Source organism: Pseudoxanthomonas sp. z9, assembly GCF_006542425.1.
Lineage (GTDB): Bacteria > Pseudomonadota > Gammaproteobacteria > Xanthomonadales > Xanthomonadaceae > Pseudoxanthomonas_A.
Map to the genome: position 1 here is coordinate 1 of NZ_VFID01000009.1, position 115,343 is coordinate 115,343.

Annotated in this window: 79 protein-coding genes and 2 tRNA genes (1 of these 81 running past the window's edge); 36 read left to right on the forward strand and 45 right to left on the reverse strand. The window is 65.3% G+C overall.

Annotation, left to right across the window (positions count from 1 at the left end; translation table 11 throughout):
• From FG323_RS11020 to FG323_RS11060, 9 genes are all read right to left on the reverse strand, one after another.
• Positions 1-483, reverse strand: a 483-nt coding sequence (locus FG323_RS11020) for an alpha/beta fold hydrolase (protein ID WP_141454651.1), incomplete at its 3' end; no start/stop codon positions are given.
• Between the two features lie 93 nt (positions 484-576).
• Positions 577-1,467, reverse strand: coding sequence for a hypothetical protein (locus tag FG323_RS11025; protein WP_141454652.1), 891 nt, complete (start codon positions 1,465-1,467; stop codon positions 577-579).
• The gene (locus FG323_RS11030) at positions 1,464-3,686 is read right to left on the reverse strand and encodes a M1 family metallopeptidase (protein ID WP_249889318.1); all 2,223 of its coding nucleotides are present in this window, start codon (positions 3,684-3,686) and stop codon (positions 1,464-1,466) included. The genes FG323_RS11025 and FG323_RS11030 overlap by 4 nt, the downstream gene beginning before the upstream one ends.
• A gap of 57 nt (positions 3,687-3,743) precedes the next feature.
• Entirely contained in the window at positions 3,744-4,535 is a 792-nt protein-coding gene (locus tag FG323_RS11035; RefSeq protein ID WP_141454655.1) for a lysophospholipid acyltransferase family protein, read from the reverse strand.
• 73 nt (positions 4,536-4,608) lie between these two features.
• Positions 4,609-5,043, reverse strand: coding sequence for a hotdog fold thioesterase (locus FG323_RS11040; protein ID WP_141454656.1), 435 nt, complete (start codon positions 5,041-5,043; stop codon positions 4,609-4,611).
• A 71-nt stretch (positions 5,044-5,114) separates the two neighbouring features.
• Positions 5,115-7,040, reverse strand: coding sequence for a phospholipase D family protein (locus tag FG323_RS11045; protein WP_141454814.1), 1,926 nt, complete (start codon positions 7,038-7,040; stop codon positions 5,115-5,117).
• 38 nt (positions 7,041-7,078) lie between these two features.
• A complete protein-coding gene (locus FG323_RS11050; protein WP_141454658.1) occupies positions 7,079-7,660 on the reverse strand; it encodes a YceI family protein in 582 nt (193 codons plus the stop codon).
• On the reverse strand, positions 7,657-8,133 hold the full coding sequence (locus FG323_RS11055; protein WP_141454659.1) for a histidine phosphatase family protein: 477 nt from the start codon (positions 8,131-8,133) through the stop codon (positions 7,657-7,659). The genes FG323_RS11050 and FG323_RS11055 overlap by 4 nt, the downstream gene beginning before the upstream one ends.
• 21 nt (positions 8,134-8,154) lie before the next feature.
• Positions 8,155-8,787 (reverse strand): ParA family protein, encoded by a 633-nt coding sequence (locus FG323_RS11060; protein WP_141454661.1) that lies wholly within the window; start codon positions 8,785-8,787, stop codon positions 8,155-8,157.
• Between the two features lie 126 nt (positions 8,788-8,913).
• On the opposite strand from FG323_RS11060, the gene FG323_RS11065 reads away from it, so the two are divergent.
• Positions 8,914-10,392 (forward strand): AAA family ATPase, encoded by a 1,479-nt coding sequence (locus tag FG323_RS11065; protein WP_141454663.1) that lies wholly within the window; start codon positions 8,914-8,916, stop codon positions 10,390-10,392.
• A gap of 53 nt (positions 10,393-10,445) precedes the next feature.
• Here FG323_RS11065 and FG323_RS11070 read toward each other — a convergent pair whose 3' ends face one another.
• On the reverse strand, positions 10,446-11,636 hold the full coding sequence (locus tag FG323_RS11070) for an MFS transporter (RefSeq protein ID WP_141454665.1): 1,191 nt from the start codon (positions 11,634-11,636) through the stop codon (positions 10,446-10,448).
• A 172-nt stretch (positions 11,637-11,808) separates the two neighbouring features.
• Here FG323_RS11070 and FG323_RS11075 point away from each other — a divergent pair, with 172 nt between their 5' ends.
• Complete coding sequence (locus FG323_RS11075) at positions 11,809-12,471, forward strand: alpha/beta fold hydrolase (RefSeq protein WP_141454667.1); 663 nt, start codon at positions 11,809-11,811, stop codon at positions 12,469-12,471.
• Positions 12,471-13,616 (forward strand): cell division protein ZapE, encoded by a 1,146-nt coding sequence (zapE, locus tag FG323_RS11080; protein WP_141454668.1) that lies wholly within the window; start codon positions 12,471-12,473, stop codon positions 13,614-13,616. The genes FG323_RS11075 and zapE overlap by 1 nt, the downstream gene beginning before the upstream one ends.
• Positions 13,617-13,635: 19 nt before the next feature.
• Here the strand turns inward: zapE and FG323_RS11085 are convergent, their stop codons facing one another.
• Positions 13,636-14,526, reverse strand: a complete 891-nt coding sequence (locus tag FG323_RS11085) for a BPSS1780 family membrane protein (protein WP_141454670.1) — start codon at positions 14,524-14,526, stop codon at positions 13,636-13,638.
• A gap of 22 nt (positions 14,527-14,548) precedes the next feature.
• Positions 14,549-15,274 carry a glutamine amidotransferase gene (locus FG323_RS11090; RefSeq protein ID WP_141454672.1) on the reverse strand — a complete coding sequence of 242 codons (726 nt, stop codon included), beginning with the start codon at positions 15,272-15,274 and terminating at the stop codon, positions 14,549-14,551.
• Between the two features lie 84 nt (positions 15,275-15,358).
• Here FG323_RS11090 and glyQ point away from each other — a divergent pair, with 84 nt between their 5' ends.
• From glyQ to FG323_RS11125, 7 genes are all read left to right on the forward strand, one after another.
• Positions 15,359-16,273, forward strand: a complete 915-nt coding sequence (gene glyQ / locus FG323_RS11095) for a glycine--tRNA ligase subunit alpha (RefSeq protein ID WP_141454674.1) — start codon at positions 15,359-15,361, stop codon at positions 16,271-16,273.
• A gap of 113 nt (positions 16,274-16,386) precedes the next feature.
• Complete coding sequence (glyS, locus tag FG323_RS11100) at positions 16,387-18,462, forward strand: glycine--tRNA ligase subunit beta (protein ID WP_141454676.1); 2,076 nt, start codon at positions 16,387-16,389, stop codon at positions 18,460-18,462.
• A 225-nt stretch (positions 18,463-18,687) separates the two neighbouring features.
• Positions 18,688-20,472: an autotransporter assembly complex family protein gene (locus FG323_RS11105; protein WP_141454678.1), complete on the forward strand. Its 1,785-nt coding sequence runs from the start codon at positions 18,688-18,690 to the stop codon at positions 20,470-20,472.
• Positions 20,469-24,272 (forward strand): translocation/assembly module TamB domain-containing protein, encoded by a 3,804-nt coding sequence (locus FG323_RS11110; protein WP_255470153.1) that lies wholly within the window; start codon positions 20,469-20,471, stop codon positions 24,270-24,272. Before FG323_RS11105 ends, FG323_RS11110 begins: the two co-directional genes overlap by 4 nt.
• Before the next feature lie 35 nt (positions 24,273-24,307).
• Positions 24,308-25,012 carry an SIMPL domain-containing protein gene (locus tag FG323_RS11115; RefSeq protein WP_141454679.1) on the forward strand — a complete coding sequence of 235 codons (705 nt, stop codon included), beginning with the start codon at positions 24,308-24,310 and terminating at the stop codon, positions 25,010-25,012.
• A gap of 5 nt (positions 25,013-25,017) precedes the next feature.
• Positions 25,018-26,103 (forward strand): winged helix DNA-binding domain-containing protein, encoded by a 1,086-nt coding sequence (locus FG323_RS11120; RefSeq protein ID WP_141454681.1) that lies wholly within the window; start codon positions 25,018-25,020, stop codon positions 26,101-26,103.
• 81 nt (positions 26,104-26,184) lie between these two features.
• A complete protein-coding gene (locus FG323_RS11125) occupies positions 26,185-28,347 on the forward strand; it encodes a S46 family peptidase (protein ID WP_141454683.1) in 2,163 nt (720 codons plus the stop codon).
• Between the two features lie 67 nt (positions 28,348-28,414).
• Here FG323_RS11125 and mnmG read toward each other — a convergent pair whose 3' ends face one another.
• Positions 28,415-30,304, reverse strand: a complete 1,890-nt coding sequence (gene mnmG, locus FG323_RS11130; RefSeq protein WP_141454684.1) for a tRNA uridine-5-carboxymethylaminomethyl(34) synthesis enzyme MnmG — start codon at positions 30,302-30,304, stop codon at positions 28,415-28,417.
• A 412-nt stretch (positions 30,305-30,716) separates the two neighbouring features.
• Positions 30,717-31,292, reverse strand: a complete 576-nt coding sequence (locus FG323_RS11135) for a hypothetical protein (protein WP_181444180.1) — start codon at positions 31,290-31,292, stop codon at positions 30,717-30,719.
• 149 nt (positions 31,293-31,441) lie between these two features.
• Between FG323_RS11135 and FG323_RS11140 the strand changes: the two genes are divergently transcribed.
• Genes FG323_RS11140 through FG323_RS11150 form a run of 3 tightly spaced genes read left to right on the forward strand, consistent with a single transcriptional unit; the run spans position 31,442 to position 33,505 of the window.
• On the forward strand, positions 31,442-32,401 hold the full coding sequence (locus FG323_RS11140; protein WP_141454686.1) for a pyridoxal-phosphate dependent enzyme: 960 nt from the start codon (positions 31,442-31,444) through the stop codon (positions 32,399-32,401).
• Positions 32,386-33,018 (forward strand): YdcF family protein, encoded by a 633-nt coding sequence (locus FG323_RS11145; protein WP_181444192.1) that lies wholly within the window; start codon positions 32,386-32,388, stop codon positions 33,016-33,018. The genes FG323_RS11140 and FG323_RS11145 overlap by 16 nt, the downstream gene beginning before the upstream one ends.
• A gap of 58 nt (positions 33,019-33,076) precedes the next feature.
• Complete coding sequence (locus FG323_RS11150; protein WP_141454688.1) at positions 33,077-33,505, forward strand: ketosteroid isomerase-related protein; 429 nt, start codon at positions 33,077-33,079, stop codon at positions 33,503-33,505.
• Between the two features lie 309 nt (positions 33,506-33,814).
• Here the strand turns inward: FG323_RS11150 and bioC are convergent, their stop codons facing one another.
• From bioC to bioB, 4 genes are all read right to left on the reverse strand, one after another.
• Positions 33,815-34,699, reverse strand: coding sequence for a malonyl-ACP O-methyltransferase BioC (gene bioC, locus FG323_RS11155; protein WP_141454689.1), 885 nt, complete (start codon positions 34,697-34,699; stop codon positions 33,815-33,817).
• 40 nt (positions 34,700-34,739) lie between these two features.
• Complete coding sequence (gene bioH / locus FG323_RS11160) at positions 34,740-35,525, reverse strand: pimeloyl-ACP methyl ester esterase BioH (protein WP_141454691.1); 786 nt, start codon at positions 35,523-35,525, stop codon at positions 34,740-34,742.
• A gap of 100 nt (positions 35,526-35,625) precedes the next feature.
• The gene (gene bioF / locus FG323_RS11165) at positions 35,626-36,825 is read right to left on the reverse strand and encodes an 8-amino-7-oxononanoate synthase (RefSeq protein ID WP_141454693.1); all 1,200 of its coding nucleotides are present in this window, start codon (positions 36,823-36,825) and stop codon (positions 35,626-35,628) included.
• Between the two features lie 134 nt (positions 36,826-36,959).
• Complete coding sequence (gene bioB / locus FG323_RS11170) at positions 36,960-38,030, reverse strand: biotin synthase BioB (protein ID WP_141454694.1); 1,071 nt, start codon at positions 38,028-38,030, stop codon at positions 36,960-36,962.
• Positions 38,031-38,099: 69 nt separating this feature from the next.
• Between bioB and FG323_RS11175 the strand changes: the two genes are divergently transcribed.
• From FG323_RS11175 to FG323_RS11185, 3 genes are all read left to right on the forward strand, one after another.
• Positions 38,100-38,795: a ComF family protein gene (locus FG323_RS11175; RefSeq protein ID WP_141454696.1), complete on the forward strand. Its 696-nt coding sequence runs from the start codon at positions 38,100-38,102 to the stop codon at positions 38,793-38,795.
• A 73-nt stretch (positions 38,796-38,868) separates the two neighbouring features.
• Positions 38,869-39,342 carry a nuclear transport factor 2 family protein gene (locus FG323_RS11180; protein WP_181444181.1) on the forward strand — a complete coding sequence of 158 codons (474 nt, stop codon included), beginning with the start codon at positions 38,869-38,871 and terminating at the stop codon, positions 39,340-39,342.
• A gap of 106 nt (positions 39,343-39,448) precedes the next feature.
• Positions 39,449-40,000 (forward strand): HdeD family acid-resistance protein, encoded by a 552-nt coding sequence (locus tag FG323_RS11185; RefSeq protein ID WP_141454699.1) that lies wholly within the window; start codon positions 39,449-39,451, stop codon positions 39,998-40,000.
• A gap of 7 nt (positions 40,001-40,007) precedes the next feature.
• Here the strand turns inward: FG323_RS11185 and FG323_RS11190 are convergent, their stop codons facing one another.
• Both FG323_RS11190 and ubiA read right to left on the reverse strand, forming a co-directional pair.
• The gene (locus tag FG323_RS11190; RefSeq protein WP_141454701.1) at positions 40,008-40,532 is read right to left on the reverse strand and encodes a Rid family hydrolase; all 525 of its coding nucleotides are present in this window, start codon (positions 40,530-40,532) and stop codon (positions 40,008-40,010) included.
• Between the two features lie 55 nt (positions 40,533-40,587).
• Complete coding sequence (gene ubiA / locus FG323_RS11195; RefSeq protein ID WP_141454819.1) at positions 40,588-41,490, reverse strand: 4-hydroxybenzoate octaprenyltransferase; 903 nt, start codon at positions 41,488-41,490, stop codon at positions 40,588-40,590.
• 185 nt (positions 41,491-41,675) lie between these two features.
• On the opposite strand from ubiA, the gene FG323_RS11200 reads away from it, so the two are divergent.
• Positions 41,676-41,752: transfer RNA gene (locus FG323_RS11200), tRNA-Arg, on the forward strand.
• A 272-nt stretch (positions 41,753-42,024) separates the two neighbouring features.
• On the opposite strand, the gene FG323_RS11205 is transcribed toward FG323_RS11200, so the two are convergent.
• The 5 genes from FG323_RS11205 to FG323_RS11225 form a co-directional block, all read right to left on the reverse strand.
• Positions 42,025-42,117 (reverse strand) — tRNA-Ile (locus FG323_RS11205).
• A gap of 185 nt (positions 42,118-42,302) precedes the next feature.
• Positions 42,303-44,777 carry an AAA family ATPase gene (locus tag FG323_RS11210; protein ID WP_141454703.1) on the reverse strand — a complete coding sequence of 825 codons (2,475 nt, stop codon included), beginning with the start codon at positions 44,775-44,777 and terminating at the stop codon, positions 42,303-42,305.
• A 720-nt stretch (positions 44,778-45,497) separates the two neighbouring features.
• The gene (locus tag FG323_RS11215) at positions 45,498-45,980 is read right to left on the reverse strand and encodes a hypothetical protein (RefSeq protein WP_141454705.1); all 483 of its coding nucleotides are present in this window, start codon (positions 45,978-45,980) and stop codon (positions 45,498-45,500) included.
• An 8-nt stretch (positions 45,981-45,988) separates the two neighbouring features.
• The gene (locus tag FG323_RS11220; RefSeq protein ID WP_181444182.1) at positions 45,989-53,332 is read right to left on the reverse strand and encodes an FG-GAP-like repeat-containing protein; all 7,344 of its coding nucleotides are present in this window, start codon (positions 53,330-53,332) and stop codon (positions 45,989-45,991) included.
• A 624-nt stretch (positions 53,333-53,956) separates the two neighbouring features.
• Positions 53,957-54,442, reverse strand: a complete 486-nt coding sequence (locus FG323_RS11225) for a hypothetical protein (protein ID WP_141454708.1) — start codon at positions 54,440-54,442, stop codon at positions 53,957-53,959.
• Between the two features lie 708 nt (positions 54,443-55,150).
• Here FG323_RS11225 and FG323_RS11230 point away from each other — a divergent pair.
• Both FG323_RS11230 and FG323_RS11235 read left to right on the forward strand, forming a co-directional pair.
• A complete protein-coding gene (locus FG323_RS11230) occupies positions 55,151-55,681 on the forward strand; it encodes a HEPN domain-containing protein (RefSeq protein WP_141454710.1) in 531 nt (176 codons plus the stop codon).
• A gap of 114 nt (positions 55,682-55,795) precedes the next feature.
• Positions 55,796-56,101 carry a hypothetical protein gene (locus tag FG323_RS11235; protein WP_141454712.1) on the forward strand — a complete coding sequence of 102 codons (306 nt, stop codon included), beginning with the start codon at positions 55,796-55,798 and terminating at the stop codon, positions 56,099-56,101.
• Positions 56,102-56,453: 352 nt separating this feature from the next.
• Here the strand turns inward: FG323_RS11235 and FG323_RS11240 are convergent, their stop codons facing one another.
• Entirely contained in the window at positions 56,454-58,412 is a 1,959-nt protein-coding gene (locus FG323_RS11240) for a winged helix-turn-helix domain-containing protein (RefSeq protein ID WP_141454714.1), read from the reverse strand.
• Positions 58,413-58,590: 178 nt separating this feature from the next.
• Between FG323_RS11240 and FG323_RS11245 the strand changes: the two genes are divergently transcribed.
• The gene (locus tag FG323_RS11245; RefSeq protein ID WP_141454716.1) at positions 58,591-59,436 is read left to right on the forward strand and encodes a DUF2306 domain-containing protein; all 846 of its coding nucleotides are present in this window, start codon (positions 58,591-58,593) and stop codon (positions 59,434-59,436) included.
• A 65-nt stretch (positions 59,437-59,501) separates the two neighbouring features.
• On the opposite strand, the gene FG323_RS11250 is transcribed toward FG323_RS11245, so the two are convergent.
• Both FG323_RS11250 and FG323_RS11255 read right to left on the reverse strand, forming a co-directional pair.
• Positions 59,502-59,882, reverse strand: coding sequence for an ammonium transporter (locus FG323_RS11250; protein ID WP_181444183.1), 381 nt, complete (start codon positions 59,880-59,882; stop codon positions 59,502-59,504).
• Positions 59,879-60,175, reverse strand: a complete 297-nt coding sequence (locus tag FG323_RS11255) for an autorepressor SdpR family transcription factor (RefSeq protein WP_141454717.1) — start codon at positions 60,173-60,175, stop codon at positions 59,879-59,881. Before FG323_RS11255 ends, FG323_RS11250 begins: the two co-directional genes overlap by 4 nt.
• Before the next feature lie 138 nt (positions 60,176-60,313).
• Here FG323_RS11255 and FG323_RS11260 point away from each other — a divergent pair, with 138 nt between their 5' ends.
• Positions 60,314-61,429 carry an AAA family ATPase gene (locus FG323_RS11260; RefSeq protein ID WP_181444184.1) on the forward strand — a complete coding sequence of 372 codons (1,116 nt, stop codon included), beginning with the start codon at positions 60,314-60,316 and terminating at the stop codon, positions 61,427-61,429.
• Positions 61,430-61,529: 100 nt separating this feature from the next.
• Here the strand turns inward: FG323_RS11260 and FG323_RS11265 are convergent, their stop codons facing one another.
• From FG323_RS11265 to FG323_RS11280, 4 genes are all read right to left on the reverse strand, one after another.
• Entirely contained in the window at positions 61,530-61,847 is a 318-nt protein-coding gene (locus FG323_RS11265) for a hypothetical protein (protein WP_141454722.1), read from the reverse strand.
• A 670-nt stretch (positions 61,848-62,517) separates the two neighbouring features.
• The gene (locus FG323_RS11270) at positions 62,518-64,878 is read right to left on the reverse strand and encodes a S8 family peptidase (RefSeq protein WP_181444185.1); all 2,361 of its coding nucleotides are present in this window, start codon (positions 64,876-64,878) and stop codon (positions 62,518-62,520) included.
• A 244-nt stretch (positions 64,879-65,122) separates the two neighbouring features.
• A complete protein-coding gene (locus FG323_RS11275) occupies positions 65,123-66,103 on the reverse strand; it encodes an ATP-binding protein (protein WP_141454725.1) in 981 nt (326 codons plus the stop codon).
• Between the two features lie 570 nt (positions 66,104-66,673).
• The gene (locus FG323_RS11280; protein WP_141454727.1) at positions 66,674-67,558 is read right to left on the reverse strand and encodes a LysR family transcriptional regulator; all 885 of its coding nucleotides are present in this window, start codon (positions 67,556-67,558) and stop codon (positions 66,674-66,676) included.
• 178 nt (positions 67,559-67,736) lie between these two features.
• Between FG323_RS11280 and FG323_RS11285 the strand changes: the two genes are divergently transcribed.
• The 4 genes from FG323_RS11285 to FG323_RS11300 all read left to right on the forward strand — a co-directional run bounded on the left by FG323_RS11285 (position 67,737) and on the right by FG323_RS11300 (position 71,598).
• The gene (locus FG323_RS11285) at positions 67,737-68,735 is read left to right on the forward strand and encodes an NAD(P)-dependent alcohol dehydrogenase (RefSeq protein ID WP_343192862.1); all 999 of its coding nucleotides are present in this window, start codon (positions 67,737-67,739) and stop codon (positions 68,733-68,735) included.
• A 26-nt stretch (positions 68,736-68,761) separates the two neighbouring features.
• On the forward strand, positions 68,762-69,841 hold the full coding sequence (locus tag FG323_RS11290) for an alpha/beta hydrolase (RefSeq protein WP_141454729.1): 1,080 nt from the start codon (positions 68,762-68,764) through the stop codon (positions 69,839-69,841).
• Positions 69,838-71,049, forward strand: coding sequence for an MFS transporter (locus FG323_RS11295; protein WP_141454731.1), 1,212 nt, complete (start codon positions 69,838-69,840; stop codon positions 71,047-71,049). Before FG323_RS11290 ends, FG323_RS11295 begins: the two co-directional genes overlap by 4 nt.
• 207 nt (positions 71,050-71,256) lie before the next feature.
• Complete coding sequence (locus FG323_RS11300) at positions 71,257-71,598, forward strand: cyclophilin-like fold protein (protein WP_141454732.1); 342 nt, start codon at positions 71,257-71,259, stop codon at positions 71,596-71,598.
• Between the two features lie 1,504 nt (positions 71,599-73,102).
• Here the strand turns inward: FG323_RS11300 and FG323_RS11310 are convergent.
• Together FG323_RS11310 and FG323_RS19690 are read right to left on the reverse strand one after the other, a co-directional pair.
• Positions 73,103-74,089, reverse strand: coding sequence for a TniB family NTP-binding protein (locus FG323_RS11310; RefSeq protein WP_181444186.1), 987 nt, complete (start codon positions 74,087-74,089; stop codon positions 73,103-73,105).
• Between the two features lie 25 nt (positions 74,090-74,114).
• Complete coding sequence (locus FG323_RS19690; protein WP_181444187.1) at positions 74,115-76,559, reverse strand: hypothetical protein; 2,445 nt, start codon at positions 76,557-76,559, stop codon at positions 74,115-74,117.
• A gap of 725 nt (positions 76,560-77,284) precedes the next feature.
• Between FG323_RS19690 and FG323_RS11315 the strand changes: the two genes are divergently transcribed.
• Positions 77,285-78,961, forward strand: coding sequence for a tetratricopeptide repeat protein (locus FG323_RS11315; protein ID WP_141454737.1), 1,677 nt, complete (start codon positions 77,285-77,287; stop codon positions 78,959-78,961).
• 49 nt (positions 78,962-79,010) lie between these two features.
• On the opposite strand, the gene FG323_RS11320 is transcribed toward FG323_RS11315, so the two are convergent.
• Genes FG323_RS11320 through smeD form a run of 3 tightly spaced genes read right to left on the reverse strand, consistent with a single transcriptional unit; the run spans position 79,011 to position 84,795 of the window.
• Positions 79,011-80,441, reverse strand: coding sequence for an efflux transporter outer membrane subunit (locus FG323_RS11320; RefSeq protein WP_141454739.1), 1,431 nt, complete (start codon positions 80,439-80,441; stop codon positions 79,011-79,013).
• Complete coding sequence (gene smeE, locus FG323_RS11325) at positions 80,434-83,598, reverse strand: multidrug efflux RND transporter permease subunit SmeE (RefSeq protein WP_141454741.1); 3,165 nt, start codon at positions 83,596-83,598, stop codon at positions 80,434-80,436. The genes FG323_RS11320 and smeE overlap by 8 nt, the downstream gene beginning before the upstream one ends.
• 12 nt (positions 83,599-83,610) lie before the next feature.
• A complete protein-coding gene (gene smeD, locus FG323_RS11330) occupies positions 83,611-84,795 on the reverse strand; it encodes a multidrug efflux RND transporter periplasmic adaptor subunit SmeD (RefSeq protein WP_141454743.1) in 1,185 nt (394 codons plus the stop codon).
• A gap of 224 nt (positions 84,796-85,019) precedes the next feature.
• Between smeD and FG323_RS11335 the strand changes: the two genes are divergently transcribed.
• A complete protein-coding gene (locus tag FG323_RS11335) occupies positions 85,020-85,688 on the forward strand; it encodes a TetR family transcriptional regulator (protein ID WP_141454746.1) in 669 nt (222 codons plus the stop codon).
• Positions 85,689-85,765: 77 nt separating this feature from the next.
• Positions 85,766-86,560, forward strand: a complete 795-nt coding sequence (locus FG323_RS11340; RefSeq protein WP_141454748.1) for a transporter — start codon at positions 85,766-85,768, stop codon at positions 86,558-86,560.
• An 82-nt stretch (positions 86,561-86,642) separates the two neighbouring features.
• Here the strand turns inward: FG323_RS11340 and FG323_RS11345 are convergent, their stop codons facing one another.
• The 3 genes from FG323_RS11345 to FG323_RS11355 all read right to left on the reverse strand — a co-directional run bounded on the left by FG323_RS11345 (position 86,643) and on the right by FG323_RS11355 (position 94,484).
• The gene (locus FG323_RS11345; protein WP_141454750.1) at positions 86,643-87,998 is read right to left on the reverse strand and encodes a Gfo/Idh/MocA family oxidoreductase; all 1,356 of its coding nucleotides are present in this window, start codon (positions 87,996-87,998) and stop codon (positions 86,643-86,645) included.
• A 53-nt stretch (positions 87,999-88,051) separates the two neighbouring features.
• Entirely contained in the window at positions 88,052-91,030 is a 2,979-nt protein-coding gene (locus tag FG323_RS11350) for a TonB-dependent receptor (protein ID WP_141454752.1), read from the reverse strand.
• A gap of 148 nt (positions 91,031-91,178) precedes the next feature.
• Positions 91,179-94,484 (reverse strand): TIM-barrel domain-containing protein, encoded by a 3,306-nt coding sequence (locus FG323_RS11355; RefSeq protein ID WP_141454824.1) that lies wholly within the window; start codon positions 94,482-94,484, stop codon positions 91,179-91,181.
• Positions 94,485-94,865: 381 nt separating this feature from the next.
• On the opposite strand from FG323_RS11355, the gene FG323_RS11360 reads away from it, so the two are divergent.
• The 6 genes from FG323_RS11360 (at position 94,866) to FG323_RS11385 (ending at position 102,173) form a co-directional block, all read left to right on the forward strand.
• Positions 94,866-96,032, forward strand: coding sequence for an SIS domain-containing protein (locus FG323_RS11360; protein ID WP_141454754.1), 1,167 nt, complete (start codon positions 94,866-94,868; stop codon positions 96,030-96,032).
• Positions 96,033-96,045: 13 nt separating this feature from the next.
• A complete protein-coding gene (locus tag FG323_RS11365) occupies positions 96,046-96,969 on the forward strand; it encodes an ROK family protein (protein ID WP_141454756.1) in 924 nt (307 codons plus the stop codon).
• 20 nt (positions 96,970-96,989) lie between these two features.
• Positions 96,990-98,324 carry a D-tagatose-bisphosphate aldolase, class II, non-catalytic subunit gene (locus tag FG323_RS11370; RefSeq protein ID WP_141454758.1) on the forward strand — a complete coding sequence of 445 codons (1,335 nt, stop codon included), beginning with the start codon at positions 96,990-96,992 and terminating at the stop codon, positions 98,322-98,324.
• 37 nt (positions 98,325-98,361) lie between these two features.
• The gene (locus tag FG323_RS11375) at positions 98,362-99,141 is read left to right on the forward strand and encodes a DeoR family transcriptional regulator (RefSeq protein ID WP_141454760.1); all 780 of its coding nucleotides are present in this window, start codon (positions 98,362-98,364) and stop codon (positions 99,139-99,141) included.
• Positions 99,138-100,253, forward strand: a complete 1,116-nt coding sequence (locus FG323_RS11380; RefSeq protein WP_141454762.1) for an N-acetylglucosamine-6-phosphate deacetylase — start codon at positions 99,138-99,140, stop codon at positions 100,251-100,253. Before FG323_RS11375 ends, FG323_RS11380 begins: the two co-directional genes overlap by 4 nt.
• An 84-nt stretch (positions 100,254-100,337) precedes the next feature.
• The gene (locus FG323_RS11385; protein WP_141454764.1) at positions 100,338-102,173 is read left to right on the forward strand and encodes an MFS transporter; all 1,836 of its coding nucleotides are present in this window, start codon (positions 100,338-100,340) and stop codon (positions 102,171-102,173) included.
• Between the two features lie 219 nt (positions 102,174-102,392).
• Here the strand turns inward: FG323_RS11385 and FG323_RS11390 are convergent, their stop codons facing one another.
• Positions 102,393-104,951, reverse strand: coding sequence for a glycoside hydrolase family 3 protein (locus FG323_RS11390; RefSeq protein WP_255470156.1), 2,559 nt, complete (start codon positions 104,949-104,951; stop codon positions 102,393-102,395).
• Positions 104,952-105,058: 107 nt separating this feature from the next.
• Complete coding sequence (locus FG323_RS11395; protein ID WP_141454766.1) at positions 105,059-107,890, reverse strand: TonB-dependent receptor; 2,832 nt, start codon at positions 107,888-107,890, stop codon at positions 105,059-105,061.
• Positions 107,891-108,094: 204 nt separating this feature from the next.
• Between FG323_RS11395 and FG323_RS11400 the strand changes: the two genes are divergently transcribed.
• Positions 108,095-109,540, forward strand: a complete 1,446-nt coding sequence (locus FG323_RS11400) for a glycoside hydrolase family 30 beta sandwich domain-containing protein (RefSeq protein ID WP_255470157.1) — start codon at positions 108,095-108,097, stop codon at positions 109,538-109,540.
• Positions 109,541-109,613: 73 nt separating this feature from the next.
• Positions 109,614-110,627 carry a LacI family DNA-binding transcriptional regulator gene (locus FG323_RS11405; RefSeq protein WP_141454768.1) on the forward strand — a complete coding sequence of 338 codons (1,014 nt, stop codon included), beginning with the start codon at positions 109,614-109,616 and terminating at the stop codon, positions 110,625-110,627.
• Between the two features lie 66 nt (positions 110,628-110,693).
• Here the strand turns inward: FG323_RS11405 and FG323_RS11410 are convergent, their stop codons facing one another.
• The 3 genes from FG323_RS11410 to FG323_RS11420 form a co-directional block, all read right to left on the reverse strand.
• Positions 110,694-112,268, reverse strand: coding sequence for a sodium/sugar symporter (locus FG323_RS11410; RefSeq protein WP_141454770.1), 1,575 nt, complete (start codon positions 112,266-112,268; stop codon positions 110,694-110,696).
• Between the two features lie 615 nt (positions 112,269-112,883).
• Positions 112,884-114,701 carry an AzlC family ABC transporter permease gene (locus FG323_RS11415; RefSeq protein WP_141454772.1) on the reverse strand — a complete coding sequence of 606 codons (1,818 nt, stop codon included), beginning with the start codon at positions 114,699-114,701 and terminating at the stop codon, positions 112,884-112,886.
• Positions 114,702-114,723: 22 nt separating this feature from the next.
• Positions 114,724-115,343, reverse strand: the 3' portion of a protein-coding gene (locus tag FG323_RS11420) for an ATP-binding cassette domain-containing protein (protein WP_141454774.1). 310 nt of this gene lie beyond the right edge of the window; only the last 620 of its 930 coding nucleotides appear in the window; its start codon lies off the right edge, out of view; its stop codon occupies positions 114,724-114,726.

Sequence of the window (115,343 nt, forward strand, 5' to 3'; positions counted from 1 at the left end):
CAACGCCACCCGCAGGGCGAAGTTCCCACCCAGCGAGTAGCCCGCCAGCACCATCGGCCGGGTCGGGAAGCGGGCCGCGACATCGCCGACCGCATGGACGACCTCGTCGATGCGGTTGGAATGGAACAGTTCCTCGTTGAGGTGATGGGTATCGCCGTGATCGCGGAAGTTCAGCCGGAACACATCGAAACCGCGCAGCAGCAGTTCGGCCGCGGTCATCCGCATGTAGCTGGAGTCGGCGCTGCCTTCCCAGCCATGCAGGAGCACCGCCAGCGCGCGCGACGCGCGCCCAGGCACCTGGCTATGGAAACCCTGCAGGCGCACGCCGTCACCGCCATCGACGATGACTTCGGCGTTCGTCGCGCCGATGCGCTGCAGCGCGTGCACGCCACGCCTGCGGCGGATCAGGCTGGAACCCAGCACCGATTGCAGGTGCGGGTTGCGCAGCCAGCGCGGAGGTCGGTAGTCAGCAGCGGTCAGCATCGACGGCAAGCCATGCCCGTGGGAGGGGATGGCGGCATTGTCGCTCCAAAACCGCCGCCGCGCGGCCCCCGCGCGGCGGCATGCAGCGTTCCGTCAGGCAGCCCGGCGCGCCGCATCGTCCTCGACCACGGCGGCCAGCGCGCGCAGGCGCGCCAGCCGGACCCAGGCCAGCGCCGCGACCACCAGCTGCGCGCAGAATACCGCCAGCACGAACGCGCCCCAGCCAATGCCGGCCACGCGGCTGCGCAGCCACGCCAGCGCCAGCGCCACCGCGAAGCCGACCACGCAAACGAGCAGGTACAGGCCCAGTACGGCGAACGGGCGGCGCAGGAACAGCTTGAAGCTGCGCCACCACGCGCGGATCACCGAGCGGGTGTCGTCCAGCACCGCGATGCGCGCACGGGTCAGTTCGATACCGGCGTGGGCAAGGACGAACACCAGCACCGCGCCAGCCAGCGCCAACCGATCGCCATTGCGGGCGCTGGAAGCCAACACCGCCTCCTCGGCATGGGTGGTGGCGATGTCCATCCACCACGATCCCAATCCGACCGCGATGCCCAGCGGCAGCAGCGACCAGATCATCAGGCGCAACTGGCGTCCGTACTCGCGCATGCCTTCGCCGGCCAGCACGCCCAACCGTCCCGCGCGACCGTAGCGGATGCCGGCGAGCGTCACCCCGGTCAGCCAGGGCGACAGCAGCAAGCTCAATACCAAGCTGACCAGCACGCCGAAGCCCACGCTGGTGTCCTTGTCGAAGACCCGGGTGAGATCCGCCAGCGCCAGCGCATCCAGGCCGACCGCGTGACGGGCGGCATCGATGGTGTGGCCGAGCGCGCCGTCCAGCGCGCGCCAGACCGGGAACGCCGCGATCAACGCGACCACACCGAGCGCGATCATCCACAGCACCAGCACGCGCCACTGCAGGGCGCCACCGAACGCACCGAACAACTGGCGCCAGAAACCGAAACGGGAATGGGTGCTCATAGGCTCACCAGGAAGGTCTGCAGGGCTTGGAACAACGCCGCGAAATCGGCGCTCCAGCGGCGGGCGGCGCTGCCGTCGCCTTCCAGCGTGCGGCTGTCGTCCAGCTTGCTGGCATCGAGGTAATGCAGCTTCTGCGGATCCAGCTGCACCGACACCGCCTTGCTCGAACCCTCCCACACGAACCGCTTCCAGGCCGCGTCGTCATCCCATTGCACCGTCTTGCGGCTGCCGTCGGCGAAGGTGACCACCAGCGTCTGCGGGACCGCCGCGCCATCGCGACGCACCAGCACCGTGGTCCGCCACGGGAACGGCCCGCTGCCGGGCTTGGCCTTGGGATTGGCCTTGTCCCACGCCTCGCGCTGCCGGCTGATCCGCTTGTCGCGTTCGGCCTCGCTCACGTCCACGCGCTTGCCCTTTTCCATCTGGAACCCGGCCAGCGGCAACACCTCGGTGCTGGTGAAACGCTCGATGCGATCATCGACCTTGCGGGTGGCATACACCTGCTGGGCGAACACCCGCTCGACGACGTCGCGGCGGCCGGTCGAGACCGCCAGCGACTCGCGCAGATCCGCGATGCTGGGATGCCTGAATTTCCAGGTGGCGTAGTAGTCCTTGAACGCCTTCTCGATGGCCGGCGTGCCCAGTTGCGCTTCCAGGTCCCGCATCACCGTGGCCGTGCGCGAATACACCGCGCCATAGCTGCTGCTCGACAGCCGGCCCCAGGAATTGGCGCCGGTGCCGTCGGCCGGATCGTCCAGCCGCGCGCCCAGCCGCTCCAGCTCGAACTCGCCCAGGTGCGGCCGCACGCCCAACCGGCGCAGCCACTCGGGCGCGACGATGTAGCGATTGCCGGCCTCGCGCAGCATGCGCTGGTCCCAGTATTCGTTGAGGCCTTCGTCCAGCATCGGCTCCTCGAATTCGTTGGAAGCGAGGATGCCGTAGAAATAGCCGTGGCCGAACTCGTGGATGGTGACGAAATCCAGTGCCAGCGCGTTGATGCCCAGCGGCGGCACCTGTTCGAACGAATCGGCGGTGAAGAAGGTCGGGTATTCCATGCCCCCGGCCTCGGTGGCGTTGTGGGCCGGAATCACCACCGTCACCGTGCGGTATGGATACGGGCCCAGCGTGCGCGAGAAGTAGGTCAGCGAATCCTGCGTGGCCTTCAGGGCGGGCGCGGCGCTGGCCTTGAATTCCGGCGGATACAGCACGCGGATTTTCACTGGCGGGCTGCCCGGACCGGTCCAGTCGCCCAGCAGCGGTTCGGCATAGTTCTTGTCGGCCGTCCAGGCGAAGTCGTGCACGTCGTGCTGGACGTAGCGGTGGCGCGTACGCCCGTTGGCGGTCGCGGGCGTGCCCTGCAGCTCGCCGGTCGCCCCGACCCGGTACTCGCTAGGTACGTCCAGGGTCACGTCGTAGCTGCCGAAGTCGGCGTAGAACTCGCTGTGCAGGTGGAACTCGTGCACGTTCCAGCGCGGCGCGGTGGCACCGCGTTCGCCCGGCAGTTCCAGCACGCCGATCTTCGGAAACCACTGCGCGATCAGGTGGAAACTGCCGAAGTAGCCGGTGCGCGCGATGACCCGCGGCAACTGCGCGTCGAAATCGATGTCCAGGGTGGTGCTGCCACCCGGCGCGACGGCCTGCGGCAGGTCCAGCCGCACCACCGTCATGTCGGTGGACGGACCGTTGTCCGGCTGCACGAAGGTCTGCGACACCGCAGCACCGGCCTGCATGACCCGGGTCATGTCGATCCAGCCCCACTCGCCATCCTTCATCGGCACGTCGGAACGGAAGTCGAAGCCCAGGTTGCGTTTCTCGCTGAAGAAGGTGCTGCCTTCGTTGCGGAACGCATTGAGATACAGGTGCAGGTAGACCGCGCGAACCGGAACATCGCTGCGATTGCGCCAGGTCAGCTGCTGCTTGCCCTTGAGTGTGTGCTTGTCCGGATCCAGGCTGACCTGGATCCGGTAATCCACCACGCGATCGGAAAGCGTCGGTTCCTGGCCGGTGCGCGGCCCGCCCCAGGCCTGTGGTGAACTCGGCACGCTGACCGCCGCCGCGTCGGCGGCGGCGAACGGAATGTCGTCCCCGGGAACGCTGGCGGCGGCGGCAAGCGGTGGAGACGCGGGCATCGCCCTGGGCGGCCCGTCCGCCATCGCGAGCGCGGTCATCGCCGCGCCGACAAGCACCAGACCCGTTGCCTTCCACCAACGTGCTGCCATGGTCTCCCCTTCGAGTTGTCGTGGGCGGGCCCCTCACCCGCACCGAAGCGACCGAGCTTACCGCATCGCCGCGATGATGCGCTCGCGGGCAAGATCGGCGATGCGCCGGCGTCCTTCGACGTCGCTCACCCGGATCGGCTCGAGGAAACAGATCGCCGCTTCGCGCGACGGTTCGCCCAACAGGCGCAGGAAATTGGCGAAGAAGCTCTCGCGGGGGGCGAACGCCACCACCGTCTGCGCGCTCGCATGCGGGCCATAGCGCAACGCCACCGGCTGCACTGGCACCTCGGCTTCGACCGCGGCCAGGAAAATGCGCGCGTGGAACGGACCGACTTCCTGCCCGTCGCGCGTGCGTCCCTCGGGAAACACGCCCACCGAACGCCCGGCGCGCAGGCGCAGCAGCATTTCATGCAGCACGCCGCCGAGTGATTCCTGGCTGCCGCGCTGGTGGAAGATGGTTTCACCACGCTCGGCCAGCCAACCCACCACCGGCCAGCCGCGGATTTCGCGCTTGGCGACGAAACCCATCATCCGCTGGCTGTGCAGCATCTCGATGTCGACCCAACTGACGTGGTTGGCGACGAACAGGGTCGCGCCCGCCAGCGGGCGGCCTTCGCGGTGCAGCCGGAAACCGAAGATCCACATCAGCCCGGCCGACCAGGCGCGGACGACACGATGCTCCAGCCGCTCGCCGCCCACGTCCAGTCCGGCCCAGAGCGGCACCATCGACAGCAGGGTCAGCGGCAGGAGGACCAGCAGGTGGATCAGCAGCAGCGGCACGCGGTACAGGTAGCGGAACGCACGCGCCACACCGCCGCGTCCGGCGGCAGGAGTGGGGGTCAGGCTCATCCGCCCACGATACCGGATGCCCGCGTTCAGCGAAATGGAGATCGCGCGCCCTGGCCCTGGAAGTGGAGCAAGTTCAGGCGGCCGGCCCGGCCACCGGCACAACCGCCAGGGTGATGCGGGAGACGCAGACCAGCTTCCCGGCCTCGTTCTCGATGCGGATTTCCCAGACCTGGGTGCTGCGGCCGATGTGCAGCGCACGCGCGGTGCCGGTCACCGTGCCCTCGCGTACGGCGCGCACGTGGTTGGCGTTGATCTCCAGCCCGACCACCATCTCCCGGGTGGTGTCCACGGTGAGATTCCCGGCCATGCTGCCCAGGGTCTCGGCCAGCGCGACCGAAGCGCCGCCATGCAGGATGCCGAACGGCTGGTGGGTGCGCGCATCCACCGGCATGGTGCCGCGCAACCAGTCCTCGCCCGCCTCGGTCAGTACGATGCCCAGATGGCCGACCAGGCTGTTGCCGGCATGGGCGTTGATGGCGGCGAGATCGACGGGCTGGCGAAAGGCCATGGGCGGTGTCCTGTTGGATGGGGAGTGCGACAAGAACAGTTTAGGCCAGCGTCGCCGCTGGAGAGGCGCCGCTAGAGGATTGGCACCAGGCCGGCGCCGAAGGCGGTCAGGATGCGCGTATACAGCCACTTCGGACCGATGTTCACTTCCGGGAAGTCGCCCACCGATCGATAGCACTGGTGGAAGCGCGGGTCCCCCGGTGGCAACGGTTCCAGGCAATCGGGCCCCGGCACGAACTCGTAGCTGGTCGCGTAGCGCCAGGGCCACAGATCAAACAGCGGCAACGCCTCGGAGACCTTGCCCAGGCTGTAGTCCAGCCCGGAGAACACCGGTGGCTTGACCTTGCGCGCCACCAGCCAGGAATTCTCCGGCTTCATGTCGCGGCGGATGCTGTCGGCGAGCGCCCGCGCGAACGTCTCGTCCTCGATGATCACCACGCTCTCGGTGTTGTAGGTTTCCGAGCGCGGATCGAAATTGTGCGTGCCGATCACGCCGATGCGCCCGTCGATGACCATCGATTTGGCGTGCAGGCCCATGCGCACGCCGGCGCGCTTGAGCGGCACCGGCCCGGTCGCCGCGCCGCTGCTGAGGAACGACGGCCGCGCCTCGGTGCGCTGCAGCTTGCGGGTGGTCTCGCCTGGCGATTCGCGTCGCTCCCCGGACGACGACGGTCCGATCGAGCCCGACGGTCCGCGCGGACGACTGCGCGAGGAAGGATCGGCGGGCGCCACCGGTGGCCCTTCCGGCATCAGCGTGGCGTAGTCGACCGGCGCGTCCTCGGGAAACGGCTTGTACTCGTGGATCTCGAAGCCGAACTCGCGCAGGTAGCGGCGCTTGTACTTGAACGACATCGAGTAGACGACCGGATTGTCGGTCGCCGCCAGGCTGTTGGTCGACACGATCACCTTCGGCGGCGGCTGGCGCTTGCGCATGTTGCGGAAGATCTCCTGCGCCTGCTTGGACATCACCAGGTACGGCGTCTGCAGCAGTACTTCCTGGCTGGCATTGCCGATCAGGGTCTCCAGCTCCGGCGCCGAAGGCGCCGCATCGCTGCCATGCTCGCGGCGATGCTTCTGCGGCAGATCGGCCACGTACTTGACCTCGCCGACCGGCAATGCCGATTCGACCAGCCGCTCCTGGATCACCGCGGGATCGGCGGCATCCTGCGCCATCGCCGCCACCCGTTCCGGTCGCAGGAAGCGTGCCGGTGGCATCTCCGGCACGCCCCCGCGCAGCAGGGTACGGCCGACGTCGTTCAGGCGCTCGGCCGGGATGCTCCGGCGCGCATCCCAGAACGCCTGGAAGTTGACCGCCATGTCGCGCGCGGCCGGGCCGGCCACCAGCACGTCGCGATCGCGGAAGTTGTACTCCGCGTCCCAGTCGTAATAGTCGTCCTGGTAATTACGCCCGCCGGTGATGCCGATTTCCCCGTCCACCAGCAACAGCTTGGTGTGCATGCGCTGGTTGAAGCGGCGGAAGCAACACAGCACGCTGCCGGCGTAGTCGAAATAGTTGAGCTTGGCCTTGCCGAAACTGGGGTTGTAGATGCGGATGGCGAAGTTCTGGTGGGCACCGGCCAGGGCGCCGAGAATCTGCAGGTCGGCAATCGCGGAGAGCTGATCGATCAGCAGCCGCACCTTGACCCCGCGCCGGGCCGCGGCCAGCAGTTCGTCGATGACCAGCCGGGCGCTGTCGTCCTTGTCGAAGATGTAGGTCTGCAGGTCGATGTTGCGATGCGCGCTGCGGATCAGGTTGAGCCGCGCCAGCAGCGAATCCTCGCCGCGATCCAGGATCAGCGCGTAGTGCCGCGGCGACTGCGGCGTGGACGCCGACAGCGCGCGCGGTCCCAGGTCATGCAGCGGCGAAGACAGCGCGCAGGCATCGGCCTGGCGGCAGTCCACCACGTCCGAGCGTGCGGCGCTGGCGATTCCGGCCGCGCGGTCGCGCTGGGCATCGCTCAGGCCGGCGCAGGCGGTGCACGCCAGCGACAGCAGAATCGCCGCGCGGCGCGCGGCGTCGCGTAGCAGGGAAAGATTCACTGCGGGGCTCCGTCCCTGACCCGGGCGCGCAGCACGAACACCACGCGGTCATTCACGGCCAGCTTCCAGTCGTCCATGTCGTAGTCGCTGCGGCGCACCGCACCGGTCGCGACCACGTCGCAGTCCACCGCCGGGCGCGCGCAGGTGGCCGGTTCCACGGTCAGGCTGCGCGGGCGGCTGATGCCGCGGATGCTCAGGTCGCCTTCCAGCAGGCCGCCCTCGCGCAGCAGCTGCGGCACATAGGGCTTGGAGATGAAGGTCACCACGGGATAGCGGTCGGCCTCGAAGAACTTCTCGCTGCGCGCCCACTGGGTGTAGCGCGGGTAGCCGACAATCTCGACGTCGCGGGTATACATGCGCAGGTGGACCTGCTGGCGACCATCCGCCAGTACCCGCACCTGTCCTTCGTATTGCGGAAACAGTCCGTCCAGCCGCTGTCCCCAGCGCGTGCGCAGCTCAAAACCCAGCCGCGTGTGCGCCGGGTCGAAATTCTTGTCTCCGCCCGCCCAGACCGGCCAGGCGCACAACAGGCCGAGTCCGCAGACACCCAGCCAACTTCTTCCGGACAGCAGCGTCATGGCCACCAGAACGAGGACAGGGTGGCGACGCCGGGTTCGATGGTGGCGTCGACCGGCAGGCTCAGCACCACCACCGCCGAGGTGGGCATGCCGCGATAGTCACCGGACTGGCCGCTGTGCATCAGTGCGGCCAGGCGCTCGAAGCCGGGGTTGTGTCCGACCAGCATCAGGCGCTCGACCTCGCGGTGGCCGTCGGCCACTTCGGCCAGCGTGCCGGCGGTCGCCTCGTAGATCGCATCTTCAAGACGCTGTTCGACGTAGCCGATGGCCTCCAGCACCGCTTCGAGGGTCTCGCGCGCGCGGCGCGCGGGCGAACACAGCACCCGGTCCGGCACCAGCCCGTGCTCGGCCAGCCAGCGGCCGGCGGCCTCCGCCTCGGCCAGGCCTTGCGGTGACAACGGCCGATCGAAGTCGGACTGCCCGGCAATGGCGGGCTCGGCGTGCGCGTGGCGCAGCAGGATCAGTTGACGCATCGGGCAGGGACTCCTTCCTGGTCAGGCTTTCTTGATCCACTTCAAGAGCGGATCCCAATCGGATTGATGATCGCGGACCTGGGCCGAACGGTAGTCGAACAGGCTGCGCCCCAGTCCCGCCAGCACCACGTAGGCCTGGGTGTCGCGCAGCTGCGCCACCACCGGATAGGGCCAGGTCGAGAGCATCTCGACCGCCTGCTGCGAAGCATTGGTCCAGGGTTTGCTGCGGTTGACCACCAGCCCCACCGGCAGCTTGCGCTTGTGCACCCGCGGCACCTTGGCCAGGGTGTTGAGGAAGCCGACCGTGGCCTCGATATCCATCGCCGAAGGCAGCACCGGCACCACTACCGCGTCGGCCTTGTCCAGGAACGATTCCAGATCCGTCGCCATCGCGCCGGCGGCGGCGTCGATGATTACCCGGTCGGCATCGTCGGGCACGGCGTCGCGCCATGCGCGCCGGCCGGTGCCGTCCACCGGCAGCACCGCGCTCTCCAGCTCCGCGCGGCGTTCGGCCCAGCGGGTCGATGACCCCTGCGGGTCGGCGTCCACCAGCACCGTGCGCTTGCCGTCGAGGGCGAAGTTCGCCGCCAGGTTCGTGGCGATGGTGCTCTTGCCTGCGCCGCCCTTGGAGCTGGCGACCAGAATCGTCTTCATGCGCTCACCTCGTTGCCCGGGAAGCCGCAGGGTACACCGGCGGCCGGCGGGCGGGAATCGCCCGGCTTGTCCACGCCGCGTGAAGCGCTTTGCTATCTTTCGTTCCCCGAGGGAACGACCGCTTTCATGAACGAACTCCAGGATTTGACCGCGCTGATCCGGGCCAACACCCCGCTGATCGTGATCGAGACCCAGGACGAAGCCCGCGCGGTCGATCTGTTCCGGCAGACCCTCTCCCAGGTCTGGCGGGCCCTGTACCGGTGGACGATCACCGAGGGCCTGCGCCGCATCGACATGGACCGCGAGGACGAGCCGGAAGGGCCGCCCGACGCCAGCGCCGCCTTGCAGGCCATGCGCCAGGCCAGCCAGCGCGGCGTCTACCTGCTGCTGGATTTCCATCCCTACCTGGGCTACGCCAGCAGCCAGCGCGCGCTGCGCGACCTGATCCAGCGCCGCCACTGCCTGCCGCACGTGATCGTGCTGGTTGGCCACAAGGTCGAGCTGCCGCCGGAACTGGAATCGATGGCGGTACGGTTCAGCCCGCGCCTGCCCGATGCCACCGCCCTGCAGAAGATGCTGCGCGAGGAAGCTGACGGCTACGCCCGCGAGAACGGCGGCCGCCGGGTCGAGGTGGACGGCGACGCCGCCCGCCAGGTCCTGCGCAACCTGCAGGGACTGAGCCTGTCCGACGCCCGCCGCATCGCCCGCCAACTAATCCACGCCGACGGCGCCCTCAACGCCGACGACCTGCCGCAGCTGACCCGGCTCAAGTTCGAACTGCTCAACCGCAGCGGCCACCTGCACTACGAATATGACACCGCGCGCTTCGCCGACGTGGCCGGGGCGCGCCGGCTCAAGCGCTGGATCGAGCAGCGCCGGGCCGCCTTCACCGGCAACGTCCCGCCCGGGCTGGATCCGCCGCGCGGCGTGCTGTTGCTGGGTGTACAGGGCTGCGGCAAGTCGATGCTGGCCAAGGCCACCGCCGCCGGCTTCGGCGTGCCGCTGCTGCGGCTGGACTTCGGCACCCTGTACGACAAGTACCACGGCGAGACCGAGAAGAACCTGCGCGCCGCGCTCGCCTCGGCCGAGCAACTGGCGCCCTGCGTGCTGTGGATCGACGAGGTCGAAAAGGGCCTGGCCAGCGGCGGCGAGGACGGCGGCGTATCGCGGCGGGTGCTGGGCTACCTGCTGACCTGGATGGCCGAACGCAAGGCGCCGGTGTTCCTGGTCGCCACCGCCAACCAGGTCCAGGACTTGCCGGCCGAACTGCTGCGCAAGGGCCGCTTCGACGAAATCTTCTTTGTCGACCTGCCCGACGCCGATACCCGCGTGGAGATCCTGCGCGTGCACCTGGCCCGCCGGCAGTTGCCGCTGGACGATCTGCAACTACCGGCGCTGGCGGCGGCGGCGAACGGTTTCTCCGGCGCCGAACTGGAGCAGGTCATCGTCTCCGCGCTGTATACGGCGCACGGCGACCAGCGCATGCTGGACACCGAACTGCTGATGGACGAGATCCGCAACACCCGCCCGCTGTCGGTGCTGATGGCCGAACAGGTCGGCGCGCTGCGCGAGTGGGCGCGCGAGCGGACCGTGCCGGCCGATTGACGCGTTGGACAGGCGGCATCCGCCAGGCGCCCCGCGGCGCCGGCGCCATCGCCTCACATGCCGCTGTCGCCGCACTCGCAGGCCGCCAGCGCCGGACGCAAGGCGCGCTGTTCCAGCGCCGCGCTGAGCGCGGTCAGGCCCAGCCCCACCGCGGTCACCATCGCTGCGGCCACGCCCAGCCACGGATAGGCGGCGCCGTTCGCCAGCAGGCTGGCGCCAATCCAGGCGCCGCCGGCGTTGCCGAGGTTGAAGGCGCTCTGGTTGAGCGTGGATGCGAGCAGCGGCGCGTCCTTCGCCTGCTGCACCGAGCGCGCCTGCAAGCCGGGACCGCCAATGAAACCGATGAAGCCGATCAGGAACACGCCGGCGATCGCGAACGGCTTGAGGTGCATGGTCGCGGCGAACAGCAGGAAGAACACGCACAGCGTCGACAGGGCAATCATCAGCGCGCGCATCAGTTTCCAGTCGGCCAGACGCCCGCCCAGCAGCGTGCCCAGGGTCGCGCCCAGGCCGAACAGCACCAGCACCGCGCCCACCGAATGGCTGGCGACGCCGGCTTCGTCGGTGAGGATCGGCACGATGTAGGTGAACACCGCGAACACGCCGCCGAAACCGAACACCGTCATGCCCAGCGCCAGCAGCACCTGCGGCTCGCGCAGCACGCGCAGTTCGCGGCCCAGCCGCGGTGGCGCCAGATCATGCAGCACGGGAACGTAGCGGGCGATGGCGATCAGGGCCGCCGCGCCCAGCGCTACCACCGCCCAGAAGGTCGCGCGCCAGCCCAGCGCCTGGCCCAGCCAGGTGCCCGCGGGCACGCCGAGGATGTTGGCGACGGTCAGGCCGGTGAACATCAGCGCGATGGCCTGCGCGCGCTTGCCCGGCGGGGCGATGTGACCGGCCACCACCGCGCCGGCGCCGAAGAAGGAGCCATGCGCGAGCGCGGCGATCACCCGCGCCGCCATCAGGGTCGGGTAGTTGGGCGCCAGCGCGCACAGCAGGTTGCCGAGCACGAACACGCCCATCAGCACCAGCAGCACCGCCTTGCGCGGCAGCCGCGCGGTCGCCATCGCCAGCAACGGTCCGCCGAACACCACGCCCAGCGCGTAGCCGGACACCAGCATGCCGGCGGAGGGAATCGAGACATCGAGGTCCTGCGCCATCTGCGGCAACAGGCCCATCACCACGAATTCGGTGGTGCCGATGGCGAAAGCGCTCACGGCGAGCGCGACGAGGGGAAGGCGCATGCGGGCGGAAATCCCGGCAAAACCGGGCATCGCGGGCGGAAGGGACCAGCGATTGTGCACCGCAACAATGGCGGCCGCAAGACGGATTTGTCGAACGCAGCGTCGCACGCATGCCGGTCCACGCGTCCGCGTGCGCGCCGGCGTGGGCCGGGCGAAGCCTTATCATGTGCGCATGTCGACACCCGATTTCCCCCGCCAGACCGCCAATCTCGAACTGCCTGGCCCGGTCGGTCCGCTGGAGATCGCCGTCGAGTGGCCGGACGACGATGTCGCCACGCTGCCGCTGACCGCGATCGTCTGCCATCCGCTGCCCACCGAGGGCGGCACCATGCACAACAAGGTGGTGGTGATGACCGCGCGCAGCCTGCGCGAGCTGGGCGCGGTGACGGTACGCTTCAACTTCCGCGGCACCGGTGGCTCGGCCGGCAACTTCGACCATGGCGACGGCGAATCCGAGGATCTGCAGGCGGTGGTCGAATGGGTGCGCGCGCAGCGCCCCGGGACGCGGCTGTGGCTGGCCGGTTTCAGCTTTGGCGCGTACGTCTCGCTGCGCAGCGCCGAAGCGCTCAAGCCCGACGCGCTGATTTCGATCGCGCCGCCGGCGGGCCGCTGGGATTTCGCCGCCATCGAACCGCCGTCCTGTCCGTGGCTGGTGATCCAGGGCGAGCAGGACGAGATCGTCGAGCCCCAGGTGGTCTACGACTGGATCGACAAGCTCAGGAATCCGCCGGAACTGATCCGCATGCCCGAGACCAGCCATTTCTTCCACCGCAAGCTGATGGACCTGCGCGGGGCGATCAAGCACGCGATGAAGGCCTGGCTGCCGGAGGCGTGATGGCGGACGGCGATACCCCGGTGCCACTGACGCCGTCGCAGGCCTATGCCCGCGGCGTCGCCGAAGGCCGCTGGCGCGATGATCCGGCGCAGTACGACGCGCTGCGCGAACTGGATCGCATCCACCTGGCCCTGCTCGAAGACTCCCAGGACGGCTGGCTGGATCGCCTGTCCTCGTTCTGGAAGAAGCCCGAGCCGGTCCGCGGTCTGTATTTGTGGGGTGGCGTCGGCCGCGGCAAGACCTTCCTGATCGACCTGTTCTACGACGGCCTGCCACTGGAACCGTTCCATCCTGATTCGGCGCGCGCGGCCGGTGGCAAGTACCGCACCCACTTCCACCGCTTCATGCGCGGCGTGCACGAACGCCTGCGCGAGCATGCCGGGCAGAGCGATCCGCTGGCGAAGATCGCGCAGGAATGGCGGGATCGCCTGCGCGTGCTGGTGCTGGACGAGTTCTTCGTCACCGACATCGGCGACGCGATGCTGCTGGGACGCCTGCTGGAACGCCTGATCGCCGAGGGCGTGACCCTGGTGACCAGCTCCAACACCGGCCCCGAAAACCTCTACAAGGACGGCTTGCAGCGCGACAGCTTCCTGCCTGCGATCGCGCTGCTGCAGAAATACTGCGTGGAAGTGCACGCCATCGGCGCGGAGGACTATCGCCTGCGCGCGCTGACCCGCTCGCCGGTCTACCGCGCGCCGCTGGACGCGCAATCGGACGCCTGGCTGTGCGAGCGCTGGAAGGAACTGAGCGCAGGCAGCGCCACCCGCGACGGCAACATCGTCATCGATGATCGCCGGATTCCGGTGCGCGGACGCGGCAAGGGCATCGTCTGGTTCGACTTCACCGCGATCTGCGAAGGCCCGCGCGGCACCACCGACTACATCGAGGTGGCGCGCGAGTTTCACACCGTGCTGCTGGGCGGAATCCCCCGCTTCGATCGGCTCAACGAGGACGCCGCGCGCCGCTTCGTCAACCTGATCGACGAACTCTACGACCGCCAGGTCAACCTGGTCTGCACCGCCAGCGCCGCGCCCACCGATCTGTATACGGGCGAGCGCCTGCAGGGCGCGTTCGAACGCACCGCCTCGCGCCTGATCGAAATGCAGAGCGCCGAATACCTGGGAACCGGGCACCGCGCCTGAAGGCACGGGCGACCCGGAATCAGACTTCGATGTGCGTGGTGGCGGCGGCCGCGGCGGGTACGGCCGAACCCGCCGCCGTCATCATCTGTCGCCAGGCGGTATACATGGCACCGGCCAGCACTGGCGTCAGCACCGCCAACAACACCAGTTGCCACAGCAGCGCGGCGATGACGGGACCCGCCACCAACTGGAGTATCACCAGCAACAGCATCGAACCGAAGGTAATCGCGAAGATCGCGATACCGGCCAGCAGGTAGAACACCAGCATCGCGGTCCAGTTGTGCACGCAGGCGCGCAGGCTGTTGCGCATTGCCGTGATGGCATCGGTGCCACTGAACAGGATCTGCGGCGCGGCGATGAACGTCATCCACTTGATGCCCACGAAGGTCAGCGCCACCAGCAGCAGCCACAGCAGGAGGCGACCGGCCGGCAGGTCCTTCACCAGCGACGGATCCGGCTGGCCGCCCTCGGCGGCGACGGCCTGCATCTGCACCCACACGTCCCCCAGGTGCTTGAGCTGTTCAGGGCCGATCATCACCAGCAGCAGCAGGCCGAGCGCGAACGAGGCGATCAACTGCGGCAGCAGGGTGATCAACAGCGCCAGACCATGCCCGTCGCGGATCGGCTGCAACAGATGGGCGGGCTGGGCCGGGCGGCCCTGGTCCACTTCCCGCGCCGCCCAGATCATCGCGCCGAAGAACAGCGGACCGGCGAGGATCAACAGGAACTGCGCGGCGTACAGCAGCACGGTCACGCCGGTCGCGCCCGCCAGCACCATCAGCACCGTGGAGCCGAGGCCCCACAGGATCGCGAGCGTGCCCAGCGCGACCGGCGCCCGGCGCAGCAGCGCGAATCCACCCAGCAGCCATTCCGCGCCGGCGCTGGCCGGCACCTTGTTGATCGTGCTCATCGGTAATCCGTGGAAGGGAAGCTCAGCGGGCCTGCAGCCCGCGCGCGTGCGCGACGAAGCGCCGCAATAGTTTGCGGGCTTGCGGCGCCGCCGTCACGCCGCGGGCGATGCTGCCGGGGCAGCGACCCTCGTTGCGCAGGTGTTCGGCGCGCGCGTGGACGTAGCCGCGCATGTGGTGGGTGGCGAATTCGGGGTGGAACTGCACGCCCCAGGCCCGGTCCCGCCAGCGAAAGGCATGGCATTGGTCCTGTTCGGAGCGGGCCAGCACGGTGGCGCCGTCCGGCGCCCGCAGCACCGTCTGCACATGGGTGGCATGGGCGGCAAAACTGGCCGGCAACCCGGCGAACAGCGGATCGCCGTCGGCGTGCGGATGCAGGTCGATGGTCACCGTGCCGGATTCGCGCCCGGCCGGGTTGTAGGCGACCTCGCCGCCGAGCGCATGCGCCAGCAACTGGTGGCCGTAACAGATGCCCAGCACCGGCACGCCTTCGTGGGCGGCCTCGCGCAGCCAGTCGGCGCTGCGCTCGCTCCAGTCGGCGCGGTCGGTGACCATCGCCGCCGAGCCGCTGACGATGACCCCGGCGAAACCCTCGCGGCGCGGCAGCGCGTCGCCGCGCTCGACGTTGCTCACCACTGCCTCGTCCGCCTCCAGCCCGGCCGCCACCCGGATCCAGTGCGGAAAGCCGCCATAACGTCGCATCGACGGCACCGGCTGGCCGGTTTCGACGATGAGGAAGGGCGCTTTCAAGGGAACGTCCACGGCGGGCAAACGAAGGTGGGGCGGGGGTTCCCCCGTATACTAGCCCGCTTTTCCGCAGTGCACGATAAGCCGATGGCCGCCACTTCGACCCCCGCCGTCACCTTCCAGGGCCTCATCCAGACCCTGAACCAGTACTGGGCCGCGCAGGGCTGCGTGCTGATCCAGCCGCTGGACCTGGAGGTCGGCGCCGGCACCTTCCATCCCGCCACCTTCCTGCGTGCGCTCGGCCCGGAGCCGTGGAACGCCGCCTACGTGCAGCCCAGCCGCCGTCCCACCGACGGCCGCTACGGCGAGAACCCGAATCGCCTGCAGCGCTATTACCAGTACCAGGTGGTGATGAAGCCCAACCCGGACAACATCCAGGAGTTGTACCTGGAGTCGCTGAAGGCGCTGGGCATCGATCCGCGCGTGCACGACCTGCGCTTCGTCGAGGACAACTGGGAATCGCCGACCCTCGGCGCCTGGGGCCTGGGCTGGGAAGTCTGGCTCAACGGCATGGAGGTCACCCAGTTCACCTACTTCCAGCAGGCCGGCGGCCTGGAGTGCCGGCCGGTGCTGGGCGAGATCACCTACGGCCTGGAGCGGTTGTGCATGTACCTGCAGAACTGCGACAACGTGTACGACCTGGTGTGGACCGAGGGTCCGCAGGGCATCGTCACCTACGGCGATGTCTACCACCAGAACGAAGTCGAGCAGAGCACCTACAACTTCGAATACGCCGACGTCGCGGAGATGTTCCACCGCTTCGACGCCTGCGAGGCCGAGGCGATGAAGCTGGTCGAGGCGGGCCTGCCGCTGCCGGCGTACGAACAGGTCTGCAAGGCCTCGCACAGCTTCAACCTGCTGGACGCGCGCCGCGCCATTTCGGTGACCGAGCGCCAGCGCTACATCCTGCGCGTGCGCAAGCTGGCCCAGGCGGTCGCCGAGGCCTACCACGCGCAGCGCGAGAAGCTCGGCTTCCCCGGACTGAAAAACCGGACGCCATGACACACGTCCTTCCCCCGCCCGCGGGGGAAGGTGCCCGAAGGGCGGATGGGGGCGAGCCCCGTGCCCTACCCACCGCGTCGAAGCGGGACAGGCAAGACACCAGGTTGCACGACATGAGCGAACAAAAATCCCTGCTGATCGAACTCGGTACCGAGGAACTGCCGGTCAAGGCGCTGCCCGGACTGGCGCAAGCGTTCTTCGACGGCGTGCTCGGCGCGCTGGAAAAGCGCGGCATCGACTTCCAGCGCGGCGAAGCCAAGCCGTTGTACACGCCGCGCCGCCTGGCCGTGCTGCTGCCCGGCGTGGCGGTGGAGCAGCCGGAACAGAAATCGGAAGTGCTGGGGCCGTACCTCAACATCGCGCTGGATGCCAATGGCGAGCCGACCAAGGCGCTGCAGGGATTCGCCGCCAAGGCCGGGCTCGACTGGACCCAGTTGGAGCGCACCACCGACGGCAAGGGCGAGCGCTTCGTCCACCGCGCGATCAGGCCGGGCGTGAAGACCGCCGGCCTGCTGCCGGAGATCGTGCGCGAAGCCATCGCCGCCATGCCCATTCCCAAGCCGATGCGCTGGGGCGATCACGACTACGCCTTCGCCCGCCCGGTGCACTGGCTGGTGCTGCTGCTCGGCGGCGACGTGGTCGAGGCCGAGGTGCTGGGCGTGAAGGCCGATCGCATGAGCCGCGGCCACCGCTTCGAGCATGACAAGCCCGTCTGGATCGGCCAGCCGGGCGACTACGTGGACGCGCTGCGCGCGGCGCGGGTGCTGGTCGACGCCGGCGAGCGCCGCCAGCGCATCGTCGCCGAGGTGGAAGCGGCGGCGCACCAGGCCGGTGGCGTGGCCCGCGTCACCGACGACAACCTGGAGCAGGTGGTCTGCCTGACCGAATGGCCGACCGCGGTGCTGTGCAGCTTCGAACCGGCGTTCCTGGCGGTACCGCAGGAAGCGCTGATCGAAACCATGGAAATCAACCAGAAGTTCTTCCCGGTGCTCGGCGAGACCGGCAAGCTGACCGAACACTTCATCGGCATCGCCAACATCGAATCGCGCAATCCCGCCGAAGTCCGCAAGGGCTACGAGCGCGTGATCCGTCCACGCTTCTCCGACGCCAAGTTCTTCTTCGACGAGGATCTCAAGCAGGGCCTGGCGTCGATGGGCGAAGGCCTGAAGACGGTCACCTACCAGGCCAAGCTGGGCAGCGTGGCGGACAAGGCCGCGCGCGTGGCCGCGCTGGCCGAGACGATTGCCCCGCAGGTGGGTGCGGATCCGGCCGAGGCGCGTCGTGCCGCCGGACTGTGCAAGAACGACCTGCAGTCGCGCATGGTCAACGAATTCCCGGAACTGCAGGGCATCGCCGGCCGCCACTACGCGCTGGCGGCGGGTGAACCGAAGGAGATCGCGCTGGCGATCGACGAGGCCTACCAGCCGCGCTTCGCCGGCGACGACATCGCGCTCTCGCCGCTGGGCAAGGTGCTGGCCATCGCCGAGCGCCTGGACACCCTGGCCGGCGGTTTCGCCGCGGGCCTGAAGCCGACCGGCAACAAGGATCCGTTCGCCCTGCGCCGCAATGCGCTGGGCCTGGCGCGCACGGTGATCGAATCCGGCTTCAATCTGGATCTGCCCAGACTGCTCACCCATGCCAACCAGGCATTGGCCGCGCGCAGCGTTCAGGCCGACACCTCCGAACTCTATGACTTCATCCTCGATCGCCTGCGCGGCTACTACGCCGACAAGGGCGTGCCGGCCGCGCACTTCAACGCGGTCGCCGAACTGAAGCCTGCCTCGCTGTACGACTTCGACACCCGGCTGGATGCGATCGGCACCTTCGCCAGCCTGCCGGAAGCCGAAGCGCTGGCCGCCGCCAACAAGCGCATCAACAACATCCTGAAGAAGGCCGATATCGCGATTCCGGCGATGGAGGATCGCGCGCTGTTGAACGAGCCTGCGGAAAGCGCGCTGGCCGAGGCGGTGGAGGCCGCGCTGGGCGATACCGACGACGCCCTGCACCACCACGACTACGTCAGCGTGCTGAACCGGCTGGCGCGCCTGCGTCCGCAGGTGGACGCGTTCTTCGACAGCGTGATGGTCAACGCGGACGATCCGGCCATCCGCGCCAATCGCCTGGCCCTGCTCAAGCGCCTGGCCGATCGTTTCCGCGCGGTCGCGGCCATCGAACACCTGTCGGCCTGAAATCCCTTCTCCCCGCATCCGCGGGGAGGTTCCCGCGTGCGGGTCGCGTGCCCGCCACGCATGGCTCCCGTCTTCGAGGCCAAAGGAATGGCCCGATTCCGCAACGACATCGTCGCGATGATCCCGCCACGCGGGACGAGCCCCTTTTTCATTCAGCATCCTGGCCCGGATGTGTCCCTCATGTTCCTTTAACCCGAAAATCCCTTCGCCGGTTATCCTGCCCGCATGCGACGAATCGTCCCCCTCGCCACCCTGATCGCCTTGCTTGCCGCCAGTGGCTCCGCCTGGGCCGCGGCCACCATCGACAAGGTCCGCATCGAAGGGGTCGAGGACGAGACGATGGTCGAGAACATCAACGTCGCCCTGTCGCTGAACGACACGGTCGGCAAGCGCCTGGGCGAATCGCGGCTGGAGTACCTGCTGAACGAAGCCGTGGCGCAGACGCGCGAGGCGCTGGAACCCTTCGGCTACTACTCGCCCGACATCCAGGTGCAGGCCAACCGTACTGGCGACGGCGAGAACGAACGGGTGGAAGTGGTGATCCGCGTGTCCAAGGGCGAGCCGGTGCGGGTCCGGCGTTCGAGCCTGAGCATCGACGGCGAAGGCGGCGACGATCGCTACCTGAAGGAGGATCTGGCCGCATTCGCGCCACGCACCGGCGACATCTTTGATCACACCACCTACGAAGCCAGCAAGCTCAAGATCGTGCGGCGCCTGGCCGATCGTGGCTATTTCGACGCCGACTTCACCCAGCGCCGGGTGGAAGTCACCCGCGCCGAGCATGCGGCCGACATCGACCTGGCCTGGGTCAGCGGCATCCGCTACGACATGGGGCCCACCACCTTCCACCAGAGCAAGTTCGAACCCGGGCTGCTGGACAAGCTGGTGTACTGGGAGGAAGGCAGCTATTTCCACCAGGGCAAGCTGGACCGCCTGCGCGAGTCGCTGGTCGGACTGGACTACTTCAGCAACATCGACATCCAGGCCAACCCGGACAAGGCGGAAAACGGCCGCGTGCCGATCGACGTCAACCTCAGCCTGGCCAAGCGCACCATCTACACGGCCGGCGTGAGCTATGGTTCGGAGAGCGGCGCCGGTATCCGCATGGGCGTGGATCGGCGCTATCTCAATTCGCGCGGGCACAAGCTGTCGACGCAACTGGATTACGCACAGAACCGCAAGACCCTGCTGACCCAGTACCGCATTCCCGCCTTCAAGTGGCTGGACGGCTGGTACACCCTCGCGGTGCAGGCCAGCGACGAGCAGACCGACTACATCGATCTGCGCCACATCGAATTCATCGGCAGCCGCAGCGGCCAGATCAACGAGGACTGGACCGCGGTCGCCTCGATCCACGCGCTGCGCGAACGCTGGGCGTACTACGAGGACGAGGACGGCAACGATCTTGAATCGCCGGAATACCGCTACGCCACCTTCACCTATCCCTCGCTGCAGGCCGACTACCTCAACGCGCCGGTGGGTTCCAACCGCCCCGACCGTCTGGCCGGCTCGGTCCTGCTGCGCGGTGGCGTGGAAGGCGCCGGCTCGGATGCCAGCTTCCTGCAGGCACATATCCGCGCGCGCTGGTCCCGCGAGTTCGGCCGCAACAGCGCGCTGATTTTCCGTGGCGAGTATGGCCACACCTTCACCAGCAGCCTGGTCGGCATGCCGCCCTCGCTGCGCTTCTTCGCCGGCGGCGATCGCAGCATCCGCGGCTATGCCTGGCGCGAAGTGGGCCCGCGCATCGGCAAGTACGCGCTGGGCGCCAAGAACGTGGTCACCGCCAGCGCCGAATACGAGTACTACCCCGGCGGCGGCCCGTGGGGCGGCGCGGTGTTCGTCGATACCGGCAGCGCCTTCGACGGCGGCATGCCGGACCTGAGCACCGGCGTGGGCGTCGGCTTCCGCTGGCGCTCGCCGATCGGCCCGGTGCGGCTGGATCTGGCGCACGGCCTGAACGACCCGGATTCGCAATTCCAGATCTACCTCAACATCGGAACCGACCTGTGAGCCGGCCCGCCGACGACATCACCCCGGAAGAGCGCGAAGCCCGCATCGCCGAACTGCGGGCGCGACGCCGGGCGCGCATGCGCGTGCTCGCCATCCGCAGCGCGATCGGCACCGGCGTGCTGGTCCTGCTGCTGTGCTTCGGCCTGTACTGGTTGCTGCAGACCGTGGCCGGCCGCGACGTGCTGCTGGCGCAGGTGGTGGCGCGGCTGCCGGCCAACTCCTCGCTGACCTGGAAGAAGGTCGAAGGTCCGCTGGCCGGACCGCTGACCCTGCACGGTGTCGACTTCCGCTGGGACAAGATCCATTTCACCGCCGAGCGCGTGTACCTGGATCCGGATCTGCGTCCGCTGCTGGGCAAGCGCCTGCGGCTGGACGCGCTGGAGATCCGCAATGCGACCCTGGACGTGCCGGAAAGCGACGAGCCGTTCGAACTGCCACGCTGGCCCGAATCGCTGCCGCAGATCCAGATGCCGCTGGCGATCCAGGCCGACACCCTGGTCATCGACGGGTTCAGGATTTCCCAGGCCGGCGAACCGGTGATCGACATCCGCCGCGGGCGTGGCGGCATCGATATCGGCAACGGCTACTTCACCGCCGAGAAGCTCGCGCTCGATACCGATCGCGGCCGCTTCAACGCGAACGGCAGCTATGCGCCGGGCAAGCGCTATCGCACCGACCTGATCGCGACCGGCGTGTTCCCCGCACCGGCCGGCAAGGCCCCGGCTCGATTGGGCCTGGTCGCGCGTGGCGACATCAACAAGATGGAGATGGCGCTCGCCGGCAACGCACCCGCGCCGGTGCGGGTGCTGCTCACCCTGCAGGGCGCCGAGAATCCGACCTGGCATTTCACCGGCAAGACCGATCTGCTGGATCTGGCGTCGTTGGCCGTCACCGAGGACAGCCTGCCGCTCGCCTTCGATCTGAAGGCCGATGGCGCGGGCGGCAAGGCAACACTGCAGGGCCGCGTGGTCCAGGATCAGACCACGCTGGTGATCGATCCCTCGCAGGTGGCCATCGCCGACGAGGTACTGACGGTGGAACCGCTGGTCGTGCGCGCGTTCGAAGGCATCACCACCCTGCGCGGGCGCGCCGACTTCAAGGATCCGGCCAATCCGCAGTTCCGGTTCGCGGTCAACGCGCGCGGCCTGCGCTGGGGCGACAGCGCCGAGACCGCCATCGGCGCCAACGCCGATCTGGGCGTGGCCGGCCAACTGGAGAACTGGGCGGCGGTCGGCAAGGCCGGCTTCACCCGCGCCGGCGAGAAGGCGCAGGTCGAATTCGATGCGGCCGGCAACGGCGAGCGCGCCACGGTCAAGACGCTGCGCGCGAAGATGCCGACCGGCCAATTGGATGCCGATGGCGAAGTGGCGTGGACGCCGGTCCTGAAGTGGGACATGAAGGCGAAGCTGGCCGGCTTCGATCCCGGCTATTTCCTGGCCGACTGGGACGGCAACCTGTCCGGTGAATTCAGCAGCCAGGGACAGGCGCGCGAGGCCGGCGGTTTCGACGCCACCCTGGATCTGCCCAGACTGGCGGGCCGGCTGCGTGGGCGGCCGCTGGATGCGCGTGGCCAGTTCGCGCTGCACGGCGAGGACGGCGAGGGCCAGTTGGCGATGACGCTGGGCGGCAGCCGCGTGCAGGCCAAGGGCAAGGTCGGCGATCGGCTCGCGGTGGATGCTTCGCTGTCGCCACTGCACCTGGCCGATCTGCTGCCCACCGGCAGCGGCACCCTGCAGGGCACGGTCAAGCTGACCGGCGCGCGCACGGCGCCGGACATCGAGGCCGATCTGTCCGGCAACCAGCTGCGCTGGAACGACTGGAGCGCCGATACCGTCAGCCTGCGCGGACGTCTGCCCTGGCGTAGCGGCAACGGCGAACTGTCGGTGCGCGCGAACGCGGTGAACGTCGGCATGGTGCTGGACGAGCTGCGCCTGGACGCACGCGGCGCGGTGGAGGACCTGCGGGTGGACGGCGATGCCCGCAATCCGATGGGCGCGATCGCCCTGACAGGCAGCGCGCAGCGGCGCGGCGAAAACTGGCAGGGCGGACTGGATGCCTTGCGCATCGCACCGTCCAAGGGCAGCGCATGGCAGTTGCAGCAGCCGGCCCGGTTCGCCCAGCGCGGCGCCAACTGGACGCTAGGCAGTACCTGCCTGGTTTCGAACGACGGTGGTGCGCTGTGCGCCGAGGCCGACTGGCCGCGCCAGGGATTGAGCCTGCATTCGGATTCGCTGCCGCTCACGCTGGTGCATCCGTGGCTGCCGCAGAACAGCGGCCGCCCGCTGGTCCTGCGCGGCAACCTGGCCCTGGACGCCAGCCTGCGGCCACGCGGCAACGCCTGGGAAGGCAAGGTCCACCTGGCTTCGCTGGAAGGCGGCATGAAGCTGGGCAACAACGCGCGCGGCGAGCTGATCAGCTACGACAACTTCACCTTCGACGCCGACTTCAACCCGCAGCGCATCCAGGCGCGGCTGGGCAGCGGCTTCAAGGGCAACGGCTACGTCGACGCGACCGTCAATACCGGCTGGGACGAGTTCTCGCCGCTGCGTGGCGATCTGTATTTCCACAACTCGCGGCTGTTCTGGCTGGAACTGTTCTCGCCGGACCTGGTACGCCCGCGCGGCAAGCTGGCCGGCCACATCGGCCTGGCCGGCACCCGTGGCCGCCCGGCGCTCACCGGCGAAGCGGATTTGACCGAGTTCACCGGCGAACTGCCCGCGCTGGGCATCACCCTCACCGACGGCACCGCCCGCCTGGTCGCGCTGGCCGACGGCAGCGCGCGCATCGACGGCAGCGTGAAGTCCGGCGAAGGCGTACTGCGGGTCGACGGCAGCCTGGGCTGGAACAACGACACCACGCCGCTGCAGTTCAACGTGCGTGGCGACAACGTGCTGGTGTCCGACACCACCGATCTGCGCGCCATCGCCTCGCCCGATATCCAGGTCGGCTTCGCCGACAACACCATCCAGGTGCGCGGCGACGTCACCGTGCCGTCGGCAAGCATCGACGTCGAAAAACTCGACGATGGCGTTTCCGCATCCGAGGACGTGGTGGTGCTGGATCCGGCGGATCCGGAACGCACGCCGAGTTCGCGGCTGGATCTGGATCTCGGCATCACCCTCGGCGACAAGGTCGCGCTGAAGGGCTACGGCCTGGAAGGCACGCTGGGCGGCAACATGCGGGTGCGCTCGCGCCTGGGCCGCGAGATGGTCGCGACGGGCCGGCTGGACGTGGACGGACGCTACGAGGCCTACGGACAGAAGCTGCAAATCACCCGCGGCGAACTGACCTGGAGCAACAATGCAGTAAGTGACCCGCGCATCAACATCCGCGCCCAGCGCGAAGTGATCAGCGCGGGAGTCACCGCCGGCATCGACGTCACCGGCCGCGCCAGCCAGCCACGCGCCAAGGTGTGGTCGGATCCGGCCAGTTCCGAATCCGAGGCGCTGGCCTACCTGGTGCTGGGCCGCTCGCTCAACAGCGCCAGCAGCGACGAAAGCCAGCGCATCAACGCCGCCTCCTCGGCGCTGTCCGCTGGCGCCGGCCTGCTGGCCTCGCAGCTGGGCGCCAAGATCGGCCTGGACGACGCCGGCGTGCTGGAATCGCGCACGCTGGGCGGTTCGGTGTTCGGCGTCGGCAAGTACCTTTCGCCCCGGCTGTATGTCAGCTACGGCGTGTCGATGGTCGGCTCGGGTTCCGCGGTGACGCTGAAGTACCTGCTGCGCAAGGGCTTCGACATCGAGATCGAGTCCAGCACGATCGAGAGCCGTGGCTCGGTCAACTGGCGCAAGGAAAAATAGACGGGTTCATCCACTCCGCTGGAAAAGGAGATTTCATGCGTCAGGTTCTTCTTGCCCTGTTGTTCGTCCTTGCCGCTCCCACCTTCGCCGGTACTCCGCTTCCCGATGCACCGCATATCGTGGTGTCGGGCGAAGGGAAGGTCGCCACCAAGCCGGACAGTGCGCGCCTGAGTTTCGAATTCGAATCCCGCGCCTCCCAGCCGCTGCCCGCCAAGAAGGCCGTGGACGAGGGGGTAAACCGTCTGCTTGGCCTCGTTTCCCGTTTTGGCATCTCGGACGATGACATCGAAGCGGGAAGCCTGCAGGCCTCGGAGGATGTCGACTACACCGATTCCGGAAAGCGGGTTTCCAATGGCTACGAAGCCCGACGGGCTGTGACCGTGTTGCTGAAACGAATCGACGAGCTCAATGAACTGATTGACGCAGGCCTTGCTGCTGGCGCCACAGGCTTCGATGATCTCCAATTCGAGTCCACCCGCGCCGAAGCGCTTCGTTCCGAAGCCAAGCACAAGGCTATCCAGAATGCCCGCGCACAGGCGGATGAAACCGCCGAGGCACTGGGCGCGGAACTCGGGCCCATCTACAGCGTCGACAATGTCGGAGCGCAAGATAGATTCGGATATCAGGGTGAGACGCTGGACAAGGTCACCGTCACCGGAAGCAGGGCCGCCGGGCGCTATGTCGAGCCCTCCGTGGAATACCGAGCAAATGTCAGAGCGGTGTTCGAGCTCAAGCGCTGAACACAATGGACAACGCTTCCACCATCCCCGCGCAACGGCTTCACCAGCAGGGCATCAGCACCCCACTGGCTGACGATCCCGCCGACACGGTCCGCCACCTGCTGGCGGTGCAGGCACAGGACTACTACGGGTCACTGTGGGCAGTCGGCCTGCGGACGGCAGGTGCGCGCGAGGCCGATGTCGAACGGGCCATCACCGAGCGTCGCATCGTGCGCACCTGGCCGATGCGCGGGACGCTGCACCTGGTGGCGCCCGAGGATGCGCGCTGGATGCTGTCGCTCATGGCGGTTCGTGCACTCGACCGCGACCGCGCGCGCCAGGAGCGCGAGTTCGGCCTGGATGCGCGCACGACGGGCCGCTGTGCCGAGGTGGTCACGCGGCTGCTCGAAGGCGGCAGGCAGATGACCCGGGGCGCGCTCTACGAGGCATTGGCCGAACGGAAGATCGACACCGAAGGACAACGCGGCCTGCACATCCTGGGCCGACTCGCCCACGAAGGCCTGATCTGCCAGGGGCCGCGCGAGGGCAAGCAACCGACCTTCGTGCTGCTGGATGAATGGATTCCACGCATCGCCCCGCTCGATCGCGATGCGGCGCTGGCCGAACTGGCGCGGCGCTACTTCGCAGGACACGGTCCGGCCACCGTGCACGACCTGGCCTGGTGGTCGGGCCTGACCGTGCGCGATGCCCAAGCGGCGGTGGATGGCGCGAAATCGGCCCTTTCTCATCATGATCACGACGGTGTCCGCCATTGGTTCACCGAATCACCGACGGATCCCGCGCCTGCGGTTCCGACGGTGCACCTGCTGCCGCCATTCGACGAGTACCTGGTCGGCTACAAGGATCGCAGCGCCGCGCTGGATGCCGCGCACAACCGGCAAGTGGTCGGCATCAACGGGCTGGTCAGTCCGAGCCTGGTCGTCGATGGCCGCGTCAACGCGCTGTGGAAGCGCACGCTGGACCGGCAGGGCGCCACGCTCACGCTGACCCCGCTGCGCCCCCTGCGCAGGGCGGATCGACCGGCACTCGCGCGGGCCATCCAACGCTACGGGGAGTTCATCGGCCAGCCGGTGGTGCTCGCCGCGGACTGAGCGCCCATGCGGCAATCGCAATTGCCCCGCGCGGCGCGGGCCGCTATCGTCGCAGGCTGTCTTTTCCGAGGAATCCCGCCCATGAGCGCACGCACGCCCTTCACCGCCCTGGCCCTGGGCATCGCCCTGGCCCTGCCCGCGCAGGCCAACGAGGGCATGTGGATGCCCTCGCAGCTGCCGCAACTGGCCGGACCGTTGCGCCAGGCGGGTTTCGAAGGCGATCCGGCCGCGCTGGCGGACCTGACCCGGCCGCCGCTCAACGCGGTGGTCAAGGTCGGCGGCGCCACCGGCGCGTTCGTTTCCGCCGATGGCCTGGTGCTGACCAACCACCACGTCGCCTATGGCGTAATCCAGTACAACTCGAAGCCGGAGAAGAATCTGATCGATCAGGGCTACATCGCCGGCGATCGCGCCGCCGAGCTTCCGGCCAATCCCGACTACCGGGTGCTGGTGACCGTCGGTTTCGACCGCGTGACCGATGACGTGATGCGCGATGCCGCCGGCAAGACCGGCCGCGAGTACTACGACGCGGTGGACCGCGCCAACAAGCGCATCGTCAGCGAGTGCGAGCGCGAGGCGGGCATGCGCTGCAGCGTCGCCACCATGTACTACGGCGCCGATTTCTACCGCATCAAGCAGCTGGAACTGCGCGACATCCGCCTGGTCTACGCACCGCCGCGCGCGATCGGCAACTACGGCGACGAGATCGACAACTTCATGTGGCCGCGCCATACCGGCGACTTCACCCTGCTGCGCGCCTACGTCGGCAAGGATGGCAAGCCGGCGGCGTACAGCCCGGACAACGTGCCCTACCGCGCACCCGCGCACCTGCAGGTCGCGCTCGATGGCCCGAAGGAAGGCGATTTCGCGATGCTCGCCGGCTATCCCGGCATCACCTACCGCCACCGCTTCGCCAGCGAATTCAAGGAGCGCATCGAATGGGGCCTGCCGGCCAACGTCGAGGTACTGGACGCGCTGATCGGCATCGTCCAGCAGCGCGGCAAGGCGGATCCGGAAGCCGGCGTGAAGTACGCCAGCCAGCTGTCCGGCCTGAAGAACAGCAGCAAGCGCTTCAGCGGCGAGCTGGAAGGCCTGCGCCGCAGCAACGCCATCCAGGTCCGTGCCGACGCCGAGAAGGTGATGTACGCGTGGCTGGCGAAGTCGGGCGGCGACGCCACGTCGACGCGCGCGCGCATCGATCAGGCGCAGGCGCTGCTCGACCAGGCCAGCGCCATGCGCGAGCGCGACCTGCTGGTCGGCATGATCGACGGCCGCACCCAGCTGCTGCGCAGCGCGATCAACCTGCAGCGGCTGGCGCTGGAACGCGGCAAGCCCGACGCGGATCGCGAAGGCGGCTACCAGGAGCGTGATCTCGCCCTCATCGAGGGCCAGTTGAAGCAGGTCCAGCGTCGCTACGACGCCGGCATGGAACGCGCCTTCCTGACCGAGCTGGTCGGCCGCTACCAGAAGCTCCCCGACGCGCAGCGCCTGCCGGAATTCGATGCCGCCTTCGGTCGCGATGCCGCCAGCCTGGAAGCGACCCTCGCACGCGTCTACGCCGGCACCGCGCTGGGCGAGGAAGCGACCCGCGTCGGCCTGCTGAAAGCCGAACCGGCGGCGATCACCGGCTCGGCCGATCCGCTGCTGGCGCTGGCGGCGCAGTTGCAGCCGGCGCTGCTGCGCATCGAGAACGAGCGCAAGCAACGCGACGGCGATCTGCTGCGCCTGCGCCCGGCCTACATGCAGGCGTTGACCGGCTGGTACCGCAGCCAGGGACGCTCGGTCTACCCGGATGCCAACAGCACCCTGCGGATCAGCTACGGCAAGGTGGAATCGCTGCATCCGCGCGACAGCGTCACCTACTCGCCGGTGACCACCGTGGCCGGCATCGTCGAGAAGAACACCGGCACGGTACCTTTCGATGCGCCCAGGCCACTGCTGGCGGCGATCGCCAAGGGCGACTTCGGCAACACCGCCGATCCCGCGCTGAAGACCCAGACGGTCAACTTCCTGACCAACCTGGACACCACCGGCGGCAACTCGGGTTCACCCGTGCTCAACGCGCGCGGCCAGCTGATCGGCCTGAACTTCGACAGCAACTGGGAGTCGGTCAGCGCCAGCTGGATGTTCGACCCGCGCTACAAGCGCGCCGTGCACGTGGACATGCGCTACATGCGCTGGCTGATGTCCAAGGTCTATGCGGCCCCGCACCTGTTGAAGGAAATGGGGCTACCGGCGGAGTAAGCCGGCTTGTGGTGCCGCGCCGGCGAAAGCATCGGCGCGGCAGGCAGAAGCGCCTGCCCTGCCCGCGTCACGCCACCCGCGCGCGCCGCGCGCGGGTGAGATGCACCAGCAACAGCGAGATCGCGGCGGGAGTCATGCCGGGGATGCGCTGGGCCTGGCCGACGGTCTGCGGCTGCACGCGCGCCAGCTTCTGCTGCACCTCGGCCGACAGGCCGTGCACGCCGGCAAAGTCGAAGCCTTCCGGAATCGGGGTGGACTCGTTGCGTTGCTGGCGTTCGATTTCCTCGCGCTGGCGGTCCAGGTAGCCGGCGTACTTGACGCCGATTTCCACCTGTTCGGCGACCTTGGCGTCGTCCACCGCCGGTCCCAGCGCGGGTACCCGCATCAGCTTGGCGTAGTCCAGTTCGGGACGCTTGATCAGGTCCAGCGCGTTGGTCTCGCGGCTCACCGCCACGCCCAGCACCGCTTCCAGTTCGCGGCCCAGCGCGTTGTTGGGGGTGGCCCACAGCGCGCGCAGGCGCGCGGTCTCGCGGCCGACGGCTTCCTGCTTGGCGCTGAAGCGCGCCCAGCGTGCGTCGTCGACCAGGCCGAGTTCGCGGCCGACGCCGGTCAGGCGCTGGTCGGCATTGTCCTCGCGCAGCTGCAACCGGTATTCGGCGCGGCTGGTGAACATGCGGTAGGGCTCGTTGGTGCCGTGGGTGATCAGATCGTCGATCAGCACGCCGATATAGGCCTCGTCGCGGCGCGGCGACCAGGCGTCCTTCTGCTGCACGAAGCGGGCGGCGTTGAGGCCGGCGACCAGGCCCTGCGCGGCGGCTTCCTCGTAACCGGTGGTGCCGTTGATCTGGCCGGCGAAGAACAGGCCGGCGACCGCCTTGGTCTCCAGCGAGGATTTCAGCCCGCGCGGATCGAAGAAGTCGTATTCGATGGCGTAGCCGGCGCGGGTGATGTGGGCCTGCTCGAAGCCGCGGATGCTGCGCACCAGATCCAGCTGCACGTCGAACGGCAGCGAGGTGGAAATACCGTTGGGGTAGATCTCCACCACGTCCAGGCCTTCCGGCTCGACGAAGATCTGGTGGCTGACCTTCTCGGCGAAACGTACCACCTTGTCCTCGATGGACGGGCAGTAGCGCGGGCCGATGCCCTCGATCTGGCCGGTGTACAGCGGCGAGCGGTGCAGCGCGTTGCGGATGATCTCGTGGGTGCGCTCGCTGGTGTGGGTGATCCAGCACGACACCTGCGCGGGATGATCGGCGACGTCGCCGATGAAGGACATCACCGGCATCGGATCGTCGCCGGGCTGTTCCTCCATCATTGAATAGTCCAGCGTGCGACCGTCGATGCGCGGCGGCGTGCCGGTCTTCAGCCGGTCGACGACGAAGCGGCCTTCACGCAGCTTGTGCGCCAGCGCGGTGGCCGGCGGGTCGCCGGCGCGGCCGGCCGCGTACTGGGTCTCGCCGACATGGATCTTGCCGGCCAGGAAGGTGCCGGCGGTCAGCACCACCGCGGGGGCATGGAAGCGCAGTCCGGTCTGGGTAACCGCACCCCGCACGCTTTCGTTCTCGATGATCAGATCGTCCACCGCCGCCTGGAACACGGTCAGGTTGGGCTGTGCCTCCACCGCGCTGCGGATGGCGCGACGGTACAGCGCGCGGTCGGCCTGGCAGCGGGTCGCCCGCACCGCCGGTCCCTTGGACGCGTTGAGGGTGCGCCACTGGATGCCCGCGCGGTCGGCGGCCCATGCCATCACCCCGCCCAGCGCGTCGATTTCCTTGACCAGATGGCCCTTGCCGATGCCGCCGATGGCCGGGTTGCAGCTCATCGCGCCGACGGTCTCGACGTTGTGGGTCAGCAGCAGCGTGCGCGCGCCGGCGCGGGCCGCGGCGAGCGCGGCCTCGGTGCCGGCGTGGCCGCCGCCGATGATGATGACGTCGTAACGGTAGAAATCGTGGTTCATGGTTCGTGTTCAGCCTGGGAGGTCGGCGCGGTAGAGCGCCGGGCCGGGTGGTGCCGGATTGGCACGCTTCCTGCGAAATACCCGTGGCACCCGATGTGGCAAGCGACAGGGGCGTGGGCTGGAATTGGAACAGGGGCCAGCCATGCGCACAGCGGGGATGCCAGGGCCGGTAGTCGGGGGACTGCCGGCCCTTTTTTTGTGCGCGCAGGATACCGCGTCGGCCAATGAAAAACCCGGCCGAAGCCGGGTTTGAAGGGGCGCCGACGCCCGGCAGGGACCGGAACAGGGGGGATCCAGAACTCCCCACCGGACGTCGACATGGAACCTTTATCGCCTGTGACGTCAGAAAGCGACGCAACCGGTCAACTTCGGTTCCAACGGCCCGACGGCCGGCGACCTGCCCCTCCCCGGATCAGTTCTCGATGACCCGGACCCGTCCGCCACGGGGCTGGATTCGCGGCGCCCCGGCCGGACGCTCGTTGATGCTGCGCGGCATTGACTGCGGCCGCGACGGCGCGCCCGGCGAGACCCGGGGCGGAGCCCCTGGCGAGACCCGCGGGGGCATGCCGGGACTCACCCGTCGGGGCGGCTGGCCCGGGACCGCCGGCTGCTGGCCGTGCTCGCGCCAGGCGCCCCGGGTCGGGTCGCGCCAGGGTGCCGGGCGGTTGCCGCCCGGACCGCTGCCCGGCGGCGGCCGGTAGCCACCATGGTCGTGGCCCGGACGCGGACGATGCACCGGCGGCGGGTAATAGGGGTAGTACGGACCGTAATAACCGTAATAAGGCTGGCGTCCGTAATAGGAAGGCCGGTTGTAGTAGCCGCCGTAATAGCCGCCATAGACCGGATAGCCATAGGCGTCGTAATAGCGGACCACCGGACGGCCCTGGTAATAGCCTCCGGCCGCGCTGGCGCCGACATGGTCGTACGTCGCGCAACCGCTCAGCGCGGCCGCGGCGAGCGCAGCGATGATCAGCAGTCTTGGTTTCATGTGCGGCCCCTGACTTTTCCAGCGACTGCCAGCATCGGGCCGGCGGATTGAATCCGTGCTTAACCCTGGCCATCGCGGCCCGCGGGCTTCACCTGCCGTTGCCCCTTCCCTCCATCCAGCCGGGCCGGGCGGTGCGTTAACCTGTTGCCATGCCGCACACCCTGCCCACGTTCGACGACATCCTGGCCGCCGCCGCACGCATCGCGCCCCACGTCCACACCACGCCGGTCCTGCACTCGCGCGAGCTCGACGAACTGGCCGGCTGTTCCCTGTTCTTCAAGGCCGAACCACTGCAGCGCAGTGGTGCGTTCAAGTTCCGTGGCGCCTGCAATGCCGTGTGGTCACTGCCCGAAGCAGACGCCGGGCGTGGCGTGGTCACCCATTCTTCCGGCAACCACGGCGGCGCGCTCGCACTGGCCGCGCGCACCCGCGGCATCCCCTGCCACGTGGTCGTGCCCGAAGGCGCCGTGGCCGCCAAGCTCGCCTCCATCGAACGCTACGGCGCGACCATCCACCGCTGCGCGCCCACCCAGGCCGCGCGCGAGGCGGCCTGCGCGCGGGTGCAGGCAGAGACCGGCGCCCAGCTGATCCATCCGTTCACCCATCCGGCGGTGATCGCCGGGCAGGGCACCGCAATCCTGGAATTGCATAACAGCCATGGCGCGTTCGATGCGGTGATGACACCGGTCGGCGGCGGCGGCCTGAGCACCGGCACCGCGATCGCCACCGCGCGGGTCGCGCCGGATTGCCGGATCTACGCGGCCGAACCCACCGGTGCCGACGACACCGCGCGCTCGCTGGCGGCCGGTCGGCGCGTGGATGCTTTCACGCCGGACACGATCTGCGACGGCCTGCGCACCCTCGTCGGCGAACCCAATTTCGCCGCCCTGCGCGAGCACGGGGTGCAGGTGCTGGTGGCCGACGATGCGGAAACGATCTCGGCGATGCGCCTGCTCTGGCAATGCCTGAAGCTGGTCGTCGAACCCTCCTCGGCGCTGGTGCTGGCGGTACTGCTGAAGCATCGCGGACGCTTCGCCGGACAGCGGGTCGGGCTGGTGCTGTCCGGTGGCAATGTCGATCTCGACGCCCTGCCCTGGGGGCCGGCGTGAGCGTGAGCGGGACGCGCCGCCAGCGGCGCACGGGATTCTGGGGCTGGATGCGGCGCCTGCTGGTGCTGCTGTTGCTGTGGCTGGCCGGCGTGGCCGGCTATATCAGTTGGGTGGGCCAGCGCGATCAGGCCGCCCCGGCCGACGCCATCATCGTGCTGGGCGCGGCGGCTTACGACGCCAAGCCTTCGCCGGTGTTCGAGGAGCGCATCCGCCACGGCATCGATCTGTACAAGCGGGGCCTGGCCAGGACCCTGATCTTCACCGGCGGCTATGGCGGCTCCGGCGCGCGTTTCTCCGAATCGCAGGTCGGCCGCCGTTACGCCATCCGCCAGGGCGTGCCGGCCAGGGCCATCCTGATCGAATCGGTCTCCCGCAATACCCACGAGAACCTGCGCCAGGCCGCGGCGCTGATGCAGACCCATGATCTGCGCAGCGCGATCGTGGTCAGCGATCCGCTGCACATGGCGCGCGCTTTGCGCATCAGCCACGAACAGGGCATTGATGCGCTGGGATCGCCCACGCCGACCACCCGCTTCCGAAGCTTCACCACCCGCTGGCGTTTCCTGCTGGCCGAGGTGTACTTCTTCCATCGCGACCGGTTGCCGCAATCGCGCTGAGCGCCGCGAACGCGCGCGCGGAGTATCATCCGGCTTTGCTCCGGACGAGGCCACGCCCATGAAGATCGACGGCAACCGCAGGCAGGATCGCGCCACCGAGCTGGTGCTGACGTACTACGCGGCCTTCAACCGGGGCGACTGGGACGGCATGCTGGCGCTGCTCGCCGACGATGTCGTGCACGATCTCAACCAGGGCGCGCGCGAAACCGGACGCGAAGCCTTCGCCGCGTTCCTGGGCCGGATGAACGCCAGCTACCGCGAGAGGCTGCGCGACATCGTGGTGCTTGCTTCGCTGGACGGCGATCGTGCCGCCGCCGAGTACGTGGTGCATGGCGAATACCTCAACACCGACGCAGGCCTGCCGCCGGCCAAGGGACAGGCCTACGTGCTGCCCGGCGGCGCGTTCTTCGATATCCGCGATGACCGGATCGCCCGCGTCACCAACTACTACAACCTGCAGGACTGGATTGCGCAGGTGAGCCGGTAATACGGCGGCTGGTTTCGAAGAGAGCGAACAGCAAATCCTCCTCGGTCCCCCTTCTGCGAAGGGGGAGGAATGGCGGGTGCTTCGGTTCGGTGTGCGAACTATCAGTGCCGGTTCGGACGCAATCTTGGAGAGCCCCTTAATCAGCCATTCGGCTGTTGAAAGCGAAAAAGGGGGCGGGCGCCCGCGTCAGCGGGCGACGGGGATTTGCGCGGGATGAGGGAAGGCGCTGCATCTCCATGCCGTGCATGGCGGCAACGCCGACACTGGCCACGCCACTCGCCAGGCACCGCGGGCACAAATCCGCCGGCGCTACTCCCCGCGACGGCGGATCGGAATCCGCGACACCGGCACGCTGGCGATTTCCTCGCCCTGCCCGCGAATCGGCGCGCCCGGTTCCGGCGCCCAGGCGTGGGCGTAAATGACCTCCCAGGTGCTGGGCAGCTTGCCGTCGGCACCGCGCAGCGGTTCGTACGCCGCGCTGGCGGCGGCGAAGCGGCGGCGGCCAGTCAGGGTGTGCCGGCGCGCACTCATCGCGTTGGTCGCGCCCATCGCGCGCAGCTCGCGCATCAACGCTGGCAGGTCCGCGTAGGTCAGGGTGAAGCGATCCCGATCCAGCACGGGATCGCGGAAGCCCGACATCATCAAGGCGTCACCGAACTGCGCGATCGGGGTGAAGCGGCTGACGTGCGGCGTATCGTCGGCCTCGGCAAAAGCATCGCGCAGTTCCTGCAGCGTGTCCGGACCGAACGTGGAGCAGAGCAGCAGGCCGCCCGGCCTGAGCACGCGACGGAATCCGGCGAACACCGCCGGCAGATCCTCCACCCATTGCAGGCACAGGTTGGAGAACAACACGTCGACGCTGCCCTCGGCCAGCGGCAGCGCGCGCGCGTCGGCGCACACGCGCGCGAACGGTTTCCACCAGCCCGCCTGCTTCTTCGCCTCGCGCAGCATCGGCAATGCCAGGTCCATCGCCACCACCTGCGCCTTCGGCCAGCGCTTGTGCATCGCGGCGGCGGCATGGCCCGGTCCGCTGCCCACGTCCACGGCCAGCTTCGGCGCGCGATCGCCCAGGTAATCCAGCGATTCCAGCAGGCGTTTCTCGACTTCGTGCTGGAGCACGGCGACGGCATCGTAGCCGGCGGCCGAACGCGAGAAGGCGCGGCGGATGTGGCGGTGATCGAACTGGGAACTCATCGGTGGATTGTAGTCGGATGCGGGGAATGGCCCGGGCGGGTCATGTCCTGGAACCGGCGGACGCATGGCCGACGGCGGAGAGGAAGTCGATCAACTCGCGGGCAACCTGATCGGCATGGCCGAGGAAGGGCGCATGCCCGCCACCGGCGATGTCCACGTGCAGGCCCCACGGCGCCAGCGCCGCGGCGTCGCGCATGCCCGCCGCCGGCACCAGCCGATCGCGGCGGCCGGAGATCCACAGGCTGGGCATCGCCAGGCCGGCGAGCGCGTCGCGCAGATCGACCTGTTCGAGCAGCCGCAGGCCCTCCTGCAGCGCTTCCGGCGCGGGCTCGCCGCGCGCGTACAGGGTCTGCTTGAGCGTGCGCAATTCCTCGCGCGCATGTTCTGAACCGATCGTGTCCAGTGCCAGGAAGCGTTCCAGCGTGCCGCGATAGTCGCGCCGCAGTTCCTCGCCGAACTGGTGGAAAACCGAAGGCTCGACCGCGTGCGGCCAGTCCGCGCCGCGCACGAAGCGAGGGGTCGCGGCGATCAGCGCCAGTCCCAGTACCTGCGGCGACGATACCGCCGCCTGCATCGCGAACAGGCCGCCCAGCGACCAGCCCAGCCAGATCGCCGGCGGCGTGCGCGCGAGGATTTCCGTCGCGCACGCCTGCAGTTCCAGCGGCGTGGCCGACTCGCGGCTGTGGCCGTGGCCCGGCAGATCGACCAGATGCAGGGTGCAGCGATCCGCCAGGCGTTCGACCAGCGGCGCGAACACGCCGCCGTGCAGGGCCCAGCCATGGATCAGAACCAGCGAGGGGCCGCGGCCCACGACTTCGATATGCATGCGTTACGGAACTGGAAGCCGCCGGCGCAACCGGCGGGAAAAGACGGCGCCCATTGTCGCCGATCCGGGAATGGCGGCCGCGCGGGCGGCCACCGCGGGTTCAGGTGCCGACGTTGCGGATGCGGCGCACCGCTTCCCACGACCGCGCCAGCACATCGACCAGTTGGTCCACGTCCTGCGGCGTGTGCAGCGCCGACAGGGTGACGCGCAGGCGCGCCTTGCCTTCCGGCACCGTCGGCGGGCGGATCGCCGGCACCCAGAAGCCGGCGCTTTCCAGCGCCGAGGACAGCGCCAGCGCGTTGGCCTCGTTGCCGCACAGCACCGGCTGGATCGGCGTGTCCGAGGCCATCAGTTCCAACCCGCGCCCCTGGGCGGCGGTGCGGAAACGATCCACCAGGCCTTGCAGCTTCTCGCGGCGCCAGTGATCCCGGCGCGCATGCCGCACCGCCACCCGGGCGGCGGCGGCCAGCGCCGGCGGCAGCGCCGTGGTGTAGATGTACGGTCGCGCGGTTTCCGCGAGGTGCTGAATCAACGTTTCGCTGCCCACCACCACCGCACCGTAGCCGCCCAGCGCCTTGCCCAGCGTCACCAGTTGCAGCGGCACCTCGTCCACGCCCATCCGCGCCTCGGCAACGCTGCCATGCCCGTCCGGGCCGCGCACGCCCACGCCATGCGCGTCGTCCACGTACAGCAGGGCCTGCTGCATCCGCGCCACCAAACTCAATGCGCGCAGCGGTGCGACATCGCCATCCATGCTGAAGACGCCATCGGTGACCAGCATCGCCGCGCCTTCCGGCGCCTGCCGCAGCTGGCGCATCGCGCCTTCCGGATCCAGGTGCGGGTAGCGGCGCAGCTTGCAGCCCGCCAGACGGGTGGCGTCGATCAGGCTGGCGTGGTTGAGGCGGTCCTGCACGCACACGTCGCCGTCTTCCAGCAACGCCTGCTGGACGGCGAGGTTGGCCAGAAAACCACTGCCGAACAGCAGCCCGCGCGGATAGCCCAGCCAGTCGGCGATGTCCTGTTCCAGTCCCTCATGAGCCAGGTGATGCCCGGTGATCAGATGGGAAGCGCCGGCGCCCGCGCCATCGCGGCCGGCCGCGTCCTGCAGTGCGTTCTGCACCTCGAACTGCCGCGACAGGCCCAGGTAGTCGTTGCCGGCGAATTCGGTCAACCAGCGGCCATTGACCTCCACCCGCACGCCGTCGCGACGGGTGACGGTGCGGCGCACGCGCGAGCGTCCCTGCGCGGCGCGGAGCTTGCGCTGGTTCTGGACGCGTTCAAGCAGATCGGGACGGGTCATGGCGGACGGCAGCCTGGCAGCGGAACGGCGAACGGATTTCCTCAATTGCGCCGCACGGCCGGAAACACGACGCACGCCGACGACGCCATTACGGCGCCGTGCCTGTCTGCCAGATTCCCCCTGAGCACAACCGACTACGCCGCGTGGTCGCAGCAGGCGGCCGGCGCGGTGATGTCGGCGTGCACCGTAGCGCCGCCGGTAACATTGCTTCTGTGACTGTCGTCAAAATTTTCCACCTGTACCGCCATCGGCCGCAGGCCCAGCCGGGCGAACAGGGCAAGGTCGCGCTCCGTATCGGGGTTGCCGGTGGTCAGCAGTTTCTCGCCGTAGAAGATCGAGTTGGCGCCAGCGCTGAAGCACAGCGCCTGCAACTCGTCGCTCATCGCCTCGCGACCCGCCGACAGCCGCACCATCGAACGCGGCATCACGATGCGCGCGACCGCGATCGTGCGCACGAACTCGAACGGGTCCAGTTCCACCGTGCCGTGCAGCGGTGTGCCGGCCACCTGCACCAGCCGGTTGATCGGCACCGAATCCGGATGCGCCGGCAGGTTGGCCAGCGCCTGCAGCAGGCCGGCGCGCTGATCGCGCGATTCGCCCATGCCGACAATGCCGCCGCAGCAGGTCTTCATGCCGGCGTCGCGCACATGCGCCAGGGTGTCCAGGCGGTCCTGGTACTCGCGGGTGCGGATGATGTCGCCGTAGAACTCCGGCGCGGTGTCCAGGTTGTGGTTGTAGTAGTCCAGCCCGGCGTCCCTCAGCGCGCTGGCCTGCGGGCCACTGAGCATGCCCAGGGTCGCGCAGGTCTCCAGTCCCAGCGCTTTCACCTCGCGGATCATCTCGGCGACCTTCGGGATGTCGCGATCCTTCGGCGAACGCCAGGCCGCGCCCATGCAGAACCGCGAGGCGCCGGCGGCCTTGGCCTGGCGCGCCCTGGCCAGCACCTCATCGGTTTCCATCAGCTTCTGCGCGTTCACGCCGGTGTCGTAGCGCTGCGCCTGCGGACAGTAGGCGCAGTCCTCCGGGCAACCGCCGGTCTTCACCGACAGCAGGGTCGAGACCTGCACCTCGGCCGGGTCGAAATGGGCGCGATGCGCCGTCGCCGCCCGGAACAGCAATTCCGGAAAGGGCAGATCGAACAGGGCCAGCAGCTCCTCGCGCTGCCAGTCATGGCGGAGTTCGGGCGTTTCAATGTGAGCGGACATCGCGGGCTCGCAGGGATAAAGTCGGTCAGTCTGGAAATCCCGCCCCACCCTGTCAACCGCAAGGACGCGATGAAAGTTGACAACTGGCTGACCTCGCTGGGCCATGCCCTGCTTCCTCCACGTTGCCTCGTTTGCCGCGAACATGGCGGCAACGGCCTTGATTTGTGCCCCATCTGCTTCGATTCCCTGCCATGGAACCGGACCGCCTGCGACCGCTGCGCGCTGCCGCTGTCGACACCCGGCCGCTGCGGCCAGTGCCTGCGCCAGCCACCGCCACTGGATGCCACCCGCGCGGTGTTCCTGTATGCGGCTCCGCTTGACCGGCTACTGCCCCGGCTGAAATTCCACCGCGATCTCGCGGCGGGGCGACTGCTGGCCGAGCTGATGGCCGGATCGCTGGACCCGGAGCCGCGACCGGACGCGCTGGTGCCGGTGCCACTGCACCGCGATCGCCTGCGCCAACGGGGCTATGACCAGGGGCTGGAGCTGGCCCGGCCACTTGCGCGCCGGCTGGAACTGCCGCTGCTGCCCGACGCGCTGCGGCGGGTCCGCAACACCGCCCCGCAATCCGAACTGGATGCGCATGGGCGCCGACGCAACCTGCGCGGCGCCTTCCAGGCGGCGGCCCCCGCCACGCTGCCCGACCATGTGGCCCTGATCGATGACGTGATGACGACCGGACAGACCCTGCATGCCGCCGCCGCCGCGCTGCGGCGAGCCGGGGTCGCACGGGTCGACGCCTGGGTCTGCGCGCGCGTGCCGTGACCGGACTTCCGGCAGGTGCGTGGACGCACGCGGTGGCGCACATTCCGCAGGACATCCCCGGGAGTTTCCCTCCATGAAGGTTCGCCCGCTGTTGCTTGGCCTGTCGCTGTGCGTGACGTCCGCGCTGTCCGCCACCGCGTTCGCCGCCGATGATGGCCCCGCGCTGCGCGCGATCGCGCAATCGGTGCTCGACGCGCAGATCCGTTTCGATGTCCCGGCCTTGGACAAGGTACTGGCAGCGGACTACGTGGAAGTCTCGCCGGTGGGCGACGTCGACTCCCGCGAAGAGGTACTGGGCTTCTACGCACCGCAGGCCCGCGAACAGATGCTGTCCAAGGGCGTGGAACCGGTGTCGGCAACGCTGGGAGATCCGCGGATCCACATCGACGGCGATCATGCGCGGCTGATCGCATTGAACACCGCGACATTGCGCATCCAGGGCACGGAGCAGCAGAAGCAGTTGCGCACCGTGTTCGAATTCCGCCGCGACGGCGGCCACTGGAAGCTCGCCAGCGCAACCTACGTCCCGTATCGCGCCAAGCCCTGATCCGGACCGGGCCGCCCGCAGTTTCCCTGCGGGACGGAAGCCACGACTTGACGCCTTCCCGCACCGGGCGTATTCGTGGCCCGGCTTTCCCGGAAAGGAGAAGGAAATGGGCGGCAATCTGTCGGCGAATGCCGCACGTGGCTGGTGGGTATTCCTGCTCTATGGCGTGCTGGCGCTGGTATTCGGCGTGGTCACACTGTTGTGGCCCGGTCGCTCGGTGCTGGCATTGGTGCTGGCGTTCGGCGCGCTCTCGCTGGCCGATGGCATCGTCAGCCTGCTCAGCATTTTCCGCAAGGACATCGCGCTGCCGAACTGGCTGCTGATTCTCTATGCGCTGGTCTCGATCGGCTTCGGCGTGCTGGCCATCACCCAGCCGGCGCAGATGGCCGAGGCGATGCTGTGGCTGCTGGCGATCTGGCTGATCATCGCCGGCATCGCCCGCATCGTGTTCGCCATCCAGGTACGCAAGCTGATCAACGGCGAATGGCTGCTGGCACTCAGTGGCGTGCTGGCGATGCTGCTGGGCGTGCTGTTCCTGGCCAAGCCGGGCATCGGCCTCATCACCATCGCCATGTGGATTGCCATTGGCGCGCTGCTCTATGGCGTCCTGCAACTGATGGTCGCGTTCCGGCTCAGGCGGCTGCAATCGCAGGCCTGAGCCCGCATCAGCGTACCGGCGGGAGTGGAATGGCCGCCTTCGGCGCACGCCCGGAACCAATCATCGCCACCGCGCGCAATTCGACCGGCGCGCTTTCATTGAGTAGCGCGGTGGTGCCCACCGCGCTCCACGCCGGGTAGTGCGAAGGAAAGAATTCGCGATGCACGCGCAGGAAGCGATCGAACTCCTGCTGGAAGGCGGCCGTATCGGTCGGCTGCCGGTGGTAGCTGGTCAGCTCCACGACATCGGCCAGATCCGCGCCGGCCAGCGCCAGCCGTGTCCTCAACACTTCGAACATGCGCCGGATCTTGTCCTCGTAGCCGCCCTCGCCACCGGCCGGGATGCCCGACACGATCACCATGTCGCCCACCTTGACCACCGGCGAGTAGTGCCACTGGTGATAGTCGGCTTCTTCGCCGGGGGCGGCGAAATGCTCGCGGGTGGGAGCGGCGTCCTGCGCGGACGCGGGAACCGCCAGCGTGGACAGGCACAGCAGCAGGGGGAACGCGCGCTTCGGGATCACATGCTTCATGCGGCCTCCATTGGCCTGCCAGCGGACCCTGCGGTCACGGTGATGAGGGGAAGGGTCAACGGGCGGCCAGGGCATAGTGCAGCGCGATGCCCGCGAACACCGCCGCGCCCACCCAGTTGTTGTGCAGGAACGCGCGGAAGCACGGCCCGCGTTCGCGGTGGCGCGCGATGAAGAATTCGTAGGCCACCAGCAAGACCGCCACGCCCAGTCCGGCCCAGTACCAGAGTCCCAGATCCGCCCGTCGGCCGACCAGCGCCAACGCCAGGAACACCAGCGCGTACAGCACGCCCTGGATGACCAGATCCAGATCGCCGAACAGGATTGCGGTGGATTTGGAACCCATGCGGATATCGTCGTCGCGATCGACCATGGCGTACCAGGTGTCATAGGCGGTCGACCACAGGATGTTGGCGCCATACAGCACCCAGCCGATCGGCGGCACTTCGCCCTGCACGGCGGCGAACGCCATCGGGATGCCCCAGCCGAACGCCATGCCCAGGTACACCTGCGGCAGGTGCGTGTAGCGCTTGAGATAGGGATAGCTGGCCGCCAGGAACAGGCCGACGACGCTCATGCCGATGGTCAGCGCGTTCATCGTCAGCACCAGCGCGAATGCGGCGATCATCAGCGCCGCGAACACCATCAGCGCCTCCCGACCGCTCACTGCGCCGGTCGCCAGCGGTCGCGCCTTGGTGCGCTCGACATGCGGATCCAGCCAGCGATCGGCGTAGTCGTTGATCACGCAGCCCGCCGAACGGGTCAGCCAGACGCCGGCGGTGAACACGAACAGGGTCCACCACGGCGGCGTGCCGCCGGCCGCCAGCCACAGCGCCCACCAGGTCGGCCACAGCAGCAACAGCACGCCGATCGGCCGATCGCCGCGGGTCAGTTTCCAGTATTGGCCCAGACGCTCGCGCCAGCGCGGCGTCGGGGAAGCTTCAAAACGTTCGTAACCCATCTTCGGCGCATATCGGGTGGAGGCGATGGCGCCCGCCTTCTTCCTGGCCAGTGGCGCCACGGACCGATCTTACCGCCCCGGCGGCGGCGGTCCGTCCTCCCCGCGCGGCGCGGTCCCGGGTTTCCACGCGCTCCGGCGTCGCCCATTGGGCTGCGCGCCGGCTTCGGGTAAGCTATGCCGTCTGCGCGCCCGTAGCTCAGCCGGATAGAGTAGTGGCTTCCGAAGCCATTGGTCGGGGGTTCGAATCCCTCCGGGCGCGCCATTTTCTCCCGGCCCTCGAAGCGGGTGGTCCGCCAGAGGGTTAGTGGGAGGATTCTCACTAAGTGATGGTTCAAGCCATGGTGAACCGCTTTTACGAGCCTACGCGCCCAATAGAATCAATGACTTGGCTATACGCACCGCATAAGAACCAGCGGTTTGTGGGAGTTTGCCGCGCTTGCAATGATTAGGGAGCTGGCGGGGCTTGATTGGGCGAGACGCAGAACCCGCGCAACACAGCCAAGACTCCGTGCGAGATGGTTCGATGAACAAGGGTGGTGCCCTGGGTGGGATTCGAACCCACAACCTGCCGCTTATCTGGCGCTTACGGGGTATAAGCCCGCTGCTCTACCGTTGAGCTACCAGGGCCTGGTCGCAACTCAGACCAGGGATATTCGGCGATGGCACCTGTGCGTCAGCATGCCTAGACGTTACCACGCGCCTTTTCGTAAAGCACCATTCAAGACGGCTGTACCTTGCTGGCCTTTGGGCACTTGGTCTACCTCACAACGGTAGCGCAGCGACGCCACACGGCCTGCTAGTCACCAGACCAATCAAGGCCTTCTCGACTTCGCCGTCCACTTCTTTGGCTTGCGTTCCTCAATGCGCTGATGCAGCAGTTCGATGTCATTCCTCACCGCAATGATCCAAGGGTACAACTCATCTGACACTGCCGGAAACACACGACTGTCTTCAATCTTCATCTGCGTTAGAAGAATATTGCAGATCTTCATCCACCCCTGAAAAGTTTTCTGGGACTCTTCGCGAATCGAGATGCATGCGGCTTCATTCGTAAGAGATGTTACCAGGGCCATTTGCGATATGTAGACGTTATCGCTATATACAAGCCGAGCATGCGCGGCACCGGCCGGACTTATTCGAACAAGAGTTTCATCTCGCAGCGCCCTTTCCGATGGGTCGTACGCCTCAATTAACGCGCGCGAGAACAACCTATCCAGGTAGTAGCGGAAGGTTTCTCGGTGAACGCCTAGAGAATGGAACTTATCCCAAAGCTGAGATACGCTTGTAAAGCGATCACGCGTGGTGGATGCTTTGTCATCCACCATCGACAGGAAACGGAGCAAATAGAGGGCCATGAATGGCGATGCCAGCGTGCCGGCCGGCCTAGCAAATATGTTCACCAAGAAGTTGTGTTTGTCTTCGTCATACAAGGTGCCCTTCTGCAGCACCAACGCCGTCATGAGCGCAGTTCTTTTCGGGCGCACCTCACCTTTGGCGACATACATCTTGAGAAGCTCTTCCAGCCCAATCCAAGGTGAAGATAGAATTTCGCCAGAGAGCTCAAGGCTTCTTCTGACGTCATAGTTGCATAGTCTGCCGATGACCGCGGTTATGTCGGAAGTCGATACAAATATGGATTCAACTGCAGCACAGAACGACTGCAAGTCCTTGATCGTGAGTCGCATTCCTTGGCCGACTAAAGCGGTCTTCCCTTTACCTTCTTCGGTGTCTCGGAGCTCGGCCTGCAGAACGTCTAGCCGTTTAGCGAAGACATCCTTCAGACTCGGCACAGGTAGAAAGAACGCGCGAGAGTGGAAGCTCTGCAGCGGTCCTGCTTTACTAAGAGACCACACCGTCGTGTCAGTTACGGGACAGATTAGAAACGACGCAACGCTGGTCGATATTCCTACCGCGTACTGAAAAACTCGATCCTGGGTAGAACGCGGAAGATGGTCGACGTTATCGAACACTAGGATCGGCAAGCGCTGCTGCCCAACCAAAGAGCGCTTCAAGAGCTCTAGAAGATATTCGCGCGGTTGATCTCTGCGCAGTGCTGCCAGATCCTCTCCGAACCTTTGCCTAAAGGCGTCTCGGTCGCGTTTGTATAAGGGTGCGAGTTCCCCAGTGCTCATGCGCTTGTACATAGGCCAGAATGCACCACGGAGCTGGTCATATGTAGGCGTTGGCCCGAAAAGTTCTCGCTCCGCTTGCCGAATTAGCTCGCCAGATATCCAGTCAGTAAGGTGCAGGTCTGATCCCTCGCTCTTGAGCATATCGACGCTCAAATGCAGAACCCGTTCCTTGAGACTAGAGGGAAGAATCTTCGAGAAGAATCGATCAAGGAAGGTGGTCTTTCCTGAACCCTTATTGCCTACAAGAAGGACGAACTCGCCGGTTCTAAGCTCAACCGAACTCTCAAGCAACCCCTGTAAGTTATCAGGGTTAGAAACATCGATCGTATCAAGTCGTCGAAGCGCCCTATCGATCAGCTCATTCACAATCTTCTCAAAAGCAACATCCGTCTCGCGGCTGGCCCGCGTCTCAACGAAGCACTCGATGAGGGCTGCACGAGATTTTGTGTTTATCTTTATGAAAGATTTCCGAAATAGTTCACTCAAGGAGAAGGCAAGATCCGAAACTTGCGGAACGCGTTTCTGGCTTCTATCGATCGCCCTGAAGTAGGAGACGGCGAGGGGAATTGAGCCTGATTCCCGCTCTCTCAGAAAAGTTGCGAGCTTCTGCTCTTGCAGTCCCGCTTCCGATATGAAGTCATAGAACTGAGCCCATGAGCCGAGGATGGCTTCGATTGTGGGGAAAACTACCGCCAGCCCTTCATTTGGTGGCTTTCCGTCACTGCGTGACGCCAGAAACATTATCCACTGCCTGCCGTTCGTAACGATGCCGACGGCCGAACCGAATCTTGCCGCATACCCTATTGCTTGGCTAATTCCATCAGAAGCATCTTTTAGTGCGGATCCATCGAGTGCAACGACTGCCATATTTGTCTGTTTTACCGAACAGAGCTCAAAGCCGTCCTTCTTCGCTTCGAGGACAGCACGACAACGGCCTGAACTAAAGAATGCATAGTCAGCAAACCCAGCCCCTTCAATGTAGGGCTCAACGCGAATAGCGTCTTTCTTCCAATCGAGCTCATTCGTTAGGAGCTCGTCTATTACGTGGAAGCGCGTCTGCGCTTCGTTTCCATCTTGATCCAGAGTTGCGCGGTATTTCTCAATGCGCTCCCCAAGGCCCTGCTCCTTTGTTGCAGATGCAGACAGAGTCCCCATGGTCCCTCTCCCATTTTTTCGGCAACTTTACGCCTCGTGCCGCCTCAGCTTCAATCGGTGCCAACCACCTCGCAGTCACGCTTGTTCTCCCAGACGAGTCGGTCTCTGTCAATCGAGTAGGTGAGGAGATTGCCGCTACGACCTGGTTTCCTCCTGCGTTTCCGAGCTTATCTCTTCGTTAAATGAAGATCACCGCGACTGACTATGACACCACCATGTCGTTTTTGGTTCTTCCCCGTGGGGCGGGCGTTTGGCAACCTTGGCAAGAGCGACACCCAGGATCACGCTGAATATGCCGGCAGCATTGTTTGAGTCAGCCCACCTCGCCCACCCCACTTCGTCAGCTCGTTCGTTTTCTGTCACCTTCTTATCGAATAGCTATTCTGGTCTGTGAAGCGGGCAGATCTTGGGCAACACAGAGCATGCTCCCAATACACGAGTCCGCGCCTTTCATGACATTTAGGATCTTTCGCTGTTGACGAGCACCAGGCATGTCGTTGAACCGGTGGGGTATCGCGCCGCGTGGCTGCCTGAGCGTCAGTTGCCCCTGATTATCTGTTGCAGGTTCGCAATCCCGAGCACTTGCTGGACCAAAGCTTGGAAGGATGCCTAAGCAGCTCTCCTAGGGTGGGTATGTAGTACGAAACGGCAGCCAACCGCGCACTCGACACCAAGCGAACCTGAATGCGCTGGACGCCACTGCCCAACCGACTTGCGCCACTAAGGGTCGTCTACTCGCGGCCCTTGGATTTCATCGCCGCACTGATATAACGCATTCGATGGCTTCGAGAAACCTACCTCGGGATGGTCCGGCCACCGATACTGGACCACAAGGAAATAGCACTTCGGCAAGTACATGAAATATTCAAGGAGATACTTCTTCTCAATCTCCTTCTCTACCTTCTGCCCAGGCCTGACGGGCCGGCGTGGCAAAGCCTCCATGCCAGGTGCAATGTGGACACTTGCACCTCCCTGCTGGATCTTCTTCTCCTTCGGGTCGTAGAGAAACAGCCAATAGCCGCCACGATGCGAGCCGGAGAGGTAAACATCCGGCAACTCAATCGTTCGGTCCGAAATGTTGGTGAAGGTCAAGCGGTAACGGTCACCTTCCTCAGCAATCGAAGCCCTGATCGTGGGCTCGGCCTTTTCAGCTGAGGCTACGAAAGCAGGCACCACCAATGCCGCGACCAACGCCAATTTCACGAACCTATTCATGGACACCCCCCAATGGTGCAATCCCAAAGACCCTTGTCTGCGCGCTGCTGATTCTGAGGCGTTAGGGCTCCGTGCCCATACTGAGCATTGCCCTCTCTCATAAGATAGAAGAATCGCTTATTCATCCCTGAGTAGAACGGATTCTCCTTCGTCAGCATTTTCGTGTACGCCTCTGCTTCAGACATGTAGTCGGGCTGCGTATTGTCTGAGTACACAAAGCCCTTCTTTCGGTAGACGGAGAACCTGAGAGCGTGCACGTACTCGTGGTACAGGCTACTTCCAAAACTGTAGTAGTCGAGCTTTTCAAAGGCCAACGGATAGACCTCTACCCTACCGGAGTACTTCGTAAGCATGTAAGAACCCGGGTCAATTCGGGTGGGATCATCCACGTATTCGTAGCCCTGAGGGCTCCCCAGCTTTCCGCGCTTGACCATCTCTTCGATGAATGCTTGGCGCTCTTCAGGCGTGACCGCGTAGTTCCCGACCGCATTGTCTTCCTGGTAATCAATTCTGGTCCGAGAGTTCGCCTCTGCCGGCCGCATCATTGCGGCTTGGACCGCACCACTCACCGCTCCGTTCGCGAACTTTCCACCGGTTGCCTCGGAGATGGTGCCCCCAATCATGGCGCCGGTCGCGGTACGCACCACATTGTTCGAGATGCCCTTTAGCTGCGGCATGATCCCGGCCGTCAGACCCGCAGATGCGAACCCGTTCCCGAAACTGCCGCCCTGGAGGGATTCCATAATGCCACCGGATACGCCCTGGGCAACCATCTGACCGCCAAGCCCCCAATCGGAGGATGCAATACCGGCTCCGAAGGTAAGCGCCGCCCCGAAAGCGCCATAGACGCCCCCTTTCATGGTTCCAGAGGCCACGTAACCAGCGGCAAATCCACCGATGACGGTAACGGCAAATGCCGCGCCCATCATGTTGGCCGAGATGTAGTACTGCTGGAAGATGGCGGCCACCACGGCGATAACGATCGCCAATGCTTGGCGAAGGCTGAAATTTCCCGTCGGATCGGTGTTCACCAGCGGGTTGTTGAACACGTAGGTATAGGCGTTCCAGCTCTGCCCATTGCCCGGTGCCTGCACGAGCGGGTCGGGCTGCAGGAATCGACCCAGCTCCGCATCGTAGATTCGGCCGTTCATGTGGATGATGCCCGTGCCATCCACGTATTCATGGCCGGTGAACCCCCTGGCCGTCGCCGATGGCGCCGTTCCGACCGCATTGGGGTCCGCATAGCTGCGCCGCTGGCCGAACGGGGTGTAGTCCAGGCCGTCGGTGGCCACGCCGTCAGCACCGGTCATGCGAACCAGGCTGCCCAGATGGTCATGGAAGAGGAATCGCGTCGTCTGAACAATGCCATCCACAACCGTCTGCAGCGCGACGCCGGCGACGTACCGCGTTGCGGTGACGGACGCGCCCTGGATGATGACCTCGACGCCGCCGACGTACAGGGTGGTCTTTCCTGCCTCTTCCCGCTTGTAGCGCTGGCCATCCGGGCCGTACCAGAAACGGACCCGCTGCCCGTTGCCCATCTGAATTTCATGGGCCATGCCGTCGGCCGTGTAGCGAATGGTGCGATCACTAGCCGTACCCGGGGCGTCCCTGAGCGTCTGGTTGCCCCGGTCGTCGTAGTAGTAGAACGAGGCGGCTGTTCCCTCCCCCGTTTGGCTGACGGCATGAGGACTGCCGGTAATGGCGCCCAACATCTGCACCACGCCTGTTACCGGCGCTTGGCTCGCTGACGCAACGCCTCGGCCCGCGAATTGCCAGCGGCTCTGTTGGAACCTGGGCTTGCCTTCCCAGCGCGAGTCCGCGCGACGGCTGTCGGCCTCGGAGTATCGACGGGGCGCGTAATCGGGCGCCTGCAGGACGCCGCGCTGGAGCGCCGACGGGCGGTGCGTGGGCTGCAGGTAATCCGCCAGGGGGCGAGCTGCCGCAGACTCGGCCACCAGCGCCGACGCCCCGATACACCCATCCGCGCCCGGGTAGCCATAGCCCACGCCGTCTTTGCTGCAGATATTCCCCAAGCCGTCGTAGACGCTGGCCAACGTCGCCTGGTTGACAGGAACGCCGTTGACCCACGCCAGCCGGCCTTCGGAGAGCCGGTTGAGGTTGTCGTAGGTGAAGGTTTCCAGGTAACGCCCTTCTTTCTGCCGCGTGCTGAGATTGCCAGCAGCGTCCCAGGCGTAAGCTTCCTTGACCACATTGCACGCGGCGTTGCCGGCGCAGATTTCCGAGATGCGGCCTGTCTGCGCGTGGTACTGCCGACGGACCTCCATCGCCGCGTTGTCGGCCCGTCCCTCGCGAACCACATTCCCCCACTGATCCGTGGCCAAGGTTCTTTGGAAGGTGTCGGTACCTGCCGGACACGTCGGGTTCGTATCCCCCGCCTCGCTTGCGCAAATCGCCACAGGACCCCGTGGCCCGTACTGGGTCTTCAGCCACAGGCCTGAGGCATCCTGCACGCGCCAGGGGCGGCCCAGGGTGTCGTACTCGGTCGCGGTGGTGAACAGCTGGCCATCCACGTCCGTCAACGCGGATGACAGCCTGCCCATGCTGTCGTAGTTGTAGTGCTTGGCATAAGCGACCTCCGTGCCGGCTTCGCCCGTCCACGCGCTGTAGGCGCCGGCGATTTCCTCACGGGTTACTTTGCCCGGCGCCCCCAGGTCGTACTCAAATGTGGACTGCGTTTCGATGGTCCCGTTGGCCAGCTTGGCGGTCTTACGCCATACGCGACCGCGCGCATCGTACTCGTGCTCGGTTCGGAAACCGCCGTTGTCCGTCTCGGAGGTCAGTTCGCCGAAAGCGTTGTAGGTCAGCGTGGTCGTGCCCGCATCCGGGTCAACCTGCTGAATCTTCCGCCCAAGCACGTCGTAGGTGAACGTGTTGGTGATGACGCCGGCGCCAGCGTTGCGGGTCACGGTGCGGAGGTTGCCGTCGGACGTGTAGGCAAAGGCCGTCTGCAAACCGGCCGCATCGACCACGCTGACCACCTCGCCCTTGCCATTGAGCGTCTGGCTGGTGGCATTGTCACGCTGGTCGCGAACGGTTGTTGTCGCGCCCGCATAGGTCGTGGCGATCTGGCTGCCGTCGGGCATTTGCACCAACGTAGGTCGCCCCAGCACGTCGAAGGTGGTCGTGGCCCAGAGTCTTTCCGGCGCGGTGCAGACGGTCCCGATACCCGTCGGTCCATCTGTCCCGCCAGTACCCGGAAGGAAGAAGGGATTGGAGGTCCGATTCGCACGCCCGGCAGCGTCATAGGTCTTGCAGACACCCGCAAGATCCTGCCCGTTGACGCCGACATTCATCGTCTCCGACGCTTCCAGGACCGGGCGGCCCAGCGCATCGTGATAGGACCAGGTACGCGGTTTGCCGGTCGAGACCGTGTGTTTTCGGTAGGTCGCGCCGACCGGGCAGTTCACGCTATTGGCGCCTGCACACCAGCGGTAATTCGTCTTGGACGACAACCCCAGCCCGGATGGCGACATGGGGTCGGACTGTGTCCAGACAAAGAAATCTCTGCCCAGCAGCCCCTTGACCGCCACGGTGCGGGTGTTGGTGGCGTCATAGGTGACGGTGGGGTCACCGAAGATGTTGCGCTCCACCACCCGCAACGTGGCCAACTCTTCCCCGCCGCCCATCGACCAGAACGGTTCATAGTTGGCCACCGGGTAGCGTCCGCGGGCATCAAACTCGACGCGCGAGTACCGACGAAGCGGATCAACGCTGGAAGGCTGGAAGCTGAACCCCGCCGTGGAGCAACTGGTGGTCGGGGCCGCGCACGCGGTCTCCTGGATGCGATTTCCAAAGCTGTCCAGCGTATACGCCTTGCTCAGGGCGAGGGCCGCCGCTCCGCCTGGCTGGATGTGCTCGGCCGTCATCAGGCCCGTGACCGCGCCGGCCATGTCATAGCCAAACCCGGTGGTCCGAACGACATCCGGCTGGCCCGGCCGGCGGTGGGTGATGGTGCTGCTGGTCAGTCGGCCCAGACGCCAGCGGGCCACGTCGTCGGTATACGTGTTGGTGGTGATGAGGGTCGAAGTCAGCGTGCTGGCGCCGGTGTACGTGTCCACCACCGTCTGGCTCGCATTGCCGCGAGCGCCATAGCTGTAGGCGGTGGCCACGCGCGCCGTCTGCGCGCCGGTGTACGGGTCGCGCACGGACTCTTCGGTGCCCTGCGTACGCACGTGGAGCGGCGCCTGCGTGGCCAAGCTCGCCGGCGCGACTTCCCAGGAGTGCACATTGTTGGCGAACCAGCTGCCACCGACCGCCGGAAACGCCGGACCCGGCCCACTGAAGCAGCTATTGGTAATCGTTCCCGCCAGGCACGCCGGGACGCTGTAGGTCTGATTGAGCAGCGCGGCCTTGACCGTCTGCAGCGGGCTGGCCACGAACGGGAAGTTCTGCGCGTAGGTGGTCGTCGTGGCGACGTAGCCGCCTACTTCATTCGGGTCATAGACCACGATTTCGCGGAAACCCAGATAGCCACGCCCGCCGGCCTGCATCTTCGCGCCGGCATACCGGTAGTGCAGGCTGGCCTTCGCCGCCGGATTGCCCGCTTGCGGCGAGCTGCTCGCCACCCGCGCCACCAGGTAGCTGGGGGCGATTACGTCCTGGACGGGGGAGCCGCGTCCCCAGTTGGCCGCATTGCGCGTGCCCGTGTCCCGCCGATACAGGTCCTGCAGCGTCATCGGCGCGTAGGTGACGTCGGTTTCGTTACCCAGCCCGTTGACGAACCGGGTGATGACATCGCGCGGCTGGTAGCGCTGGTTGGAGCGCGAAATGTAGACGTCCGCCAGCCCGGCGGCCATGCTCAGCGAGAGGAAGTCCTGATTGCCGTCACCATCGAGGTCGGCGAACACCGGGATTCGCTGTCGCTGGTCGCATCCGGAACCCTCGCAGATTCTCGCGTTGTTGCCCGCGAGGGTGGCTCCCGCAGCGAACCCGCCGGACGGCAACGCCTTGCGCACCGCGTAGGCCTTGTAGCTTCCATAGTCGACCAAATACAGCATGTCGGCGCGGCCATCGCCGCTGACGTCGGCGAATCGCACTTCGTCCTTGAACGCGGTGGTCAACGCCCCTGACGGCGACCAGCGCATGCCATCGCCCGAATTGAGCATCAACTGCCAATCGCTGGTGGAAAAATTGCGAACGAATACATCCGTCAGGCCGTCGCCGTTGGCGTCCGCAAATTCCAGACCTACCGGGTTGTACGGGCCCAAGTCCGCGTAGTAGCTGGCACCAATGGCCGTGGGTGTGAGGGCATCAATCTTCCAGGCGACCGTGCTGCGCTCCACGCGGCGCTCGTAACAAGGGTCGGCCAGCGGCACCACCACGCTTCGCGGGCCGTTGTCGGTCGGATCCACCTCCCGGTACGGGAGTTCCTGGTAGCCCGACGTCGGCACGCCCGGGATGCCTCGCCGCGCGGCCAGCATGTCCGGGCAATCCGGGTGCTCGGGGGTATAGATTTCCAGCTCCCAGTTGAGCATCCCCACCAAGTCCGCGGCCGAATCGCCGTTGAAGTCGATGAGCTGCGTGTAGTCCGCCACCGAACTGCTCGGCAGCACACTGTTGAGCGTGCAGGTGTTGTTCGGGTCATCACAGTCGATGGGACGGGGAATCGACGCCATGTTGACCTGGAAAGAGCGCTCCGCCCCCCACTTGAACGTGGCGCCCTGGCGCTCCATCACGCGCATCTTGGAGCTGTAGTAGATGTCAATCAGGCCGTCGCCGTTGACGTCTGACGTGGTGGTCGTGAACGTCGAGGGGATGACCGGTGACATGCCGGAGAGCAGGTCCTGCGCCATGTCAAAGCCTGTTCCGGTGGACGGGAACAGGCCCCAACCCGCCGTGCCTGCACGGGCTACAAACAGGTCATCACGGCCATCGCCGTTATAGTCGAACACATGCCAGGCGCCGCGGCCGCGATCACTGATGGATGCGGGCAGGCAAATTGATTGGCTGGAGGTGAACGTGGGGATGTCGCTCGCATTGAGCGTTCCCAGCATCACCGTCAACCAGCTCGTGGCGCAGCTGACATTGCCATTGCGCAGGTAAATCAGGTCGGTGCGACCGTCGCCGTTGACGTCGGCCAGCTTATGGTTCCGGTAGGAGCCCGTGTCCACCGGAAGACTCCCGGGCTTTTCATACGTCGCAAAGGCATTCTGGCCCGCCGCCCAAACAAACGACGTGGGGGCTGCACACACGGCGCCGGTATCATCCCGGCATTCCTGTACGCCGATCAGCGTGTCCAGGTCGCTCCCGGACGTGCTGGTGCCATAGGTCAGCACCATGTGCCGGGCCTGGTCGCTAGTCGGGCAGCTGGCGCCGGCGGTGGCGCAGTTGGTGATGCTGTCCAGGCGCATGGAGCCCAGCACACTGCCACCGGCAACGTAACCGCTGGTCTGTCTCGCGGCCGGCCGCACCGAGTAGTTGAACTGGATCTTGGCGTAGGGCGCCAGGCTGACGGATTGGCCCGCCAAAGCGACCTTGCCGGTATAGCGGATTTCCTTGATCAGATGCTCGCCGCTGTTGGCCTGCGTGGGATTCTTGAGGTAGACATAATCAATCGTGTTGCCCGTGGAGTCCATGAGCCGCGTTTGCGCCCAGAACAGGGCCGCACCCGAGACACCAATGGCATTGGATTCCATGATGCCATCGGGGCGATTTGCGCTTGCGCTGGCATCACGGTCGCCGTACCAGCTGGTCGAGCCGTCCTTTCCTTCAACCGTGAAGAACGATGGCCCTTTCCCGCCTGCAGCAGAGTAAGCACAGACGCGGCGGAATGACTCAATTTCCGTGGCCAAGGCCACGCCGGCCATGCCGCCTGCAGAGGGACAAGACTCACTGCTCGGGAGCAACCGCATGCCATCCAGGCAAAAGCGGTCAGTCGCGGTGAAATTCACGGGCCGAGGCGTGCCATCCGGTGTCGCCGCACCGATGAAGTCCCCAGCCTCGCGCGTGGCACGACAGCGGGTAATTGAGGATAGCCCGGTGATCGACCACCCTTCGCCTAATGGTCCATACCCAGCCTGGCTGGAATAGCTCAGCGCCACGTCTGGTTCAACGCCCGCCGTGCCTGGGACCACGTAGACAGGAATCTGATAGGTCGCCGAGCCGGATTCATCGACCCGGAACTCGGCAGACGTTGCGGTCACGCTGTCGGAAATGGGATCAGCTGCTACTAACAGCTGAGGTGGCAAGGGGCCACCTGTGACTTGGGCGACGACAGCTGCAATATGCAGGCCGATCGGCGTCAGGATGACCAGAGCAACGACAGAGAGAAGAAATCCAGCAAGGCGCGACGGCGCGGCATTACCTTCGGTCGACACGGTGGAACCCCCATTTCCACGCGCCATACCCACATACGCATCCCGGCGCGACTATCCATAGGAAGCTCATCGCGCGGGAGGATTCCGGCCATTGAGACTGCACCGACATCCTTACCGAGCAGCAGAGCAAACGGCGCCACTCACCTAGGCGCGCGGATCTTGTATCGCGTTCATGTCCAAGGCGCAAATCTCGGTAAAAAAAGGGAATTTTAACAATTCGCGTTTCTTGGCCAATGTTTTGAGGCTTAGCCCAGGACAGCGTCCAGTTCGGGGGTCGCTGACAGCCTTGCAGGTGCTAGTCGTGCGCATACCCGGTCCGGCTGTGTTGAAGTTCACCGCCGCCCTGCTAGCCCCACTGGTGTTGCTGTTGGGCAGCTACGAGTTGTTCGTCCGTACGACCCGCTTGGGCACCTTGATCAAAGGATGCCGGCGTCCTCGCCGTTGGTCGTGACGGGCCAAAGTTACTAGAAGCATTGACCTTTGCATTACTTGGCCTATCACAACGCGAGACGGTGCCTGAACGTGCCGTATGAGAAATCCGTTTTTTAGCGTCCGAGGTCGACATGGCTAACGCAAAATTTCGATGCCGGTGATTGCTGAACAGCATTCCGGTGAGGTCTAATTTCACCACCCCGCGGCTTTCCGGTGCTGGTACGCGAACTGGATGGTCCTCAGCAGCGGATACTGCTCGGGTACGGCAGCCGTTGCAATTTTCCGAGGCGCAATCTCGGTGGTGATTTCAGCTAGTAGTTCTGCTGTAGTTTTGATGAGCCCACCCCCCAATGTTTTTACGTTGGCATTGCTGGCAAAACCCAAGACCGCAATTTGCTCGATGGTGTCGGGCAGCGCGATGTTGTTACCAAAGAGTCCTGGGATGTGTTTACGTCCGGCTTCAAACTTCTTGGCGTAGCGTTTCTCTCGGACCGCCCAGGGGTTGGCGTCCATGCTGGGCTCCAAGTGCACTAAATGGTGTCGCGTGGGGCAGAAGGCAACAACGTCCAGTTCGCAGTCGTAGCCACCATTGAGTCGCTTACCGACCGCCACATTTCGGCGCACGAAATAGCCGCGGAACTCGTACCACTCGGCAACGAGTTGTTCAAGATGGTTCATGGCCACTTCTCCTGCTTTGTATTGACCGTCCAGCTTGCCCACATTGAAACGCGAGTCAACAGGCTTCTACCCGACCGCATCACTTCAGGCGCTGGCGATATCCACGGGATATCTGATTAATACCAGCAGAGTGGTCACATACAGGAATTGATGTTCAGCAAGACCGGAACTCGCACAAAGCTAGCGCACCATTTTCCGCTGGTTTGGGTACGCTCGCCTTCAGCCAAAGACGGGCATGTTCGGCCGCTCAACAACTCAGCATCTAGCGCTTTTGCTTTCAGGTCCACCTGCAGCCCTGTCCAACCGCGTATAGTACCAACGGCCGGGCTGGGACAACTATGCTAGGCCCGAGGGGGCAGTGCGCCACAGATCACATAGCGGCAAGAGTGCCGGTCGCAGCAAACTCATAGTCGCTACCTCACGCGAAGCCTTGAGGTCCCAAGGTGAGTCGCGGGCGACGAGTCGGCGCGGCAAGACCATCTTGCCGCCGGTTCCGGATGCTATCCTGCAGACAGGCGAACGACGGGAGGATTCTCCTTTTATGAAGATGCCGCCGATGATAGCGCCCGTTACAACCGCTCTGACAAGGACTCCCGAGTCGATTCCAGCTGCGCCGCCCGCACAGCCCCCGTTACCGCCTGCCCCTGCGGCGCAGCTAAGGGCTGTCTCCTCAGCTTATACGGGCGCCAAGCTACAACCGCGCCCCTAATGACCATAGTCGCCCCCGAGAAAATCAAAGCGGCATCGGAATTGGCGTGGATAGCAAACGCGTTCGCGGAGGGCGCAGTTCGGCTAGTGGAGACCCAGGAGAATGAGCCCATCAAGGACTATTACGCATCCAGGGTGCCGATGTTCCTTTTTCACCATGCGATTGAACTCACGTTCAAGGCGGCTATCTTGGCGATGGGCGTCGAGCCACCCAAGACCCATAGCCTCCAAGTCTTGACGGAGTTGTGCTCAACGGTCTGCCCGATCGTCTCGATTCCGATACCCGAATTCCTATCATTTGGCCTGACGTTCGAAGATGACCTTTTCGGGCCCCAGTTCGCCAAGACATTCTTCAGCGAGCTGAACCTGCACTTCAGGTACCCGACTAGCAAGGCAATGGAGAGTCACATCGAGATGGCGATGACGCGGGAAGACTTCTTAGACCAACTTCAGACCTCTAGGCGCCAACTTTTTCAAGTCTTAAATCCTTTGTTCTGGAATTCGAACGACTTTCACGCCCAGAGATTCTGACTAGTTGTGTCAGATGCAGATTCGTTGGGATATTCGAGTTGAGGAGAGAATTCTCCTACCGGCGGGCTGGAAGGCTTCGTGATTGATCAAGCCAACCGCAGGTAAGTCAAGACAGTGAACACGGTGGTCACTAAGAGAAGGGCCGTCAGTGCAGCAGGCATCGCCCAACTGACGAAAGAACTTCTCAATAGATATGGATCGATACGTAGCGTCCGGAACGGCATAAGCGCTAATTTCTTCTCTGGTGGCTTTACCGGACTGAGGAGCGTTCATTTACGTGGCAAGCGAGACAAATTCCGAGTCTGGTTGTCGCAAGACTTAGGTCCGGTGGTCTCCCAATGGATTGAGGAGGAGATTGAGGAACTGGATCGAGGGATCGAACTTGAGGAAATCAATGAAGAGCGCGAGCATTTCGAATAAGTTGGGCAGCAGGGAATTGACGAGCACGGCTACATAGCCGGATGCCATGCAGCTTATTTTTCGCACCTGCCTCGCAAATATTCCGTTCTTGGCCAATGCCGGTCACAGGTGCTGACTATGGCGTGTTGGCTAGTGCTAACGCCTGCTGGTCAAAGGACAAGGAATCCAGCAATGCAGTCGGTCTGCATATTCTCGTATATCGTGCGTTAGTGCCGACGGCATGCCTCTCGAACCGGGCACTGGCATCGTCTGCAACGCAAGTGTAATGCACGTCACATTCGCCCAGCAGAAGGCGCACGAAGATCGTCATCGCGAACTTTTCCTTTTGCGTCCAGCAGCAGTCCGCATTCGCTCAACGGCATTGGAAATCGTTGGCACCGACCGGCCCGCATCCGTCGCCCCAGCGCCCGGTCCTGCGCCAGTAATCAGCAACCCCGGCTTGTATGAGCAACGCTTTGAACTCCGGACGCGCGCGCATGCCGGAGTACGGTGCATTCCAAAGGGCGACATAGGGGTATTGCGTCATCGTGCCATCCCGGAATCCGGGCTGGGTATTCAGCTCCAGGCGCAGCGCCGCCACCGCCAGTTCCGCATCACCCAGGGCATCGGCCACGCTAGTCCGCGTGTACGCCAACTGATGGCCTCCGGTATACGCATCGTCCGCGAGCGCCCTGCGCACGAGGCCGAGCATCGCGGGGCGGTCATCCAGCACCTGGCCCAGGTCGCGCAGGAATGGCGTATCGAGTCCTTCATGCCGCATTAGGCGCTGGTGCAGCGCGTGCAGCTCACGCGAACTGCCCTGTCCATGGCCTGCGAGTTGGCGCATGAAGGCCACATAGTCCGGCTCGCGCTGGCTACCTTCCAGTTGCAGCCCGCGCCGGTACTCGGCGTCCGCGTCGCGGTAGCGTCGCGCGGCGGTGTAGTCGTATTGCAGGTCGCGCGACAGGAACAGCGCCCTGGGTTCGATTGCCCGCACCTGCTCGACCAGGGCGATGGTCTCTTCCAGATGGCCCATTGCGTACAGCATGTAGGCGTAGTCCCAGGTGCGCTCCTTGGTTGGCGGTCCGGCGCTGGCGACCTGCTTTGCCAAGGCGATGGCTTCGACTCGCCGGCCTTCGCGCCATAACGCATTCGCGCGGTCCCGCCGCGCCACCCAGCTGTGCGGTGCGAGGCGGGCAATATCGCGCCGGACCTGCATGGCCTCGGCGCGCAGCGGCTCCGCCTGCGGGCCATCAAGTTCCTGCGCCATCGCCGTGAGCGACGATGCCAGGGCATCCCGGCACAGTACGCATTGCGGGTCCAGCGCCACCATCTCGCGAGCCAACTGCAGGCGCTGGCGGTCATGCTCGACATCGAATCGTTCGCGCATGACGATGCTGCGCCAGCGCAGGAACCGCTCGTAAGCATCGACCTGGGTCGTGCCGCCCTGCTCGCGGTTGAATCGGGCGACATCCAGTTTCACGCGCAGAGCCAGGGCCACGTCGCGCGAGAGCGCGTCCTGCAGCGCGAACACGTCGCGCAGTTCGCGCTCGTAGGTCTTGGACCACAGGTGCGAGCCGTCCTCGGCCCGTACCAGTTGCGCGGTGACGCGCAGCTGCGTCCCTTCCCTGCGGACGCTGCCTTCGAGCAGGTAAGCCACGTCCAGCGCACGGCCGATCGCGCGCAGATCGACGTCCCTGCCCTTGAAGGCTGCGCTCGATGTCCGGCCCACCACGCGCAGCGCGGGCGACTGCGCAAGCTGGTTGCGGATCTCTTCGGCCAGACCGTCCGCCAGGTAGGCCTGGTCGCGCGCCTGCGAAAGATCGACGAACGGCAAAACAGCCAATGACGGCGGCGACGCCGCGGCGCGGTCCGGTCTGGCGCGGAGCGGGTCGCGCATCACCCAGATTAGGACACCTGCGGTCAGCACCAGCAGCGCGGTCCATACGAACGTCCATGCCTGTCGCGACCGCCGCACGGCGACCGGGTCGGCGTGCGTGGTGCCAACCTCAACGAGCGGCATATCGAAGCGATAGCCGATGCCGTACACGGTATGCAGCAGGCGCGGACGCTGCGCGTCTTCGCCCAGGACCTGTCGCAGCAGGCTCATGATCCGGTTGAGTACATTCTGGGTGACGTGCCGGTGGCCCCACACGGTATCGAGGATCTCATCGCGGGTGAAGACTCGGCCGGGCGATCCCGCCAGCAGCGCCAGGACGGCGAACGCCTTCGGTTCAAGCGCCTGCGCCTGTCCCGCACGCAACAGCCGTCGGCCGGCGAAGTCGATGACCACGTCGTCGAAGGCCAGGCGGTCGGGATTCGGCTGTGGCATGCGCTCCCCTGCGGGCGGAGCCCGCCGGTCCAGTATAGGTGCGGGTCCGGGGGGACGCAGCGTGCCATCGGCACCAGCACCTCACGATTTCCTGAGTCTGCCCTAAGGATGTGGAGGGCCTGCGGAGCGACGCTGCTGGACCGGGAGCCCTCCATCGACGGAGCGGCGGGAGGACATCATGAACACGCGATCTGCTCGCCTGGACACCATCGAAAACCGTCTGCTGCGCCGGATCGGCGGTGCTTTTCGGCTCATCGCGCTGGTCGGACTACCGACCTTCGGCGCGTACATCGTGCTCCGTGCGGCAGGCACCACTCCCAGGAACTTCGACCAGTGGCATGCGCTGGTGGCCGGCCTGGCCATCCCGAGGGCCGGGGATTGGATCGCCAATCTCGGCATCGGCCTGCATTTCGCCATGGGCACGGTGCTGGTGTCGGCATGGCCGATCCTGCTTTCATCCCGTATCCGCAGTCGGCACCGCGCGGTGCACCGCTGGACCGGCCGCGTCTATGTCAGCGCGGGCGTGCTGGCAGGCGCGGGAGGCATGTCGTTCATCCTCACCCATGGCGCCTATACACCGGCCGCATCGGTCGCCTTCACGATCTGGGGCGCGGTGATGATGCTGAGCGCCGCCATGGCCTTCGTGCATGCGCGCGCAAAACGTTTCGATCGGCATCGCGCCTGGGCGATCCGCCTGTTCGCAATGGTGCTGGGTTCATGGGTATTCGATCTGGAAATCCGCGCCTGGAAGGACCTTACCGGCGGCGTCGGCATGGGCGCGGGCAGCAGCAGCGGCCCGTTCGACTACGCGATCCTGTACCTGTTCTTCGTGCCCAACCTGCTGGTCGCAGAATACTTCATCCGCAACCTGCACACACGCATTGCATTGCCACGCCTATTGAAGTGGTCCGTCATCGCGGCATCCGCCCTGGCCTGCGCCGTGTTCGCCTACGCGGTCGTGGCGGTGACCGCCACCCCGGCCGGCAAGTACGGGAAGCACCTGCTGCAAATTGCCGGCGGATGAGCTTTCATGCGAGGGCCGGGACACCTGCATGTCAAACGACGGAAGGCATGAAGCGCGTTTCCCCGCTAAGGTACCGATGCTTTCGCCTTTGCCCGGAGCGACAGACAATAGGCGAGCGTCACCGCGATGCCCAACAAAACAGCGGCGCACCCACCGATGACGGCTACCTGGGTCGGTGCGAATGCCCACAGCCCCGCATAGACGAGACCACTCAGCGCCAAGGACCAGCCCCCCACGCGTGTGGCCCGGCGTGCCCACGCGTTCGGCACGAACCGCTTGGGCATACGATTTCCGAACCACGCGACCATCAGCCCAATGGCACCCATGACCAATCGCTTGACCGTTTCGTCGTCGACGTAACCCAGTTTGCGTGCAAGCGTCGCCCCCAGCGCAAGTACCAGAATGCCGACACCCCAGGCGAGGTCCGCCATCAGTTCTCTATTCATCGCACAGTTCCCTTCTTGGATTTCGGCGTATCGGTGCCGACGCCGAAGGAATGGACGAAGCCGAGTAATGCTTCCTCGAGCACCGAAAGCTTCAGGTGATAGATGACGGACTTGCCGGCCTTCTCGACATGTACCAAGTCGGCCTCCTTCAACACGGCGAAATGCGCCGACATCGTGGGCTTGGAGACGTCGAACTGGTCGCTGAGCTCGCCCGCACTCAGCGGTCCATTGCGTAGCAGCTGCAGTACCCGGCGGCGGGTAGGGTCGGAGAGGGCTCGGAAGACTTGACTCATAGTGCGATAATTAGCTAATTATCGAACTATGTCAAGGGCCCGCCGGGGCATACAAGACACCAGGAACCAATCCAAAGTGCGCCTCGCCCAAACGGGATATCTATGTCGTATTCTCTCGGTCGAATATGGGGAGTCCGGATGCGCGTCGAGCTTAGAGTGCCGAAGCTGCCTGATGGCGATGAAGAGGCCGCGCTCGCCACCTGGCACAAGCGAGTCGGTGACAGGGTGCGTCAGGGCGAGAGCATCGTCGATATCGAAACCGAAAAAGTCGTGCTGGAAGTTCCTGCGCCGTCGGATGGTGTGCTTGCGGAAATCCGCTTCCACGAAGGCGTGGCGGTACTCCCGGGTCAGTGCATTGCACTCATTGAGAACGAAGTCTGGCGCGAGGACGGGAGCGCTCGCGTGTTGCCCGCTATCGACGAGGCAGCACTGGCGAGTCTGATTGAACGTGCCAAGGCGATGACCGGGCTGAGTCGCGCAAAGCAGGAACTACTGGAGACCATCGCTCTGATACGCGTGGTCAGGAAACGCTTCGACGCCGGACTGGCGTCGGACATGGGAGCGTTCCATGCCGTTTTTTCAGGCAACCCCGGTACCGGAAAGACAACGTTTGCGCGGCTCTACGCGGCGGCACTTAAAGCACTGGGCGTCGCCAGCAAGGACAAGGTCGTTGAAGTCACCCGTGCAGATCTGGTCGGAGGTTATCTTGGTCAGACGGCGATGAAGACGCGGGAAGTCATCGAGTCCGCCATCGGCGGATGCCTCTTCATCGATGAGGCGTATGCGCTCGTGAATGATGATGAGGATTGGTATGGCAGGGAGGCACTAGCAGAGCTCATCAAGGCAATGGAAGACAATCGCTCAGACCTTGTCGTCATTCTCGCCGGCTACACGGAAGACATGGGGGAGCTACTTAATGTCAATCCTGGCTTGAAGTCACGCATCCTATCTACAGTTCAGTTTGACGATTACAGCGAAGACGAGCTCGTGACCATCTCAAGATCAGTTGCGGCGGACAAGAAGTACGAACTCGATACGGCAGCAGAGCCGGATCTGCTGCTACATTTCCGGAACGCACGAGCCGAAGCGAAGAGCAGGACCTTCGGAAACGCACGTGAAGCGCGAAACATGATTGAACTGATGATCCGAGCCCATGCCGTCCGTGTTGCCGCCATTGCAAATCCGACCATTTATCAACTTTCCCGCTTGGAGGCATGCGACCTGGCGGCCGTAGTTCAATGGCGAAACCGGTAGACGGGCTAGTCGTTCGCCTCTGGCCTATAGCGGACTCGGGCAAGCCAAAGGACTGGCCTTGTCAACCGTAAGGGGGCCCCGGCGGGCAGACTGACTGAGCCTAGGGGACTACGCCTACCTGCAATGCAGCTTCATAGCCACCGGGGACGTACAGCGGCAGCTCTCCCGCCCTGGTAGTTTCCTGCTGGTAAGCCAGCATTCGTTGCTGGCCAACCTCGGCCACATTGCGATCGAGGAACTCCTTGGCTTCGAGCTTGATGCCCTCCGGCAACGGCAGCGAACCACCGAAGTACACCGCGCTTGCTGGCTGCGTTGGAGGCCTTGTGGCGCTTGTCCAGGTGATCGGCAAGTTCGACCGCTTTCGCCACCACGTCTGTGCCCATACTGGCGTGAACGGCTTGCCATCGAGGATCGCCACCAATGAGCGATGCGTGCCGACCAGACGGGTCAGGCGCTGAGAAGCCCAAAAGCCCCGTAGCGACGACAGTTCCTGCGAAACCCGACTGCCAACGGTCCCCACCGGAGTTGTAAGTTGCGAACCTCATCGTGGCGTAGGGGCGCACCCGCAGTATCTTCACCAACCGCCAGGCGATCAATTCTAGCGAAGCTTTCACAAGCTTTCGGCAGTCCCAAATTGTGCTGTGACCACAGCATCCAGCCGGCTTGGCCGCGCTAACTGGCCTGTCTGGCCTGAAGGTCCAGATAATTGTCGCTTTCGTAGGTGGGCTCAGGGCAGGTACACAAGAAGAAACAAGCGCGACGGCGCCAGACTTGCGTCCAGCGTCCCTCTGGCTGCGCGCTAGATATATCTCTTCGCCCTTTCGGCGGTTACGTTCGCGCTCTAGTGCCGCTCGCTGGCCGCCCGCCCGTCCAGTGGCCGTTTATCCAGTCACGTATCGAGCCCCCCCGACTTGGGCGGCCAGAGAAAACGGTGGATGAGCTCTTCAGGATCAATGTCACACGGAGACCGGACACGACGCTGGCCATCACGCTACCGCTTGAACGGGCGTCAGGCTTACAGAAGGAGCTGTTAGCTGCTGTCGCCAAGTCCCCGGGGTAGTGGAATCCGGTAACGATCATTCGAATTACTAGCCAGCGACGACTTGCACAGGCGGTTCGATTCGCTGACGGATCTCATGGTATAGCGGAATCACCGAGTCGATTGCTACTTCTAGTGAGACGCATAGACCAAATCGAATTGGCTCCGCGAAACTTCCGGCGTCTTCCTCACAATTCACCTTGCATGTGAACTTGGCTCCATCAACATAAACAAGAGCTCGTTCTCCTTCAAAAATTTGGTGTTGCACTGTGCCGCGGCGCGCGGCATTGTGCTCTGCTGAGTTTTCTCGCTCTACACCCAGTTCGTTACCGACATCCGTCATCCACAGACGTGCGCGTCGGTAACCTTGATGGGCGTGGTTAGTTGGAGAAATCCAAGCCAGGGTGGCGGTCATCCGTCGCCATTCTGTCGTTCTAGCCAAGCTCGGAGGCAATGGCGCCGAGAACTCAAATGCGCTGCCTGCACTGAGAGCTCCCACGCCGAGTATCGTTGCTCTCTTGGCTGTGGAGGCGAGCGATCGTTCTGGATTCAGGGCACCATATCCCAACCATCTAGCCAAGAAATCCTTTTCCTTCCTACGCCTCGCAGCTGTGTCCTGGACCTCTGCTATATCTGTCCTAAGCGCTAAAAGCATGGCTGGTAAATCACCCCATGAAGCCCCATGCACCAACAAAGCTTTGATCAGTACAGCATCGTATTGAGGACCTGGCGCTGAAGGAATTGCCCTTCTCAATTCTTCAAGTTCTTCGTAAATCTGCGCTGCCAGCCTGCTTGTCAGTGCCGCAGCATTGCTAGTTCCTCGCGAGTACCCCGTAGGGTCTGAACCACCAGTTAGCGGTGGCAACGCAACGCGCTGTCCGGGTGGCCGACGTGCCAGAACAGATTCGACCTTGGTAATGTGTGGTTCGCCGCCGAACGCTTCAGTATGTAGACATCGGCCGCCTGGGGCCAAAAGATCCGGCTTTATTGACCGTTTGTAACCATGGCCAATTCTGGAGAGCGGACTCACTCCAGGCATGTTGAATAGATCGAGGCGGTCGGCCACCGGGACTGCGTGGGAAGCATCGGCATGCAGTGCACCTACTGTCAGCGCGTTCATTGCCTCAGCAGGCGATATCAATCTGCGTCGGTCAGCCTGCTGCAGCAGCGCGCCTAGCGCGAGGCCGCGTCTCTGCGCTTCATGCATGGCGACCAACTCCCCACGAGGTACAAGGAGCTCCAAGCTGCTAGCATCGTTGCCCGCGCTCACTATGAAGAGCACGTTGTAGCGATGAGAAAGCCAATCGATCAAGCGGGCCCACGGGGAAATGTCTCGTGAGAAGATTCTGTTTGCGTCGCCAAGTGAGAGATTGATGATCTTTACGCTTGGTGCCAATGGTGCGCTGCCGGCCTCTCCTTGACATATCCGCTTTACTGCTCGATGTACCAAATCAATTAGTAATACATCGTTCGGCACCGCTTCGGAACGCCTATCGTGGTAATTATCTTCAGGGTCAGGCCTTAGAACTGGGCGGACGTAGATCTTTCGGGTCAGGGGCGCTTCCTTGGCATCAAGCTCGCCGTGAAAGATGAGCGATGCCATTGCTGTCCCGTGAACGCGATCCTTGGCTTCATAGTTTGAAGCCCAATCGTCGGGGTCATCTATCGTGATAGCGTCTCTCAATAAAGCATGATTTGCCATTGGCAACCCATCAAGGAGTGCAAGGACCGGGGGCGCGCGCTCCTGCACTCGAACTTCCGCGACAACTTGTTCGCCTTCCTCTACTTCTCCTCCCTCGACGCACTGCGGCCTGGGTCGGAAGTACATGATCCGGTCCGAGAGGATAAGATCATTCAAATCCCCCCTCAGAATTTCCTCGATAGAGTTTCGAGGCAGCTCTACAAGGATGCCTTGATAGGCTATTTCATTAATGTGAGCTTCGCTTATGACGATGCCATTGAGGGCACTTACAAGTTCGCGTACCTGCGCTATTGTGGCCGCGTTCTTGGCGAAGGACCTGAAGTACCACGTCTCAATCTCAAAGCGAATGAGGTCCTTCCCGCTATCCACCTCGTCCTGCCAGTATGTGAGAACATCGGTATTGAGTCGGTCTCGCACGTCCCAGTAACGAATCGTCTTTAGGTGCTTGAAGACATACTTGAATGATCCATATCCGTCATCGAATGGAGCCTCTGGATCTCGCTCGTATCGCTGCCAGAGCGCTATCAGCTGATCCAGTGCCTCCTTGTTTGACCCAACGAGAAAGATGCGCCCCGCCAAATTCGACATGGGCGCATCGGGGACAGAGAAGTCCTCGTCTGGCGCCACCTGGTCTTCCATAAGCTCGAAGAGCCATTCCAGGCCCTGAATGCGTCCTACGGCTTTCGCGAATCTGTCGATGGAACCCATGACCTCCATCACGAGAACCAGCTCGGGATTGTCTACAGGTGAATGGCCGTTAGCTTTTAACCGTCTACCCTCCATTGCGCTCTGTAGAACAGAAAACTGTGGCGCGATGCGCTCGCGTTGCCGCTCTATCGGAGGGGTTTGGATGAGAGGCGGACGACCATTCAGCTCGTCACGCGCTAACGCCGCGCGCTCGGGAAAAAACAGTAATGGAAACTCACCTTGCGACATCCATGTCTCCATGTGATCAGGTTTGAGTGGCTACACTGAACCTTGATTGCCATTGCTTTAGACGATCCTGAAGAATCATCTTCAAGTTGGCATTGGGCAGTGAGAGCACGTATCGCCGCTGAACGTCTTCGCAGAACTGCTCTAGATCAGAGAAGTTGCCGACATTGAGCTTTGCTGCCAGAGACTTTGGCGTCATACCAAGCGGGGCTTCCAACTTGTCTTGCAGCCGACGGAACCAATCCTCCTTCTGCTCCAGCGTGGGCGCAGGCATTTCCAAGCGCAACTGGAATCTACGCCAGACCGCACGATCAAGGAGTTCGGCGTGATTGGTAGCAGTAATGACCACGACATGGCTTGGAAGAGCGTCAATCTGCAGGAGTAGTGAACTGACAACGCGCTTAATCTCGCCTGTTTCGTGCGTATCACCACGCTCTTTACCTAACGTGTCGAACTCATCGAAGAAAAGAACGCATTGATGAGTGCGCACGAAATCGAAAAGCCGCTTAAGGCGACTGCTCGTCTCACCAAGAAAGCTACCTATTACCGCCTCATAGCGCACTACGAAGAGAGGCGCCATTAGTTCATGCGCGACCGCTTCTGCCAAGGAAGTTTTTCCATTCCCTGGTGCGCCCGACAGCAACATGCGATGGCGCGGCTCTAATCCATAGGAGCGCAGAAGGTCGCGCCTTTGCTGCTCTTCAACTAGTTCACGGCAGGCTGCCCGGACTCCGTCATTAAGCAGCATGGAGTCCAAGGGGCGCGCCGGCTCGATCTCATACAGTAATCCCCCATGGCCGCCATCGTGCGCCCGGATCACATCTGCGGTCCGTCCGCGCGGTGTCGCCGACTTCAGGTTCTGAACCAGTCGGTCCGCCAGTTGGTGGTGTTGCTTGGCGCGTTCCTCAGCCGCCATCGCTTCGACGGTGGTGCGGAAGAGCTGCTGGTCGCCCTCACTACCAGCCTTCACCAAGTTAACGATTAGGTCTGCTCGGGACATATACCCACCTGACATTGCTCATGTTCGTCTATGCCGCGTGCCGCTGTCCACGCACGGCCATTGAACTCTGCCCCCGTCTCGGGGGTTGTGACGATATTTATATTATCATAAATATGATATGTTTTATTCATGTCGAGCTTGGAAAGACTCAGCTTTTGCCTAGCAGAGGATGAAATCGAGGCCTTGGAAGCCCTGCGTCACCGGCTGGGTCTACAGGGCGTGCTTTTCAACCGAAGCGAAGTTATCCGTGCAGCCCTCCATCACCTAGCTGGGCAGGGTGACGCAGACTTGCTCCTCGCAATCTCAGGAATGCCCCGATTCAAACCTGGAAGGCGAGCCAAGCGAGCCGAATAGCTGGCGGCACAAAGAGCATTCTGGGAAATATCGCCTTCTGGGCATCGCTTTCCGAGAAATCTCGCCACTGGCTCAACTTCGATCTCCCCCGAAGCTGCGAATGCTGATATTGACAGGACACCGTGCCGGGCTGAGCACAGCGCTGATGCTGGCCACCCGGTTTCGATGTCCGCTATCGACCGGCTGAATCCGCCACCCTAAGCGACATTCCCGCTATTACATCCGCAGCGCATCCACCACCAGCGAAAACGCCGGCGAGTGCTGGCGCCGGCTCGGGTAGTAAAGATGGTATCCCGAAAACGGCGGACACCAGTCCTGAAGTACGCGCACCAAGCGACCTTCTTCGATGTGAGGCGCAAATTCTTCCTCCGGTAGGAACGCGATGCCTGCGCCGTCGAGGGCTGCCAGCACGATATGGGGCGAGGTATTGAAGATCGCCTGGCCCTCGACACGCACGTTCACTTGTCGCCCACGGCGCTCGAATTCCCAAACGTACACGCCGCCGGAGGGGAAACGGATGTTGATGCAATTGTGTCGCGTCAGGTCCTCGGGAACCTTTGGCGCGGGATTCTTGGCGAAGTAGGCAGGCGATGCCACGGCCGCCATACGCAGCTTGGAACTTATCGGTATCGCGATCATGTCCTTGTCGATGCTCTCGCCCAGACGCACACCGGCATCGAAACGGTCAGCGACGATATCGCGGAGCCCATAGCTGACGTCGAACTCGATGCGGATGTCCGGATAGTGATGCATCACCGGCATGAGCTTGGGCAACAGGATTGTGCGCAGGACCCAGTCACCGCAGGTGATGCGTACCGATCCTGCGGGTTTGTCCCGCAGTTCGGTCAGTGCATCCAGCTCGGATTCGATTTCGTCGAAGCGGTTGCCGATGGCCTGGAGTAGCCGCTCGCCTGCCGGCGTCGGCGACACGCTGCGCGTGGTGCGGGTCAGCAGCCGGATTTCCAGCCGCTCCTCCAGAGCCTTGATGGCCTGGCTGAGGGCCGACTGGGAGACCCCCAGCACCGCACCGGCGCGGGTGAAGCTCCCTTCCCGGGCAACGGTGACGAAGGCCAGCAGGTCATTAAGGTTGCGTCGCGCCATGGGCCTAGTCTGGCACGATCAATTAATTAGTAAAGCTAATATGGTCTAAAAGCATTAATCCACTAATCAAGTGAATCGCGCGAGGGGAGAATTTCCGCACCCTGCTTCCTGGCCCAGAGAAACCCCATGTCTGTCAATAGCGTACGGCGCCTATGCCGGCGACAAACCCTTGGAGCCGATGGAGATCACCCGTCGGGCATCCGGCCCCCACGACGTGCAGATCGAAATCGCTTTCTGCGGCATCTGCCACTCCGACCTGCACCAGGTCCGCGCCGAATGGGCAGGCACCCAGTTCCCTTGCGTGCCGGGCCACGAGATCGTCGGGCGGGTCGCGGCCGTGGGTGCGCATGTCAACGGCTTCCAGCCCGGTGATCTAGTCGGTGTCGGCTGCATGGTCGACAGCTGCAAGCACTGCGAAGACTGCGCCAGCGGGTTGGAGAACTATTGCGATGGCATGGTCGGCACCTACAACTTCCCGACGCCGGACGCCCCCGGCTGGACGCTGGGCGGCTACTCCCAGCAGATCGTCGTCCATGAGCGCTACGTGCTGCGCGTGCGCCATGCAGAAGAACAACTGGCGGCGGTCGCGCCGCTGCTGTGTGCCGGTATTACCACGTATTCGCCGCTGCGGCACTGGAATGCCGGTCCCGGCAAGAAGGTCGGTGTGGTCGGCATCGGCGGCCTCGGGCACATGGGCATCAAGCTCGCTCATGCGATGGGTGCGCATGTCGTTGCCTTCACGACCTCCGAGTCCAAGCGCGATGCCGCCTTGGCGCTGGGTGCCGACGAGGTCGTGGTCTCCCGCAACACGGACGAGATGGCCGCACACGCGAAGAGCTTCGACCTGATCGTCAACACGGTGGCTGCATCGCACGACCTTGATGCCTTCCTCATTCTGCTCAAGCGCGACGGCGCAATGGTGCTGGTCGGCGCGCCCGCCACGCCGCATCCGTCACCGGGCGTGTTCAACCTCATCACCAAGCGCCGCACGCTGGCCGGCTCGATGATCGGCGGCATCCCGGAAACCCAAGAAATGCTCGATTTTTGCGCCGAGCACGGGATCGTGGCCGACATCGAACTGGTCCGGGCCGACGAAATCAATACCGCCTACGAGCGAATGCTCAAGAGCGACGTCAAGTATCGCTTCGTGATCGACAACGCCACGCTTGCCGCTTGATTGCGGCACAACTCGAAGGAACCGCCATGAACAAGTACAAAGTCGGACGCCGCGGCCTGATCAAACTGGCCAGCCTGGCTGTCTTGGTCGGCGCGTCGCCGGCCTTCGCCCAATCCAATCCGTCCGTAACCGGAGCAAGCACCATGCAGTTGACTCAGGAGTGGGACAAGGTCTTCCCCAGGAGCAACAAGGTCGACCACCGGAAGGTGACGTTCAAGAACCGCTATGGCATCACCTTGGCGGCCGACTTGTACGCGCCAAAGAATGCCAGCGGAAAGCTGCCCGCGATCGCCGTGGGTGGCCCCTTCGGCGCGGTGAAGGAGCAATCATCCGGCCTGTATGCGCAAACGATGGCCGAACGCGGCTTCGTCACCCTGGCGTTCGATCCGTCGTATACCGGCGAAAGCGGCGGCGAACCGCGCAACGTCGCCTCGCCGGACATCAACACCGAGGATTTCAGCGCTGCCGTCGATTTCCTGGGCCTGCAGCCCAATGTCGATCGTGAGCGCATCGGCATCATCGGCATTTGCGGCTGGGGCGGCATGGCGTTGAACGCCGCCGCCGTGGACAAGCGCATCAAGGCCGTCGTGACCAGCACCATGTACGACATGACCCGCGTCATGTCCAGGGGCTACAACGACAGCGTGACCCTCGAACAGCGCACGCAGAGCCTGGAGCAACTGAGCCGGCAGCGTTGGCAGGACGCGGCGAGCGGAACGCCAGCGTACGGCCCGCCCATGAATGAACTGAAGGGCGGCGAAGCGCAGTTCCTGGTGGATTACCACGACTACTACAAGACGCCGCGCGGATTCCATCCGCGCTCGGTCAACTCGAACGGCTCGTGGACGGTTACAAACCCGCTGTCGTTCATGAACATGCCGCTGCTGACCTACATCAAGGAAATTTCGCCGCGCCCTATCCTGTTCATCCATGGCGAGAAGGCCCACTCGCGCTACTTCAGCGAAACCGCCTACGCGGCCGCAGCACAACCGAAGGAACTGATGATCATCCCCGGCGCCAACCACACAGACCTGTATGACCGGGTAGACGTGATTCCGTTCGAAAGGATGACGGCCTTCTTCGAGCAAAACCTGGCCGCGAAATGACTGCGCCGGCGGAGATCCCTGCAGGCGCAGGCCAATACGAGGCTGCGACGACGCCCGCCCGGTGGGGCGGCGTTTTCGCGATGTCGTTGTGCGTCTTCGCGCTGATCGCGTCGGAGTTCATGCCGGTCAGTCTGCTGACGCCGATGGCCACCGACCTGCGCGTCAGCGAAGGCTTGGCAGGGTATGGCATCGCCATTTCCGGTGCGTTCGCGGTGCTCACCAGCCTGTCCATCTCCACGCTAGCCGGCAGCACGAACCGCAAGACATTGCTGCTGGTGCTGACGGGCTTGATGGCGCTGTCCGGCGCCGTGGTCGCGCTGGCGCCGAACTACTTCGTGTACATGGTCGGGCGCGCCCTGATCGGCGTGGTCATCGGCGGTTTCTGGTCCATGTCGGCCGCGACTGCGATGCGACTGGTGCCGGCAGCGCATGTGCCGCGCGCCTTGGCGATCTTCAACGGCGGCAACGCGCTGGCGACGGTGATCGCTGCGCCATTGGGGAGTTATCTCGGATCGGTGATCGGCTGGCGCGGTGCCTTCTTCTGCCTGATCCCGGTGGCGGCCATCGCCCTGATCTGGCAGTGGGTCAGCCTGCCGAGCATGACCGTCGACCGCACCGGTAATTCCGGCAACGTGTTCCGCCTGTTCAAGCGCCGATCCGTCGCGCTGGGTATGGCCGCCTGTGGTGCGTTCTTCATGGGGCAATTCGCGCTGTTCACCTATGTGCGGCCTTTCCTGGAAACGGTGACGCGGGTAGACGTGTCCACGCTCTCGCTCATCCTACTGGGCATTGGCGTGACAGGCTTCGTCGGCACCTTGGTCATCGGCAGTTTCCTTGGAAGGGGCCTGTATCGCACCCTGATCGTTATTCCCGTCCTGATGGCAATGATCGCGCTGGCGTTGATCCCCTTGGGCCCGTGGGCGTGGTCTGCTGCAATCCTTTTCGCGTTGTGGGGACTTTTGGCCACCGCGGCGCCCGTGGGCTGGTGGAGCTGGATCGCCCAAGCGCTGCCGGCCGATGCCGAAGCTGGCGGTGGGTTGATGGTGGCAGTGATCCAGTTGGCCATTGCCCTGGGCTCCACCGTGGGCGGGGTGCTGTTCGACCACAGCGGCTACCGAAGCACCTTCGTGGCAAGCGCGATGGTGCTGTTGCTCGGCGCCTTTGTGACCTTGCTGACCTCGCGCGCGCAAACGCCGTGCGCAGTCTGAGCGCGATGCCGATCTTCGAGGAGCGTCATGACTCATAACCACCTTTGTTCACGCTTCGGCCTGCCATCCAGACACCGACTCATGCGTGGGCCAGGCTTGGCGCTCGGGCTGTTGGCGTTGACCGGGTGTAAGGCCAGTCAGCCGGCGGCGTCCGCAATTGCGGCTCAGGATGCTGGCAGAGCATCCACCAATACGGAGGAAACCCGGATGTGGATGACTGTCGGCGAACGTCGCTTCGCCATTAATTTGGCCGACAATGAAACCGCCCGCGCGTTCGCGGCTCACTCGCCGTTGACGCTGGAAATGGCCGAACTCAACGGCAACGAAAAGCATGCCGACCTGTCAGAGCCGCTGCCCACCCATCCGAGTCGGCCTGGAACCATCCGCAACGGTGATCTGATGATTTACGGATCGAGTACAGTGGTCATCTTCTACGAGACCTTTCGTTCCTCTTACGCCTACACGCGCCTAGGGTGGGTGGAGGAGCCGGATGACCTCAGTCGAGTATTGGGCCGTCATGATGTTCGAGTAGTTTTTTCAGAGCAGTAGATGCGGGTTGTCAGCAGAGAATTGGCCCGGCGAGGAGAAATGACCATGCCTATCCCGAAGCAGCGCTTGCTGCGCTCAACGTTTTCCACTCTCTTGATCAGCGCGGCGATTATTCTACTCTCGCTTGCATCAATCAAAGGAGTCGGTGCCATGCACATTGGATCGAAATGGAGTGGTACGTGCCATCATCGGCGGGACGCTCTCCAAGCGCTGGACCGACACACTTGCAGTTGCTGGGAAGGAATTACCACCAACATACCGATCCCAGCGCGGGTTATCTCTGCTGCCCTTGCCACCATCACCTGATGAACTGCAGGCAGTTCCCTCTGCTTTCTTGAAAGTATCCTCTCAAGGGCGTAGTGCTTGACTTTCTTGATCGAAAGCCCCTCCAACGCCAGGAGCACGAACCGCCTATCACACTCCAGGGCGATTGCCCCTCGCACTTGTTGCGCACGCGCCTTGTTGTACCTAAGCGTAAGCTCGCGGTTTCTCGCGTACAGGCCTTCAAATCCCAGTAGTGGTGACAAAGTGCTTAGGGCGGGTAACCACACGTCTCGTTTCTGATCGATTAGCCGTCGAGCCAATTCTTCGAGAATTTTCCAACCTTCCGCTGGCGAAACGTATCGCCGTTCGCCTTGTCTACGGACCGGTGCAAGCTGAGGGAATACCCCGCTCAGGACCTCTCTTGGCCTCAGAATGATGTCCACCAAATTCGTCGAATGTGTGGCGGCCAGCCAGAGTAGGATAGGCAACGTATAACCGTATTTTGGCTGGCGACGAAGCAGTTTTGCCTGACTCGAATCGCGCCCCTGGAAGCGCGCAATAGCTTCGTCCCCCAACTGCCGCAAGGTGTCGGCAGCGTCCACAAGCCATGTGCCGCTTGGTTTCGCCCTATCACGATCAGAAAGATATCCGACCAGCTCATACAGTTGCCCCTCTGCCCAGGCATCGTATCGGGATAGTGCGGCTCCATCACTGGATTTGGTCCACAGAGGGGCACGACAATGGCTACAAAGCGGATGCAAAGCGATCGACGCAATATAGCTCTGGGGTCTGTCGCACTCCGGACATAGACTCCGAAGCCTCATGTTATGCAAGCGGCAGCTATGTACCTGTCGAAGCATGTGAGCGAACTGGCCATAGCCTTCAGCCTTGTCCGGATTGATGCAGATCGGGCACCACCTTTGGCTTGGCGTGAATGCCCATGTCGCCCTAGGTGAGATCACGTTGGCCAAGTACTGGAGCGTATGACCGGTTAGATCGGGTGCACCGCTCAGTTCGTGATAGGTCGCGACTAGTCCGCGGGCGCCGGCACCGGTCCCCATCAACGATCCGGCCAGATCGAACACTCTAGCTCTGGTGGACGTCTCATTGATTGCCTTAATAAACGTGAGGAGCCTGGTGAATGAAACGTTATGGGTTGCTGCCAACCTTTGGAGAACCGAGTGAAAGGACTCAGCATATGGTGTGCCGGCGCTCATAGCTTCCAGGGGGGCAAGGATCTTCATTCCCTCCCCCGCGCCTTCCGGCTGCGATCGCGACGGCTGAGTCCGAGGATCCCCGGCGGAAGGCTAATTGGCTTTCCGCTGACGAAGTTTTCGATGAGATCCGCTTCAGCCCGCATTCGCTCACGGACCACTTGCAACGGCAGCGAATCTTCGACGTGTCGAAATTCGATGTCCGTTCTGCCATCGGCCGCAGCTTTGATCCTTGCTCGCTCCAACAGCGAGATCAACTCACCGGGGATTCCATAGGTGGCCTCGTATAGGGCTTCTGCATTGCCGGTTAGAAGATCCCCCAGACCAAGGTCGCTTTGAACCTGATCCAAGAACGACAGGAACTCGAGCATCGCCTCCTCGGAGTCGTCCTTCATCCTGTCGAGATGCCATATCAACCCGATGCGACTTATCTGAGCGCTGTAGTCCACATAGTCGAGCAGCGAAAGAGTCCCCAGCATGAGCACCCTTACGCCCATTGCCTTCGCGAGTGTCCGTATGCTTTCGAGATAGACCTCGATAGGACGTCCCTTCTTGGTGAGCACCATCAAGTTGGCCTCGTCCAGGATTAGCATTCGGCAAGAAAGGGCTCTGGCTATCGATATGGCGGCCTTGCGCGTATCTTCTTCACTTGCCCTTATCCCCTTAGCTATTCTTGTCAGGGCGAACCTGAGTCTTTCCACTTGCTCGGGAGGGAGGCCCTCCGGAAGAGAATGCGTCATCCCGTGAAATGGATCCCGAAACTCCTCGAGAATCTGCCCGATCAAGTACTTGGACGTAAAAAATCCTGCCTGGGGATTCTCCGCGCTCACTCGAACCCATAGCTGTTTTCCGGACTCTTCTCGCCCTCCGCCGTAGATCTGCGGGCCGATCAGATATGACAGTTCAGTTTTTCCGGCTCCACTTGGGCCAACCACGAACGCGACGGTACCTGCGGGAGAGTTGTCTAATTCTCTGCAGCATTTCATCACGAAACTGAATGATTTGTGCTCCACCAGATTTATTCTTTGGTCCGAGGTCTCAGGCCGTATCATCAACGTCACCTCCGACGATCCGCAGACCAGAACGAGGTAGCTGAGCAAGGTCTGCGAAAGAGGGCTTGCTACTAGCACGCGGCACCGCGTTACTGGCAATTTGGGAATGCGACGGTGCAGCTTCCGCGCAACGTTCTGCGGCATCCGTGGCCTTCAGGTCGCTTCTTCTTTTGGCCAGTATCAGTCGATAGTTGGCCTGGTTTCTCTTCGATACGATGTGGTAGCGCATTCGCTCGGCCACAGCCAGAATTCTTTCAACGCGACACATTCCTGCGATTCGATGGTGATCATTTGATGTCAGGCGGAGCAAGCCAAGACTAGCAATGGTCCAGAGCGTGGACGGGTCGAAAACATCGAGTCGGAGGCCTCCTGGCGCTTCTCCTTGGTGTATGAGCCTGGAAGCTTGGTCACAGGCGTATCGTCTTCCAGCAAATGCAACGCCACGCTCGTACGTGAATCCCTTCGCCTTAATTGGATAGCTGGTTAAGTAGCGTGTGTTCTCGTCCATTGAGATCGGGACCACGCTGCTTGGGAATGCCATGAGCTCGTCCTCAAACGCTTCCCTTGGCGTTCGAAAGCTGTCTCCATGCCTGGTTCCATTCCAGTCGTCTATCCAACCAAGAATCTCGCGCACGACCCTCTGCATATCATGCTGGGCCGTTCGCCGCCCTTTCCGTTTTCCGTCGGAGTCCCGGCCAGCCTGGTCGTGATAGGTGCCGCCAGCTATTGTCTGGAGGTAGGCATTCAGTGCACCGTTGACCGACTCAACTTCCGCACCTGCTCTGGAGCAGGCAACAGGACGTTTGACGCGGTCTACGCCTAGGGAGGCGGCCACTTCCTTCCAGGCGTCGTTACTGAGCTCAGGCCCTCCATCAACGCAAATGCTTTTCGGCAACCACCCGTGGTCATGAACGCAGGCTCGCAAGGCCATGAGGAAGCCCAGCGAGCTTGGCTTTCCAAACATGATCCCGGCTGAAGCGATATACAAGCTGTTCGCCATGACCAATGGAAAGACTACTGGCCTCGTAATCTTCCAGTCCTCGTCGTCGTCGGGAACCACATCGGCGTAGACCGCGTCGCAGTGGCTCCACATGCCACCGACATCCACTCGTTCTATGCAATGGGCGCCCTCTGTTTTCCGCCGGGCCTTTTGTATTGCGCGAGCGCCGCCATAGAGTGCAGCTGCTCTCTCGGGGGTAAATTCCATTGCCAAGTACTTTCTAACTGTTTCTACTACGGGGAGTCCGACACCGCTCCCTCCGTTGCGTCGCACAAGTTCTGCATGAGCCTCAGATGCACTCGGCTTCTTCTTTAGTTCGACGAGGTACTCCTTCAGGAAGGCTCGCAGCATTGCGATTTGTTCGCCTGGAAGAGGCGTCCCTTGACCACCCCGATCTGAGAAGCGAGGAATCAACCCGGCAATAGCGGGAGCACCTTCCGCAATAGCGGCGTTCATGCCATTTCTATGGCGGTGGTCCGTTGAGTTCATCGGATCACCGTTGCTTCGTCGTTCCTTGTATCTAAGGGAACAGGCGACAGCGTGATCTCGCTCGACTTGGGTGGCTCTGATCAAGCGATGAGCATATGAGCCTGGGCGTATCTCGTTGATGCGATATGACTCGATTTCGGCCCGTGCGCGGTCACGCTGGCTCTCGTTGCCAAACACCAGGAAATCGGGCCCTATGGTTTGGTGGTGCAGCAGCCCGAATAATTCGCCTCTTTCGATGAGATCTAGGATGTGATCGGCATCTAGTTCCGTAGATGCTTCAAGCAGTTCGCGAATTGTCCTTGGGCGCTCTGATAGAGCCACATGCAAGCACCGGTTCAGTCGGACGGGCAGCTCGGCCTTTGAGCGTCTTCGTGCCGCGACTATGTATCGAAGGTTGGCGCGGTACTGAGGCGAATACTGCTCCGTGCAGAAGACTTGATGGTCCATCCCCATAAGCTGGGCGGCATTTGTTCCTGGCAGATATGACCATTGGCCATCGTTGACGGACCAGTCCGCGGGAGCGCGTGCCCGGATGCTTTCCAGTTTTGCGAGTGGCTTTACCTCAACCAGATGGACAGCATTGGCGGCGATTTTTAGGTAATCGGGCCGCTGCCGGCGATGTTGGCGTCGTCCTCTCGCGTCATAAGCGAGAACAGTGATCTGGGGCGGCTGCGGCAGCAGGAGAGGCGTGCCCTCCGACTCGCAAAGCAGGATGAATGTCGCTTCCCCGCTTTCGGACTCGAAATCCACTTCAAGGCCACTGGCTGTCTGAATGGCCCCGGTGTTGTTGAACAGGGCCCCTTTTCCGACTTCTCTTGAAGGGCCATTGAACAGAGCGTCCCGCGCATAGGCTACTCCTCGAGGCGTTAGCCTTCGAAAAGCCGGAAGGTATGTCACGCCCTCCCAGATTCGTTCCAGGCGCTGTTGTACTTCGTCGTGCATTGCCATCTCCATTCTTCGGGCAAAGGCATGCCCGGGCCCCTAGCGAGGGCCATTTGACAGAGAGGGGTGGGAGGCGTAGTGTCGTAAGGGAGCGCCAACTCATTTACGCAGTACTCCTCAAACCCCCGTTTCGACGGGGTTTTGTGTTTATGGGTCGACCATATGCCCTCCCGTTGATTGGCTCCCCTGGGTCCTTGGCTCGGAAACGCTAAGGCGCCGCCGGAGCGGTTGAACGCAATTACCTATAGCGTGTTAGCAGCTGCTTGCAAGAGCGCGGGATTGCTCCGCCACTTGTGTTGTTCTATGTATGCCCTGCGTACGCCGATGCGCGTGGCGCAGCCGTCGATAAGGCGTTGTTTTTTGGTCCTTATTCAAGGCCTGATTAGGCCTGGTGCATGTTCGCCTTTGCGGTAAGGCTCTACGGCGACCACGGCACGAAGACTTCGCAATCTGCGCGAGCCAGAGGTTGGTGAGAGTGTAGGGTTGTGGGGTCGGAGCCCTTTTAGATTCCCACTTACCTCTGGTTCTGGGGGGCTCATTAACTGATGGGCGGACCACGGGGACACCGACCGGACGCACGCCTAGGCCGTGGCGGCGACTCAGGACCCCGAGACGCCCCGAACGCGCCCCATCTCCCCTGGTTCCCTCGACCTGCCTGGCTGTCCCTGTCCGCTTTCGGCTCGCTGACGCCGTTGGTGACGAGTACACCGCCCAGGGAGACCGCGATGATCCGTCGTTCCTTGCTCCTGCCGCTGCTGGCGACGCTGTTGCTGGCCGGCTGCGATTCAACCCGCAAGGCGGCCACCGAGGCCGCGCCCGCGCCCCGCGCCTCCGCAGCCCTGCCCCTGTTCGACACCTTCGGCGACCTGCATCGCGACGTGGCCACCCGCGTGCCCGCGGCGCAACGCTACTTCGACCAGGGTCTGCGCATGGCCTACGGCTTCAACCACGAAGCGGCCGGACGCGCATTCGCCGAGGCGGCGCGGCTCGATCCGCAATGCGCGATGTGCGTGTGGGGCCAGGCGCTGGTGCTGGGGCCGAACATCAACCTGCCGATGGATCCCGAGCAGGCGAAGGACGCCACGGCCCTCGCCGCGCGCGCCGCGCACCTCGCCGGTTCGGCACGCCCAGCCGATCGCGCGCTGATCCAGGCCCTGCAGGCACGTTACGCCGATCCGGCGCCGGAGGATCGCAAGCCGCTGGATCGCGCCTATGCCGACGCGATGGCGCGGGTGGTCGCGCAGTTTCCCGACGACGACGACGCGGCGACCCTGTACGCGGAAGCGCTGATGGATCTGTCGCCCTGGGCATACTGGAACACCGACGGCACACCCACGGAATTCACCCCGCGCCTGCTCGGCGAACTGGAACGGGTACTTGCGCGCAATCCGCGCCATATCGGCGCGATGCACTACTACATCCATGCCGTCGAAGCCTCGCCCGCGCCGCAGCGTGCCGAACGCTACGCCGATGCGCTGGCCGCGCTGGCGCCCGGCTCGGGCCACCTGGTGCACATGCCCGCACACATCTACATCCGCGTCGGCCGCTACCACGATGCAACCCTGACCAATTTCGCCGCGACCACCGCGGACAAGGATTTCCTGGCGGTGTGCCGCGGCAGCAACGGCGTCTACCCGTTGGGCTATGTGCCGCACAACTGGCATTTCGCCACCATGACCACGGGCCTGACCGGATCCCGCACCCTGGCGCTGCAGGCGGCGGAACAGACCGCCAGTCGCGCGGATCGCGCCGCGATGGGACAGGCGCCGATGGAGTTCATGCAGCAGTTCGTGGCCACGCCCCTGCTCACCCGGGTCCGTTTCGGAGACTGGGACGCCATCCTGGCCGACACCGCGACATCGCCGGAACTGCCCTATCTGGCCGCCATCCGGCATTTCGCCCGGGGCATGGCGCACCTGCGCAAGGGCGCGGTGACCGAAGCCGCGCGCGAAGCCGGCGCCCTGCACGCGATCGCGAACGATCCGGCAATGACGAAGGTGAGCTTCTTCGACATCAACCACGCCGATGGCGTGTTGCGGGTCGCCGACGCCCTGCTGCGCGGGGAACTGCTGCGTGCGCAGGGCAAGACGGCGGACGGCATCGCCGCGTTGCGCGAGGCTGTCGCCGCCGAGGACGCCCTGGCCTACAACGAACCCGCCGACTGGCCACTGCCGGCACGGCTCTATCTGGGCGCCGCACTGCTCGAAACCGGCGACGCCCAAGGTGCCGCGGAAGCCTTCGGCCAGGATCTGAAGACCTATCCCGATAATGGCTGGTCGCTGCTCGGCCTGGCACAGGCGCAGGCCAAACTCGGCCAGGCCGACGCCGCGCGCGCGACTTCGCGCCGGCAAGCCGCGGCCTGGCAGTGGGCGGATGCGCCGCTGACCGCGGCGCGCTACTGAACGCCGTCCGCGGGAGGATCAGGCGGGCGCTTGTCGGGCTGCTTTCGACTCACTGCTGCGGTCGGATGTGCGCCAGGCCGTCCTCACGCCAACCACCCCCCAGCACCTTGTACAGCGCGACCTGGTTGGACTGTTGCGCCAGCCGGGTGTTCACCAGCGACTGGCGGGCGCCGTAGGCGGCGCGGCGGGCGTCGAGCAGGGTGAGGAAGCTGTCCAGGCCGGCGTCGTAGCGGGCCTGCGACAGGCGTTCGGCCTGTTCGGTGGCGGACACCAGCGCACGCTGCGAGGCCAGTTGCCCGTCCAGGCTGTCGCTCAGCGCCAGCGCGTCGGCGACTTCGCGGAAACCGGACTGGATCGCCTTTTCGTACTGGGCCAGCGCGATGTCCTGATCGGCCGTGGCCATGCCCAGGTTCGCGCGCAGCCGCCCGCCCTGGAAGATCGGCAGGGTGATCCGGGGGATGAAACTCCACGCGCGGGTGCCGCCGTCGAACAGGCCGGACAATTCGGTCGAGGCCGAGCCGATGGCGCCCGTCAGCTGGATGGACGGGAAGAACGCCGCGCGCGCGGCGCCAACATTGGCATTGGCCGACAGCAGCAGATGCTCGGCGGCCATCACGTCCGGGCGCCGCAGCAGCACGTCGCCCGGCAGGCCGGCCGGCAGCGGCCGCAGTGCGGCGATGTCGGCGAGGTTGTCCTGCGGCAGCAGGTCCTCGTCGACCGGGCCACCCGCCAGCAGCACCAGGGCGTTGCGATCCTGCGCAACCTGGCCGGTGAAGCGCGCCACGTCGGTGCGCGCGGTTTCGACCAGGGTGCGGGCCTGGCTCACGTCGAGCGCGGACGAGCCGCCGCGCTGGTGGCGGGCCTCGATCAGGCGCAACGAGTCCTCATGCGCCGCCAGGGTGGCCTGGGCGATCCGCAGTTGTTCCCGATCCGCGCCCAGGGTCAGCCAGGCGTTGGCGACTTCCGCCACCAGCGTCAGCTGCGCCCCACGCCGGTTCTCGGTCTCGGCGAAATACTTCTGCAGCGCGGCGTCGCTCAGATTGCGCACGCGGCCGAACAGATCCAGCTCGAACCCGGCCACGCCGAGATTGGCGCTGTACTGCTCGCTGACCGGGACATCGCCGCCGCTGCGGGTCATCTGTCCCTGCACGTTGAACGAAGGCATGCGGTCGGCGCGCTGGATGCGGTACTGCGCGCGGGCGCGCACCACGTTCAACGCGGCCACGCGCAGGTCGCGGTTGTTGTCCAGCGACTGGGTGATCAGCGTTTGCAGGCGCGGATCCGGAAAGAACTCGCGCCAGCCGATATCGGCGACATCGGCCACGGCCGGGGCCGGCGAGGCATCGCCGGCCGCGTGCGACGCCGGCCATTGCGACGGAATCGACGGCGCCACTTCGCTGCCGCGCGGTGCGAGCGTCGCGCAACCGGACAGCACCAGGGTCATCGCCAGCGCCAGGCCGGCGGTCGAAGGCTTATGCATGGGTTTCTCCCTGGATCTCCGCGTTTCCGATATTCGCGGCGGGCTTCTTGCGACTGAAAACGCGCTGCACCACCACGAAGAACAGCGGCACGAAGAACACGCCCAGCACGGTGCCGACAATCATGCCGCCGAGCACGCCGGTGCCGATCGCCCGCTGTGCGCCGGAGCCCGCGCCCGCCGCGATGGCCAGCGGCAGCACGCCAAGGCCGAACGCCAACGAAGTCATGATGATCGGGCGCAGGCGATCGCGGACCGCGTTCATGGTGGCGTCGATGAGGCCGACGCCCCGCTCCAGATTCTCCTTGGCGAACTCCACGATCAGGATGGCGTTCTTGCTGGTCAGGCCCACCGTGGTCAGCATCGCCACCTGGAAGTAGACGTCGCGCTCCATGCCACGGAAGGTGTTGGCCAGCACCGCGCCGAGGATGCCCAGCGGCGCGACCAGCAACACCGCGGTCGGCACGCTCCAGCTCTCGTACATCGCGGCCAGGCAGAGGAACACGATCATCAGCGACAGTGTGTACAGCAGCGGCGTCTGCGCGCCGGCCTGGCGTTCCTGGTACGACAGCGCGGTCCACTCGATGCCGAAGCCCGGTGGCAATTGCGCGGCCAGGCGTTCGATCTCGGCCATCGCGTCGCCCGAGGCCACGCCGGGCGCCGGTTCGCCCTGGATTTCCATCGCCGAAACACCGTTGTAGCGTTCCAGGCGCGGCGAGCCATAGTCCCAATGCTTGGAAGCGAACGCGCTGAACGGCACCATCCGGCCCTCGGCGTTCTTCACCGACCACAGATCGAAGTCCTCCGGGACCATGCGGAACGGCTGGTCGGCCTGCACGAACACGCGCTTGACCCGGCCGCGGTCGACGAAGTCGTCGATGTACTGGCTGCCCCAGGCGGTCGCCAGGGTGCTGTTGATCTGCTCGATCGACAGGCCCTGTGCGCTGGCCTTGGCCACATCGATGTCGATGCGGAACTGCGGCGTGTCCTCCTGCCCGTTCGGACGCACGTTGGCCAGCTGGCCGCTTTCGGCCGCCATGCCAAGCAGCTGGTTGCGCGCGGCCAACAGGGCTTCGTGGCCCTGGCCGCCGTTGTCCTTCAGGAAGAAGGTGTAACCCGAGGCGGTGCCCAGTTCCGGAATCGCCGGCGGCGGGAACGCGAAGATGAAGGCGTCCTTGATCCCGCCGAGCGCGACCATCGCGCGGCCGGTCACCGGCATCACGCCATCCTCGGCGCCGCGCTCGCCCCAATCCTTGAGCTTGACGAAGGCCATGCCCGCGTTCTGGCCCATGCCAGCGAAGCTGAAGCCCTGCACCGAGAACACCGACTCCACCGCACCCTTCTCGTTCTCCAGGAAGTGGTTCTCCAGTGCCTGGATCGATTCCATCGTGCGCTCCTGGGTGGCGCCCACCGGCGCCTGCACCAGCGCCATCAGCACGCCCTGGTCCTCGTTGGGCAGGAACGCGCTGGGCAGTCGCACGAACAGCACGCCCATCAGCACGAACATGCCCAGCACGATGCCCATGAAGCGCCACGGTCGCGCCAGGATGCCACGCACGCCGCGCTGGTAGCTTTCGCTGGAACGGTCGAAGCCGCGGTTGAACGCATTGAAGAAACGACCGGCCAGGCCGCGATGGGCGACATGATGCTCACCCTTCTTCAGCGGCTTGAGCAGGGTCGCGCACAGCGCCGGGGTCAGCACGATCGCGACCAATACCGACAGCGCCATCGCCGACACGATGGTGGCGGAGAACTGGCGGTAGATCACGCCGGTGGATCCGCTCATGAACGCCATCGGCACGAACACCGCCGACAGCACCAGGCCGATGCCGACCAGCGCGCCGGTGATCTGGCCCATCGACTTGCGGGTGGCCTCCAGCGGCGACAGTCCTTCCTCGGACATGATGCGCTCGACGTTCTCCACCACCACGATGGCGTCGTCGACCAGCAGGCCGATCGCGAGCACCATCGCGAACATCGTCAGCATGTTCACCGAGAAGCCCAGCGCGGCCAGCACGCCGAAGGTACCCAGCAGCACCACCGGCACGGCGATGGTGGGAATCAGGGTGGCGCGGAAGTTCTGCAGGAACAGGTACATCACCACGAACACCAGCACGATCGCTTCGAGCAGGGTCTTCACCACGCCCTTGATCGACACCCGCACGAACGGGGTGGTGTCGTAGGGCGTCTCGGCCTTCAGGCCCGCCGGGAAGAACGGGGTGAGTTCGTCGAGGGTCTTCTGCACGCCGGCCGCGGTGTCCAGCGCGTTGGCGCCGGTGGCCAGGGTGATCGCCAGACCGCTGGCCGGCTGGCCGTTGTAGCGGGTGATGAAGTCGTAGGACTCGGCGCCCAGCTCGACCCGGGCCACGTCGCCCAGGCGCAGTTCCGATCCGTCCTGCGCGCTGCGCACGACGATGTCGCGGAACTGTTCGGGCGTCTGCAGGCGCGACTGCGCGTTGATGGTGGCGTTGAGCTGCTGGCCCTTCACCGCCGGCGCGCCGCCGAGCTGGCCGATGGCGACCTGCGCGTTCTGCGCCCGGATCGCGGCGACCACCTCCGGTACCGAGAGGTGGTAGGTGTGCAGCTTGTTCGGATCCAGCCAGATGCGCATGGCGTACTTGCCGCCGAACACCTGGATGTTGCCGACGCCCGGCACGCGGCTGAGCTGGTCGACGACATTGGAGCCGACATAGTCGGCGATGTCGTTCTCGTCCATGCTGCCGTCCTCGGAGACGAAGGCCAGCACGTTGAGGAAGCCCGAGCTGGACTTGGCCACGTTGATGCCCTGCCGCTGCACTTCCTGCGGCAGCAGCGGCATCGCCAGCTGCAGCTTGTTCTGCACCTGCACCTGGGCGATGTCCGGGTTGGTCCCGCTCTCGAAGGTCAGGGTTATCGTCGCCATGCCGTTGGCGGAGCTGTTGGACGAGAAATAGATCAGCCCGTCCAGGCCCTTCATGTTCTGCTCGATGATCTGGGTCACCGAATCCTCGACCACCTTGGCCGAGGCGCCCGGATAGGTCGCGCTGATTTCCACCGCCGGCGGCGCGACGTTGGGATACATCGAGACCGGCAGCTTGAACAGGGCCAGGCCGCCGGCGAGCATGATGATGATGGCGATGACCCACGCGAAGATGGGTCGGTCGATGAAGAAGCGTGCCATGGGATTCTCCGCTTACCGCGCGCCGTGGACGGCGGCCGGCGCCGTGGACGTCGCGGTCCTTGCCGGCCTGGCGTCCCGCTCGGTGGCCTGCACGGGCATGCCGGGGCCGATCTTCTGCAGGCCTTCGACGATGACCCTGTCGCCGGCCTTGAGGCCGTCCTCGACCAGCCACTTGTCGCCCAGCGCGCGGCTGACCTTGACCGGCCGCACTTCGACCTTGCCGTCCTTGCCGACCACCATCGCGGTGGTATCGCCCTTCGGGTCGCGGGCGATGCCCTGCATCGGCACCAGCAGCGCGTCGTTGCGCACGCCACCGCCGATCACCGCGCGCACGTACATGCCGGGCATCAGCACGCCCTCGGGATTGTCGACCTTCACCCGCAGGCCGAAGCTGCCGGTGCCGGGATCGACGCTGACCTCGGAGAACTCCAGCATGCCCTTGTGATCGAAGGTGCTGCCGTCTTCGAGCAGGATGCTCACCGGCAGTTGCTGGTTGTCCTGCAATCGCCCGGCCGCCAGTTCGCGGCGCAGTTGCAGCAATTCGGCCGAGGACTGGCTGAGGTCGACGTAGATCGGATCCAGTTGCTGCACCGTGGCCAGCGCTTCGGCCTGGCCGGCATTGACCAGGGCGCCCTGGGTGACCGTGGACTTGCCGATGCGGCCGCTGATGGGCGCGGTGATCCGCGCATAGCCCAGGGTCACGTTGGCCGCGTCCAGCGAGGCGCGGGCGGCACCGACATCGGCGTCGGCCTGCTGCTGCGCGGCGACCGCGTTCTCCAGATCCTGCTGGCTGACCGCGTCGATCTTCGCCAGCTCGCCGATGCGGCGCGCGCTCAGGCGGGCGGCGTGGGCGGTGGCCTCGGCGCGCGCCAGCTGCGCGCGGGCGGTGTTGGCCTGGGCGCGATAGCTGGCGTCGTCGAGTTGGTACAGCGGTTGTCCAGCCTTGACCACGCCGCCTTCGGTGAACAGGCGGCGGGCAACGATGCCGTTGACCTGCGGGCGGACTTCGGCGACCAGGAACGCCTGGGTGCGGCCGGGGAGTTCCCGGGTCAGGCCGACCTGTTCGGTCTTCAAGGTGGTCACGGTGACCTGGCCGGGGCCGCCCTGCGGCGCCTCCGGTTCACCACCGCCACAGGCGGACAGGGACAGGCCGATCGCCAGCGACAGGGCGAGGAAGGGGAGCGGGATTCGGGACATGGCGGTGGGGTCGAAGTGGGGATTCGGGCGCCGATTGGCGGCCAAAATGCGCTATGGCGGCGCTAATGGCTGTCAAAAAGCGGGAAACGCGCACCGGGCCTGGCTACCCGCGGAGCGCGGTATCCGGCTGGGCCCAGTGCGGGGCACGAAATATACATTCATGAATGTTTGTTTGTAAACCGGTACAATTCAGCCCGGTTTCACCCAGCGAATGCGCAAGGCAGATGGCCAGAAAAACCAAAGAAGAAGCGCAGGCGACGCGGGAAGGCATCCTCGACGCCGCCCAGGCCTGTTTCCACGAACACGGAGTCGCCGGCACCACCCTGGCGATGATCGGCGCCCGCGCCGGCTATACCCGCGGCGCGGTCTACTGGCATTTCAAGAACAAGACCGAGGTGCTCGAGGCGATGATCAACCGCGAGCGCGTCACCTTCATCCAGCGCCTGCGCCGCACCTACTCTCCCAAGCGCACCACGCCGGTGCTGGATCTGCGTTCGGCATTGCTGGTGTCCATCCAGGAACTGGCGGAGGACGAGCGCGCACGCAACATGATGGAGATCATGCTGCGCAATGACCTGTCGGCCGAAAGCCAGGCCATGCAGGATCTGCAGCACGAAAGCACGCTCGAGGAACTGGAGATCATCACCCTCGCCTTCCAGCGCGCCCGGGACCTGGGCCAGCTCCGCGACGACGCGGATGCGGCCACGGCATCGCGAATCCTGCATGCCAGCCTGTCGGGCGTGCTCTACAGCGCGATGCTGGAACCGGAGCTGTTCGATCTGATGCGCGATGGCGCCGAAGTCATCGACATCGTCTTCGCCGCCTACGTCAAACCAGGCGAGTTCACGCCAGGCGCTCCCGCATCGCCGTTGCCCGATCACGACGACGAGTGATGGCGCGATCGCCGCGGCATTGATTCCCGTCGCCCACCCCGGTTCAATGCCGGGACCGGAGTTCGAGGGAGAAATGGATGCGTGGTTTCCTTTTTGCCGCCGCATGGCTGGCGACCGCGCCTGTGCTGGCATCGGAACCCCGTGACCTGTGTCCCGATCGTCCGGGCCTGGGCACGCCGGCCTGTACGGTGGAACGCGGCGACGCGGTGTTCGAGATCGGCCTGGCCGACTGGACCCGTGACAGTTCACCCGGCCTGCGCAGCGAACAATTCCTGACCGGCGACGCGCTGCTGCGCTTCGGCCTGAACGACACGCTGGAGGCGCAGATGGGCTGGACCGCCTACGGCCGTGTGCGCGAACGCGACACGTTGTCCGGCACGACCACGCGGGCCTCGCGTTTCGGCGATGTCAGCCTCGCCCTGCGCCAGAACCTGCGAAATCCCGACGGCGGCGGCTTCTCGCTGGCGCTGATGCCCTATGCGAACCTGCCCAGCGGCCGCGCGCCGGTGGGTGCCGAGGATTGGAGCGCCGGTCTGCGGCTGCCGATCAGCATCGAACTGGGCACGGTGTCGCTGGGTTTCACCCCGCAGGTCGAAGCCGCCGTGGACGGCGACGGCGATGGCCGGCACCTGAGCTATGGATCCGTGGCCGGGCTGGGATTCGGCGTGAGCGACACCGTGTCCGGATCGTTCGAAGTTTCGCTGACCCGGGATCGCGATCCCGAAGGCCATGTCACCGAGGCGCTGGCCGGTCTGTCATTCGGTTGGCAGCGCGGCGAGGACGCCCAATGGGATGCGGGCGTCAATGCCGGGCTCAATGACGACAGTCCCGACCTGCAGATCTACGTGGGCTACGCGCGGCGATTCCGCTGATCCGCGCGATCTGCAGCGCCGGGCCGGCCCGGCCCCATGGAGAGAGGACGGGCGAAAGCCGGGCGAACCCGGCGCTGCAAGATCAATAGCGGGCGTCGAAGGCGAAGATCGGCTTGCGGGACTTCCACAGGCCATGGGTGAAATCCGGGAACTCCAGGGTCTTGAAGCCTTCGGCGATGGACTGCTCCGACAGCGGCGTGATCGCGCTCCAGGCAAGCGCGTCGTAGATGTCGATCGGCATCGGCGCCTCGGCCTTCACCGCCTCGACGAAGGCATGGATGACGAAGTAGTCCATGCCGCCGTGGCCGGCGCCTTCCGCATCCTGCGCGTACTTGCGCCACAGCGGATGATCGAATTCGTCCTGGTAGCCCTGGAACGGCTCCCACTTGTGTCCCGGACTGCGGCCCTCGATGTGGATGGACTGGTTGAGATCCATCCACAGGCCCCTGGTGCCCTGCACGCGGAACCCGAGCGAGTACGGGCGCGGCAGCGAGGTATCGTGCTGGAGGAGGATGGTCTCGCCGTTCTCGCAGGCCAGGGTGGTGGTGACCACGTCGCCCAGCTTGAACTTCACCTGGGTGCTGGGGTGGGTGGTGCCGCCGCTCTTGGCCACGGTGTACTCATGCAGGCCGCGCGCCTTGGTGGCGAAACTGTTGATGTGGGTGAAGCGGTTGCCGCGGTTGATGCCCGTATACATGGCGCACGGGCCGATGCCGTGGCTGGGATACAGCTCGCCATTGCGGCGGACCGAATGCTCGGTGCGCCAGCGCGCCTCCGACCAGCCCTTGGGACCGAATTCCACGCCGCTGCCGTAGGGCTCGGCCGGATTGCCGGAGTTGAACTTGACCGCACGCAGATCGTGCTGGTAACCGCCCTGCAGGTGGACCAGTTCGCCGAACAGGCCCGCCCGCACCATCTGCAGCGCCGCCATCACGTCGCGGCGGTAGCACACGTTTTCCAGCAGCATGTAGGACGTGCCGGTGCGCTGCTGCGCGGCCAGCACGTCCCAGTGATCCTGCAGGGTGACGCCGGCGACGACTTCGCAGCCGACCGCCACCTTGGCTTCCATCGCCTCGATCGCCATCGGCGCATGCCATTCCCACGGCGTGGCGATGATCACGCCATCCAGCCCGCGTTGCTGGAGCAGGCGGCGATAGGCGTGCGTGTCGCCGTCCTGTCCGTACGCCTTCGGCGCCGGCTTGCCGGCCTTGGCCGCCATGTCCAGCGCCTGCTTGAGCATGACCGGCTCGATGTCGCACAGCGCCGCGACCTCGACGTCGTCACGGCGCAGCAGCTCCTTCAGCAGGACCTGGCCACGCATGCCGGTGCCGATCATGCCCAGCCGGATCTTGCGCTTGCTGGCCCAGGCCGGCGTGGTCGGCAGCAGGGTGGCCGCGCCAAGCGCGGCTCCTGCGAGGATGAACTCTCTACGTTTCATTTGCAGCGGAACTCCCTGTGACAGGGCGCCGGCGGACCGGCGCGTTTGTTTCGTCAGAACTTGTAGCCTACGGTAAAGCTGTAGCTGCGGCCGAAAATGCTGGCGTAGTCGCTGGAGTCGCCCAGGAAGCTGTTCGGATCGTAGAACGGCATGCGATTGAACAGGTTCTTGATGGTGAAGCCGGCGTGCCAATGGTCATCCGGCCGCCAGGACAGGCCCAGGTTGGCGGTCCACCAGGCCGGCACGCCATTGCAGTTGTCCGGATCCACCGGCAACGATCCGGCGGTGCAGGTTTCCGGCGAGTTGTCCTGCGCGTCGACGCGGTCCCATGCCCACTTGGTCTTGCCGACGTAGTTGACGAAGAAGCTGGTGGTCACCTCGCCGTAGGTCCAGTCGGCATTCAAGGTGGCGCGCAGGCGCGGGTTGCCGTAGTAGCCGATCGTGTTGCCGTAGTACCAGCGGGTCTCATCATCCAGGTAAGCCTCGTTGCGGCGCGCGATGGTCGCGGCCACGCCGACGTTCAGCTCGCCCCATTGGCCCAGCGGGAAATGGCCGCGCGCATCGACATCGAAGCCATCGATCAGGGTGCGGCCCTGGTTCTTGTACTGGCCGACCACGCTGGCCACGTTGCCCACGCTGTAGGTGGGCAGCGTGCCCGGACAGGTCACCCCGCTGGTCGGATCCGCGCACATCGCGGCCACCGCGGCTTCCGCGGCGCGGTCGCTGTCGGTGATCGGATTGCGGGTCATCGACACGATGTCGGTTTCCTTGCTGTAGTCCGGCGCGGCGATCTGGTTGCGGCGGTAGATGAACCAGTAATCGGCCGACACCGACAGCCAGTCGAACGGCTCCAGCACCACGCCCAGGGTGGCGATCTTGGCCTTCTCCGGCTGCAGGTTCTGGTTCGGCTGGGTCATGCGTGCCACGGTGCGGCTGCAATCCACGTTGAGCAGCGAGTTGCCGAGATCCACGTCGCCGGGACGGTTCGACTGCAGCAGCAGGTTGGCGATCGCATTGGTCTCGTCGCAGCGGACGTCATCCTCGAAGCCACCCAGCTGGGCGAACACGCCGCCGGTACCGGCTTCGGCCAGGCTCGGCGCGCGGAAGCCTTCCGAGTAGGTGCCACGCAGCATCACCGTCGGCAGCGCCTGGTACTTCAGGCCGATCTTCGGTGCGACGTTGGCGTCGAAGTTCGGATACTTGTCCACGCGCAGCGCCGCGTCCAGTTCCAGCTTCTCGGTGAGCGGGGCCACGACTTCGGCGAACAGCGCGCTGGTGGTGCGCCTGCCATCGAACCACGAACCACCCTGCTGGGTGATCTTGCCATTGGCCGCATCCGTATTTCCCGGCGTGTAGAAGGTCTCGCGGCTGACGTTGAAGCCGAAGGCCGCGCGTACTTCGCCGGCCGGCAGGTTGAACAGCGGGCCTTCGACCTTGCCGTCCAGGGTGTGCAGGCGGGTCCAGGACTGGATATCGAAGGTCGGGTAGGCCTCGCGCAGCAGTTTCGCATTGGCTTCGCTGATCTCGCCGAACCGGTAGGCGGGATTGTCCGAGATGATCACGCGGCCGGTGCCCGGATCCACGGTGAACGGACCGAAGGCCCGGGCGAAACCGTCCAGGTTGACGTTGACGGTCTGGTAGGTGACCGAATGCGTGCCGGCGGTGGCGAACGCGGTTTCCCAGTTCCAGTCGCCAAAGCTGCCGCGCAGGCCGGCCAGGCCGCGATAGCTCTTGTCGGTATTGCGCTGGCCGAAGTGGTTCTTGCCCACGTCCTGCATCAGATACTGCAGGCCGACCACGCCGCCCATCAGCGCGCGCAGTTCGGGACTGGCATGGTTGTAGACGTTGTTCGGGCCCAGATAGGGATAGAAGAACTGATTGACGTTGGTACCGGTATTGCGGGCGAACCAGCTGGTCGGATTGCCGGTGGTGGTGCCGAACGCGCGCGGCGTGCCGCCGTTGGCGCGCAGATCGATGTCGGTGTAGGTCGCCTCAGCAAACGCCTCGGTGGTTTCGCCGATCAGGAAGTGCGCATTGACGTAGGCGGTGATGCGCTCGGACTTCGCGCCCGCGTCAATTTCGTTGTTCATCCAGGTCTGCCAGATGCAACGGGGACCGGCGGCTTCGACGACCACGTTCTGGCAACCCGGCGCGGCTTCCTGCACCCGCCGGCCGGTGACTGGATCGAAGGCGAAGTAGCTGCCGGGATTGAACGTGCCCGGCGCACTGCCGGTACCCAGGCGGAAATTGTTGATGTAGTTCGGGTTGTTGACGTAGTACTGGCCGGGCTTCTTGTCGTACCAGTCGCTCAGCGGGATCGGGTCGCGGCGATACAGGTTCAGCGAGGCGTAGACGTTGTAGCGATCCTCGTCGAGGTTGCCGAAGCCGCCGGTGATGCTGGCCTGGTGCTCGCCATAGCTGGTGATGCGCGAGGAACTGTCGGTGGTCAGGTTGACCTCGAGGCCCTGGTAGGACTTCTTGGTGATGACGTTGATCACGCCGGCGATCGCATCGGTGCCGTACACGGCCGAGGCGCCGTCGGTCAGCACTTCCATCCGCTCGATCGCCGCGGCGGGAATCGCGTCGATGTTGACGAACTGGGTCTGGAAGCCGGCCGGCGCGCCGTAGTACGACAGGCGGCGGCCATTGAGCAGCACCAGCGTACCCTGCGCGCCCATGCCACGCAGGTTGGCCTGCGAGGCGCCGTCCGAGCCGGTGAACAGCGACTTGAAGTCCTGCTGCGCCGGGCGCGCGGCCGGCAGGTTGTCCAGCACCTGCAACAGGGTGCGCGCACCCATGTTCTCGATGTCCTGGCGGCTGATGATCTGCACCGGCGAGGCGGTCTCGACGTCGGTGCGCTTGATGTTGGAACCGGTGACCTCGATGCGGGCCAGTTCGGTGGCCTTGCCGTCTTCCTTCGGCGTCTCGGCGGTCTGCGCCGCGACCGTACCGGTCATGGCGAGCGCCGTGCCCAGCGCGAGGGCCAGTGGCGTGATGGATATACAGCGTTGGCGGCGGCTTGCGGACGACATCGGGTTCTCTCCTCGTTTCGGGGGTGCAGCGCGCGGCGCTGCTGTGGTGGTTTGGGCTTGCGTGAGGCAACAGCGGTCCCGGGCCACGGCCAACAGGCCGCAGTCACAAGGCGGGGGAGACGACGTGAAACTTTTTTTGTGGAGCGGGTTATGGTGGGGAGATGGTGGCGGTATCGCCCTCCTGTCCCATCAGGACAGCATTGGCCCAGTTGCCGCAGACCTGTGCCGGCCGCGCGCCCTGCGCGCCGAGGGTGCGCAGGCTCAGGCGGTGCAGGCCGCGGATGTCGAGTTCGGGTTTGACCACGCCCGGTGCGCGCACCATCCCGCTGTCGTACAGCAGGCGATCGTCGCCCCAGACCTGGAATTGCATGCCGCCGGCCTCGCGGCAACTGTCGTCGATGCCGAGGTCGGCGCGCAGCAGGCGCCAGCCGCCCTTGAGTTCGATATCGATGCGGCTGTCCGCGCCCACGCCCAGGCCACGGCGGAAGTGCAGGCCGTTCATGCGCATCTCGGCCTGGCCGCCGAAGGCGCGGTCGCGCGCGACACCGGCCGGCGGCTCGAGTTCGGACAGGTAGCGCTGCTGCGCCGGGCGCTCGGCATCCTGGTGTTCGAGCACGCGGAAGGTGGACAGGGTGATCGGCCCGACTTCGCGCGGCTGCAGGGCATCGAACGCGCGCACCGTACCGGCCTGCGCCGCCGTCACCATCGGATCGCTGCCGGCGGCGCCGTCACCGTCCGGGTTCTGCGTGCTCAGCACGCGGAAGCGCAGCAGGCGGCCGGCGCGTGGCGCGAAGCTGATCGTCTGTGTGCCCTGTTCCAGCTTCAGGCGGCCACGGGCAATCGGCTCGCCCCATTCGCCATTGCTGTCGGCCAGGTAGATTTCATAGTCGCGCACCTGGCCATGCTTCCAGTGCTGATCGGTGCGTGGTGCCAGTTCGATGCCGTCGATCAGGCGACGCTCGCCGAAGCCGAGCGTCCATTCGTGCGCGCCGGTGCGCACGGCCTGGTTGCGCACGGTGCGGAACCAGGTCGCGGGGTCGTCGTCGAAGGCGTTTTCCAGCGGATGCCCGGGTTCCTCGGCGGGACGATTGACCACCAGCAGGCTGTCGGCCGGCAACGCGCGGCCCAGTTCCGGCGCAGCCGGGAAGGCATCGTCGGCCAGCGCCGCGGCGACCGGGATGTCCAGCCGGAACGCCAGCGCGCGGCGGATGTCGGTGGCCGCACCGCGCACGTGCACGGTGCCGCGGCGCTCCTTGGCGTCGAAGTACCAGCCTTCGGCGCCGGCGTCGAAAGCGGCGCGATCGGCCAGTGGCGGCAGCGCGCGGCCGTCCAGTTCCACCGCGTTCGGCTTCGTCCGGCTCAGCACGCGCAGCGCATAGCGGCGCTGCGGCAACTGGCCGGCGTACTGGCCACGCACGGGATCGATCTCCACCCGCACCTCGCCGCTGCCCTGCGCGGGCGCGTGCATGCGGATGGCCTGTTCGCTGAGCTCGCCCTTGGCGTAGCGGCGGGTGTTGCCGTCATCCTCGTACAAGGTGTAGCTCGACTCGCCCTGCGGATACAGATCCAGGGTCAGTTCGTCCAGCGGCTTCTCGCCGTCGTACAGCATCTCCGGATACATCGGCAGGATCGCGCCAGCCCGCACGAACAGCGGCAGGGTCGCCAGCTCCACCTGGCGATCGATGCGCCGGCCGTTCGCGTCGGCCTGCAGCTGGCGGCCGTCCCAGTAGTCGATCCAGCGGCCCTGTGGCAGGTGGATGTCACGGCGCCAGCCGCGGCTGGCGGCCTGGCTGCGGTACACCGGTGCGACCAGCAGTTCGCGGCCCAGCAGGAACTGGTACTTGTGCGCCTCGGTCCACGCTTGCGGATCGGCGGGGTAGTCCCACATCAGGCCGCGCACGATCGGCGCGCCGGTGGTTTCCGCGTCGCGCGCCAGCCCGTACATGTACGGGGTCAGGCGCATCTTCAGCTTGAGGTAGTCGCGGTTGATGCTGCGATACGGCTCGTCGAACCACCACGGATGCTTGCGCGCGCCGGACGACCAGCCCGACATGCCCATCAGCACCGGGGTGAAACTCTTCCATTGCAGGTCGCGGGTGTAGGTCTCGGCGCTGCCGCCGAAGATCGCGTCCACGTCGCCGGTGGCGTAGGCCATGCCCGACAGGCCGGAACCGATCAGGGTCGGGATGTGCCAGCGGATGTAGTCCCAGCTGGCGCTCTGGTCGCCGGTCCACGCCACCGCATAGCGCTGGATGCCGGCCCAGCCCATTACCGTCCACAGGAACGGGCGCGAGTCGGAGTTGTTGAGGATGCCGTTGTAGGCGGACTGGTTGGCGTCCATCGCGAACTGGTAGCCCTTGCCGGTCCAGGCCACGTCCAGCTTCTGCACGCGGCTGCCGGCCTTGCCGACTTCCCACGCGATCTTGTCTACGCCGTTCTCGGTCCACAGGCCGGTCCGGAAGCCGTAGCGCGCCAGCCCCTGCACGACCTTGGGCAGATCCGTGTAGCCGCAGCCATAGCCGTCGTTGGGCAGGATCCAGCCGCCGGGCATGTCGTGCTCGCGGTACTTGCGGGCGACGCTGTCGATCACGTCCGGCGTGGTGCCGGTCGGACCATCGCTCCAGCCTTCGGGCACCGTGCCGGGTTTCTTCCTGTTGTCGCCGTCGTTGTAGCAATCGGCGTCGCCGTAGGACAGCGCCCAGCGCGGCAACAGGCCGGGGCGTCCGGTCAGCGCGGTGTAGCGATCCAGCAGCTCGTGCAGGCCCGCGCCGACGAAGTAGTAGGCGTCGAAGCGATCCTCGCGGTGCAGCAGGGTGGCCTGGTCCGGCTGGCGCAGATCGTAATTGCCGTCGCTCCAGGTGTTGCGCAACATGCCCCAGCCACGCGAGCTCAGCAGCATCGGCGCGGGACTCGGGCGATCACCTTCCTCCCAGCCACCGGAGTAGGCGATTTCCAGTTCGCGGCCCTTGAACTCGAAGCGGCCGTTCTGTTGCCCGCCGCCGTAGAAATGCTCGCCGGCCTCGCTGGACAACACCTGCACGCTTTGCTGCGCGTCCAGATCCAGCGGCTGCAATTCGCGCCACAGCGGGATGACCTGATCGCCGGCCACCCGCTCAAGCGACAGGCGCAGCGGCTGGCGCTGGATATGCAGCACCAGCGCGCCGGTGCGGATGCGCGCTTCCTTCGCGTCTTCCTCGAAAGCAAAATCGATCTTGCCCGCCGGTTGCGGCAACACGATCGGCGCGGCCTTGTCGCCCGCCGGTGTCAACTTGCCCTTGCGGCCGACCTGCACGCGCAGGGTGTCGGCGCGCAGCAGATCCACCCGTACCCGCGCACCGCGGTCGGTGGTGATGTCCCAACCGGGCGTGCCATCGCGGGCCGGCGCGGCCTGCAGGGTACGCACGTTGCCGACGTTTTCGGCAAAGGCGGGCGCACTCGCGGCGAACGCCAGCAAGGCGAGGGCGACGAAGCGGTTGCGGCGATGCCAAACGTGGGTTTCCAACTTGCTCCCCAAGCCCGCGTGAGCGGGAGTACGAAACCATTGCGGCCGACTCTAGGGCAGCGTCTTGAAATATGTCAACAAATTGCAAAGAAAAAAGAAGGATATTTACTGAATATCGAAAGTTGTTGCGAAGCAATACTTTCAGAACCCGCTATTCATTTTCGCCACGGCTCCTTCAAGACGCTTAACAGGCCAATCTCCGATCGCACCCGTAGGGGGATTTCGTTCCCGAAAGCAGGGAAATGGAAGCCACGTCTAACTTTCCAATATCTTTCGATATTTGACATTTCGAAAGAAAACACAGATTGTGCGCATGCCCAACAGGAACGATGAATGGACGCTCCTCTGCTTTCCGACTTGTCCGCCTGGCAGCCCCTGGGCGGACACCACACCGCCGAAGAAATCGCCCAGCAACCCGCGTTGTGGGATGCGCTGGCGGAAACCCTGGCCGACCGGCAGGCCGCCATCGATGCGTTCCTCGGTGACTGGCTGCACCAGCCCGGCAACCGGGTGATCTTCACCGGCGCCGGCAGTTCCGGTTTCATCGCCGAAATGGTCGCCGACATCATCAACGCGCAGTGGCCCGCCGACGTGCGTGCACTGCATACGACCAACCTGCTGACCCATCCGGACCTGTACCTGGAACGCGAACGCCCCACCCTGCTGGTGTCGTTCGGCCGCAGCGGCTCCAGTCCGGAAAGCATCGCCGCCGTGGATCTGGTGCGCGAGCGCGTGGCCCTGAGCCGCTTCCTCGACATCACCTGCAATGGCGAAGGCGAACTGGCGCGCCGCGGCCGCGGCCGCGACGACACCCTGACCCTGCTGATGCCGCCGGCCAGCTGCGATCGCGCGTTCGCGATGACCAGCAGCCTGACCTGCATGCAACTGGCGGCGCTGGCGGTGTTCGATCGCGCGCCCTGGGATCAGCGCCTGGAACAACTGCACACGGTGGCCGCACTGGGCCGGCGCGCCCTCGCCGACTGGGAACGCGCGGTCACCGCGCTGGCCGCCACCGCCGCCTACTCGCGCGTGATCTACCTGGGCAGCGGTCCGCTGGAGGCGCTCGCCCGCGAGGCGGCGCTGAAGGTACTGGAACTGACCGCGGGCCGCGTGCTGGCGCTGGCCAATACGCCGCTCGGCTTCCGCCACGGACCGAAGTCGACGCTGGACGCCGACACCCTGGTGGTGGTGATGCGCAGCGCACAACCGGTGGCGCGCCGTTACGAGCAGGATCTGCTGGACGAACTGCGTCGCGACGGCGTGGCCGGACGCGTGCTGTCGGTCGGTCCGCGTACGGAGGACGGTACCGGCGCGGCGGAAGACTTCTCGCTCGCGGCGCCATCGCTGCCGGATCCCTGGCTGGCGCCGGTGTGGCTGACCCTGGCGCAGCGCTACGCATTGCGCCGCTCGGCCGCGCTCGGCCTGACCCCTGACAATCCCTTCCCCGACGGCACCGTCAACCGTGTCGTGCAGGGCGTGGTCATCCACGCTCACGGCTGATCCGGAGCTGGTCATGCAGCACTACTACGGCATCGACATCGGCGGTACCAAAATCGAACTGGTGGCCTGCGATGCGCGCCTGGAAGTCTTGCACCGCCGCCGCATCGACACGCCCACGCGCGACTATCCCGCCTTCCTGCACGCGGTCGCCACCCTGATTGGCGAGGTCGGCACAGAACTCGGCCAGCCGGCGCAGGCGATCGGCATCGGCCTGCCCGGCGTGGTCGATCGCGCCAGCGGTCGCCAGCTCAGCGCCAACGTGCCGGCGCTGAGCGGCCAGACCGTCGGCCGCGATCTGCAGGCGCGGATCGGGCGGCCGCTGCACTTCGGCAACGACCTGCAATGCTTCGCCCTGTCCGAGGCCCATGGCGGCGCGGCCGATGGCCAGCCCAGCATGTTCGGCGCCATCCTCGGTACCGGCGCGGGCGGCGGCTATTGCGTGCAAGGCCGGCTGATCGACGGCTACAACGGCATCGCCGGCGAGTGGGGCCACTGGAGCGTGGCCGCGCACCTGCTGGCGAAACACGGCTTGCCGGTGATCGATTGCGCCTGCGGCCTGCGCGGCTGCGTGGAGCGCTACGTCTCCGGCGGCGGACTGGCGATGATCCATCGCCACCTCGGCGGCGATGGCGACGCCGCTGCCGTCATCGCGCGCGCCGGCCAGGGCGATGCGCTCGCCACGCAGGCACTCGACGTGCACCGGGATCTGCTCGGCCACGCGCTGGCCAGCCTGATCCTGGCCATCGACCCGCACGTCATCGTGCTGGGCGGCGGCCTGTCCAAGGACGAACGCCTGTACCGCGAGCTGCCAGCGGCGATCACGGCCCATCTGTTCACCGGCGTGCGGGTGCCACCGATCCTGCCACCGATGTTCGGCGATGCCGGCGGCGCGCGCGGCGCGGCGCTGCTGGCGCGCCAGCACCACCCGATTTCCTGATTTTTCCCGGAGGCTGTTCCGTGTCCGCTGTCCAATCCCTGATTGCCGCGCATCGCAAAGGCGAGAACATCGGCCTGTACAGCATCTGCTCCAGCAACGAGCAGGTATTGCTGGCGTCGATGCAGGTCGCGCGGCGGTACGACACGGTGCTGCTGATCGAGGCGACCTCCAACCAGGTCGATCAGTTCGGTGGCTATACCGGCATGAATCCGGTGCAGTTCCGCGCCTATGTCGAAACGCTCGCGCGGGAGCACGGTTTCCCCGCCGATCGCCTGATCCTCGGTGGCGATCACCTGGGACCGAACGCCTGGCAGAAGCTGCCGGCCGAACAGGCGATGGCGCATGCGCGCGATCTGATCGCCGCCTACGTCGCTGCCGGTTTCCACAAGATCCACCTGGACTGCAGCATGTCCTGCGCCGGCGATCCGCATCCGCTGCCGGACGAAATCGTCGCCGCGCGTTCGGCGGAACTGGCCCGCGTCGCCGAGCGCACCGCCGCCGACGCCGGGCTGCCGCCGCCGGTGTACGTGATCGGCACCGAAGTGCCGGTGCCCGGCGGCGAGGCATCGCTGGAAGGCGGTCTGGCGGTCACGACGCCGGCCGCCGCCGCGCGCACGCTGGACATCCATCGCCAGGCATTTTCCACGCCGGATCTGGCTCCGGCCTGGGAGCGGGTCATCGCGCTGGTGGTGCAGCCGGGCGTGGATTTCGATCACAGCCAGGTGCACGACTACGATCCGGCCGCCGCCACCGCGCTGTCGGACTTCGTCGAGGGCCAGCCGCGCATCGTGTTCGAGGCGCATTCCACCGACTACCAGACCGAAGCCGCGCTGCACGCGCTGGTGCGGGATCACTTCGCCATCCTCAAGGTGGGCCCGGCCGCCACCTTCGCGTATCGCGAGGGGCTGTTCGCGCTGGCGGCGATCGAGGACGAACTGCTGCCGGAAGCCGAACGCTCGCAGCTGCCCGAAGTGCTGGATCGCTGCATGGTGGAAAAACCGAAGCACTGGCAGAACCACTACAGCGGCGACCTGGCCGAACTGCGCCTGCTGCGCCGCTACGCGCTCAGCGACCGCTGCCGCTACTACTGGGGCGAGCCGGAGGTAAAGGCGGCGGTGGATCGCCTGGTCGCCAACCTGCGCCGGCACGCGCCGCCGATGATCCTGCTGAGCCAGTTCCTGCCCGAACAACAGCGCGCCATCGAAGCGGGCACGCTCACCGCCGATCCACTGGCGCTGATCCAGCACCGGATTGCCCTGCGGCTGGGCGAGTACGCCCGTGCCTGCGCCCGCAACCAGGCGGGTTCGCGGTCCGGAAACGAAACTTCCGCAGCCAGCGCGCTTTCGGAACGGTAAGCTTCCAGTTCCGCTTCCGAACATCCACAGGTCCGCCATGCGCAATACCCGCCAACGCCGGCAACAGATCCTCCAGCTGCTCGTCCAGCACGGCAACGTGCAGGTCGCGGATCTGGTGGATCGCTTCGAGGTGTCGTCGGTGACCATCCGCGCCGACCTGACCCACATCGAATCGCAGGGCCTGGCCACCCGCAATCACGGCGGCGCCACCCTGGTGCGCACACCGCCGACCGAGCAGGACATCCACGAGAAGGACGCGCTCAACCATCCGTTGAAGGAGTCCATCGGCACGCACGCCGCGCGCCTGGTCAAGCCCGGCGACAACATCATCATCGACTCCGGCTCGACCACGATGACCCTGGCGCGGCACCTGCGCGATCATCGCGACGTCACCGTGATGACCAACGGCCTGAACATCGCCTGGGAACTGGCCAACGCACCCGGCGTGGAACTGCTGCTGACCGGTGGTCTGCTGCGCAAGCAGTCGCTGTCGCTGCACGGCAGCCAAGCCGAGGCCAGCCTCAACACCTACAGCTTCGACACCGTGTTCCTCGGCGTGGACGGCCTGGACCTGCAATTCGGCCTGACCACCCACCACGAGGCCGAAGCCAGCCTCAACCACCGCATGGTCGAGCGCGCGCGCCGCATCGTGGTGCTGACCGACGCCTCCAAGTTCGGCCGGGTCAGCCTGCACCGCATCGCCCGCCTGGATCAGATCCACACCATCATCACCGACGACGGCATCAGCAGCGACTACCGCGAAGGACTGCAGCGGCTGGGCATCGAGGTGATCATCGCCGAGCCACCGCCACCATGACCGCGACACGCACGCTGCAGGGCCGCATCCTCACCGCCGACGGCTGGATGCGCGGAACCATCGAGTTCGACCAGCGCGTGCGTGCGCTCCATCCCGCACCGGATGCCAGGGACACCGGCGGCGACGAACCGTTGATCCTGCCCGGCTTCGTCGACCTGCACGTGCATGGTGGCGACGGCGTGGACATCATGCAGGGCGGCGACGCCGCTTGCACCGTGGCGCGTGCGCATGCGCGTCACGGCACCACCGCACTGCTCGGCACCACCATGACCGCGCACGAGGACGACATCGTGCATGCGCTGGAAGGGCTGGCACCGGCCATCGCCGAACGCGGCGAAGGCATGGCACGCATACTCGGCGTGCATCTGGAAGGCCCCTACATCAGCATCGAGCGACTGGGCGCGCAGCCGCCGCTGGTGATCGAAGCAACACTGGAACAAGTCCGCCGCCTGCACGCGCTGGCGCCCATCCGGGTACTGACCCTCGCGCCGGAAATCGGCGCGCACCGGGCGCTGATTCCGCAGCTCAACCAACTCGGCATCCGCGTGCAGCTGGGCCACAGCGCCGGCAGCTACGAGGATGGCGTGGCTGCGCTGGAAGCCGGCGCCGCCGGGTTCACCCATCTGTTCAACGGCATGACCGGCGTGGATCACTACCATCCCGGCATTGCCACCGCCGCGCTCGCGCACGCCGAGTACGCGGAACTGATTCCGGATCTGAAGCACGTGCATCCCGGCGCGATCCGCACCGCGCTGCGGGCGATTCCGCGCCTGTACTGCGTCACCGACGCCACCGCCGCCACCGGCATGCCCGATGGCGAATACGCGCTGGGTTCGCAGCGCGTGTTCAAGTGCCTGGGCTGCGTACGGCTGGCGGCCGGTTCGCTGGCCGGCAGCGCGCTGACCATGGATCAGGCGCTGCGCAACCTGGTCTCGCTGGGACTCGATGTCGCCGACGCCTCCAACCGCCTCTCGCGCTATCCGGCCGACTACCTGGGCCTGGCTGATCGCGGCCGCGTGCAGGCCGGCGCCTGGGCGGATCTGGTGGTGCTGGATCCGCAGTTGCAAGTACGGCAGGTGTTCGTCGAAGGCGACGCGATCCCGCTGGGCTGATCCGCTTTCCGTTCTTCGCACCGGTACGCCCGTGCCGGTGTTTCCCGCGCCTTGCGCGCATGAATCGACAGGACCGGCATCCGAATGAACGATCCCTCCGCCATCCTGGCTGCATCCACCCGTGATGCGGCCCCGCGCTGGCAGGTGCGCTACCTGCTGTTCATCGCCGGCATGGGCGGCCTGCTCTACGGCATCGACATCGGCATCATCGCCGGCGCGCTGCCTTACCTGGAGGCCACGGCCACCGTCAGCTGGCATCTCACCAGCCAGCAGCTCGGCTTCGTGGTGGCGGCGGTACTGCTGGGCAGCGTGCTCTCCTCGCTGTTCGCCGGCGCCATCGCGGATCTGATCGGCCGGCGCGGCGCGATGTTCCTGGCCGGCCTGCTGTTCACCCTCAGCATTCCGGTCATGGCGCTGGCCTCCGGCTATACGCCGCTGTTGCTCGGCCGGTTGCTGCAAGGCGTGAGCGGCGGCCTGATCGGCGTGGTGGTGCCGCTGTACCTGGCCGAAGTGCTGGCGCCGGAACGGCGCGGGCGCGGCGCGGCGATGTTCCAGCTGCTGCTCACCATCGGCCTGGTGCTCGCGGCAGTGATTGGCCTGTACCACGCGCATGCGGTGGACGCGGCGGAAGCCTCGGTGCGCGGGCTCGCCGCCGCCGAGCAGCAGCGCGTGCTGTTCGCCGCGAAGGATCATGCCTGGCGGACGATTTTCTGGAGCTGCCTGCTGCCGGGCCTGGTGTTCACCGCCGGCGTACTGCTGCTGAGCGAATCGCCCCGCTGGCTGGTACGGCGTGGCCGCGTCGAACGCGCGCGCGACGCGTTGCGCCGCACCGTTCCCGCCGGCGAGGTGGAGACGACGCTGGCACGCATGCAGGCGCCGGAAGACGCCGGCGGCCCGCAGGCGCGCGACCGCCTGCTCAGCCGTCGCTATGTGTGGCCGTTCCTGTTGGCCTGCGCGGTGCTCGCCTTCACCCAGGCCACCGGCATCAACTCCGTGCTGGCCTACGCGGTCAACATCCTCAACCAGGCCGGTCTGCCCGGCGCGGTTGCCAACGGCGCCGACGTGGCGATCAAGGTGCTCAACGCGGCGATGACTGTGGTGGCGCTGGTGCTGGTGGATCGCAAGGGACGCAAGTTCCTGCTGATGCTCGGCAGCGGCGGCATCGCGGTGGCGCTGCTGGCCGCCGCCTTGCTGTTCGTCCGTGCCGAGCGGGGCGAGCGCGATGTTTCGCCGGTGCTGCAATCGCAGATTGCCGGCGATGTGCTGAAGCTGGAACTGGATGCCGCACAGTGGCGCCGCCTCGGCGTGGACAGTGCGACCGGACCGCAGCAGCTGACCCTCGCCTATGCCTACGGCGGTTTCAGCAACGTGCGTTCGCTGCGCAGCGACGCGCCCGGCGCGTCCGAGGTGGTCCTGCGCCGCGACCAGACCGTGCAGGCCGACAGCGTCATCGGCGCCTTCTTTCGCCGACTGCACCTGAATCCTTTCCCGGATCCGGCCGAAGCGGCACACGCGCCACTGGTGATCGAGCGTGCCAGCCTCGGCGCGGTGCCGTCGCCGGCACACGGCTGGGCGGTTGCCGCCTGCATTCTGGTATTCGTGGCCTTCTTCGCGGTCGGGCCCGGCGTGTGCGTGTGGCTCGCGCTGTCGGAACTCATGCCCACCCGCATCCGCTCCAACGGCATGAGCATCGCCCTGCTGATCAACCAGTTCGTCTCCACCACCATCGCGGCGATCTTCCTGCCCACCGTCGGCCACTACGGCTACGCCAGCATGTTCTTCTTCTGGGCCGCCTGCACCGTGCTGTACTTCCTGGTGGCGGCGTTCCTGCTACCGGAGACCAAGGGGCGGACGCTGGAGCAGATCGAGGCGCATTTCCGGGGTGCCGGGAATGTATCGTCGGGCGGTCCCGGACGCTGACGTATCACCGTCCCAACCCCAAGGCCGTCATTCCAGCGCGAGCTGGAATCCACCTTCGCGCGGTGCTTCAACGCTCAAAGGCCATTCACCATCGTGGCAAATGGATCCCGGCTTGACCGACCAGCGGATCGTCAGAGGCCGCCGGAATGACCACGGTCGGTGACTGAGACGAGGGGTCGATTCAACGACCCCTCATCCTTCTGCAAGGATTCGCGGCAACTACTTGCCGCACTTCACCACATCGGCATCCGCCCCCGCGCCGGCCACCACCTTGATGTTGGTGAAGGCGGCCGAGAAGGGGGCGTCGGCGTCGATGGCGAACGGCATGTCGATGCCGCCCAGGTTGGCGCCGCGATCGGCGAAGCAGGACAGCGGCACCTTCACGGTGTGCTTGTCGCCGGGCTTGTAGCCGGTCAGTTGCGGGGCCAGGTCGATGCCGTCGCCGCAACCCTGCGTGCAACCGAAGCGCAGCGTGACCTTGCCCTTCGGTGCCTGCGCGAGCTTGATGTCGAACAGCAGCGCGCCCTTGTCCTGCGCGATCGACGCCATGCTGGTGCCGCCCGGGCTGCGCGCATAGAAGCGCGCCGGTGCCAGCCAGGTGACTTCCTTGGCGTCCTGCTGGGTGTTGACCTGCACCGTGCGTACGCGCAGCGCCGGCTTGTCCTGCGGCCACTCGATGGTCTGGTTGAGATCGGCACCGAGCGCGCGATCCTGGCCCGCCGCCGACAGGTGCAGCGCGTAGGGCGCGGCATCGGCGAGGTTGAACACCGCCACCGTGGTGGCTTCGCCGCAGGTCGCGGGCGCGGCTTCCGCCAGCTTGGCAACCTGGCCGGGCTTGGCGTACGACAGACCGTAGCCGAGACCGAACTGCGCGGGCTTCTTCGGGTCCGGATGGTTCGACGGCGCCGGACACGCATCGCCCGGCCACGGGAAGGTCAGGCGGCCACGGAAGTCATGCGCCGGCTTGCCGTCCGCACCGGCGAACAGCACGTCGGCCACGCCCTTGCCTTCGGTACCTGGCAGCCACGCGGCGACGAACGCGCTCGACAGGTTGATCAGATCGTTGACATACAGCGGACGCCCGGACAGGAACACTGTCACGACCGGCTTGCCGGTGGCAGCGGCGGACTTCAGCACCGCCAGATCCTCGGGGCTGCGCTGGCTGTGGGCAACGGTCTGGTACGGCAGGATGTCGCCCATCATCTCGGCGTACGGCGTTTCGCCGATCACCGCGATGACGGTGTCGAAGCTGGCCGGATCCACGCCTTCGGCCGATTCGCGCACGGTCACGTTGCCTTCGCCGACCGCTTCGCGGATGCCGGCCAGCAGCGTGTCCGCGTTCGGGTAGTCGGCGTTGGTGTTGTCGGTGCCCTGCCAGGTCAGCGACCAGCCACCGGCCTGGTTCGGCACGCTGTCGGCATTCTTGCCGACGACCAGCACGCGCTGGTTGCGCTTGAGCGGCAGCGCCGCGTCCTCGTTCTTCAGCAGCACCAGCGACTCGCGCACCGCCTGGCGGGCCAGCTCGCGGTGCTGCAGCGATTCCGGTTTGCCGGCATGCGGACTGTCGGAAGGCTTGTGCTCGAACAGGCCGGCGCGCAGCTTGACCCGCAGGATGCGGGTCACCGCGTCGTCGATGCGGGCCAGCGGAATCTCGCCGCTCTCGACTTGCTGCATGGTGTTGGCGATGAAGGCCTTCCAGTCGTCCGGCACCATGATCATGTCCATGCCGGCATTGATCGACGCGGCGCAGCTGGCGTTGCTGCAACCCGGTACCTGGCCGATGCCGTTCCAGTCGGACACGACGAAACCGTCGAAGCCCATCTTCTCCTTCAGCGCGCCGGTCAGCAGGTCCTTCGTTCCATGCATCTTGCCGTAGTCCTTGTCGGCGGCGACGTCATTCCAGCTGTTGTAGGACGCCATCACCGTCTGCACGCCGGCTTCGATGGCGCCGTAGTAACCCTGGCCGTGGACGTTGATCATGTCGGCCAGCGGCACGGTCGAATTACCCTGGTCCTTGCCGTTGTCGGTGGCGCCGTCGCCGATGAAGTGCTTGGCGGTGGCGATCACGTTGCCGTCGCCCTTGAGGTTGCCCTGCATGCCCTTGACGTAGGCCGCGCCGTACTCGCGGATCAGCGCCGGTTCGGAGGAATAGCTTTCGTAGCTGCGGCCCCAGCGTGCGTTCTGCGCGACCGCCACGGTCGGCGCGAACGCCCAGCCGATGCCGGTGGCGCGGGTGGACTGCGCGGTCGCCGCGCCGATCTTCTCGATCAGCGCCGCGTCATGCGCCGCGCCCAGGCCGATGTTGTGCGGGAAGATGGTCGCGCCGAACACGTTGCTGTGGCCGTGCACGGCGTCGGTGCCCCAGATGATCGGCACCGGGATCTTGGCGTCGGTCGACATCGACGCCACGTAATAGGCATCGGCCAGCGCCAGCCAGTCCTTGACGTCGGCATGCTTGTTCTTGGCCGGCCAGGAGCCGCCGCCGTTGAGCACCGAACCGATGTAGTACTTGCGGACCTCTTCCGGCGTGATCGACTTGATCTCCGCCTGGGTCATCTGGCCGACCTTCTGGGCCAGGGTCATCGACGCCAGGATTTCCTTGATACGCGCTTCCAGTGCCGGATCCGGCGCCACGGCGCTGGTCAGGCGTGGCCAGTCGGTCAGCTTCGCCGGCTCGGCGGGCTTGTGTTCGACGGTGGCCGGTTCCTGCTTGGCGCAGGCCGCCAATCCCATGGCCAGACAGACCCCACTCAGGAGTGCGATATCGCGGATTCTCACGTCTTTACCTCCGGACGATTCAAAGAAGAAAAACGGCGGATCGCTCCGCCGTGCACAGCATCGGCGACCAGCGGCGCCCTTTCGGGACACCGCCGGCCGGATTTGCATCAGTTGAACTTGTAGCTCACGCCGAACATGAACTGACGGCCGTACTCGTTGTACTCCAACGGCTGGCTCGCACCGCCACCGAACTCGGAATCCTGCACGGTACGGTAGGGCGAGTTGGTCAGGTTGTTGACCTGGAACAGGAACGACATGCCCGACATGTTGCTGCCATCCGGGAACTCGTAGCTGAGCTGCAGATCGGTCTGGCGATCCGCGAGGATGGTCGTATAGGCCCGCGAGAAGAACAGGTTGTAGATCTCGCCGCGGAACTCCGAACGGTAACGCTCGCTGACACGGGCGGAGAAGCCATTCTTTTCGTAGTACAGGGTCAGGTTGGCGACGTCCCGCGACAGGCCCGGCAGGCGATTGAGCGCCGCGACGTTCGAGGTGGTATTGCCCGGATTGATGTTGCTCTCCGTGTACGACGCGCTGAACTGCGCGCCGAAGCCGTCGAGCGCGGGGGCGAACATGCCGAAATCGATCGCCGTGCTCAGCTCCGCACCACGCAGATAGCCGCCTTCCGCATTCACCGGCGTACTGAACTGGCCGATGTTGGAGACCGGCACGATGGTCGGATCCGGATTCGTGTAGCCGGTGAAATCGTACTCGACCGTGTTGCTGCGGATGTAGTTGTCCAGGTTCTTGTAGAACAGGGCGAGCGCAACATAGCTGGCCGGCCCGAAGTACTTCTCGAGCGACAGGTCCGCCGCCTTGGCGCGCCACGGCTCCAGGTAGGGGTTGCCGCCACTGCCGCTCCACTGCCGCGTGGTCGGGGATACGCTGGCATTGGAAGCGGCACGCATGTCGTCGATGCGACCACGTGCGAGGGTCTTGGCGGCGCCAAAGCGCAGGAACCAGCCTTCACCGAAGTCGGCGACCAGGTTCAGGCTGGGCAGCAGATCGTCGTAGTCCGTACCCGCTTCGACTGCACCGAGGTTGTTGACGCTGGCGACGTTGAAGCCACGGGAAGATTGATCGGTCTTGATGTATTGCACACCCAGGTTGCCGCGCAGACGCACCCGTTCGCCGATATCGGTGTCGATATCCAGCTTGGCATAGAAGGTCTTGACCTTTTCGGTGACCGAGAAGTCCTTCTGGAAATCGTTCTGGTCCATCTGCAGGCCAATGTCGTAGTAGCGACTCAGCGCTTCGTTGACGTCATAGGACAGGACATGCGGAATGCCCACGAAGCCCAGGTTGGTGGGCGCCACCAGGACATCTCTGTCCAGGGTAATCGGCGTGCGGCCGTTTTTCAGGTTCGCGTAATAGACGTAGGAGGTTTTCTCTTTCTCGCGGCGACTGAAGTTGGCGCCCAACTCCAGTCCGGAGAACGGACCCGCCTGGAAATCCCGGCGCAGTTCGAAACGAGCCGCCTTGATGGTGTCTTCCAGGTGCGGCGTCTCGATGCGGCCATCGCGGCCCCAGTTGGACGGGTCGCTCAGGACGACGGTGGACGGGTCCGAATAGCTGCGGCCGAACGAGAAACGGGCGAACTCCGAGCTCAACGGAGAACTGTAGCTCAGCGTATCCAGGACCGGACTGACCGTTCCATCCGTACCGACCGTCTGCAGGCCGGCGTAAGTCTCGGCGATGCTCTGCTCGCGCTCGGTGGTGGAATAGCTCAGGTCGGCCTGCGCGGTCCAGTTCTCGGCGAAGTGCCAGATGTTCTTCCAGCCCGCCGAGAACATGTCGTCCTGGCGGCGGTTGTAGTCGTTGCGGATGACCGGCTCGATGTTGGTCAGATTGCCGCCGGTGACGATGTCCACGTTGCCCCGGCGAACCACGCTCGGATTCGAGATCGTGACGCCGTTTCCGGTCCACGGATCCTGGCTCCACATGATGCCGCGCATCGTCTCCTTCTGATCGAACTTGGAGTAGTACAGGTCCAGGATGCTGTGGAAATTCTCGTTGGGCTTGAACTCGAACACGCCCATCAGGCCATCGCGGATCTGATCACTGGAACGCGCCCATGCTTCGGCGCCCATCAGCATTTCGGCGCCAGCGGGCTTCCCGGGAATGCCATCGGCCGGGAACCAGTCCGCCGATCCGCCCCACCACCAGGCCTTGTAGTGCTTTTCCTGGAATGGCGAATCCAGGTGCGCATAACCCAGCGCGATGCCGATGGTGTTGTTGGCGAACTGATCGATGTAGGACGCGCTGAAGCGATTGCCCAAGCTGTTGCTGACACCAGAGTTGAGCCGGCCGAACGAGTTCTTCTCGCCACGGGCGTTGATCACGATTCGGCGCTGCCCGTATTCGAGCGGACGGATGGTCTGCAGATCCACGGTGCCGGACAGGCCCTGGCCAATCAGCTTGGCATCGGGGGTCTTGTACACGGTCACGGCATTGATGAGCTCGGAGGGGTACTGGTCGAACTCGACGCCGCGGTTGTCGCCGGTGGTGACCTGTTCACGGCCATTGAGCAGGGTTGCCGCGAAATCCGGGGCCAGGCCGCGGATGGCGATGACCTGGGCGCGACCATTGACGCGCTGTGCCGCCAGGCCGGGCAGGCGGGCGATCGATTCGGCGATGCTGACGTCGGGAAGCTTGCCGATGTCCTCGGCGGAAATCGCCTCGACGATCGAGTTGGACTCATTCTTGGTGTCGATCGAGGTCGCGATGCTGCCGCGGATGCCCGTCACCTGCACCTTGTCGAGGGTGCTGATGTCCGGATCTTGCTGGGATTCGGCACTCTGGCCCTGCTGCGCATCCTGGGCATGGACCGCGAAGGTGGACACCAGCGCCAGCGCGCAGGCGGAGGCAAGCAGTTGCTTGCGGGGGACGAAGCGAAGTTGGGAGCCGGCGGCTCCCCGAATGTGTGCCTGGTGTGTCATGCGGCCCTCTCCAGCCTGTATTGACAGCGCTGTCATACTGTCGCTCAATGCGACTTGTCAATATCGCGTTACGCGAGCTGGCGGCAACTGCCGTCGTTGTTGGCGCATGGCGCGGGATATGTGGCGGCATCGCTGCAGCGCAGCATTGGAAATGCGCGGAAACATGGCGTTTTTTTCGCCACCGCGAACCTAGGGAGAGTTTCATTGAAAACGACCATTCGCTGGCGCATGCCATTCACCTTGTCCGTTCTGTTCGCGGCGATGTTCGCCGGTGCGACTGGCACCGCGCACGCAGGGCCACGGGCGCAGGTCTGGATCACCACCTCCGACCACCGACAGGCGATGCGGGCGCAGGCGCCGGTGGCCTTCGACGACAGTTCCGAACGGCGTATCCACATCGAGGTGAACCCGGAACAGCGCTTCCAGCGCATGGTCGGTTTCGGCGCCTCCATCACCGATTCCTCCGCCTGGTTGATCCAGCACCGCATGTCGCCCGATCAACGCGATGCGCTGCTGCGCGAGCTGTTTGGTCGGGACGGCGGACTCGGCCTGAGTTTCACCCGCCTGACCATCGGCGCCTCCGACTTCTCGCGCCACCACTACAGCCTGGACGATCCGCCGGGCAACCAGCCGGATCCGGAGCTCAAGCACTTCAGCATCGAACCGAATCGCGGCGACGTGGTGCCGGTGACCCGCGCCGCGCTGGCGATCAATCCGCAGTTGCAGGTGATGGCATCGCCCTGGAGCGCGCCGGCCTGGATGAAATCCAACAACAGCCTGATCCAGGGCGCGCTGCGGCCGGAGTACTACGATGCCTTCGCGCGCTATCTGCTCAAGTTCGTCGACGCCTACGCGGCCGAGGGCATTCCTATCTTCGCCCTCACCGTGCAGAACGAACCGGATTTCGAACCCAAGGACTACCCCGGCATGCGCCTTAACGCACCGGCGCGGGCGCGCTTCATCGGCGATCACCTGGGACCACTGCTGGCCGGGCGGAAGAACGCACCGCAGATCTTCGACTGGGACCACAACTGGGACAAGCCGCAGGAACCGCTGGGCGTGCTGAACGATCCGGCCGCCGGCAAGTACGTGTCCGCGGTCGCCTGGCATTGCTACGGCGGCGCGGTGGAGGCGCAGACCCCGGTCCATGAAGCCTTTCCCGACAAGGACGCCTACCTGACCGAATGCTCCGGCGGCGACTGGGAACCGATCATCAGCGGTGGCCTGACCCTGCAGGCGCGCGGACAGGTCATCGGCGCGACGCGCAACTGGGCGCGTGGCGTGCTGTTCTGGAACCTGGCGCTGGATCAGGATGGCGGCCCGCACGCCGGCGGCTGCGATACCTGCCGCGGGGTGGTGACGATCAACAGCGACACCGGCGAGGTCAGCCGCACCGACGAGTACTACGCCCTGGCCCATGCCAGCCGCTTCGTGCGGCCGGGCGCTTCCAGGGTCGCGTCCGAGGGCGAGGGTGGCGATCTGGATCACGTGGCGTTCCGCAACGAGGACGATGGCTCGCTGGTGCTGGTGATGACCAATTCCGCCAACCGTACCCGCCGCTTTTCGATTGGGCAGGGCGGCCGGACCCTGCGCTACGCCCTGCCGGCGCGCAGCCTGGCGACCTTCGTCTGGACGCCGGAGGCGCCGTGACGCAGCGCGCAAGGCCGACGCCGCGCGCTCTGGCAGAATGACGTCCTGGAAGAGGTGAAGGAAGCCCAGCGCCATGCGCATTCGGATTGAGGACGTGGCCGCCGCCGCCGGTGTTTCGATGAAGACGGTATCGCGCGTGCTCAACCACGAGCCGAACGTGCGCGAGGAGACCCGGCGTCGGGTCGAGGATGTCGTCGCCCGGTTGCAGTATCGTCCCAACCCGTCGGCGCGCAGCCTGGCCGGCCAGCGGTCCTACGTGGTGGCGCTGGCCTACGACAACCCGTCGCGCAACTACCTGATGGAAATCCAGAGCGGCGTGCTGGAAGCCTGCCGGGCCCAGCACTACACCCTGGTGCTGGCGCCGGTGACCTTCGGCCAGCGCGGCTACACCGCCGACATCACTTCGCTGGTCGAACATTTCGGCCTGGACGGGGTGCTGCTGATCCCGCCGCTGACCGACGACAAGGCGCTGCTGGCGCAGTTGGAAGAGCACGAGATCCCGTTCGCCAGCATTTCCCCACGCGTCCGCCGCGGCCGTATCGGAGTGACCGTGGACGAGCACGCCGCGGTCTGTGACCTGGTGGCCGAACTGGTCGCCCTCGGCCATCGCCGCATCGGCCATATCAAGGGCCACAAGGCGCATGGCGCCTGCGCCTGGCGTTTCGCCGGCTATCGCGACGCGCTGGAACGCGCCGGCATCGACTTCGATCCGGACCTGGTGGTGGAAGGCGAGTTCACCTACGAATCCGGCGTGCATGGCGCCAACCAGCTGCTGGATCTGAAGGATCCGCCAACCGCCATCTTCGCCGCCAACGACGACACCGCCGCCGGGGTGATCCGGGTCGCGGGCCTGCGCGGGTTGAACGTGCCACGCGATCTGTCGGTCTGCGGCTTCGACGATACGCCGATCTCGCGCCACATCTTTCCGGCCCTGACCACGGTCCGCCAGCCGACCCGCGACATGGGTCGGGTGGCGACCCTCGAACTGCTCAACAGCATCCGCGATCCCGATGCGGGCCGGATGGTGCCGATCCAGTACTCCCTGGAACTGCGCGAATCCATCGCCCCGCCCCGTCGCAAGCGATGACGTGGAGCGGAGCTTGCTCCGCTGCTTCTCCGCGCCACTCCAAGCCGGGCGAGCCCGGCCTTTGTATCACCAGAAGATCGTGTACAGGGCGATCAGGATGACGATCACGGCCACCGCACCAACGTTGAACACCCCCGGCGTGCGGTAGTCCACATCGTCGGTGTGGATGAAATCCTTGCCTTCGGCGCGCGCGGTGGCCAGCGACACCACCACCGCCAGCACCAGCGCGGCCAGGAACACGATGCCGACCCGGTCCATGAACGGCAACAGGTAGACGCCGGTCTTCTGCGCCCAGAAGAAAGCCGCCGACAGCAGCACCGAACCCAGCGCCGCGGCCAGCGCGCCGGCCTCGTTGGCGCGCTTCCAGAACAGGCCGAGCACGAAGATCACCACGATGCCCGGAGTGAAGAAACCGGTGAATTCCTGGATGAACTGGAAACCCTGGTCGAAGCTGCCCAGCAGCGGCCGCGCCGCGAGGATGCCTAGCAGCACAGCGACGGCGGCGGCGATGCGGCCGACCTTCACCTGGCGCGCCTCGCTCGGCTTGCTCCTGGACTTGGCATAGAAGTCGAGGGTGAAGATGGTCGCCACCGAATTGATCTTGGATGCCAGCGACGCGACGATCGCCGCCACCAGCGCCGCGAAAACCAGGCCGAGGATGCCAGTGGGCAGCAGGCGCATCATGGTCGGGTAGGCCTGATCAGGTTTCTCCAGTCCCGGCGCCAGCACCACCGCCGCGATGCCCGGCAGCACCACGATCACCGGCATCAGCAGCTTGAGGAAAGCGGCGAACAGCACGCCCTTCTGCGCCTCGGCGATGTCCTTGGCGGCCAGCGCGCGCTGGATGATGTACTGATTGAAGCCCCAGTAGCTGACATTCATGATCCACATGCCGCCGATCAGCACGCTGATGCCCGGCAGATCCTTGTAGAAGGGGTTGTCCTCGCCGAGGATCATCTCGAAGTGCCCGGGGTGCTGCGACCACAGCTTCTGGAAGCCGGCGACGATGCCCGCGCCTTCGCCGATGTGGCTCAGGGTCAGACCGGCGACGAGCAGGCCGCCCAGCACGAGCAACGACACCTGCACGATGTCGGTCAGCGCCACCGCCTTCAGACCGCCATACAACTGGTACACCAGTGCGAACACGCCCAGCAGGGTCAGCGCCAGCATCTGGTCCATGCCGGTCACCTGGCTGACCGCGATCGAACCCAGCCACATGATCGAGGTCAGGTTGACGAAGACGTACAGCAGCAGCCAGAACACCGCCATCAGGGTGCGGATGCGGGTGCCGTAACGCTGCTCCAGGAACTGCGGCATGGTGTAGATGCCGTTGCGCAGGAACACCGGCAGGAAGAACTTGCCGACGATCAGCAGGGTCAGCGCCGCCATCCATTCGTAGGAGGCGATGGCCAGGCCGATGGCGTAGCCGGACCCGGACATGCCGATGATCTGCTCGGCGGAAATGTTCGCGGCGATCAACGACGCGCCAATCGCCCACCACGGCAGAGACTTGCTGGCCAGGAAGTAGTCCTTGGCATCCTTCTGGTGACCGCCCTTTTCGCGGGATACCCACTGCGCCAGGATGAAGATGCCGGCCAGATAGGCCAGGACGATGCCGATATCGAGTGCGGACAGTTCCACTACGGGCTCCCGTGGTAATGGAGGGCGCATCGTGGCATGGCGGGATCCCGGAAGCGTGGGTTGCCGCATCATGCGGGCCGATCGTTCCCGTGGATCCGCCGAAGGCACGACAGGCGGAATCGCGGCATCGCCCGGCGCAAGCCGCCGGCGATGACAGCGCTGTCAGCTTACGCAACGAAGTCCTGTTTGCATCGTGCGTTGCACCAATCCTGGGATTGGTATTTCTTTGGTGGTGAAGCGTAGCGATTTGGATCGGTACAAACGCATTTCGCGATGAAGCCGGCGCGCTTCGGACAGGGCTGGATGCGCGGGAGCGCGAACGTGCGCGAACCGGACGCGCGCCCCCTATCCGCGGGCCTTCGCGCAGGCCATCACATGGTGGTAGTCAATGACATGCAGCGATGGAACTCGCCGGCGCGCCGGCCGCGCTTTCGCAGTCGGCGCGGGACGGCGATGCGCACAGCGTCGCGAGGATCATCGGCCAGGCGAACCGGTGACGAAGACGGGACGGCGCCCCTGACACATGCGCGTCCCGCGCCGCCAGCGGCAGCGATGACAAGCTCATCGGCAACCTCCCTCATCCGGCCGCCGCAGCGTCCGGGGGATGGATGCGGGTCAAGCCAGCGCGGGCTGCGCGGACACGCGCGGTTCCAGCACTTCGCGGCGCGGATGGATCAGCCACAGGCTCAACAGCGCAGGCAGGCTGAGCACGCCGCAGGCAACGATCCAGGTGATCCGCGCGGGCGTGGACAGATCGGTCTTTCGCGTCCATCCCACCGCGCCCAGCAGCGACAGCAGCATGAGCACGCCGGCGATGATCGCCACCTGGCGGGGCACCGGCGGGCGCGCGGTGTCGTCGGTGATCCGGTCGCCCGCGAACAGCCGCCGGGCGGCTCGCTGCAATTCATAGATCACCGGCGCGGGAAACCAGTTCTGGTAGCGCCACAGCGAGGGGAAACCGCTCTTGAGATCCCGCCGCATGACTTGCGTGGCCTTGCCCTGGTCGTCGATCCACACCGTCTGCTGATAGGGCAGCGCGCCCTCGGCGTTGTGGGCGCTGCGACTGAACAGGAACGACACCAGGTAGCCGTCCAGCAGTTCGACCGCGTCGGCGCGGTACAGGTCGCCGACCTTGCCCGGGATGGCCAGACGCTGGCGTGGCGTGAGCATGCGGTCGCCGGCAACGAGGTCGCGACCGTCATAGAAGTACACGGCACGGTCACTGAGCAGGGCCAGGTCGTCACCGACGCGGTCATAGCCGGTAATCCGTTCCGCCGCCGGCAGCCGCAGGCGCGGCACCACCCGCTTCTGGCCGCTGTCGTACTGGTAGACGCGGGTGGTGCCGATCAGGCTGTTCTCCGGACCGGGCATCACCGGCTCCGGGAACGGCGCGTCTCCCTCCACACCGAGTTCGCCGGCCCTGCGGTAGTTCACCAGGCTGTAGCCTTCCAGGCGCATGCGATCGTGGCTGAACACCCAGCGGATGCGGTGCTGCTCGTCATCGAACTCCATCGGCACGATGTTGGTCAATTCGTCGCGTACCGGCGTCGCGCGCAGCCCCGGACCGAACGAGGACACTTCCGAGATCTGCGCCTGTTCCCGCCACAGCGCGGCCTGCGGATCACGGCTGCCGCGCAGGCCCATCACCATCAGGTCCTTGCCCTCGGCGTTCTCGGACTCCTTCTCGCCACCGGCGCTCGGTACCGGCGCGTTGTTCGGGTGCGAGCCCTGCGCGATCCACAGGAACTCGACACCGAAGCCCACCATCACCAGTGCCAGCCACATCGCCACCTGCAACGGAATCGCGATGAAGAAGGTGCGCGGCAGGGTGTGCGGCGCGGTACCCAGATCCGGCTTGAAGGCGACCCATACCATGCCCGCCAGCATCACCAGGAGGATCAACTGCGCCGCGATCGCGCCCATTCCGCTGGCTTGGTTGAACGCCAGCCACGACAGCAGGGCCAAGCCGCTGTAGCCGTAACGCCGGTTGGCCAGCATCGCGTAGGTGCCCGCCAGATAGGCGCAGATCGCGATCAGCCATGCCGACACGCCCAGCAGCAGATGGCGATGATCGACCACCCGCGCGGTCATGAACTCCTGCCAGCCGGCCAGCAGCCACAGCGGCAGCACGATCGCCACCGCCAGTTGCAACGCGCCCGCGCCCACCAGCAGCGCCGCCAGCTTGGCGGGCGGGATCGGTCGATGCAGCAGGTACATCCAGGTGTTCGGCTTGCGGTAGCCGCCCATCTGGTACAGCCCCAGCAGCAGGCCGGTGACCGCGTAGACGCCGGCCAGCACTTCGTAGACCAGCCGTGGTTGCTGGGCCAGATCGACCACCCGGGTCATGAACCCGAGGATCACCAGTTGCAGCACCGCGTAGGCGATCGCCCAGATGCGGAAGCGCTGCACTTCAGCCTTGAACATGTCCCACATGATCGTGTCCTCTCCAGGGCGCTCAGTGCTGCCGTTGCGGCTGCGCCGGCGCGGCGTGGTTCTTGGTCAGGAAGCCGTTGACCGCGCGATCCAGGCTGACCGGCATGCTCTGGATCGAACGCGCGCCGCTGGCGCGCAGGAATTCGGCGAACTCCTCGTCCTGGTCCAGCACGAGGTAGTGGTGCAGGCCATCCAGCCTTTGCAGCTGCAGCAGGCCGGGAACGGTCGCCGGATCCGGGCCCTTGAACGGGATGTCCGCCACCCAGTGGGTGACCCGCGCACAGAACTCCTCGGGTGCCGACATGTTCTTGAGCTGACCGCGTTCCAGGATGATCAGGTTGTCGGCGATGCGCTCGATTTCCTCCATCTGGTGCGAGCAGTAGATCACCGTGCATTGCTCGGCGGCGTTGGAATACATCAGCGATTCCAGGAATGCGCGCCGGGCCACCACGTCCAGGCCCAGCGTGGGCTCGTCGAGCACCAGCAGTTCCGGGCCCTGCGCCAGCGCGAGCGCGAGGTTCAGTCCCGCGCGTTCGCCGCGGGAGAGTTGGGCGATCTTCTGTTCCGACAGAACCTGATAGTGGCCCAGCACCTCGTCGCAGGCCTGCTGGTTCCAGCGCGGGTACTGGCGGCGTTGCATCG

What these genes read in the sequence shown, in the direction of transcription:
- FG323_RS11025 (WP_141454652.1), bottom strand. Translation starts at nt 1,467, where the DNA reads ATGAGCACCCATTCCCGTTTCGGTTTCTGGCGCCAGTTGTTCGGTGCG.
- FG323_RS11030 (WP_249889318.1), bottom strand. Translation starts at nt 3,686, where the DNA reads ATGGCAGCACGTTGGTGGAAGGCAACGGGTCTGGTGCTTGTCGGCGCG.
- FG323_RS11035 (WP_141454655.1), bottom strand. Translation starts at nt 4,535, where the DNA reads ATGAGCCTGACCCCCACTCCTGCCGCCGGACGCGGCGGTGTGGCGCGT.
- FG323_RS11040 (WP_141454656.1), bottom strand. Translation starts at nt 5,043, where the DNA reads ATGGCCTTTCGCCAGCCCGTCGATCTCGCCGCCATCAACGCCCATGCC.
- FG323_RS11050 (WP_141454658.1), bottom strand. Translation starts at nt 7,660, where the DNA reads ATGACGCTGCTGTCCGGAAGAAGTTGGCTGGGTGTCTGCGGACTCGGC.
- FG323_RS11055 (WP_141454659.1), bottom strand. Translation starts at nt 8,133, where the DNA reads ATGCGTCAACTGATCCTGCTGCGCCACGCGCACGCCGAGCCCGCCATT.
- FG323_RS11060 (WP_141454661.1), bottom strand. Translation starts at nt 8,787, where the DNA reads ATGAAGACGATTCTGGTCGCCAGCTCCAAGGGCGGCGCAGGCAAGAGC.
- FG323_RS11065 (WP_141454663.1), top strand. Translation starts at nt 8,914, where the DNA reads ATGAACGAACTCCAGGATTTGACCGCGCTGATCCGGGCCAACACCCCG.
- FG323_RS11070 (WP_141454665.1), bottom strand. Translation starts at nt 11,636, where the DNA reads ATGCGCCTTCCCCTCGTCGCGCTCGCCGTGAGCGCTTTCGCCATCGGC.
- FG323_RS11075 (WP_141454667.1), top strand. Translation starts at nt 11,809, where the DNA reads ATGTCGACACCCGATTTCCCCCGCCAGACCGCCAATCTCGAACTGCCT.
- zapE (WP_141454668.1), top strand. Translation starts at nt 12,471, where the DNA reads ATGGCGGACGGCGATACCCCGGTGCCACTGACGCCGTCGCAGGCCTAT.
- FG323_RS11085 (WP_141454670.1), bottom strand. Translation starts at nt 14,526, where the DNA reads ATGAGCACGATCAACAAGGTGCCGGCCAGCGCCGGCGCGGAATGGCTG.
- glyQ (WP_141454674.1), top strand. Translation starts at nt 15,359, where the DNA reads ATGGCCGCCACTTCGACCCCCGCCGTCACCTTCCAGGGCCTCATCCAG.
- glyS (WP_141454676.1), top strand. Translation starts at nt 16,387, where the DNA reads ATGAGCGAACAAAAATCCCTGCTGATCGAACTCGGTACCGAGGAACTG.
- FG323_RS11105 (WP_141454678.1), top strand. Translation starts at nt 18,688, where the DNA reads ATGCGACGAATCGTCCCCCTCGCCACCCTGATCGCCTTGCTTGCCGCC.
- FG323_RS11115 (WP_141454679.1), top strand. Translation starts at nt 24,308, where the DNA reads ATGCGTCAGGTTCTTCTTGCCCTGTTGTTCGTCCTTGCCGCTCCCACC.
- FG323_RS11120 (WP_141454681.1), top strand. Translation starts at nt 25,018, where the DNA reads ATGGACAACGCTTCCACCATCCCCGCGCAACGGCTTCACCAGCAGGGC.
- FG323_RS11125 (WP_141454683.1), top strand. Translation starts at nt 26,185, where the DNA reads ATGAGCGCACGCACGCCCTTCACCGCCCTGGCCCTGGGCATCGCCCTG.
- mnmG (WP_141454684.1), bottom strand. Translation starts at nt 30,304, where the DNA reads ATGAACCACGATTTCTACCGTTACGACGTCATCATCATCGGCGGCGGC.
- FG323_RS11135 (WP_181444180.1), bottom strand. Translation starts at nt 31,292, where the DNA reads ATGAAACCAAGACTGCTGATCATCGCTGCGCTCGCCGCGGCCGCGCTG.
- FG323_RS11140 (WP_141454686.1), top strand. Translation starts at nt 31,442, where the DNA reads ATGCCGCACACCCTGCCCACGTTCGACGACATCCTGGCCGCCGCCGCA.
- FG323_RS11150 (WP_141454688.1), top strand. Translation starts at nt 33,077, where the DNA reads ATGAAGATCGACGGCAACCGCAGGCAGGATCGCGCCACCGAGCTGGTG.
- bioC (WP_141454689.1), bottom strand. Translation starts at nt 34,699, where the DNA reads ATGAGTTCCCAGTTCGATCACCGCCACATCCGCCGCGCCTTCTCGCGT.
- bioH (WP_141454691.1), bottom strand. Translation starts at nt 35,525, where the DNA reads ATGCATATCGAAGTCGTGGGCCGCGGCCCCTCGCTGGTTCTGATCCAT.
- bioF (WP_141454693.1), bottom strand. Translation starts at nt 36,825, where the DNA reads ATGACCCGTCCCGATCTGCTTGAACGCGTCCAGAACCAGCGCAAGCTC.
- bioB (WP_141454694.1), bottom strand. Translation starts at nt 38,030, where the DNA reads ATGTCCGCTCACATTGAAACGCCCGAACTCCGCCATGACTGGCAGCGC.
- FG323_RS11175 (WP_141454696.1), top strand. Translation starts at nt 38,100, where the DNA reads ATGAAAGTTGACAACTGGCTGACCTCGCTGGGCCATGCCCTGCTTCCT.
- FG323_RS11180 (WP_181444181.1), top strand. Translation starts at nt 38,869, where the DNA reads ATGAAGGTTCGCCCGCTGTTGCTTGGCCTGTCGCTGTGCGTGACGTCC.
- FG323_RS11185 (WP_141454699.1), top strand. Translation starts at nt 39,449, where the DNA reads ATGGGCGGCAATCTGTCGGCGAATGCCGCACGTGGCTGGTGGGTATTC.
- FG323_RS11190 (WP_141454701.1), bottom strand. Translation starts at nt 40,532, where the DNA reads ATGAAGCATGTGATCCCGAAGCGCGCGTTCCCCCTGCTGCTGTGCCTG.
- ubiA (WP_141454819.1), bottom strand. Translation starts at nt 41,490, where the DNA reads ATGGGTTACGAACGTTTTGAAGCTTCCCCGACGCCGCGCTGGCGCGAG.
- FG323_RS11210 (WP_141454703.1), bottom strand. Translation starts at nt 44,777, where the DNA reads ATGGGGACTCTGTCTGCATCTGCAACAAAGGAGCAGGGCCTTGGGGAG.
- FG323_RS11225 (WP_141454708.1), bottom strand. Translation starts at nt 54,442, where the DNA reads ATGAACCATCTTGAACAACTCGTTGCCGAGTGGTACGAGTTCCGCGGC.
- FG323_RS11230 (WP_141454710.1), top strand. Translation starts at nt 55,151, where the DNA reads ATGACCATAGTCGCCCCCGAGAAAATCAAAGCGGCATCGGAATTGGCG.
- FG323_RS11240 (WP_141454714.1), bottom strand. Translation starts at nt 58,412, where the DNA reads ATGCCACAGCCGAATCCCGACCGCCTGGCCTTCGACGACGTGGTCATC.
- FG323_RS11245 (WP_141454716.1), top strand. Translation starts at nt 58,591, where the DNA reads ATGAACACGCGATCTGCTCGCCTGGACACCATCGAAAACCGTCTGCTG.
- FG323_RS11250 (WP_181444183.1), bottom strand. Translation starts at nt 59,882, where the DNA reads ATGAATAGAGAACTGATGGCGGACCTCGCCTGGGGTGTCGGCATTCTG.
- FG323_RS11255 (WP_141454717.1), bottom strand. Translation starts at nt 60,175, where the DNA reads ATGAGTCAAGTCTTCCGAGCCCTCTCCGACCCTACCCGCCGCCGGGTA.
- FG323_RS11260 (WP_181444184.1), top strand. Translation starts at nt 60,314, where the DNA reads ATGCGCGTCGAGCTTAGAGTGCCGAAGCTGCCTGATGGCGATGAAGAG.
- FG323_RS11270 (WP_181444185.1), bottom strand. Translation starts at nt 64,878, where the DNA reads ATGGGTTCCATCGACAGATTCGCGAAAGCCGTAGGACGCATTCAGGGC.
- FG323_RS11275 (WP_141454725.1), bottom strand. Translation starts at nt 66,103, where the DNA reads ATGTCCCGAGCAGACCTAATCGTTAACTTGGTGAAGGCTGGTAGTGAG.
- FG323_RS11280 (WP_141454727.1), bottom strand. Translation starts at nt 67,558, where the DNA reads ATGGCGCGACGCAACCTTAATGACCTGCTGGCCTTCGTCACCGTTGCC.
- FG323_RS11285 (WP_343192862.1), top strand. Translation starts at nt 67,737, where the DNA reads ATGGAGATCACCCGTCGGGCATCCGGCCCCCACGACGTGCAGATCGAA.
- FG323_RS11290 (WP_141454729.1), top strand. Translation starts at nt 68,762, where the DNA reads ATGAACAAGTACAAAGTCGGACGCCGCGGCCTGATCAAACTGGCCAGC.
- FG323_RS11295 (WP_141454731.1), top strand. Translation starts at nt 69,838, where the DNA reads ATGACTGCGCCGGCGGAGATCCCTGCAGGCGCAGGCCAATACGAGGCT.
- FG323_RS11300 (WP_141454732.1), top strand. Translation starts at nt 71,257, where the DNA reads ATGTGGATGACTGTCGGCGAACGTCGCTTCGCCATTAATTTGGCCGAC.
- FG323_RS19690 (WP_181444187.1), bottom strand. Translation starts at nt 76,559, where the DNA reads ATGCACGACGAAGTACAACAGCGCCTGGAACGAATCTGGGAGGGCGTG.
- FG323_RS11315 (WP_141454737.1), top strand. Translation starts at nt 77,285, where the DNA reads ATGATCCGTCGTTCCTTGCTCCTGCCGCTGCTGGCGACGCTGTTGCTG.
- FG323_RS11320 (WP_141454739.1), bottom strand. Translation starts at nt 80,441, where the DNA reads ATGCATAAGCCTTCGACCGCCGGCCTGGCGCTGGCGATGACCCTGGTG.
- smeE (WP_141454741.1), bottom strand. Translation starts at nt 83,598, where the DNA reads ATGGCACGCTTCTTCATCGACCGACCCATCTTCGCGTGGGTCATCGCC.
- smeD (WP_141454743.1), bottom strand. Translation starts at nt 84,795, where the DNA reads ATGTCCCGAATCCCGCTCCCCTTCCTCGCCCTGTCGCTGGCGATCGGC.
- FG323_RS11335 (WP_141454746.1), top strand. Translation starts at nt 85,020, where the DNA reads ATGGCCAGAAAAACCAAAGAAGAAGCGCAGGCGACGCGGGAAGGCATC.
- FG323_RS11340 (WP_141454748.1), top strand. Translation starts at nt 85,766, where the DNA reads ATGCGTGGTTTCCTTTTTGCCGCCGCATGGCTGGCGACCGCGCCTGTG.
- FG323_RS11345 (WP_141454750.1), bottom strand. Translation starts at nt 87,998, where the DNA reads ATGAAACGTAGAGAGTTCATCCTCGCAGGAGCCGCGCTTGGCGCGGCC.
- FG323_RS11350 (WP_141454752.1), bottom strand. Translation starts at nt 91,030, where the DNA reads ATGTCGTCCGCAAGCCGCCGCCAACGCTGTATATCCATCACGCCACTG.
- FG323_RS11360 (WP_141454754.1), top strand. Translation starts at nt 94,866, where the DNA reads ATGGACGCTCCTCTGCTTTCCGACTTGTCCGCCTGGCAGCCCCTGGGC.
- FG323_RS11365 (WP_141454756.1), top strand. Translation starts at nt 96,046, where the DNA reads ATGCAGCACTACTACGGCATCGACATCGGCGGTACCAAAATCGAACTG.
- FG323_RS11375 (WP_141454760.1), top strand. Translation starts at nt 98,362, where the DNA reads ATGCGCAATACCCGCCAACGCCGGCAACAGATCCTCCAGCTGCTCGTC.
- FG323_RS11380 (WP_141454762.1), top strand. Translation starts at nt 99,138, where the DNA reads ATGACCGCGACACGCACGCTGCAGGGCCGCATCCTCACCGCCGACGGC.
- FG323_RS11385 (WP_141454764.1), top strand. Translation starts at nt 100,338, where the DNA reads ATGAACGATCCCTCCGCCATCCTGGCTGCATCCACCCGTGATGCGGCC.
- FG323_RS11395 (WP_141454766.1), bottom strand. Translation starts at nt 107,890, where the DNA reads ATGACACACCAGGCACACATTCGGGGAGCCGCCGGCTCCCAACTTCGC.
- FG323_RS11405 (WP_141454768.1), top strand. Translation starts at nt 109,614, where the DNA reads ATGCGCATTCGGATTGAGGACGTGGCCGCCGCCGCCGGTGTTTCGATG.
- FG323_RS11415 (WP_141454772.1), bottom strand. Translation starts at nt 114,701, where the DNA reads ATGTGGGACATGTTCAAGGCTGAAGTGCAGCGCTTCCGCATCTGGGCG.